The 94,659-nt window shown below is 52.8% G+C and carries 69 protein-coding genes; 17 read left to right on the top strand and 52 right to left on the bottom strand.

Translation table 11 applies throughout. The features are described 5' to 3' along the window. The first annotated feature begins 315 nt into the window (after nucleotides 1-315). The gene (locus tag QEH52_RS08560) at nucleotides 316-1,506 is read left to right on the top strand and encodes a DUF4238 domain-containing protein (RefSeq protein ID WP_308949733.1); all 1,191 of its coding nucleotides are present in this window, start codon (nucleotides 316-318) and stop codon (nucleotides 1,504-1,506) included. Nucleotides 1,507-1,786: 280 nt separating this feature from the next. On the opposite strand, the gene QEH52_RS08555 is transcribed toward QEH52_RS08560, so the two are convergent. Genes QEH52_RS08555 through QEH52_RS08530 form a run of 6 tightly spaced genes read right to left on the bottom strand, consistent with a single transcriptional unit; the run spans nucleotide 1,787 to nucleotide 6,811 of the window. Next, on the bottom strand, nucleotides 1,787-2,605 hold the full coding sequence (locus QEH52_RS08555) for a DUF4437 domain-containing protein (protein WP_308949732.1): 819 nt from the start codon (nucleotides 2,603-2,605) through the stop codon (nucleotides 1,787-1,789). 57 nt (nucleotides 2,606-2,662) lie between these two features. After that, nucleotides 2,663-2,953 (bottom strand): putative quinol monooxygenase, encoded by a 291-nt coding sequence (locus tag QEH52_RS08550; RefSeq protein ID WP_308949731.1) that lies wholly within the window; start codon nucleotides 2,951-2,953, stop codon nucleotides 2,663-2,665. An 8-nt stretch (nucleotides 2,954-2,961) separates the two neighbouring features. Next, nucleotides 2,962-3,753, bottom strand: a complete 792-nt coding sequence (locus tag QEH52_RS08545) for an SDR family NAD(P)-dependent oxidoreductase (RefSeq protein WP_308949729.1) — start codon at nucleotides 3,751-3,753, stop codon at nucleotides 2,962-2,964. 12 nt (nucleotides 3,754-3,765) lie between these two features. Then, a complete protein-coding gene (locus QEH52_RS08540; RefSeq protein ID WP_308949727.1) occupies nucleotides 3,766-4,734 on the bottom strand; it encodes an LLM class oxidoreductase in 969 nt (322 codons plus the stop codon). 28 nt (nucleotides 4,735-4,762) lie between these two features. Then, nucleotides 4,763-5,749, bottom strand: a complete 987-nt coding sequence (locus tag QEH52_RS08535; RefSeq protein WP_308949726.1) for a zinc-dependent alcohol dehydrogenase family protein — start codon at nucleotides 5,747-5,749, stop codon at nucleotides 4,763-4,765. Between the two features lie 42 nt (nucleotides 5,750-5,791). Further along, nucleotides 5,792-6,811, bottom strand: coding sequence for a zinc-binding alcohol dehydrogenase family protein (locus tag QEH52_RS08530; RefSeq protein ID WP_308949725.1), 1,020 nt, complete (start codon nucleotides 6,809-6,811; stop codon nucleotides 5,792-5,794). Between the two features lie 215 nt (nucleotides 6,812-7,026). Here QEH52_RS08530 and QEH52_RS08525 point away from each other — a divergent pair, with 215 nt between their 5' ends. Together QEH52_RS08525 and QEH52_RS08520 are read left to right on the top strand one after the other, a co-directional pair. After that, on the top strand, nucleotides 7,027-7,890 hold the full coding sequence (locus QEH52_RS08525) for an AraC family transcriptional regulator (protein WP_308949724.1): 864 nt from the start codon (nucleotides 7,027-7,029) through the stop codon (nucleotides 7,888-7,890). A 164-nt stretch (nucleotides 7,891-8,054) separates the two neighbouring features. Next, complete coding sequence (locus QEH52_RS08520; RefSeq protein WP_308949723.1) at nucleotides 8,055-8,408, top strand: RidA family protein; 354 nt, start codon at nucleotides 8,055-8,057, stop codon at nucleotides 8,406-8,408. A 176-nt stretch (nucleotides 8,409-8,584) separates the two neighbouring features. Here the strand turns inward: QEH52_RS08520 and QEH52_RS08515 are convergent, their stop codons facing one another. From QEH52_RS08515 to QEH52_RS08505, 3 genes are all read right to left on the bottom strand, one after another. Continuing rightward, nucleotides 8,585-10,930 (bottom strand): hypothetical protein, encoded by a 2,346-nt coding sequence (locus tag QEH52_RS08515; RefSeq protein WP_308949722.1) that lies wholly within the window; start codon nucleotides 10,928-10,930, stop codon nucleotides 8,585-8,587. 176 nt (nucleotides 10,931-11,106) lie between these two features. Further along, nucleotides 11,107-13,845 carry a tetratricopeptide repeat protein gene (locus QEH52_RS08510; RefSeq protein WP_308949721.1) on the bottom strand — a complete coding sequence of 913 codons (2,739 nt, stop codon included), beginning with the start codon at nucleotides 13,843-13,845 and terminating at the stop codon, nucleotides 11,107-11,109. Nucleotides 13,846-13,958: 113 nt separating this feature from the next. Continuing rightward, entirely contained in the window at nucleotides 13,959-14,528 is a 570-nt protein-coding gene (locus QEH52_RS08505; RefSeq protein ID WP_308949719.1) for a hypothetical protein, read from the bottom strand. Between the two features lie 382 nt (nucleotides 14,529-14,910). Between QEH52_RS08505 and QEH52_RS08500 the strand changes: the two genes are divergently transcribed. Beyond that, nucleotides 14,911-15,759, top strand: coding sequence for a hypothetical protein (locus tag QEH52_RS08500; protein ID WP_308949718.1), 849 nt, complete (start codon nucleotides 14,911-14,913; stop codon nucleotides 15,757-15,759). Further along, complete coding sequence (locus tag QEH52_RS08495) at nucleotides 15,753-17,534, top strand: hypothetical protein (RefSeq protein ID WP_308949717.1); 1,782 nt, start codon at nucleotides 15,753-15,755, stop codon at nucleotides 17,532-17,534. Before QEH52_RS08500 ends, QEH52_RS08495 begins: the two co-directional genes overlap by 7 nt. 282 nt (nucleotides 17,535-17,816) lie before the next feature. Here the strand turns inward: QEH52_RS08495 and QEH52_RS08490 are convergent, their stop codons facing one another. The 18 genes from QEH52_RS08490 to QEH52_RS08405 form a co-directional block, all read right to left on the bottom strand. Beyond that, nucleotides 17,817-18,626 carry a hypothetical protein gene (locus QEH52_RS08490; protein WP_308949716.1) on the bottom strand — a complete coding sequence of 270 codons (810 nt, stop codon included), beginning with the start codon at nucleotides 18,624-18,626 and terminating at the stop codon, nucleotides 17,817-17,819. Nucleotides 18,627-18,848: 222 nt separating this feature from the next. Further along, nucleotides 18,849-21,308 (bottom strand): glycoside hydrolase family 95 protein, encoded by a 2,460-nt coding sequence (locus tag QEH52_RS08485; protein WP_308949715.1) that lies wholly within the window; start codon nucleotides 21,306-21,308, stop codon nucleotides 18,849-18,851. 23 nt (nucleotides 21,309-21,331) lie between these two features. Further along, nucleotides 21,332-22,822 carry an arylsulfatase gene (locus tag QEH52_RS08480; protein WP_308949713.1) on the bottom strand — a complete coding sequence of 497 codons (1,491 nt, stop codon included), beginning with the start codon at nucleotides 22,820-22,822 and terminating at the stop codon, nucleotides 21,332-21,334. A gap of 130 nt (nucleotides 22,823-22,952) precedes the next feature. Continuing rightward, a complete protein-coding gene (locus QEH52_RS08475; protein WP_308949711.1) occupies nucleotides 22,953-23,975 on the bottom strand; it encodes a glycoside hydrolase family protein in 1,023 nt (340 codons plus the stop codon). Between the two features lie 333 nt (nucleotides 23,976-24,308). Then, a complete protein-coding gene (locus tag QEH52_RS08470; RefSeq protein ID WP_308949710.1) occupies nucleotides 24,309-25,412 on the bottom strand; it encodes a hypothetical protein in 1,104 nt (367 codons plus the stop codon). Nucleotides 25,413-25,451: 39 nt separating this feature from the next. After that, entirely contained in the window at nucleotides 25,452-25,883 is a 432-nt protein-coding gene (locus QEH52_RS08465; RefSeq protein WP_308949706.1) for an ExbD/TolR family protein, read from the bottom strand. 5 nt (nucleotides 25,884-25,888) lie between these two features. After that, nucleotides 25,889-26,305, bottom strand: coding sequence for an ExbD/TolR family protein (locus tag QEH52_RS08460; RefSeq protein ID WP_308949704.1), 417 nt, complete (start codon nucleotides 26,303-26,305; stop codon nucleotides 25,889-25,891). Nucleotides 26,306-26,328: 23 nt separating this feature from the next. Continuing rightward, nucleotides 26,329-27,129 carry a MotA/TolQ/ExbB proton channel family protein gene (locus QEH52_RS08455; RefSeq protein ID WP_308949703.1) on the bottom strand — a complete coding sequence of 267 codons (801 nt, stop codon included), beginning with the start codon at nucleotides 27,127-27,129 and terminating at the stop codon, nucleotides 26,329-26,331. Nucleotides 27,130-27,139: 10 nt separating this feature from the next. Further along, on the bottom strand, nucleotides 27,140-28,240 hold the full coding sequence (locus QEH52_RS08450; protein WP_308949702.1) for a hypothetical protein: 1,101 nt from the start codon (nucleotides 28,238-28,240) through the stop codon (nucleotides 27,140-27,142). Continuing rightward, the gene (locus QEH52_RS08445; RefSeq protein ID WP_308949700.1) at nucleotides 28,237-31,329 is read right to left on the bottom strand and encodes a tetratricopeptide repeat protein; all 3,093 of its coding nucleotides are present in this window, start codon (nucleotides 31,327-31,329) and stop codon (nucleotides 28,237-28,239) included. Before QEH52_RS08445 ends, QEH52_RS08450 begins: the two co-directional genes overlap by 4 nt. Before the next feature lie 254 nt (nucleotides 31,330-31,583). Continuing rightward, on the bottom strand, nucleotides 31,584-32,255 hold the full coding sequence (locus tag QEH52_RS08440; protein WP_308949698.1) for a response regulator: 672 nt from the start codon (nucleotides 32,253-32,255) through the stop codon (nucleotides 31,584-31,586). Between the two features lie 28 nt (nucleotides 32,256-32,283). Then, a complete protein-coding gene (locus QEH52_RS08435) occupies nucleotides 32,284-34,176 on the bottom strand; it encodes a sensor histidine kinase (protein ID WP_308949697.1) in 1,893 nt (630 codons plus the stop codon). A 94-nt stretch (nucleotides 34,177-34,270) separates the two neighbouring features. Then, complete coding sequence (locus QEH52_RS08430) at nucleotides 34,271-34,945, bottom strand: hypothetical protein (protein ID WP_308949694.1); 675 nt, start codon at nucleotides 34,943-34,945, stop codon at nucleotides 34,271-34,273. A 55-nt stretch (nucleotides 34,946-35,000) separates the two neighbouring features. Continuing rightward, nucleotides 35,001-35,678, bottom strand: coding sequence for a hypothetical protein (locus tag QEH52_RS08425; RefSeq protein WP_308949693.1), 678 nt, complete (start codon nucleotides 35,676-35,678; stop codon nucleotides 35,001-35,003). A gap of 18 nt (nucleotides 35,679-35,696) precedes the next feature. Continuing rightward, nucleotides 35,697-39,293: a hypothetical protein gene (locus tag QEH52_RS08420; protein ID WP_308949691.1), complete on the bottom strand. Its 3,597-nt coding sequence runs from the start codon at nucleotides 39,291-39,293 to the stop codon at nucleotides 35,697-35,699. A gap of 207 nt (nucleotides 39,294-39,500) precedes the next feature. Beyond that, a complete protein-coding gene (locus tag QEH52_RS08415) occupies nucleotides 39,501-41,330 on the bottom strand; it encodes an arylsulfatase (RefSeq protein WP_308949690.1) in 1,830 nt (609 codons plus the stop codon). A gap of 18 nt (nucleotides 41,331-41,348) precedes the next feature. Further along, nucleotides 41,349-42,791 carry an alpha-L-fucosidase gene (locus tag QEH52_RS08410; RefSeq protein WP_308949689.1) on the bottom strand — a complete coding sequence of 481 codons (1,443 nt, stop codon included), beginning with the start codon at nucleotides 42,789-42,791 and terminating at the stop codon, nucleotides 41,349-41,351. Between the two features lie 33 nt (nucleotides 42,792-42,824). Then, nucleotides 42,825-44,954, bottom strand: a complete 2,130-nt coding sequence (locus QEH52_RS08405) for a right-handed parallel beta-helix repeat-containing protein (RefSeq protein WP_345785457.1) — start codon at nucleotides 44,952-44,954, stop codon at nucleotides 42,825-42,827. A gap of 479 nt (nucleotides 44,955-45,433) precedes the next feature. On the opposite strand from QEH52_RS08405, the gene QEH52_RS08400 reads away from it, so the two are divergent. The 3 genes from QEH52_RS08400 (at nucleotide 45,434) to fucP (ending at nucleotide 49,991) form a co-directional block, all read left to right on the top strand. Continuing rightward, complete coding sequence (locus tag QEH52_RS08400; RefSeq protein ID WP_308949687.1) at nucleotides 45,434-46,684, top strand: DUF6786 family protein; 1,251 nt, start codon at nucleotides 45,434-45,436, stop codon at nucleotides 46,682-46,684. Between the two features lie 82 nt (nucleotides 46,685-46,766). Next, the gene (locus tag QEH52_RS08395) at nucleotides 46,767-48,503 is read left to right on the top strand and encodes a sodium:solute symporter family transporter (protein WP_308949685.1); all 1,737 of its coding nucleotides are present in this window, start codon (nucleotides 46,767-46,769) and stop codon (nucleotides 48,501-48,503) included. Nucleotides 48,504-48,626: 123 nt separating this feature from the next. After that, a complete protein-coding gene (gene fucP / locus QEH52_RS08390; protein ID WP_308949684.1) occupies nucleotides 48,627-49,991 on the top strand; it encodes an L-fucose:H+ symporter permease in 1,365 nt (454 codons plus the stop codon). 72 nt (nucleotides 49,992-50,063) lie between these two features. Here the strand turns inward: fucP and QEH52_RS08385 are convergent, their stop codons facing one another. After that, nucleotides 50,064-50,756 carry a DNRLRE domain-containing protein gene (locus QEH52_RS08385; RefSeq protein ID WP_308949682.1) on the bottom strand — a complete coding sequence of 231 codons (693 nt, stop codon included), beginning with the start codon at nucleotides 50,754-50,756 and terminating at the stop codon, nucleotides 50,064-50,066. A 270-nt stretch (nucleotides 50,757-51,026) separates the two neighbouring features. Here QEH52_RS08385 and QEH52_RS08380 point away from each other — a divergent pair, with 270 nt between their 5' ends. Both QEH52_RS08380 and QEH52_RS08375 read left to right on the top strand, forming a co-directional pair. Continuing rightward, complete coding sequence (locus tag QEH52_RS08380; RefSeq protein ID WP_308949680.1) at nucleotides 51,027-51,779, top strand: prepilin-type N-terminal cleavage/methylation domain-containing protein; 753 nt, start codon at nucleotides 51,027-51,029, stop codon at nucleotides 51,777-51,779. Between the two features lie 196 nt (nucleotides 51,780-51,975). Then, a complete protein-coding gene (locus tag QEH52_RS08375) occupies nucleotides 51,976-53,844 on the top strand; it encodes a hypothetical protein (RefSeq protein WP_308949678.1) in 1,869 nt (622 codons plus the stop codon). Nucleotides 53,845-53,923: 79 nt separating this feature from the next. Here the strand turns inward: QEH52_RS08375 and QEH52_RS08370 are convergent, their stop codons facing one another. The 10 genes from QEH52_RS08370 to QEH52_RS08325 form a co-directional block, all read right to left on the bottom strand. Further along, nucleotides 53,924-55,270 (bottom strand): sulfatase-like hydrolase/transferase, encoded by a 1,347-nt coding sequence (locus tag QEH52_RS08370; protein ID WP_308949676.1) that lies wholly within the window; start codon nucleotides 55,268-55,270, stop codon nucleotides 53,924-53,926. A gap of 38 nt (nucleotides 55,271-55,308) precedes the next feature. Further along, nucleotides 55,309-56,121: a PEP-CTERM sorting domain-containing protein gene (locus QEH52_RS08365; protein WP_308949674.1), complete on the bottom strand. Its 813-nt coding sequence runs from the start codon at nucleotides 56,119-56,121 to the stop codon at nucleotides 55,309-55,311. 121 nt (nucleotides 56,122-56,242) lie between these two features. Beyond that, on the bottom strand, nucleotides 56,243-58,645 hold the full coding sequence (locus tag QEH52_RS08360) for a glycoside hydrolase family 2 TIM barrel-domain containing protein (protein ID WP_308949672.1): 2,403 nt from the start codon (nucleotides 58,643-58,645) through the stop codon (nucleotides 56,243-56,245). A gap of 109 nt (nucleotides 58,646-58,754) precedes the next feature. Next, entirely contained in the window at nucleotides 58,755-59,735 is a 981-nt protein-coding gene (locus QEH52_RS08355) for a hypothetical protein (protein ID WP_308949670.1), read from the bottom strand. Between the two features lie 196 nt (nucleotides 59,736-59,931). Beyond that, on the bottom strand, nucleotides 59,932-60,657 hold the full coding sequence (locus QEH52_RS08350) for a DNRLRE domain-containing protein (RefSeq protein ID WP_308949667.1): 726 nt from the start codon (nucleotides 60,655-60,657) through the stop codon (nucleotides 59,932-59,934). A gap of 307 nt (nucleotides 60,658-60,964) precedes the next feature. Continuing rightward, nucleotides 60,965-61,561 (bottom strand): hypothetical protein, encoded by a 597-nt coding sequence (locus tag QEH52_RS08345; protein WP_308949665.1) that lies wholly within the window; start codon nucleotides 61,559-61,561, stop codon nucleotides 60,965-60,967. Between the two features lie 105 nt (nucleotides 61,562-61,666). Beyond that, nucleotides 61,667-62,755: an Ldh family oxidoreductase gene (locus QEH52_RS08340; RefSeq protein ID WP_308949664.1), complete on the bottom strand. Its 1,089-nt coding sequence runs from the start codon at nucleotides 62,753-62,755 to the stop codon at nucleotides 61,667-61,669. A gap of 20 nt (nucleotides 62,756-62,775) precedes the next feature. Next, complete coding sequence (locus QEH52_RS08335) at nucleotides 62,776-63,756, bottom strand: phosphoglycerate dehydrogenase (protein ID WP_308949663.1); 981 nt, start codon at nucleotides 63,754-63,756, stop codon at nucleotides 62,776-62,778. Nucleotides 63,757-63,785: 29 nt separating this feature from the next. Beyond that, nucleotides 63,786-65,198, bottom strand: coding sequence for a glucuronate isomerase (uxaC, locus tag QEH52_RS08330; protein WP_308949662.1), 1,413 nt, complete (start codon nucleotides 65,196-65,198; stop codon nucleotides 63,786-63,788). A 139-nt stretch (nucleotides 65,199-65,337) separates the two neighbouring features. Next, nucleotides 65,338-66,126, bottom strand: coding sequence for an SDR family NAD(P)-dependent oxidoreductase (locus QEH52_RS08325; protein ID WP_308949660.1), 789 nt, complete (start codon nucleotides 66,124-66,126; stop codon nucleotides 65,338-65,340). A 94-nt stretch (nucleotides 66,127-66,220) separates the two neighbouring features. Between QEH52_RS08325 and QEH52_RS08320 the strand changes: the two genes are divergently transcribed. Next, nucleotides 66,221-67,036: a helix-turn-helix transcriptional regulator gene (locus QEH52_RS08320; RefSeq protein WP_308949658.1), complete on the top strand. Its 816-nt coding sequence runs from the start codon at nucleotides 66,221-66,223 to the stop codon at nucleotides 67,034-67,036. 82 nt (nucleotides 67,037-67,118) lie between these two features. Here QEH52_RS08320 and QEH52_RS08315 read toward each other — a convergent pair whose 3' ends face one another. The 4 genes from QEH52_RS08315 to tgt form a co-directional block, all read right to left on the bottom strand. Continuing rightward, nucleotides 67,119-67,943, bottom strand: a complete 825-nt coding sequence (locus QEH52_RS08315; protein WP_308949656.1) for an MBL fold metallo-hydrolase — start codon at nucleotides 67,941-67,943, stop codon at nucleotides 67,119-67,121. A 122-nt stretch (nucleotides 67,944-68,065) separates the two neighbouring features. Then, on the bottom strand, nucleotides 68,066-69,058 hold the full coding sequence (locus QEH52_RS08310; RefSeq protein ID WP_308949654.1) for a dihydroorotate dehydrogenase-like protein: 993 nt from the start codon (nucleotides 69,056-69,058) through the stop codon (nucleotides 68,066-68,068). Between the two features lie 27 nt (nucleotides 69,059-69,085). Further along, on the bottom strand, nucleotides 69,086-72,637 hold the full coding sequence (nifJ, locus tag QEH52_RS08305) for a pyruvate:ferredoxin (flavodoxin) oxidoreductase (protein ID WP_345785456.1): 3,552 nt from the start codon (nucleotides 72,635-72,637) through the stop codon (nucleotides 69,086-69,088). Between the two features lie 200 nt (nucleotides 72,638-72,837). Further along, nucleotides 72,838-73,953 carry a tRNA guanosine(34) transglycosylase Tgt gene (gene tgt, locus QEH52_RS08300; protein WP_308949652.1) on the bottom strand — a complete coding sequence of 372 codons (1,116 nt, stop codon included), beginning with the start codon at nucleotides 73,951-73,953 and terminating at the stop codon, nucleotides 72,838-72,840. Between the two features lie 122 nt (nucleotides 73,954-74,075). On the opposite strand from tgt, the gene ribH reads away from it, so the two are divergent. Genes ribH through aroB form a run of 4 tightly spaced genes read left to right on the top strand, consistent with a single transcriptional unit; the run spans nucleotide 74,076 to nucleotide 77,110 of the window. Further along, a complete protein-coding gene (ribH, locus tag QEH52_RS08295) occupies nucleotides 74,076-74,546 on the top strand; it encodes a 6,7-dimethyl-8-ribityllumazine synthase (protein WP_308949651.1) in 471 nt (156 codons plus the stop codon). Further along, a complete protein-coding gene (gene nusB, locus QEH52_RS08290) occupies nucleotides 74,531-74,992 on the top strand; it encodes a transcription antitermination factor NusB (protein ID WP_308949650.1) in 462 nt (153 codons plus the stop codon). Before ribH ends, nusB begins: the two co-directional genes overlap by 16 nt. A 16-nt stretch (nucleotides 74,993-75,008) precedes the next feature. Continuing rightward, nucleotides 75,009-75,929, top strand: a complete 921-nt coding sequence (gene ftsY / locus QEH52_RS08285; RefSeq protein WP_308949649.1) for a signal recognition particle-docking protein FtsY — start codon at nucleotides 75,009-75,011, stop codon at nucleotides 75,927-75,929. 5 nt (nucleotides 75,930-75,934) lie between these two features. Beyond that, nucleotides 75,935-77,110: a 3-dehydroquinate synthase gene (gene aroB / locus QEH52_RS08280; protein ID WP_308949647.1), complete on the top strand. Its 1,176-nt coding sequence runs from the start codon at nucleotides 75,935-75,937 to the stop codon at nucleotides 77,108-77,110. 48 nt (nucleotides 77,111-77,158) lie between these two features. On the opposite strand, the gene QEH52_RS08275 is transcribed toward aroB, so the two are convergent. The 9 genes from QEH52_RS08275 to QEH52_RS08235 all read right to left on the bottom strand — a co-directional run bounded on the left by QEH52_RS08275 (nucleotide 77,159) and on the right by QEH52_RS08235 (nucleotide 91,507). Further along, a complete protein-coding gene (locus QEH52_RS08275; protein WP_308949646.1) occupies nucleotides 77,159-78,694 on the bottom strand; it encodes a hybrid sensor histidine kinase/response regulator in 1,536 nt (511 codons plus the stop codon). Between the two features lie 64 nt (nucleotides 78,695-78,758). Then, nucleotides 78,759-80,354: a serine/threonine-protein kinase gene (locus QEH52_RS08270; protein WP_308949645.1), complete on the bottom strand. Its 1,596-nt coding sequence runs from the start codon at nucleotides 80,352-80,354 to the stop codon at nucleotides 78,759-78,761. Nucleotides 80,355-80,465: 111 nt separating this feature from the next. After that, entirely contained in the window at nucleotides 80,466-80,834 is a 369-nt protein-coding gene (rplS, locus tag QEH52_RS08265; RefSeq protein WP_308949643.1) for a 50S ribosomal protein L19, read from the bottom strand. Nucleotides 80,835-80,862: 28 nt separating this feature from the next. Further along, entirely contained in the window at nucleotides 80,863-81,540 is a 678-nt protein-coding gene (gene trmD, locus QEH52_RS08260) for a tRNA (guanosine(37)-N1)-methyltransferase TrmD (RefSeq protein WP_308949642.1), read from the bottom strand. 90 nt (nucleotides 81,541-81,630) lie between these two features. Beyond that, nucleotides 81,631-81,909: a 30S ribosomal protein S16 gene (gene rpsP, locus QEH52_RS08255; RefSeq protein ID WP_308949641.1), complete on the bottom strand. Its 279-nt coding sequence runs from the start codon at nucleotides 81,907-81,909 to the stop codon at nucleotides 81,631-81,633. 106 nt (nucleotides 81,910-82,015) lie between these two features. Continuing rightward, complete coding sequence (locus QEH52_RS08250) at nucleotides 82,016-82,249, bottom strand: hypothetical protein (protein WP_308949640.1); 234 nt, start codon at nucleotides 82,247-82,249, stop codon at nucleotides 82,016-82,018. An 83-nt stretch (nucleotides 82,250-82,332) separates the two neighbouring features. Next, nucleotides 82,333-85,980 (bottom strand): TonB-dependent receptor domain-containing protein, encoded by a 3,648-nt coding sequence (locus QEH52_RS08245; RefSeq protein WP_308949639.1) that lies wholly within the window; start codon nucleotides 85,978-85,980, stop codon nucleotides 82,333-82,335. Beyond that, complete coding sequence (locus QEH52_RS08240; protein WP_308949638.1) at nucleotides 85,977-88,097, bottom strand: CHASE2 domain-containing protein; 2,121 nt, start codon at nucleotides 88,095-88,097, stop codon at nucleotides 85,977-85,979. The genes QEH52_RS08245 and QEH52_RS08240 overlap by 4 nt, the downstream gene beginning before the upstream one ends. Before the next feature lie 38 nt (nucleotides 88,098-88,135). Continuing rightward, nucleotides 88,136-91,507 carry a WD40/YVTN/BNR-like repeat-containing protein gene (locus QEH52_RS08235; protein ID WP_308949637.1) on the bottom strand — a complete coding sequence of 1,124 codons (3,372 nt, stop codon included), beginning with the start codon at nucleotides 91,505-91,507 and terminating at the stop codon, nucleotides 88,136-88,138. Nucleotides 91,508-91,810: 303 nt separating this feature from the next. On the opposite strand from QEH52_RS08235, the gene QEH52_RS08230 reads away from it, so the two are divergent. Further along, a complete protein-coding gene (locus tag QEH52_RS08230; protein WP_308949636.1) occupies nucleotides 91,811-92,419 on the top strand; it encodes a trimeric intracellular cation channel family protein in 609 nt (202 codons plus the stop codon). 75 nt (nucleotides 92,420-92,494) lie between these two features. On the opposite strand, the gene QEH52_RS08225 is transcribed toward QEH52_RS08230, so the two are convergent. Further along, on the bottom strand, nucleotides 92,495-92,956 hold the full coding sequence (locus QEH52_RS08225; protein WP_308949635.1) for a low molecular weight protein-tyrosine-phosphatase: 462 nt from the start codon (nucleotides 92,954-92,956) through the stop codon (nucleotides 92,495-92,497). Between the two features lie 241 nt (nucleotides 92,957-93,197). Between QEH52_RS08225 and eno the strand changes: the two genes are divergently transcribed. Next, complete coding sequence (gene eno / locus QEH52_RS08220) at nucleotides 93,198-94,481, top strand: phosphopyruvate hydratase (RefSeq protein ID WP_308949634.1); 1,284 nt, start codon at nucleotides 93,198-93,200, stop codon at nucleotides 94,479-94,481. Nucleotides 94,482-94,659 lie beyond the last annotated feature (178 nt).

Here is a 94,659-nt window from a genome sequence, read left to right as displayed (position 1 = left end):
GATAAAACGATTATAATTCATAGGGATATATGCAGACATAATATAGTCAACTGAATCGCTTTCGTCTATCACTTGTATAAGTGATAAACGAAAACCGTCGATAGGTTTAATGACGACAAAAGCCCCGAGCTGATCACTCACGAACTCAGCCTGCAACAACCCGACAAGACATGGACAGGAGTGTCTATGCTCCGTCAGGCCTAAAGGAGACGGGACACTCCTGTCCCGATTAACAGCAAATTCACTTAACTTCAGGCGATATACTATTTTAAAACGTATTTTTCGTTATTGTCTAATCATTCCCGCAAATTCCCTTTGATTATTGCCAAAACTCAGTTCTCAATTGAATTGATGCCAGTCAACAAGAACCAGCACTTCGTCCCGCAACATTATCTGCGGCAATTCCGTATTGAAGGCACGAACCAATTATCCGTCGCACGAATCAACCCTCTACGCTTAATCGACCGCGCCCCAATAGACCGACAGTGTCAGCAAGATTATTTTTACAAAGATGATGGCCAATTAGACGATTTATTGCAACAATTTGAATGTGATGTGGCTCCTGTTTTGCGTCGAGTCAGTGAACAGCGAAAATTTGATCCTAAGGAACTCGCGGCGCTGCGCTTTCTTGCAGTTATCTTGGATATTCGAACGAGAAAAGCAGTGGAATTAGCCAAGGTATTCCCCAAGAAGATAAGTTATGAAGTTATTAAATCCGCAATAGAACGAGGAGAGTTGCGTGAACCAGAGGGTGGCTGGAAGGAAGAAATGATGGATTTTACCGGTGTTGCCGGAACTCAGCTTAAAGCAACGGCGATTTCGTCCTGGCTTGAGATGCAAACGCTGGGGTGCAAGCTTCTAGAAGCTGAAGACGGCTCATCCTTTGTGACTAGCGACAACCCCGTCGTGAAAATGAATCAATTATTCGCAACTATAGAACCGTATCGATCCTTTGTTGGTTTTAGTCGATCCGGGTTTCAGCTGCTGTTACCGATAGCCCCCCATCTCTGCCTGTTCTTCTACGATCCGAAGGTCTATAAAGTGGGTAGTCGTCGAGAAAATCCAGTCACTATTAGTCGATTGGACGTCGACTTAGTTAATTCATTGCAGCTTCAGTCAGCTGAAAAATGTATCTATTTCCATTCGCCCGAATTTAAGCCAGCCGTATTCCAATTGGTGATGAAAAACGCCTCACTACGACTTCCGGTCAGTAGCTCGCTCCGAGAGTTTAAGGGAGAAAGCGAGGAAGAATCGATACTCCACATACGCCAGCCTTCGCCTAAACTTCGCCACCCTTGGGCTTTTTGTAAGTATCATAAAAAAAGAAAGATCGGCGAGGACAACCGACGTGATCCTGAGTGGTCTAATATGGTAGAAGCTGTAGTCAACGACTTGGACAAGCATCCAGGTCGAGGTGTTTTTGAAAGTATGGAGGAAATTCTTGGATGCCCTTTGCGGGAGGCGGACGCCGAAAGGCTAAAAAAGGATATTTTCTGTAGTTCTTGAAAGAACTTTGTGCAGAATACGATGGGCGTGGATAGTGGGAGTGCTTGGTAATCGAAGAAGTCGACATCTCCGCCACCTACGCCAGCAACGACGCCGCTCAAGCCTGGGCAATGCTGAAGCTCTCCATCGGCGCAGGAGTGGTGGCAGACTAAGTGGCAAGGCGCCTCGCCCAGCAGTTTCTTGACAGGAGACGGGACACTCCTGTCCCGCCTTGCCTCAGCCTTGCTCACCAACAACCCGACACACATGGACAGTAGTGTCCATGCTCCTGTTGGATCCCCTACTCCACAGCGATGTCGTATTTGCCATTCGTGCGGATATAAAGGACGACTTCGCTCTCGTTCGTTTGCACTTGATGCAATGTCGCTTCCTTAGAGCTAAAATAACTGCCAGGCGCTAAGGGCTCATCCGTTGCGGCGTGAGTGAGCGGTCCTTTAATCACAACGGCACCGAACTGTGTGCCGCGACTATGAATACTTCCGGAAAAATGGGCGGGCAATTTGATATAGCTACCATTGAGTTGTCCCGCTTCGGTGCTGCCCCAAAGGACGGCGATGGCGGTTCCGTCCGCTTGGATCCATTTCATGTCGTCTGCCGTAAGCCAAACCAAGTTGTCCTTGTCTATATTAACCGGCCGTTCGCCGCTGTCGAAGGCTTCCTCTTCTGGCTGGACGAGATAGGGTCCCTCCTCGATCTCGATGTAAGAGAGGCTGCCGCTGCCTGCGGCTGCGGTGATGTGCACTTCCCCTTTAGGCTGGGTCCAGAAAGAGCCGGCGGGCATCCACATGTTGGCGGCACCGGGATCGTCGTTGTGTATGACGCCTTGAATCACGACTCCGCGGTAGGAAATATTGTGAATGTGCGGCGGAGACTCGAAGTCCTGTGGCGGCTTGAGAAGAAATCCGGTCGCCCCAGTGCCCTCACGGTCGCCCCAGAGTGTGCCGGCCTTGGGGGCCAGGTCGCCGCGTTTCGGATTGAGGTGGGTCCATTCGACTTGCGAGGCATGGACGATTTCAACCGTGGAGTCCGCGGGCGTGGCGGCAACTAGTTGAGTGGCCAGCGCGGCCGTGAGTGCGATGAGTGTGAGTTTGGCTTTCATGGATGATAGAGCTGGTGAGTGCAGTGATTTACAAGAATTCCACATGTTTGATTTCACTTATACGATCTGCGTCATTTCGTGGATCGCGAGGTTCTCAAGCGCTCCCTCGGTAATGGTTGCGAATTGCTTAAAGTGTGCGCTCTCGAGGTGTGCCTGCCAGAGCTCACGTGTCTCCCAGTTTTCGAACATGAAAAAATGCGCAGGGTCCTGATTGTCCTGGTGTAGGTCGTAGTTGATACAGCCGTTTTCCTTGCGGCTCGGCGCGACGACTTTTTCGAGTTCAGACTTAACCAGATCGATGCAATCGGCCTTGGCTATAATGGTGGCGGTGATGGTGAGTTTTGTCATAATGTGTTTTAGTGGTTCGATAGTATTGTTTCGATGGCGAGGACGAGTGCGTTGATCTTGGTCTCGTTCAGGGCGTCGGGGTGTGGCTGCGCGAAGCGTTTGATATCGTTGTCGTAGTATTGACCGGAGGCCGCGGCAAACTCTTCGGAGAGTGCGGCGCGCACAAGGATGTCGGCACCGATGCGCAGGTCTCCGCCCGCGACACCGAAGCCTTCTTTGACCATCTTACTGCCGAGCAAGGAAGCGGGATTCACCGCAACGATCACCGGGCCTCCGGGATGGGCTTGCGCCAAGTGGCGGGTCCACATGGTGATCGCCAGTTTGCTTTGCGCGTAGGCGGCCATATCATCGAGCTGATGCTGACCTGCGAGGGCTTGCAAATCCACTGGCGACTGCGCGGCGGAGGAGAGATTGACCACGCGTCCGGACTGGCCAAGCAAGGGCAAGAGCTGCTGCGTTAAATGATAAGGCGCGATGGCGTTGACCACGAAGCGCACATCGAGCCCTGCAGGTGTGAAGGGGCTGGGAGTTTTGTAAACGCCGGCGTTGTTGATTAAGACATCCAAGTGCCCGTGCTTTTCATTAATGGACTGGGCCATTGTATTGACTTCTTCAATACTAGAAAAGTCGGCGACGTAAGACTCGACCTGCGACTGTGTCCCCAGCATAGCGGCGACTGTAGCCAGTTTGTCGGGGTTACGTCCATGTAGGAGGAGCGTGTGCCCTTGGCTGGCCAGCAGCTTGGCGGTTTCGAGGCCTATGCCGTCGGTGGCTCCGGTGATGAGAATGGTTTTATGCATAGTGTGCATTGTTTATGAGTGGAACTGCGGCAAGAGCACGTCGGCTAAATGATGCAGCGTCTGTTCGACCGGCGTCTGATTGAAGCGCAGGTTGAGCGCGACGTGGTTGATGCCCGCGGCTTCCAGGGCGTGTAGATGTTCGAGCAAATAGCGCACGCCGGTTTGTAAGCCGAGATGGATGGGCCGCGGCGCGGCTTCGGGATCTTCGAGCAAGTCGACGTAGAGCGACTGCATGACGGGCTGCGGTGAGCGGCCGGCGTCGATCACGCGGTCGTTCCAGTTGCGGATCAGCTGCGCCTGTGTGGCCGGTGGACGCGGATACAGCATCCAACCATCTCCGTGCGCCGCGGCCCACTCGGGTGCCTGTTGGCTGCCTCCGGTGATGAGCAGCGGCAGTTGTCCGCCGACCGGTTTGGGCAGCATGTCCATGCCACGGCCCGGCTGGCCGTAGGCATTTGCAAAATCCGGTGCGGTTTCGCTCATGCGGCGAATGTAGTCGAAGCTATCACGAAAGCGAGCGCCCCGGTTTTCAAAGGGCAAGTTGAGGGCCGGGTATTCGTCGGGACGATCGCCGGAAGCGACGCCGAGAAGGAGGCGTCCGCCCGAGAGCACATCCGCAGTCGCCGCGGCCTTGGCCACATGAGCCGGATGCCGCAACGGCAGGACGACACTGGCCACGCCGAGCGCGATGCCTTCGGTCTGCCCCGCAAGCAGGCCGAGATACACGAAGGGATCGAAGAGCTGACCAGCGTCGCCGAAGGACGGCACGTTGAAGGGCACATCGCGCAACCAGACCGCGGCAAAGCCTAAGCGCTCTGCCAGTTGCACCCGTTCCAGATGCTGCGCCATAGTCGGCACCGGATTGTTGCGGTTGGCTTCAATCGGCACCACCAGTCCAAGGCTCAACTTGCCGGGCCGAAACACGGAGTTGTAAGCACGGTTGATGGAGCTGTAGGCGGGACTGACTGGTGGTGCTGGCATGGTGTGCGGATGGTTGGCGGGTTTCGAATTAGTTCTCGATCACGACCTTGCCCATGGCCTTGCCGCTCTCGAGGCGAGCGTGGGCTTGACCGGCTTGTTCGAGGGTGAAGTTTGTTGCGTCGAGCACGGGCTTGAGGGCGCCGGCTTCGGCGATCTCGGTGAGCGCGCGCAGGATGGCTCCGTGCTGATCGCGTTTATGATTGTGCAACATCGGGATGAGCATGAAAACGACATGGAGCGAGAGGCCCTTGAAGTGCGCAGGGCTGAGGTCGAGCTCGCAAAGCGTCACGGTGGTGGCGATCTGCCCGTTAAGTGCCGCGGCTTCGAAGGAGTTGAGCAGGTTGGCTCCACCCACGCTGTCGAAGACGAGATCAAATCCTGCGCCGTTGGTGTGTTTGGCCACATAGTCGGCCACGGTCTCGGTCTTGTAGTTGATGGCAGTCGCGCCGAGTTGCTCGATGAGTGCAGTCTGGGCATCGCCACCGCCAGTCGAGTAAACTTCTGCGCCCCAGTGGTTGGCCAATTGAATCGCGATGTGCCCGACACCACCGGAGCCGCCGTGCACGAGGACCTTTTGTCCGGCTGCAATCTGCGCGCGCTGGAGGCCTTCGTAGGCGGTGATCCCGACCAGCGGCAAGGCGGCTGCTTCGCGCATGGATAGGTTCTTGGCCTTGTGTGCAATCAACTGGCGATCCGCCACGATGTATTCTGCCAGCGTGCCCGGCAGGTCCGCGAGACCGCCCGCGCAGCCATAAACTTCGTCGCCCACGGCATAGTCTGTGACGCCTGCGCCGACCGCTTCGACCGTGCCGGCAAAGTCCATGCCGAGGATGGCCGGGGTTACCGGCGAGAGCGGGAGTTCTTCGCCCATGTTGCGGATCATGGTGTCGACCGTGTTGACACTGGAGGCGGCGATTTTCACGAAGACGTGCCCCGCCTTGAGGGCAGGAGTTTCGATTTCGGCGGCTTCAAAGACTGAGTCGGCGCCATAGGCATTGAGTTGCATTGCTTTCATAATAAGTTCCTTTTTCCCGTAGTTTACATTTGGATACGATCCCTAAGCTTCGATGCCGCTCAGGACATTCTTGCCGATCACGCGGCCGCTCTCTTGCAAAGCGTGCGCCTGTTTCAGATTTTCGGCGGTCAGGCTACCTAGATTTGCGGTCACGGTGGAGACGAGGGTTCCGTCGTCGAGCAGCTCGGCAATGCGGTTGAGGAGTCGGTGTTGCTCTTCGATGTCGTCGGTCTGAAACATCGAGCGCGCAAACATGAACTCCCAGCGCAGGCTGAGTGACTTGGGCTTGAGGGCAGTGGCATCCAGTGTTTCAGGATCGTCGATCAGGGCGATGTGTCCGCGCGGCTGGATCAACTCAATGATCGCGGGCAAGTGCTCTTCGGTGCCGTTGAGCGAGGCGACATATTTCGGGGCGATGCCGAGGGCCTGCATTTGCTCAACCAACGATTCGCGGTGATTGATCACGTGATCGGCGCCCATCTTTTTGACCCACTCAACAGTGTCGGGGCGTGAGGCAGTGGCGATGACAGTCAGGCCAGTTAACTTTTTGGCCAGTTGAATCAGAATAGAGCCGACCCCGCCCGCGCCGCCGATGATGAGAATGGATTCACCAGTGCCCTCGCCTTCCTTTAGGCCGAGCGAATCAAACAAAAGCTCCCAGGCCGTGATGGAAGTCAGCGGCATGCCAGCCGCTTCGGCGAAATCCAACGAAGCCGGCTTCTTGCCGACGATACGCTCATCGACTGCGTGGAATTCCGCGTTTGTACCTTGGCGGGTGATGTCGCCGGCGTAGAAGACCTCGTCGCCGACTTTGAAGAGACGGACCTCGCTGCCGACCTCTCGGACGATTCCAGCCGCATCGTAGCCGATCACTTTGCTCGTGCCGGGCTCAGGTCCCATTTCCTGGCTGATGCGAACTTTGACATCCACTGGATTGACCGAGATGCCTTTGACTTCGACCAATAAGTCGCGTGGACCGAGTTGCGGTTTTTCAATTTCCAATTCGATCAATGCGTCAGTTACCGAGATGGGGCCAGCTTGTGTGTATCCGATTGCTTTCATAATTTGTGGTTTTGTGTGGTCGTGTTTTCGTATGTGAGTGTGCCTCTACTGTCGCAGCGTCGCCTTCCACCCGCAAATGCAAAGCCTTGTAGGAAACATGGCTTATTCGGTATAATTATTGGAAATCCCTACCAATTAGTGGGAAATTTAAAGATTTCACTGGATATCCGCCAAAATATGCCCACTAGTTAGGCCAACGAACCCAGAAATATACCATGATCACTGAATCAGCCAAAAAAATCTTTGAGATCGAAGTCGAGGAGCTCTCCAGCTGGGGCAAGCGCCCGCACAAGCACAGCTTCTTTGAAATTGTTTACGTCGAGAGCGGCGCCGGCATTCAATGCATCAACCAACACGAGTTTCCCTACAAAGCCGGACACATCTTCCTGCTGCCACCGCTGGACTGCCACTCTTTCAAGGTGCAGGAGCCCTCGCGCTTTTACTACATCCGCTTCACGGATCACTACTTCATGAATGAAGACGGGCTCACCCAGCACCGTGAATGGTTCGACCGCATCGCTTATATTCTCGCGAATTATAACAAGGTGCCGGGCGACATCATTGCCTCCGAGCGAGAGCGCGAATTCATCATTCACAACATCAAATCGATCTATCAGGAATACGCGTCAGCCGACGCCTACTCCGACGCCATCATCAGCGGAACGGTCGCCTCCATTCTCAACATCCTCGCCCGCAGCATCGAAAAGCGCTACGTCGAGCAGGCCAACGAAGTGGAAAACCGCTTCGGCGAAATTTTGCGCTACATCAACAATCACCTCGCGGACAAGGATAAGATCCGCGTGCCCGCGCTGGCGGACAAGTTCGGCATCTCGCCCACTTACTTTTCGGAGTATTTTAAAAAGCAAGCCGGTGACAGCCTGGCCAACTACATTACCAAAGCAAAACTCCGCTTGGTCGAAACCAAGGTGCTGCACACCGACCAGTCACTCAAAGAGATCGCCTACGAATTGAACTTTACCGATAGCAGTCACCTGGCCCGCACCTTCAAGAAAGCCTACGGCATCACCATCAGCCAATTCAAAGCAATCGACGGTAAAACTTACTTGCTGAGCGCGTAAGTGTGACAGGGATTCGCACATGGACAGGAGTGTCCATGCTCGGTGAAGCCCAAAGGAGTCGGGACACTTGTCCCGAGTGGCACGGAGGAACCTGAACCCAAATACATGGCTCCTTTGGACAGATTGATCTTTTTATTTTGCTCAAACAAGTTTCACTGCGGGCCATGAATATAAAGCGCCAAGAAACGAAGCAACGAATGAGCCGTATCGTCATTCACAATGATACCGTCTACTTATGCGGGCAAGTTTGCAAAGACGCCACACAAGGGATTACGGAGCAAACCGAAACCATGCTGGAAAAGGTGGACGAACTGCTACTGCAAGCTGGATCTGATCGAGCGCACATGCTGTCGGCCACCATCTATGTGCGCGACATGAAAGACTTCGCCGCCATGAATGCAGTCTGGGACGCATGGGTGCCGGAAGGCCATGCCCCCGCCCGCGCCTGCGTCGAGGCACGCATGGCTCGCCCGGAACTGCTGGTAGAAATCTCAGTCATCGCAGCAGTCAAGAAATAGAGCGGGCGTGGCAGAATGCCACGGGGCTTGCGCATGACGCGAGCCAACAAAAACGTGCCCCGCACAACGCTTTGTTCAGATAGAATGATTAGTTGAATGATCTGCATATACACTCCGCCCGTAGCGTCGTTGTAAACCAAGGCAAGGGAGCTCTGACGAATCATTACATTCGCATCTCAAAGGTGATGATTAGATTCCAATAGGTAAACGGGTCCTAATGTGATGTATTGCACCCGAAGCTGCGGGCGGCCTCCCCGAGCCGATGCGGTGTGAATCTCATTACCTCCGGAACTAACGTTAAATTTCGTAGCGACCGCAGGGAGCCTGCGCTCAAGGTTCCAGTTAGCGTCATACACAGCAACCGTATTGCCGCCTTTGAATTTCATATACTCGCCGGCTTGAATGGCTCCTTCGACCGCGAGTGTAGCGCTGCCATTGACCGTGATGATCGGGTCTTCCAACGGAGTCGATCCCGGCTCGACACGAATCACAACATGCGGCTCCTGTCCCTGATATGGGTTGAACAAGCTCAGCGTCGTGCCCGCGATTATATCCTGATAGCGTGGAATCGCGCCCCATTCCTGGTCAATATGGATGGGCGCATCCTCGCCCGAGGCACGCCCCATCACACGATGCGGCGTAAAGAGGTACTCCCCCTGCTCGTTCTGGCCCAGCACCAGCACGTCCTCGCCTTCGTAATGATTACTCCCCTTTTGCCGCGTTAAGTGGCTCCGCACATAGTCGGCATCGGCCTCATCGAATACCGGCGCCAGCTTCACCCACTCCTTGAACAACTCGTAGGCCTCATCAATAAAACCATAATTGTCCAGGATCTCTTGACTCAGCACACCGCCGCTGCGCCCCGCGGTAAAATTCGGGCGGCGTCCACCAAGCACAATCCGATCCGACACGTCGAAGTGTATATCAAGCAGACTCGGCGAAAAGTTCCGCTGCTCTTTTTCCGATCCACTGCCGGTGCCATCCAGCCGTGGGCCGATGCGTATCCCCCAATACGAACTCGCCTGGGTGGCGCGCTCGGCGATACTAAACATCTTTTCAAAATTGGCCGGAATGCTCCCCCCAACAATACTACCGGTCACCGGGTGACTCACACGGCTATACACATAGTCGGTATAATCCCGCAGATACCAAGGGCATTCCGCTTTCTGCCCCGTGCCATCAAAATGCAGATGCCCGGCATTCACTTCATCCAAAAAATCACCGTAGGCCGAAAGAACTGCTTCAGCCAAACTATCGGGCTGACCAAAATCATCGGCGAAATGCACAAAGCGATACGAGTGCAGCACTCCACTGATCTCGGCACCAGCTGGATGTGTCTTGGCGGTGGTCGCAAATTTCCCGCGTTCACAATCTTTAAGAATCCAATGCCCCTGCTCACGATCAATGGAGATGTCGTTCGCCCAAATCAGCTCGTTTCCGATTCGCAAATAGCCGGACGCCCGCTCCCACACATGACCTGGGCCGGGCGTAAGCAGTAGAGTCGTCGCCTTCGGATCAATCGCCTCGAGCAGCGAACCGCGCCCCCAACTCAGTAAGCGCGGCTCACAATAATCTTCTGAAAAGTAGCGAGCGTCCTTCCATCCCAATTGAGGCACCAGACTCTTGAGCTGCACATGCGCCCCGTGTTTGGCCAGATACTCGGTATACCGAAGCAGGTCTTCCTTACCATTTGGAAAGGCATCACCGGCCACACTCTCATTTGAAAGGTTTCGCAAGGTGTATTCGCCACGCCAAACCGTGGAAAACATGTAAACCCGGTTGGCTCCACTGGGGATCACCCACTTGTCGGTCATCGCATACAGTTCTTCTTCGCTTTCTGGCCCGATACTGACAACGGCCATCGTCTCAAACTTCTTCGCCCATCGTTCCACCCAGGCCAAAACATCCGATTCCGACCAAGTCGTCTGGCCAGCCGGACGCACCATGTGCCCCGCCAAGCTCTGAGTCGACCAGATCTCCGCCAAGACCACATCGCGTGCGTTCCCCTCCAAGCGATCATCAAACAGCACCACACTCCCGCGTGTTCCGTCGGCCCGCGCCCGCCCCCAGAGATGCGGCCAGGTCAGTGTGATCGCTTTTCGCCGACGTTTGCTTTCCATTAAATCGTTGAGCGTATAGGCGCCGATCCGATCGGCGTCGAGTACCAGACTTAAGCTGTAATTATGTCCCGATCCGATCCCCTGGGCATCCAGTAAATGAATCGCCAAATGATTATCATAGGCATCGATACGAAAGGTGAAACTCGGCATGCCGTCGGCGTGCGACACAGTCAGTTCGTTGCCATTACGGGTGATGTCGCTGAGCAATGTATCGCTCACATCTTCCCCGGCGAAATTGCGCAAGTGAAAGCCCGCAGAGGAAGAGTCGACCAGACGATTTGCACCGCCCAACATCAAAGTCGCCGGCCGGGCGGCTTCATTAAAAGTCAATTCCGAGGCAGCCTGAATCAGGGCCTGCCCGGCCAGTAAGCCCGACAAGACGAGGGAGATGAGTTTCATCATATATTCAAAGGGTAAAGCCTGAAATATATCAAAGGCACAGCTCGCTGCCTATCACGTATAAAAGCTAAAGTGCCGACTTCAGCGCTGCAGGAAATTGCCCAGATGCCACCAACGCAATGAGACAGGTCCCCTAAAAAAGGAGCCTGGGACGCATGGGTGCCGGAAGGCTATGCCCTTCAGCGAGGTTCCGATCGCAAATAGGCTTCAGCTTGGGGCAGGCCGTGGTCGAAAGCCCTTTGAAAATAACGTTTGGCTTCGGCGACTTGATTGAGCTGTTGATAGAGCAGACCGAGTTGCAAATACATTTGCGGGGGCACGTAGGGTTTGTGGGCGATCATTCGGGCGATCGACTCGGCCGCTGCGGCCTTGTTTTGGAGCATCATGTTGAGCTGCGAACGCACGCCTTGTAGCACGTAGGCACGCTCATCCTGAGCCGACAGGGCGTCCAATTGAGCGAGTGTTTCGATGGCTGCGGCTGGACCGCTTTGTCCGTTCTGGACCTGCTGCATCATCGTGGTCATGTGCTCGATCGCCTGCAAATTCAGGTCGTCGGGATGTGCGCGACGGGCTTCGCCCAAGATCTCGCGCACTTCTGCAAGCTGCTGTTGCCCGATCAATGCGGCACAGAGCTGAGCGGCAGCGATGGCGGACGCACGATTCTCAGTGTAAGCGCGGCGCAAGAGCGGCATGGCCTGAGCGGGCTGCCCTTGAGTTTGGTAGACTTCCGCCTGCAAGAGTAGACTGCGGGTATCCGCAAGCCCCGAGGCGAGGATGGCATCGAGCTTGGCTTGACCTGTTGCGGCGTCGTTTCGGTTAAAGGCATCCAGTGCTTCCAGATAGCGCTGCGTGTTTTGCGTCGCAGTCGCTTGATCCAGCTCCGCGAGGATGGCCTTCGTATAACGGTCTGTCGCCCATCCCACGGAAATGGCTTCGAGTAAACGACGGGCTTGGTCAATCTCGCCCATCTGGCCGAGCACTTTTGCCCGCAGCGAGAGGAAGGATGGATGCGGCGCCTGTTGCAGCAATTCCTTGATCATGGGCATCGCCTGCTGGCTGTTGCGCTTCAATTGCTGATCGAGGGCATCCATCAGCGGCGCAATCTCCTTCAAGGCTTCGGAGGGAAAGGCAAATGGCGTCAGCTCCCAGGAATGGATTTGATACAGTGTAAGTTCTGTTTCCAAAGCTTGTTCGGGGTCAGCCAATTGCCATGCGGCTGCTAGGCGATGGCCAAAATTCTGAAAGAGCTTGAGCACTTCGGCTTCTGAGTCCTCGCTCAATTCCTTGCCCAGCACGGCATTTTGAGTGGCGACGGGAATCATGTAGCGTTGAATGGGCAACTGAGGCACAGCTAAAACGGAAGCGGGCAAGTTGAGCTCCAATTTCAGGCGATTGGCATCGGAGAAAAGTTGCTCCTGCGCCAGGCGATTCCCGCCTTTGGTGGGCAGGCGCACCATGAGCGCTGCGATACTGGCGTCGCGACGGGCTTCTTCCAACTGACCGGACCATTGCAGCATGCGCGCGCGGGCGCACCAGAGGTCAGGATTGATCGCAACATTGACCAGGCCGGACTGGATCTTTTCCAACTGAAAGCGCCAGGAGTGGCTGTCGACCGGGTCGGCCGAAGTGGTCAAATTAAAGGCACTGATCCCCCGCCGGACATACGCCTGGTAGAGGGCATCGACCTGCGGGTCCTGTAAGAGCGCTTGATGCCGATCGAGTAAGGCCTGCCACGCGTCGAGGTCCGGTTCACCGTTCAAACTACTGCGAAAGGCCATCACCTCACGGCTGAAGGCAAGGTGGCGCGCATGCAGTGCTTTCATTTGCTGGAACTCTTCAGCGCTCCAGCCATCACTTTGCGCCGGCGGCCACGATGGCTCTGGTAGCGGCGGCAAGGCCTGCGTGAGCTGGGCGGCGTCGGGCTGCGGGGCAGTTGCGGCAGCTTGAGCGGTCAATGCTTCCAAGCCCTGCGCGACGACACGCTGCTGACTGTCGAGCGCGACACTGCGTAGCCCGCCCTCCCCGACAGTCCAAAAGGAACTGGCCGCAAGCGCTTTTGTTGAAATCGACGGATTCGACTTCAAGTCGTCAATTTCCTCAGCGACGGTAATTTCTTCTTTGCCTACATCGAGCCGAAACCACTGGCCCCCGCGATGGAAAAACTGCAAGTTCCGGCCACGGCTGGGAATGACTGTCGAGGCTGCCTGCCAGTCATAGCCATCCTTGGAATATATGTATTGGCCGATGCCAAACCCGGCCCAGATTCCCTCACCGTAAGCGAGGTGCAGAATGCTCGGTTCGCCGGGCGTGATTTCGTAAAAAGCCATTTCCCAATCCGTCCCGTTTTCCGAGGTGGAAAGGGTCGAATACCATTGGCTCTGACTGCCCTCTTTGACTTCCAAATGGCACAGCAGGACAAAGAGCCCGCCCTCCGCCGTGAGACCTGCGATCTGTGAGTTAGGCGCAATCGTTCCGTCGGGAGCCGGCATCCAGTTTCGCCCGTCGGCGGAGAACTGAAGCACCTCGCCATTAGAAGCCAGATAGCCGATCGCGTTGGCCACCACTGCGGTCCATTCACCCGTCAGCTCGGTATAGCTCAACTGCCCCGGCGCGTCGAGTGATGCCTGCGCCAGATAGCCCGAGCCGCCGATGACATAGCCATCCGACTGAACCGCCAGATCGTAGGCCGGAGCCGGAAGCTCTGCGATTGCTTGGGGCGTTTCGCCAGATCTCAAGAGGTAGAGCCGACTGGGCGTTTCCTCAGTCCATCCGAGCCAAGTCTCAGTATCGAGCGCATGCACCTGATCGACCAACTGCTCGATGCCGTCGGCCTGACTCTGCACAGGAGCGAGTAGAATGAAGATGAGGGAAAGAAGAGTGCCTTGGGCCGAAAAGAAAGCGGCGCGTGGGTGGTTCATGGACTGAATTAACTTTGAATATTGGTAGATAAAATACTGGCAGCGATCACGCATTCATTAGGCGAAGAGCTGCTCCAAGTGCTGCTGCCATCCTATGCCTGCAACTTTGAATACTACGACTTTCGATATTCGCCAGCGACGGCTTGATCTTGGATACCCAGCACGTTCTCGATTTCATGCTCGATGAAATGAGCCTGCGAGAGTTCTGTCAGTCCAGTCAGCAACTTTTGCTCCCGGTTGTCATCGGTCAATACATAGACCCGGTACGAGATATTGACGCCATTCTTCGAGCGACTGATATGCTCTTTCGAATAGAGTTGTTTAATGGAATGCACCCGTATCTTCTTACTGCCAAACCATGGCATCGGATAGTGTCGCACTGTCAAATAGTTGGGATCAACTACGACATCGGTCTTATTGATAAAACTCGCCACACAAAAGTAAGCCATAAAGAGGCCCACAAAGGCATGAATGGAACCAAAGGCCGCCATGATCCAGACACCTGACTTCAGCGCTTGCGTCATCCAAACGACCATGAACCCATTCCAGAAGATGGCGAAAAAAAGCAGGAAGAATGTCAGTGCCGAAAACCATTTTCGACGAATAATAAAAGAATCCCGGTCAAAATGTGTGGTCAGATTATGAGGGAGCGGAATCAAAGTTTTTTCGGACGAGTGTTTCATTAGCTTTCTAATCGAGATTTTCAGTATCTGATATTCGTATAGTTACAGAATCGGCTACCGAAAAAGACGAGGCTAAAACGCCTAAAAGCGGCTTTAGTAATGGCAGCCCAACACGTGACTACGATACACTCAAAGGAGTCGGGACACTTGTAAGTTCCCCCTCTTGTCCCGGTCAGAATGCGACGCTCGACGCGGTCATAGACTCTCTCAAACTTTTGCGACGAGTCATCAAAAAAACTCGACCGTTTCCCACTGCCCCGACAAGCTAATCTCAAATTATTAATCGCTAGACTCGATCATTCCATTAACCAGCAATTCGAGTTGTCGCATCGAGACGATTTAGAACCTTAACGGAGTGCCTCGACCTCCGCCCTGCTAGACTATGAAGTTCTATATTTTATCCTTGTTCCTGCTATCGACTTACTGGGCGTATGGGGATGCCGCGTTGAGCTTGTCCAACGCGCAACACGCTCAGGTTTCTGTCGCCGTAATGCCTTTTCTGGGAACTGACTTAAGTAAACAGGATGAGCTTACGGCCACTTCGATGCGTGATGGTGTTTTGCATCGGTTATTCGCGGATCCGAATGTCAGAGTGGTCATCCGGCGGCGAGCATATGCATTATCTTTGGACGCTGAAATCCTGATTGATGATCCAACAGAGATGAAATACAGAACTCCTGCGGATTATGTTATTTTCGGCAACCTATTGCCTGTTCAGACGGGTGATACCTCTAGTTTTAATCTAATAGCTGGCATTTACGAAGCTAGCTCGGGAAATGTGCTTTTCATCCAAGAGGTGCCTTGCGGAAGCGACGATCCGGAGGTCTTAGCTGAGTCATTTTATAATTCTATCCATGAAGTTCTGCATGCGAATGCGGGATTGATGACTTATGATACCCCAGAATTAGCACATGTTCGGCCAAAACGAATTGCGATGCTTCCAGTGTGGGTGATGGGGGCGCAAGAATATGATTTTTGGGAAATTTCAAGTCAACTAATTGAGCAATCGAAACTCGGGCTTGGCATGGGCTGGCCGACTGCAGATATTATTAGAACGGCCGAGGTGATAGAGATTATTGAAGCGCATGGCCTGAATCAAATCGGTGGTAGAGCTGATGCCTATGCGGAAAATGTAGCCCGTGTTTTGGGCGCAGATCATGTGCTACTGGTTCACCTAAATGCGGTTTTAAGGAAGGCAAAGATGACGATTGGAGCTTGGGACTTATGTTAATTGATATTGAGACTGGTATTGTGACTCGTGCCAACCAGAGCTCGTACACCTCGCTCAATGCACTGATGAAAGACGCAGGAAGGGCTGCTTACGATCTTACCCAAACACACTATGACTCGCCAGCACAGTTGAATGTTTCCGAGAAATTGAACGAGCGTCTACGGGCGGAAGGACGATTATATTATAAGTTGGCGACGAATGATGAGTGGGATAAAAAGTGGACAAGTAATGGGAACGATGCATCGAGAGTTGAGATGGCAGAAATTGCGCTCTGCACGATCCCTGAAATTTCTGACAGTGAACTACTGACCTTACTGAGAAGGTCTTATAATCTCACCTTTGCAATGCCTGATAGATTGGATGTCTACAGACCCGAAAGCGTGGGTAAGATGGATAACTTCGTATTGAATAGCGCAGTCGACTTCATGCACCTTGCGTTGAATTCCCGACAATGGGCAAACCCAACAATGGTTGCTGAGGCCGATCGACTGCGAGTTGAGTTATTAATCCGAATGAACCAACCGGAAGAAGCACTACAGTATTTGGAACGGATCCCACGACACGATGAGAATTATGCAAAGCTTCTGGCAAAAATACACATGCTGGATGGGCGCTATACCGAGGCATCCAGTGTATTGTCGGGATTTGAGGGCAACGATCTAGAATACCTGGAGTTAATAGCAAAAGCGGCATTCGGAACCGAAGCCTTTAAAGCTGAATATAAAGCCTTAAAAGAATACGTGCGTGCACGAGGGAGCCTGGATCATCGTGACATATCGGAACGTATCGTTTATTTAATGAACCAATTCGAGGAGCCTAAAGATAGAATCAGATTGATTAACGAGTACTTTGGCCGTTGGGGGAAAGCTATGGACGTGGTGCAGTATACATTGGCACGTGCCCGCCTAGAGGTTGGTCAAAAAGGCCTGGCGCTACCGGTCTTGCGTTCTTTGCAGAAGAAAAAGCAACTTACGGGCATCTTGGAGCAAAACAATCAAATCATTAAGGGTGAGATTGATAAGCTTCTTGCACCCTATGAGAAAAGTGCAGTCGAAAGAGTCTCCTACAAAGACGTAGCCCTGCCCACTGGAGGGCTACGTTTCTATATTCAGCCGATTGGTTACTCGGATGATCGCGCCCTGCGACTAGCGCTCAGAATGTCCCGTAATTTTGCCGGGTTCGATTTCGTGCTGCTGCCATCGATTCGGCCTCCTCTACATGAAAGCCTTTATGACATAGAAAGACGTCAGTTTGATGCATATATGGTGCAACAGTGGTTGGCTGGAGTCTACGATGCCCCAGATGACGCTCTACACATTTGTTTCTTGTTTGATCACGATATCAGTTGGAGGGGCAATTGGATATACTCCAATACCCTCAAGCATGGATGGACTGTGATGAGTGACTTCAGATGGAGAAAATACTACAAAACCAATAGCAAGCATATCTCACGAGCCTTAACAAAAGTGTGGCTCTCAGTAATGCAGCATCCAATGAAGGATTGGTTTGGCCCGGATCGAATCAAAGAGATTACTGGCGAACCGGATTGGCCCAACCACATAGGCACGATCCAATATAGTAAAGGCACTGCCGGAGAAGTTTTTGAATCTATTTTCACTATTTGTGAGCAGACGCAAAAACTCTATAAAGAAGTAGTATGGAATGAACTTGTGACTTTCCGCCAAGCAGAATTTGAGAATTATTATAATGAGAATAGGAAAATGATCGACAAGCTGATCGAGACAGTCGGACTACCATTACTATCGGACAATTGACCATCCTGCTCATATGAGAAAATGGACACGCTTTCGCCCTTTAGATTACAATGAGCGCATCGTCCGCCTCGTATCATGACAAAGCGATTCCGTATTCGTTTTAAAATCATCTCTAGGCATTGATGCTTCTGCTCATTCTTTAGGGGGGCAATTTAGGGTAACTCGCTGCTGTCCAAATCTGTATTCTGACGGCGTTGGCAGAGCTGCTCTCCGGAGTATCTTAATAGTAAAAAGGCCTGCCGTATATGGCAGGCCTTTCAAAGTTAAACATGGGAAGCTGTTTTACGAGACACGAGGCCGGCGTAGTAATACCGCCCCGAATGCCAATATCCCCGCCCCAAATACAAAGCTGCTAGGCTCAGGAATTGCCAAATAGATACTGTCGGCCCCATAGACCAAAGAATATCCATCAAGCTCAGTTAAGGTAATGTCAGCGACATCAAATATCCCCGTGAGCGAATCTGTAGCAAACTGAAATAAGGTAATGCTCGAACTGCCAGAGTAGGCAGAGCCATCGACCACTAAGCTTGCCCCGGATGTAATAGTCATCGTGCCTTCGGCATCAATGGAACTCACGCCTCCAGTGCCTAGATTAAAATTAAAAACCGAATTTTCATAAGCATTAACATTGCCTCCGACATCGATCGTCGCGTCATCGCCTTCAATCGTAAAGCTGGCTGCATATTGAGATCCGGCGCCGAAGTTGCCCCCGACATCCAACACACCGCCTTCCATAGTAATAAAGGACGTACCGCCAGTCGCATTGCCCGACATGCTTAATCCAGAGCCTACGTTTAAAGTGCTTCCCACCTCCATGGTAAGATTGGCTCCGTTGCCATTAACACCCTGAGAAATATTAATGCCCGAGCTCAAATTCACAATGGCGCCGTCCTCGATCGTTAAAGTGTATCCATTTCTCAATTGGATTGCGGTTGCATTATTGCCCGCACCATTATTCGTCGCGATCAGCTCTCCCACCCCAGTTTGTCCCTGCAAGGTCTGATTACCAGAGATAGTAACAGGCGCCGCCTGAATCATTGATATGGATGAAAGGGTCAGTAGGGTAATAGATGCGATAGTAATTTGATTCATAAATATATCATAACTGAATGCGCGGCATTGCATAACCATGTGTACACATGATTTTAGCTAGTTAAGTTGCTGCGTCTTCTTTCGTTCCATTATCCATTGTCTTCAATGACAGTTTAGCGTGATCATTCTGATGCCCGCAGTTTCGATTCTGGACGGCAGCAGGCATCTAATAAAATATCCACGAAAGGCCTTCAAATTTAGTTCTATGCATCTATCATCGAATTAGTTCCAGACTTTGCTTTGCCCCTGTTTGAGCGAGATCGTTTCGCTGAGTTGACCGTCTGCATAGATGCGGAATTTGGTATCACGGGCAGCGCGCATGCTCGCTTGCTTCACCTGACCATTCTCCCATTCCAGATCGACTTCGAGACCTCCGCGGGCACGCAGACCTTTGACACGTCCCTTGGACCACTCGGAAGGCAGCGCAGGGAGCAGGTGCAGGATATAAGCGGCATCCACAAGCGATTCATCCGGGGAGACAGGCACGAAATGCTTCGGATTCTCAGGAGCTGGCTGGTAAGCAACAAAGGCGGCATCCTCGATGCGCTTCGCTTGATCATTCACACTGCGGAGATGGCTTTGTAGCAGCATTTCACAAACACCGGCGGTGCCTCCGAAGTTGCCATCGATTTGGAAGGGAGGATGGAAATCGAAGAGGTTGCTGTAGGCGCGCTTCGAAGTCAGGAATTTGTAGATCTTGTGGGCATGATCGCCATCGTGCAGGCGGGCCCAGAAGTTAGTCTTCCACCCCGTGCTCCAACCGGTCGAAGCATCGCCGCGGTGCTTCATGGTGACCAGCGCGGCCTGATACAATTCCGGCGTGGTGAGTGGTGAAATGTCACGCCCGGGGTGTAAGGCAATCAGGTGCGAAATGTGGCGGTGGGTGTTTTTAGGATCATCCCGATCGTCGATCCATTCCTGCAGCTGACCGTGTTTGCCGATTTTTTGTGGGCTGAGTCGCGGGATCATTTTTTGCAAGGTCGCACGAAACTCCGGATCGCGATCCAGGATGTAAGAGGCCTCGATGCAGTCGGTGAATAGGCCCAGGATCAATTGTTGATCCCAAGCGGCTCCGTAGGCCTGCTTATTAAGCTTACCTTTGCCATAATTATTCTCCGGCGACCAGGTCGGGTAAACGACGAGACTGCCGTCCTTCCAAGGGGCAAGGTGCTCGACAAAGAACTCAGCTGCGCCCTTCATGATCGGATAGGCTTCTTCGAGAAAGTCACGATCGCCTCCAAAAGCATAGTGCTCGAAAAGGTGCTGTGCCAACCAGTGGCCGGCCTGCTGGGCACGACGTCCGTGCTCATTTTGTGCAGTCCAGCCGAAAATGTTGCCATTGAGCCCCATGCTCCAGCCTTGATTGACGCCAAAGGTCTCGCGCGCGGTGTGCTCGCCGGACTCGGCAATCACTTTCATGTATTCAAAATACGGGCTGAACGACTCGGGCAAATTGGCGGTCTCCACCATCCAGTAGTTCATGGCGAGATTGATGTCGGTATGGTAGTCGCAGTTCCAGGCAGGAGCGAGGCTGGTATTCCACAGCCCCTGTAGATTCGATGGCACGGGCGCATCGCGTGAGCAACTGATCTGCAGGTAGCGACCGTAGTTGAAATACAAGTTCTCCAGTTCAAGGCTCGCTTGTTGAACCAGTTTGTCCGTCGTTTTGCCGGAGGGCTGGAAGTCGAGCTCAAGGTAGCAGCGCTGCATGATCTCGGAAAAGTCAGCCACGTGCGCGGCTTTAACCGCATCGTAGCCCTGCTGGCTCGCGACGGTGATGGCCTGCTCGCTGTCCCCGAGGAAATCACGGCCTTTAAAGATGGGATAATTCGGCAGGTAATCCGTGTATCCAGCGAGATAGATACGCACATCGCTGGCACCCGTCACACGGATCGAACCATCGGGCTGGGCAGCAACTGTGCCGTCGACCGCATCCACTTCGATGATCTGAGCGAACTCCATATTGTCTTTGACCATCTTGGTCTCGGCAGCGAGGACGATGCGGTTGCCGACAGCCTGGTGCTCATTGACCTTATGATAGGTCAAAGTCTCAATCGTTAGATCCAGCTTAGCACCTTCCGCAGTGTAGCGTGCCACAACGACATCGTTCGGATAGCTGCAGAAATACTCCCGGGTAAACTGCCCTCCCTGGGTCGAATAGCTCACACGGCCCAAGCCGGTGCGAATGTCCAGCGAGCGTTGATAATTCGAGACCGCATCGGGGGCATGCCCGGTCGAGATCACGACATTGGTAAAGGGCGCGTAGTTGCCCAGAGTTTCCTTGGTCGCGAGATATTCGGTCGACATGGCTTCCATCGATTCCGGACCGGAGCCCATGCGCTCTTCGCGGTAGGCTTGGCGCACTTTTTCAAAATCCTCCGGCGAGACCGTGCGAGCGGACGACTGGGCCACTTCGTCTTGCCCGCGCTTGGTATTCATCCACAGCGTGATATCGTTAATGCACAGGTGCTCTTCCTCGATCCCTCCGGAAAACATCGCGCCGAGACGACCATTTCCCAGCGGCAAAGCGCTCTTCATAAAGTTGGGCTCTTTCTTTTTACCTTTGGCTTGAATTAGATCGCGCGCGCCGGGGGCATCATAGTGCAAGACGAAGCGCTCGTTGGCGCATAAGACCGAAGCAGAAATTAGGGCGAGGCCTAGGGTAAGAAGGTTTCGTTTCATTGCAGGGGTTGGAAGAACTGAAATTAATACGACTCGGGCGCCCATGTGGGGATGCCCGTTTCCTTAAGCTGCTGATAGTAGCGAATATTCAGAGGGAATTCATTTTCACGCAACTTGGGCAGATTCTCATTGACCATATATGGCTGCACGGAGGCCCACCACTTGTCATAGGACTGACTCAACTGCTGCACCACTTCCGGGTAGGATTGCGCAACATCATTCTGCTGAAAAGGGTCTGCCTCAATATCGTAGAGCTCCTTGTTATTGACTAAGCGCCAACGCTCGCTGCGCACGGCACACTTTACGTATTTTGCGCTATCCAGTTTGCCCGGATTCCAGCGGCCGCAGTGGAAGAAAAGCTCCCGATCAGCCCAGTCTGCTTGCGGATTTTCAAGCAGTAGCAAGAGCGAACGCCCATCCAGCTGCTGAACATCATCGGGCAACTCCGCCCCTGCCAGTTCGACAAAAGTTTTATAGAGATCAATGTGAGCGGTCAGCCCATCGACATCCACACCTTCAGCGAGCACCCCCTGCCACTGCCAGAAAGCGGGAACATGGGTGCCGCCTTCGTGCGGCGAATTCTTTCCGCCTTTCAGGTTTGCGTTGTAGTGCTTAATCTTTTGACCGTTCAGTTTGCCATTCAAATGAGTGGCTCCATTATCAGTCATGAAAATAACCAGTGTGTTGTCCAAGGCACCCCACTCTTCGAGTTGGGTCATCATTTTTCCAAAGTTGTCGTCAATATTCTCGACCATACCATAGCGGCCAGCAGTGCCCGCATCATAGCCTAAATCGAGGAAGCGTTTTTTGTATTTTTCCGGCGCGATCAATGGACCGTGTGGAGCATTGAGCGAGATATAGGCAAAATAAGGCTTCTCGGCCTCGTGCTGACGACGAATCCAAGCGAGTCCAGCATCGAAGAAAATATCTGTGCAGAAGCCTTCAGTTTGAACAATAGTGTCGTTGTGGAGCAAAACATTGTCGAAGTAAGTGTTTTCACCATTGGGTGGAAAATCGCCGTATTGGACCTGGCCAATGCCACCCGCACCATGCATCAACACTTCGTCGAAGCCACGACTGCCGGGCAGATATTCGTCTTCGTCCCCAAGGTGCCATTTCCCAAAGAGCCCAGTGGCATAGCCTGCCGACTGCAAGGCTTGTGGAAAGGTATAGGTATCCAGCGCCATGCGTTCGCGCTGAAAGATGGTATGTGTGACACCATTTTTAAAGGGCACACGCCCACTCATCAACGCAGCACGGGTAGGCGCACAAGTCGGGCTGACCTGAAAATCGGTGAAGCGCAGCGCCTTGTCATGAAAACGGTCAATATGCGGTGTCTGCACCACTTCGTTCCCCATGCAGGACAGGTCACCCATGCCTTGGTCATCTGTGATGACAAATATGATGTTTGGCTTCGAGGCCTTCAACTCACTGAGACTTGAGCCGTGGGCAATCGTGCCGCTCAAAGAGGTCATAAGAGAGAGCGTGAACGCGATGGTCTTTGTAACTTTCATAAAAGGGGAATTGGCTTGCAAATGTGCAGATGGGCAATGTTGGCTAGATTAACTGTAACAGAAAGCGACCGTGCTCGTCTATCACCACTATAAGGTATTGGGCTGTAAATTTCTAAAATTCGCTCACTAACTATTGTGACATCGATTCGCCCGTCCACGCATCAATCTTAATATAGTAACCGGCCGAAGGCTTGTCGTCATGACAGGAGAGGAAGAGATATTCGGGCTCGCCATCTTTCCACAGGATGCTCGGACGCTCGCTGCGCGCCAATGGATCGCCAAAGTAGCTTTCATTGGTTTTGTAGCCGACCATCGGGCGTCCCCAATCAATGCCATCCACGGATTGATAGATAAGACCGGGACGATAACCGCCGTTCTTGATTTTTTCCTGCGGAATCGGATTGCCCTCCAGCATGTTTTTCACACCGCGCCGATCCTCGACAATCATATAATACATGCCCTTATAATAGAATGCGTAGGGATCTTCGATGTCCACTTGCTCGTCGACGTAGGAGATGACCGGATTCCCTTCATAGTTAACATAAGGGCCTTCAATCTGCTCGCTGACTGCAAAAGAGATTTCACGGAATGCCTGCTTGATCGGCAACTGATCGATCATCGACTTAAAATAAATACGATACTGCCCCTCTGGAGTCACTACGAAACTAGGATTCGAGGCATGGACAATGTTATATCCGCCCATTTTCCCCGACGCGGCGATTACTGGATTGTGCGGGCTTTCCGTCCAAGGGCCGTTCAAAGACTTGGCGGTCGCGATCCCGACTTCTTGACGCGAACCGTTGCCATCTGAATGACGATTCAACAAATAAACCAATACATACGTATCTCCAACTTTAGAGATTTGTGGGTTGTGGTAACTCGCTTCCTCGCTGGCAAAGACGTCGCCCAAGAGCGTATAGGGGCCCTCGATACTATCAGCGACCCAATGCACGATCTTGCTGTGCTTGATCCAAGATCCATCTTCAGGAATCACTGAATTGAAAACATGCAGCCGCCCCGCCTCATCGTATATGGGTGCCATGCCCCAAGTCCATGAGCCTTTCTCGGCCTCAAGAATATAGTCTCCAGGAACTTGAGACTCATAAAACTCAGATACCCCCACAGCGGATGCTGTTTGAAAAGATGCAATCATCAGTGAAGCGCTAATAAGCTGCGCTCTAAATATTTTTTTTATCATGCTGAATAGTTTTGATTAAGGTTCTCAATATGAGTCTTCCGCCCGCTCTCGCTTCGCACGCGGTATACCCATCATCCGCCATCATGTAGATGATATTGGGCCGTTCACCAGCAGACGCGGGCAAGGCACAGCAATACAGGACAGCAGTAATGGAAAGAGCTTCATAAACAGAGGGCGGGGAGCGCTCGGCGCACCCCATTGAACCACTATATAATAGACTAAATACAGCGCTCCGCATATCCTGCATACGCATGAATCTGCGACCTATGATAAGGACAGCCTAAAGGCTTAATCGTAAACAATCAGCTTCTGAATTTCCGCTGGGCTGAGCCCTCCACCATTCATAAAATTGACCATCTGCGCGAGCGCAGGTTTGTTTTTAACTTTTTTGGCTGGCTTGCCGACAACGAAGATAACTTTCGTGCCTTCGGGACGTTCGACGCCGTATTTCTTCCAAGCGGCGATAGACTTTTGCACCACTCCGGGATTGGTAAAAGCGACATCTGGCTCCACCATCAGATAAATCGTATCCGGTGGCGGATCCAATTTATAAGCGTTTTCCAGCGCGCCCCAATAATTTGTACCCAATACGAAATACGCCTTGCCGCGTTTCACATCACGCGCGTCGCTGGAAACAAAGCGTGCAAGTTTGCCCGTGAGGTTCGGAATCGCATTGAGTTCATCGAGTAGCGACTCGGCCTCCCCCTGCCCCGGCTGTATCCAATTATTACTACGTACACCTTTAGGCCACCAGAAGTCATGCCGCGTCGGATCACTGCCATTTCGACTGATGCCTTGATGCCCTCCTTCTTTACCACCAAAGTAAATCACTGCGAGTCGAGCGTCGGACGTCGCTTTCATAGATTCCACTGTCTTCTGCAATTCTTCGCGGGTGCGTTTGAAAATCCCCATACCGGAACCGGTGCGGTCAAAAAGAACCACCACATTGTTCCCTCCTTCAATGCCAAAGAAGCTGATATCCACACGATCCATGATCCCGCCGCCGAGATCACCGAGGCCGCCGCCCATGCCACGACCAAAGGACAAATCCGACTCCTGCATCACGATGGCAGGCACCGACACATTTTGCGGATTCTGAGCAGCTAGTGGCTGTGGCCGGGGCAGGCTTTTTGTGCTGCGTCGCGTCGCGGGCGGCGGTGGTGGCGGCGGTGGTGGCGTCTCCACCTCGACCACGGGAGGTGCTTCAAACTCCGGCGGAGGCGAGATCGTCTCAACGATTTTAATCACGCCAAAGATCCCCAAGCCAAGTAAGTGCACGCCCACACTAACGACAATCACGATAAAGACCGCGCCACGCTTTTTGGGCCTGCGTAGAGTCTTGCCCAGTTCGTTCTGGTTATGCGGAAGTGGACTGCTGCTCTCCGAGGACATAATATATAAGGCAATGAGTTTTTTAAAGACGGACAGTGTCTACATTTGACTAAAGGACACATACTTCAACTTAGCTCTGGAGCAGGCATTGAGTACATCAATCGAACGATAGTGAGGAGAAAACGCATCTGCCTGAATGGTCACGATGGTTTGCTTCTGCAAGCGGTCCGCCGAGGCCTTTAATCCGGCTAGCATACTGGTAAGTCCGGATAGATCGCCGTAGGGATCCTCTCCCAAGTCGCCCCCGTTGAGCAATACGGTGCCATCCGGGAGTATATCGATCGTATGCTTCGAGGGCAGCTCCGGCGTGGAGGTTGGCGCAGCCTGCGAGGGCAGCTGAATGCCCAAATCGGCCTCTTGTTTGACCAACTCCGTCGTCACCATGAAAAAGACGAGCATCAAGAAGACCACATCAATCATGGGTGTCAGGTCGGGCTTGCCCGCGCTTTCAAATATATCCGAGGCTTTCATACTAGCTAGAGGTCGCTTTGATAAGTGGCGAAAATAATATCGTTGATGCCGTTCTGCGCGCAGATGGAGAGCAACTTATTGACGTGCCGGTGCTCTGCCATTTTATCGGCGCGGACGACGATCTTAATCTTAGGACTCAATTCAACCAAGCGCTCCATCTCGGCATTGAGTTGTGATTCGCTAATCTGCTTGGCACCCGAGTAATAGGAGCCATCTGGCAAAACAGAAAAGGTGGCGCGCTCTTTGATGGCTTTAGGAATAGCCGACTCTTCGGCCACAGCCAAATTCATATCGATCTTTTCCGCAGCCAACATGCTGGCGACCGTCATAAAAAAGACGATGAGCAAGAAGACCACGTCAATCATCGGCGTGAGATCAAAGCCCTCCCCTTCTTGCGGCACTTTATAAACTTGCAGGCTCATTATGCGAACAGCTGAAATTTAATTTATTGACTAGGCTTGCGCGGTGCCTGCGGCAGCGAGCGCGCCGGTTGTGCCTGCGAGGCTTGCCCACGTAAGCCGTGCACCAGATCACCATACATGTCGTCTAAATACATCGTCATATCCGCAACCAGTTTGCCATATTGATTCTTAAAATAGAAAAAGAAGAACATGGTGGGGATACCGACCATCATGCCAGTCGCCGTGGTGATCAGAGCTTCCGAAATGTTACCTGCCAAGAGGTCAGGCTGGCCCATACCCACTGTGGCGATCGAACTAAAGGCTTTCACCATACCGGAAACTGTGCCCAACAGCCCCAGCATGGGGGAAATAGAGGCGATGATGGATAGGTAGTTGATCACCACAAATGGCTGCGCTAGCTCTTTGCCTGAACCGGCTTCGAGGCGTTGGCGAAACAGGTCTGTATCAATCTGCCCCCCACGCACCGAATCCAAACCGTGATTTACAATACGCGTCAAAGGGGATGGGTTTTCGATACAGAGCTCTTTGGCAGCTGCGATATCCAGATCCCCTAACTTACCACCAAGTTCGGTCGCGATTTCGTCGTTGAAAAAATCCTTCGGTCGCAGCGCGATAAAATTATAGACCGTCAGCGCCAGAGCGGAGATCGATAGAAAGCCGAGCGGGTACATCGCCCACCCGCCTTGGGCGATCATTTCTAGAAAGCTCCGCTCGGTCGTGCCTGCCGCCGCAGCTGCGGACTCTTCAGTTTGAGCCAACGCAAAGGCGGTAAATACAAGGTAGAGCACTGCCATGAAGGCGACCTTCGTTCGTGTTCGTGTCATTAGGTGCATATCAATTTTCAGTAGTGGTGGTTGTGTTCAAAGTCGCCAGGTAAGCGCCGTCGGGAAAAATCAGATCCATTTCATCGAGTATATTCTGTGCGATTTCCGCTTTTTGCTGATTCCAATAGCAGAGATAAATATAGTAGAGCACGGGTTGTTGGATGCGGCTGGTGGCTGGCAAAAAAGCCATTGCACGACTCAGATGGTTCAGCGATTGGTCTGTTTCACCGCTCTGAAAGGCCTGCACACCGGCGCACAAATCCTCCATCCCGACCGTTTGTCCATTCTCTTCAAAAATGAACTGCGCCTGCTTCAGAAAGTCTTCGCCCACTTCAGGCTCGCCCAGCTCCAGGCTGAGATAACTACAATGTAGCAAAGCTTCTTTGCGACGCAGGCCTTCAGTTGCGTCTGCAATCGTTTGAAAAACGCGACGCGATGGTTCGAAAAGGCGCATATCCAGCATGCGTGCGGCCACGCTCCACCCCAAAACACGCAACTCCTGCGCCGGGCGCGCGGCGGTCAATTGATCGAGCAAGCGCAGCGCTTTTTCCTGTTCATCGATCGTAAATAACTTCTCGGCAACTGTATAGAGGTGGCGCACCGTTTCGCCGGGACTACGGTTCAAGGCCATGTATTGAGACATCTTATAGCCGCGCAACCAATCCTCAGACTGAATGACCGCCTCGATGTAAGCATTTATAAGAATGTGCACGTTCGTCGATTCAGATCGTATGCTAGCCAGCGGCAAGAGTGGCCAAACCTGCCCTTCCAATAGCTCGACACGCTTCTGCGGACTCTGATGCGAAAGCGCGCGTTCCAGTTCTTCCGTCATCGGAATGTTGATGGTAAACTGATCCATGTGATCCCAACCGACGATGATTGCGCCATCCCCATCCAACATCTCGATCTCGACTCCGGTGGAGGATGGCCGCACGAAGCGCGCGCCCAGTCTACGTTCGCCACCGTTTTGAAGAATTTCCATCCGGACTGGTGCTGCCTCGCTAAAGTCCGGCTCCTGATAGTCGCCGACCTGCGCAGATAGGTGCGCTATAGGCAGCACACTGACCAGGATACAGAGCGCTCCAATTCCAAAATGCCAAGCTCGTCTCATTCGAATTCCTTTCTGATTAAAGCAGCCGCTTCCGTATCTTCCAAACCGGGCGTCATATTAAAAGCTTCGTAGACTGTCTGTGCACTGGACATCTCCCCCATTTGCTTCAATGCGAGTATATCTTCGTAGTAGGCGATGCCCAATAATTCGTTAAAGCCTGGGTAACCGAGCATAATGCGCTCAAAGAAACCATGTGCCTCCGAAAACTTAGCCTCAGCTGCATACGCACGACCGATCCATAGCAAGGCTTGCCCGTGGCGTAGCCCCCGCCATTGATTTTGATAAAGGATCATCTCCAACTGTTTGCGCGCAGCCTCAAAGTTCTCCCGTTCAATCTCCAGGCGACCGATCGTTAAGGCTGCCTCGCAGGATTCGTCTGCGGCGGCAAAGCGTTTGATCAATATCTTGTAACGTTCGATCGCATTTTCAATTTGACCGAGCCTTTGATAGGTCTTTGCCAACAGGACGTGCATATCCAGCTCGACGCTGGTATTCATGAAGTCGGCTTTAGCAAGTTCCAGAATACCCGCCGCTTGCCCGGGACGACTCTCGCTGATTACAGTGAGAATCCACAGCTGGCCTGCGGGCCCGATCTCTGACCAAATCGCTTCGTTTTCAATCAGGCGCACCAGCTCCGGACGTGGCTGGAGCTTAGGTTCTTGCGTCGCCGCAAGTGCGGCTTCGATGCGCACAACCAAGGGTAAGTTATCCGCCGCGCTGGCACGAACCAGACGATTTTCCAGCCAATCATCGGCAGTTTGCTGCGGGATGGTTTGATTGAGCTCTCGAATTTCAGCCTTCAACTCTTCCAACACGGCATGCTCAACCACCGGATAAGGCTTCGGTTCGGGCTCAGCCTTTCCCTCAATCGATTCATTCTGCAAGGCCGCCTGCTCGGCAGCTGCCGCGTCCCATTGCTTATAGTAGTCCAGAATGGCAGTACGAAATACATCGTCCCGCACGAAGCGATATTTCACCAAAGCATCTATTTGCGAGTTTTCTTTGAAAAAGCGGTATTGTTTCGCGCGGTCACCGACCAAATCTCTAAGCAATTCCGGCGATTGAGAGATTTCCTGCAAAAAAGCATCGGTCTTCTCGCGCATCACACGCAAGGCGCGATCCTTGATCAGATAGTCGACTAGCAGACTGTCCAGTTCATCGACCGTAGTCATATCAAAGAATTGATCAAGCGGTTGTTGGATACTGTTCAATGCCCGCCTCGGTTGATCGAGTTGGTCGTAGAAGTCCGACAATGCGACCACCACTGGTATCACTTCCGGCTCTTGCGAGTAGGCATCAATGAATTTCTGCAAGCGAGCGATCGCAGCCTCCTCTTCCCTGCGGTCGAAGAAAATTTGAGCAACCTTCATTTCCCCGGAAGCGAGCAATCCCGGATCATCCGTATGCGGCTCAATCTGGTAATAATGCCCTAGAGCCGACTCAACATCGCCGAGTAGATGCACCAAGTTGCCCAACACAAGCTCGGCCTGCGCACGCAACGGATTGTCGGGATATTTCGCCACAAAATCGAGGATCAGATCTCTCGCCTCGACGAGCCGATCCAAGCCCATCACGCACAGTGCCTTGCGAAAGCTCGCATCCGCACGGAAGCGGGTATTGGGGTCGGCAATCACCTCTTCGAACAGCTCCAACGCGGCTTGGTGATTCTCCTCACTGAGCTGTCCAATTCCTAAGAAATAATTGATAACCAACGCACTTTTGCTGCGATCATAGCGCTCCTTAAAATATTGAAAATCCTCAACGAGCTCACGCGTCTCAAAACGCGTCAAACGCGCCATACCATGTTTGAAGAGAAGCAAAGACGCTGCCGCATCGTTGGCATTTCCTTCAAGATACCAGCGTGTCAGTTGGTAAATTTCCTCAAACTCATCGTATTCAAGATAATCAGTGGAGAGCGCATCGGCGACTGTGCCACGATATTTCTCGTAGCTATTGCTTCCTAAATAACGCTCCGATAATTTACCGGCCTCCTCACGCAGCCCCAGTTGACGCGCCAGCGATAAGGAGAAGAAAAGAATATCTTCGGCGAACTCGTGCTGGGGATACGTGTCGACCATCACCCGAAAACGCCAATAAGCTTCCCAATCGCGCCCCATATCCATGTATACGCTGGCAATGCGCCAGTTAAGGAGTGGCGTGTAGTTTGTCGACGCTTTCAAGGCAGCGAGGTCGGCCTGCGCGTTGTCTAACTCAGTCTTCTTTTGCTGGTAGAAATTTCGCAACACCACATTGCCCACGTAGCGCGCGACCTCGCGCTGCAAGCTTTCGATATAATGGCTCAAACCGCTCTCCAGCGCCTCATAGGGCCGTACAAAGCGATAGAACAAACTGGCGCTCGCCAAGTCTCCTTCTGACTTTAACTGGTCACCGATCTCCATTAACGATGCATTGAAACGGGGCGTATAAAAGACTGGCGCGGAGCTATTAAAGAATTCAAGATACTGCCGGGAATCACTGACATTCCCTTGCTTTGCTTTTGCTATCAACAAATAGGCGGCATAGGTGACGCGGTCTTGCGAGGACTCCGCAGAGCGCATGCCATCTTCGAAGTAAGGGATGCCAGCTACCCACTGATTCTCTAGAATATAGATTAAAATAATTTTCCGCAGCACCTCGTCACGCTCAATGCCCGGCACCGGATTGCGATAGAGTGTTATGTAAGTTTGAAGCGCGGCTTTAAACTCTTTGGAGGCCGCTTGCAAATCCGCCAGGTTGTAACGCGCCACAGGAGCCAGCGTGTGCTTCGGATAAGTCTTGGTAAAAACAGTGAAACGCTGAATCGCCTCCTGCAAGGCGGCCGGTGTATCCGTCTGGAAATACTCAAATACGTAGGAAAGTGCGATATGGAAGTCGAGTGTGGGGTGAACGCCCTTATCCACATCGGGATTCTTTCGTAAACTTTGTAGCAGCGGACGCGCCTTAACAAGCTGCTGACTGCCAATCAAAGCCTTGGCACGCTGTATTTGCCCCGCCAACGATTCATTTCTTGGCGCTGCTGATGCCACTGCGATCCACACGAAAGCAAACAAGCAATAAATTGCAGCAATGCGTTTTAAGGGGTAAATCATGTCATGGGAGCAGCCGAAGTGCCATACGGACCGTAGGCAATTCAGCGATGAAAATATATGGGGCTAGTATCGTTAAATGAAACGACTAGGCACATAGCACAGGTCGAAGCATAATAGCACTTCAATATATCATTTCCACGACAGGAAACTATCGCTTATATACACTATACTGCGTCACATTCTCTACCACGATTCGGTATCAAAACCTGCTCACGAGAGGCGGCCATAGGCCTAGAATGATACAGAAGCCAAGGCTAGATCCACTCGTCTGAATCGAAAATCCCCATCCGATAAGCCGTCCTCACCGCTGAGGGCGCATTTCGAACATCCAGCTTCTCATAGATATGCCGCACATGCGCATCAACGGTCGGATAACTGATATGCAGTTGCTCCGCGATTTCACGTTTTTGCAAACCATCTGCCAACAACTCCAGCACCTGTGTCTCCCGGTCGGACAATAGTTTTTTGGAGGAAGTCGGCACGGGGCGCTCACGCAGACTTTTGACGATGTAGGCAGCTACCTTGGGATCCAGCGAGGCCCCTCCCTGCATCACGGTTCGAATCGCTTCGTTGACCTGCTGCACGGTCGCCGACTTGAGTAAATATCCAGACGCCCCCAAAGCAATGGCCCGCACCACATCGGCTTCCGCATCCGACTGTGTGAGAATGATGATCTTAACCTCTGGCAAGCACTCTTGAAAGTGAGGGATCGCCTCCAAGCCACTCATCCCCGGCAAACGCATATCCAGCAAGATGACCTGCGGAAACAGCTTGGAGCGTATTTTACCGATGCTGCTGATCGCCATTTCTGCAGTGCCGAACTGACTAAACAGCTCGAGGTCTTCTTCACGGTTTAAGGCAAATTTGATGACATCGCGATACTCTTCATTGTCCTCGACCAGCATCACTCTTATCGGCATTTTCATAATCATATTATCTATTGGATGTAATTTTTTAGCGAGCCTTCAGCTTAAGCCAGACTAGAGTGCCCCCCTCCTCCGGATGCTCCACACCAGCTTTGGCACGCATCAACTTGGCACGTCGTTGTAAAGAATTGGGTAAGCCACCACTCAGTCCACAGCCATCGTCCGCTATGGTCAACGTCACATCGCGCTTAGCCACCGACAATACGATAAGAGCGCCCGTAGCCTGCCCGTGCCGAATGATATTGGTCAACGACTCCTTAAAAAATAAAAAGATATCAATCCTCTGACGACGCGACAGGCGGTTGATCGCAGCCTCTCCCTCAAACTTGAGCTCATAACGAATATCGGCCAGCAAGCGCGAAGCTTCGCGCTTCATCTCATCGACCAGATCTTCACAAACACCTTCGGCCTCAAGCATGTTAGAACACAGGCGTGCAGAAGCCCCCGTGCGCTCCGTCAATCCCCGAATTCGCTGTAGGCTCTCCCGCAATGAATCCGGCGCATCCACAGATTCTTGGGCGATGTCGCTCCACATCCCGATTGCATGCAAATTAGCACCGAGCTCATCATGCAGATTGGCAGCGATGCGCTCACGCACCCGCGCCTCATGCCGAATGCGTAAAGTACGACTGTAAAATACGATAAAGACTACCGCAAAACAGGCCACCACTAAGCCCCAGCGCATCCAAAAGAGTAATTGTTCTTGGCGTGAATACTTTCGACTTAACTCCTGCCTCAAAGCAGCTAGCTCCGTCTCCAGATCAAAACGCAGTGCCAATTCCTGCAGCCAAGCTCGGGTGGGCAGAATTTGACCGTAATAATTATGCCCATCAGTGAGTGCTCCTGGACTGCGCCGGCTGCGCATAACTGGTTCAGTCCAGACCTCTTTGCCCTCGGCGACATTTACGCCATCGGCGATCAACTCCACCTCAGAAAAACCGATCCGCGTCTCCCGTCCATGTGCCAACTCGGAAGAAGCGGACTCAAGCGTTACAATGCGCACGTAGCGACACTGGGTCGGAGGAATATGCCACATCATGATCGGCCCCATCTGCGAAATGCCGGAAAAATGACAATACAGCAAGACCACCGGATTCTCAAAATCCCGTGTCTCCGAACCTTCTATCCTAAATTCTCGGGGAATCCCCAAATCCCCGATAAAAGCCTGTGGCACCGTGTTACTCTGCTCCACCGCATGCAGATGAATCTCCGTAATCGTCTGCGGCTCTTCCATGTCTAGATACAATTCGGGCGTAGCGCCGAAATCACCCAGATAGCCCACGCTCTGCTTTCCGCGGGCAGAGTTCATGATGTAGGGCGTAATCCCATCGACCAGAAAAGAAATATCCCAAGCTCCGGACGGATCGCGCGCGGTTTTGAGCGAAGTGGTGACCGGCTTGCGCAAGGCCACATTGACCCCTCCGCTGAAAACGGCTATTTCGGACATCTGAAAAACATATTGATTGTCAAATAAGCGACGAGAGAGTCGTGGGCCTTCAATCCGCACCCACGAGGCTTCCGTCTCTTCGACAGGCAACACAATCGGAGTGATGCCAGGCGACCTGCCAACAGGAGTCCGATATTCGGCCACCAGCACTCCTATGGGGTCGTCTTCGGTCCCTGCATAGACTTGCAACTCATCAGGGAGGGCATCCTCACGAAAACCCTCTTCCATATCACGCCAGAGCACCGGGATCAGCACCACCTCGTGTATGCGATGCGTTTCCTTTAAATCGACCTTAAGCCAGAAGGCATTCTCCGACTCCGAGTAAGGGAAAGAGTGAAAACCAATCGCCCCGGTCCCTCCGCGTAAACTGGGTCGAGATAACAACTCTAGCTCCTGCTCAATCTCCGCCTTTCGCGTTTCTAATTCAGCAATCGAACGGCCGCCTGCGAACACCACTGAAGCGCAAGCACTCATCAATAAAGCGAGGCACAAAAAACATCGAAACATGGACACAGAATAAATGAACGATGCTGGATGGGGCAATGCATTAAACCGCACAGAGCTCTGACTAAAAGTCCTTAAGCTGCACAGCGAAATATTTCATATTAGTACGTCCCGCAGGTTGATAAGAGAGCACCACTGTTCTTCTATCTGCCATCACCCGCCAACCTTGCTGAATCATCCAACGCCGCTTACCATCCTCGTCTGGTCGAATATAATCGATTTTAACATCTAAAAACTCACCACGATGCGCCGCCATCTGAACGACATTTAAATCCTGAGAGTTCACTTCAATTTGCTTCTCACCAAAGGTGCCCAGCAGACGATTTGGACTGCCATTAATAAAGAGAAAATCACTCTGTCCAAAGAAATGCGCGTCTGCATTCACCGCATAAGCCTCCACCGGCAAGCGCTCATTCCCAGCCGCTTCAACAACGACGATCAGGCATTTTTCCCAATCCTGCTGCACAGTAACCGTGGGCAAGCCACTTGCGAGTTTGGCTCCCTCAACAATCTGCGTCGGCGAGAAAACCACTTCGATCGTTTCACCGCTGGTATCCAAGTTTACGTCGTCACCAAAATCCAGCGCCGCATTCACCTCTCCCAGCAATTGATTCTCGACATACATATAGATGGTCGAAGGTGCCGTCTCTTGTGGATTGTAATACAGTATTCGAGCGACTGTCGCTTGCGACGACAAAGATACACATAAAAATAATGACCAATAAATTAAAGTTCTCATAATATCAATCGCTCCAGAGCCGGCAAAAAACCTGCCCCAATGCCCGATTCTTCATTCACATATTCTTCACCTGCGTCGCAAAGTACTTCATCGTTTTACGCCCCTCAGGCACATAGCAGAAGACCAGGGTTCTGCGGTCCGGCAAAATTCGCCAGCCTTGATAAATCATCCAACGCCGTTTCTTTTGACCGTCAGGCCTGACATAGTCCAGCTTGACATCAAGAAACTCTCCTTGGTAGGCCGCCATTTTAGCGACATGCATTTTACGCGGGGCCACTCGGATCTGTTCCTCACCAAAGGTCCCTCCTAGCAGATTGGGGGTCAAATTCATAAATAGAAAATCCCCATTACCGAAATGCTTCTCATTCGCGTTAATAACGATGGGCTTAATCGGTAGTAAGGAGCTCTTCTGGCTCTCAACGACTACGATTAAAAACTTCTCCCAGCCCTTGCGAACATTTACAGAGGGCAAACCTTCCGGAAGCGGCTCTCCTTCTTCCAATAATCGAGGAGAGAAGATGAGTTTCAGGACGCCGCGCCCTTGCTCAAATTCAATATCCTGACCAAACTGAAAGCTAGGCAAGTCAACCTCACTGTGAAACTGACCGTCGACATACAAGTAAACCCGATCCGGTGCATTCGCAGGTTTATTGTAATACAAAATCCGCCCTACACGTCCTTGCAAGGGTAAGCACGCACACAACAGAAACAGTAAACTAAGCAAAGTTTTCATAATGTATCTAATATTCCGCTAGAGCTCATCTTCGGTTAACCAACGAAATGCAACAATCTCAAATTTGCGCCCAAAGGCCTCATTCACATCGCTCAAGTCTACAAAATCATCCTTCTCATTGCTGGGGTCCACATACTCCGCCGTTCTTTTAACAATAGCTTCGCACCAAGCTTCGGCAACAATATTGCCGCGCAGATCCTTGGTGGCTCCATAACTGCGCACCGTAAAGCTATCGTCACGCACGCTCAAAACCGGTGCGATGGGCCGCAAAATATCGGCTTGGCGCGTCCAACCAGGCGTGCCATAGGCCACATGCCCTTCCGCCGCTTTAGGGAATTCGTAATAACTCTCATGATCCGAGAACTGACGAGCTAGATATTTGGGATATTGCACTTCCACTCCATCTTGATCGATGTACGACTCCATCTCATCCACTGGGAATACTGAAAGAATTTCACTGTAGGGATTTTTACTGTCGCCCACTCCATAGTCCGCCAAGGCCATCAAAGCCGATTCCACAGCGCCGGCCAGCGCCAAGTCATCATCGTTCGAGAGCTGACGGTTGATAAATTCTGACAAGGATAAAAATGGACCTCTCAACTTCACTTGCTTCACAATCTCCTCCGCCAAGGCATCCAACTGTGTATCCGTCCACTCCAAGGGCTGTGCCAGCAACTGTGCATCGTTACCAGAGGAGAACTCATCGCCCGTCACGCTGGTCCGCGACACAGGGGCATCGGCGTATTCAGGGCCCAAATCCATTTCCCAACTTCCGAGGTTTTCAGTATCAACTGTTTGGTGCGGCACCCGCCCGTCTTTAACATTACGTAGTAACGCTTTCCAGGCATCCACGGAGGTCGAGTTGACATTGAACATCCCTTTCACTTCCAGATCCGCTGCGACACTGGCCCATGAATTGGCTGAATTTTTATAAGTACCTTCGACATATTCTTCCGCGGCCTCTTCGGTTAATAAGAATGCGGGCACATAAGCTGTATTCTTCAATTCTCCCTCCCCCGTCAGAAAGTCTTTCAACACCGCGTCAATTTCACGCCCCGCAACGATATTGGCCGAAAACGGTTCCAATTCAGGTGAGATGGAAGATACGAACCAATCATCAAACATGATATGGTTAAAGACATAGCTATGATCGTAGCCATCCTGGCCAGCTATCTGAATTTCATTCTTCTGAATGAAAGGAGTCGCATGGCTATTGCCCAAGGCATTGGCCACCCGGGGGACATCAGGGCTAATATATGCCGGATCGAAATGCTGTAATTCGCAAATTGAGAGTAAGGGTTGTATCGGCAACTCCGCCGTCACCCAGCGGGCAAGTCCACTTTCCGATGCGAAAGAGGTGCCGACAAAAGCACTGACATCAGTTCCCGCACTCAGATCATCATTATAATTTAAAATGTTCGGATCGACCTGCCCATTCAAACGATCAATTTTCCATTCATAAGAGGACTTCTCAATCCCCTCGCCAGAGGTCAATATGACAGGGGATAAAATTAATTTATTGTTCACGTACCCTTTACTCGCCGCATAAGTATCAAACAAGTTCCGCTTCGTCAGGGCCATCGACAAAAAAGGTTCAAACTTCTCTTCATCATAGTTGACAGAATTCAAAGTGACACTGACAGCTCTCTCATCCGCAGTCAGATTAATAGGTGATTTTTCATTAATTTCGTCTGCGTCGGCAGACACGTGAAAAGGCAGGCTTCTAGTCGTCGAAACTCTCGATTTGTCAGTTCGCAGCCAACCTGGTGCACTTCCAGAGTGCGCATAACGCTCCCACTTAACTTCATAGGTCCCCGTCCCCTCATACCCATTCTCAGGCATCTGTGTCTTATCTTGCAGACTGTTGCGCAGCTTGGTAAAATACGGCACATCCGACATACCCGAACGAATATTAACGTTACTCGTACCGCTGACCACACCACTGATATTAGGTCGACCAAGAATCCTCGACTCCCCCGGTTTCCATTTCTGATCAGCGAGGCTGGAGATCATGGGTCTCACATTCCATCGATTCTGATTATTCTTAACGGTATTCATTCCCATGAGTAAGGGCAGCCGCCATGGCACTATCGTTTTCTCATCGATTTCGAAAGTTAGCTTAATCGGAAATTCCCCCTTATCGATCTGTAAAGTATCCTCATAATAGCCTGTGGAATCGATCGTCACATTATAAGGATTGTAGTAAGTCACACTGGGACTAACTCCCACCAGCGGAACATAGGTAGTCTCGTCCTCTTCTGTAACGGCCTGAGATGCCAAACTAAGTATCGTTTGCCAGCGCACGATCATAGGCTCAATAATAGAAAATCTTTCGCCCGTCGCGCGAGAACTGGTATTTAATGAATTGTAGAAATTATAATAAGGATTCCCATTCGCATCCTGTTGAAGGTTTTTGTACAGCGATGCAAAGTCAGCAAGACTGTTCCAAGTCATCGATACTTGTTGATCCGTCCCCCAACCGTAAATTAAAGCACTGTTGCCAGAAACATCCCATTTTAGGGCCGCCTCATTGCTCTCTCCGGGGGCCAGATTGAAGGTTGAAAAAATACTCTCGTCTTCCCCTGCGCCCTCTCCCGAACCAGAGACAGGCGTGCCCCAAGGCACCCGATAGTCGGGATTAGAATTGATGAAATTATGGTCTAAAGTCTGCCATTTTTCACCGAAAAGCGAGAGGTCGCGCTTCCAACCTCCCGTCGCGGCATTGGTCAGCAAGCCTCTGGAATAATGCGTCAGTGAATGATAATTTTGCTGCGCAATTTCGCCCACATCGGTCGAGCCGGATGCATCGAGTAGCTTGAATGAGGAAAATGTAACGACACGATTTAGTTCATCACTATCCGGAATGCCAAATACCTCCGAATCGTAGTGAGCATTGGAATTTTGACGATTCGCCCATAGCTCTAATTCATCCGCATCAGGCAGCGGCTCAGCCTGCTTAATTAAAGCTTTGGTGTTGAGCCCCTGAATCCACCACGCATACGCAGCACCCTGCGCCCCCTCATCTTCAATATTTGTAGGCACCAAATGCACTTCATTCTCGATGGCATAGTCGGCCTCGGAAGCATCCTGCCCCACAGTACCTTTTCCTAGTAGAGGCACGGTGACTGCAGACTCACTCAATGTGGGTGGCACATCAGCCGAGTTGCCTCCCTCACTTCCAGAAACGAGCCAGCCAAGAAAACGGCCTTGCTCGGGATTATCCTCGCTATAGTCCTCGCTTTTGATCGAGTAATTAGGCGCGAGTGGCTTCCCAGCATCCGATTTATCATGGTCTAATCCCTCCCACGAACGCCAAACACCTGTCAATTGAGGCGTGGTATCCGGGTTCCCCGAGAGTGTATTTGCCGGAGCAGTCACTCTGGTGTCGGCACCAGCCGTTCCCTGCAATTTGCCAACAGCCAAATTTAAGGAGAGCAAGGCAACTTGTTCGGCCTTCATACGCTGTAGCGACTTGTCCGCACCCGCCACTTCAATACGCAGCAAAGCTGAAATGGACAGCAGCAACAAAACCACGAACGACATTAGGCCCAATGCGATCACTAATGCGAACCCATGCATCGGCATCGCCACTCGAGAAGGGCGCTTTTGAAACATGGGGGACAAATTACGATGATTAGTATTAATCACTTTATAGACTGGGGTAAAATAAGAGTTTTAGAACACTATTTATAAAAGAAATAGTGTGCGCAGTCTACAAACAGCCGAACAAAAGCTCAATAACGTGTATGCGTGAGTTTCCCCGAAACAGCCTGAGTAAATTTTTTCGAAATTATAGGCAGAACGCCCCTCTCTGGAACTGCTCTAGGGCTGGATATCTCGAATCAAATTTTGCGGCGGCACTCGACCGTAAGACGGATCATAGACGGGGATGCCCATGCCGGCCGGAGTCTGCCAGCCTGGCTTGGGCTGGTGCGTCACATAGGCATAATACGGTGTCGCCGACATATCCGGGCCGATGAATACGGGAGCCAGTTTTGTGACGCCCTGCTCCAAATGAACCTTAAAGCTCACTTCCTTCGCGCCGGCGGGTATGTCTTTCGTCACATCAATATCTCCGATGCGTAACCGGGCTTTTTGATAGTTGTAGGCTTTACCGTAGCTGCCGTCATTGATGCCCTTGTCGGCTTCGACCGGCCAACGGCGCAGCGAAATCTCATATTCGCCTGTTTGCTCCACCTCAATCGCCCAAAAGGACTCCACGGCCACGTCACCACGGATGATGTGTGTTTGATTCCAGGGCGGCAATTGATCGAGCAGCCAGTCGTGCGAAGAGAGCGTAACGATGGGGGCTTCGTCGGCGCCGATCACCATATAGCTGGTCAAATCGTGCTCGCGGGAAACGTCGTCCCAAAAGTGATCGTATTCCGCCCGCATGCGCTTAAAAACTTCGGGATAGTCAGCGGATACATCGTTCTGCTGCTTCGGGTCGGCTTCGATCTGATACAACTCGGTGCCATTGACCAGGCGCCACTCGTCGGTCATCACCGCGCTCTTGCGCCATTTAATCGGGTCAACCACCCGCTGTGATTCCACGACCAGCGCACGCTCCGGCCAGTCCGAATCATCGCCATAGAGCAGCTCGCGCAAGCTGGTGCCGTCGAAGTCGATGGCGGGCGCGTCCAAACCGATCAGATCGATAAAGGTCGGCAAGATGTCAAAGTGTGCGGTCAGCCGCTCGACTGACTTGCCCGCCTCGATCCCCCCGGCTGGCCAACGTAGAATGAAAGGCACGCGGTGTCCGCCGTCGTATTCCGAGTTTTTCTCACCGCGCATCCCGCCGTCGTAGCCGCGACCACCATCCAGACCGGCGGCGGTGCCATTATCGGTCATAAATACGAGAATCGTGTTTTCAGCCAAGCCTTCGTCTTCGAGCATTTGCATCAGCTTGGCGACGTTGTCGTCGATGTTGGTAATCATCCCATAGAGTTCCGGATGCGGCACACGGGGATCGCCCTCGTAGGGCTCGCTGTATTCAAGTGGCGCATACAAAGGCTTATGGGGGGCGTTGGTCGAAATATAGGCGAAGAAGGGCTTATCTTTGTTGGCTTGGATAAACTTCATCCCTTCCCCAAACCACACATCGGTGCAAAAGCCTTCGAAGCGCTGCGGTTTTCCATTCACGATATAGGTATCGTCGAAGTAATCGTTGCCCCAGTAATCAGGCGCCTGCCCCACGCCACCTGCTTGGTGGTAAACCGCCTGCTGAAAGCCGCGATCTTCCGGACGGTAGGGATAGACATCGCCGAGGTGCCATTTGCCAAAGAGCCCGGTCGCATAGCCGTTGTCGGCAAAGATGTCGGCCATCGTCACTTCGCGGCGGCGCAGCATGTTGCGCCCCTGCACCGTGTGCCAGACCCCGACCCGCGCGGAATAGCGCCCCGTCATCAAAGCAGAACGCGTCGGCGCACAGGTTGGGTCGACGTGAAAATCGTTCAGCAGTGTGCCCTCACTACGCAGCTGGTCGATGTGCGGCGTCTTGACGGCCGGGTTGCCGGTAAAGCCCAAATCGCCATAACCTTGATCATCGGTAATGACGATAATGACATTGGGCTTATCTGCGGCCTGCGAGCACACGGGCCAAGCGCAGGCGAGTAAGAGCAATGAAGCACGGAGGGTATGTTTCAATTTCATAGAGATGGGGGATGGGAATTACAAAGCAGTGTTCAAAGACAACTGGATCACAGTATCGTAGGGATTCAATGCGGCTTTAGGCAACATAAGTTCTAACTGCGCTCCCGTCTGCGTGTATTTGACTGCTTCACCGTTGGCCAGAAACGAGGCTGCCGAGACTGCTGCGGGCAGGTCTTCCAATTCGATGCTTCCGGCTTCAGGCCATTCCAGCACGTGTAGATAAAGTGTCTGCCCATCCTTGCTCACGGAAATGTCGCCCCACTCCGGACGCTCCGGCAAGGGGTTGCGGCGGGTGCGGTAGATCGATTCACCGTTCACTTTGAGCCAATCGCCAATCACCCCATAGAGACGCACCGCTTCTGGATCGAGTTGACCATTGCCCATGGGTCCGTTGTTGAGTAGCGAATTCCCGCCGGCGCAGACGGTATGCACGAGGCGATGAATCATTTCGACTTCCGTGTGGTAGTGGTGATTGCCCTTGGCCTTATAACCGAAGGATGTGCTCACACTGTCCGGCGACTCGACGTAGAGCGGCAGCTTCTTGGTGGGCACTTCTTTATCACCGATCGAAACATAATCGAAGAGCTCCAGGTTCTCCTGCAGGATCTTACCTTTGCCACGATGAATGATGCGCGAGTTGATCAAGCAGTTGGGGCGATACTTGCGCACCACGTCGCTGAATAGTTTCGCGCGCTCAAAAGTCATCTCGACGGGGGTGTCGAACCAGATCAGGTCGATCTCGTAGTTTTTCATCAACTCCTCGACCTGCGGCAAGCTCTTACTCATAATGTAACGATCGAAGTCAGGCTCGAAATCTTCCGGCAGTTCCGGATGTAAAATGCTGCGCTTGGTGCGTGTATTTAAATAAGGCGCATCCGGCTCATCCCAGTCCTGCGCATGCGAATAATACACCCCAAACTTCAGCCCCTGACGGTGGCAGGCTTCACTCAATTCCTTGATAATGTCGCGCTTGAAGGGCGTGTAATCGACCACGTTGTAATCGCTCACCATGGAGTCAAACAGGGCGAAGCCGTCGTGATGCTTCGAGGTGATCACAACATACTGAATGCCGGAATCCTTAAACGTTTTGGCCCAGGCATCGGCGTCAAAGTCGACGGGGTTAAAGGTCTTGGCCACTTCGTGATATTCGTCGGCGGACATTTTGGCCGAAACCTGAATCCACTCGGAATAACGAAATCCGGGAACCACACCGTTGTATTCGCCTGCGAGGGCCGAGTAGACTCCGAAGTGAATGAATGCCCCGAACTTAGCATCGCGGAACCACTGTTCCTGACGCGCAATCGAATCGGGCGTTTGCTGCAATTCATCCGCAAAACGGTATTCGAAACTGACATCCTTTTTTTGCGGCTGATTCGGCGAGGCTTCTTGCGCCGGCACTTTGGCAGAGAGGAATTGTGAGCCCACAGCGAGGGCAAAGATCGGGAGTATTATACGTTTCATAGGATAAGAAGTGTAAGTTGCGTTGAGTTTCTATTAATTCGGAATGAGCCCGACCTTTGATGTATCAAAAGAAGGGATCCCCATTGGGATGGCCGGCGAATCCGGACGCAGGCGGAAATCCCCCTCAGCAGGGTTCACGAAGAGCGGGTCAACCGCGAGGCTATGCGTATCGACGCCGTCCTGCTGTTGCTGCTTCAGGAAATCCCGGCCATGGCTCGGATCTGCCACGTTGTAGTAAATGTTATAATCGGTCTCGGCATCCTTCGAACGCGCCAGTTCCCGCCCGCGCCGGTCTTCGCTAGCGCCTTCATTCTTCGGGCCGAGCTCGTGAATAAAGACTGTGTCCTCCCCAGAGGAATAAAAGATATTTCGCTGAATGCTGGCCCCTGTCATCGGGCCTTCGCGAACGGAGAGGTAGTAACCGCGTGGCGGTGCAATCACATCGGCGATGATATTGTTTTCGCAGCGGTTATTCAGTTTCAGCATAATGCCTTGCGAAGTGCATTTATATATCAGGTTCCCCGTGATCAAGGTATCCATCTGCCCCCCGTCGGTGCGGATGGCGCACTGCATGATCATTGGCGTCACCAGGTGATGGATGTAATTTTCACGAATCACATTGCCCGCGCCGGCGCCCCGAATGTAGATCGCATTGCCGTCGCCCATTCGCTCCATGGCATTATGTATCTCATTACGTTCGATCTGGTTATCGTGCGAATGCAGAAACGGGCGAACGTCCTCCAAGCTGGCCTGCTTGAAAGATTTCGAACTGCCGCCAATCTCATGCCAGCGAATCGTGCGGGTCAACTCGCGCCCGCCCTTGCCGAAAAACTCCGTCATGCAGCCCGAAAGAATGATCGCGGTATAGGGCGTGTGATGCACCAAATTGTGGGCCACGCGGTTCTCACCACTTTGCCAAATGAAGATACCGGGCGAGTGCCAGTAGATCTGCCCGACATGGTGAATGTGATTATTAAATACTAGATTGTTTCGATTCACGTCCTTCGTGCCTGGCCCGTAGCCCGCCAGTAGCACTCCGGAGCCACCCATCTGCTCGATATGATTCCCCACGATCCGGTTATTCTGTCCGTGTAAATCGACACGGATCGCACCGCTGCCACTGTGTAGGAAGTGGCACTGCTCAATCGCACAATCCTCGGTTCCGCGAAAGCGCACCAGTGCGTTGGCCTTATCCAAAAAATCCCAGTCATGCTGCAAGCCCGCATCATTCTCGTCGATTTGATACCGTTCACCGTGCTTAAAGGTCAGTCCGACGAAACGGAGATTACGAACGGGCAGGTCCTGCGGGCCATCCTTGTCCACCTGCCCTTCGACACGGATCAATTCCGTCAACTGCGGCGCGACGACGGCAGAATCATTGCGCCGCCATACATACACTTTACCGGCTTGGGTATCCAAAACCCACTCCCCCGGCTGGTCGAGGGCCTCGAACACATTCTCCACCCAGCAGGATTCGATCTTTTCCGAATGCAAAAACTTCAAGGGATTCATCAAATAGGTCGCATCCACAGAAGTGTGCACACTCTGTGTGGCTTCATCGATCGATACGACCGGCAAAATATTCATGATCCATGCATGATGGGGACGAACCACGATCTCTGCATCTTTATAATTCGACCAATTTTTAAAGTCCGCGGCGGGCAAAACCACTCGATTACGGGAGCCTCCTACGCGGGGGATAAAGCCCTCCGATTGCGCACGAGGAAGCATCCCCTCCGCATCATAGAGCGTCCGAAAGCTGCCGGACACCTCCGCCACCCATACATTTCCCACGGCTGCCTCCGGCAGACCGGGAATCGTCGCGGTGACTTTTTTCCAGTCCTCGACTACCTTGCCCGAGCTGAATACAGGCTCCTCCCCGGGGTAAGCGGCATAGGTGATGCGCGTGTCGGCATCCCCTGAATCTTCCAAACTAAAAACCAGCGTTTCGCGCAACGGATACCATCCACCACGAATCATAACCACAATGTCCCCGGACATTTCGCGCGGCTTCAAAGCTCGCACAGCATTCCGCGCCCGCTTCAATGTTGCAAAAGGGCCATCTGTGCCATCGGCGTTCGGAGCCTCAAGCCGCCCGGTCCATTGATCCGATCCGACATTAGAAACGTAAAAATCAACCTCGACCTCTGCCCCGTCCTGCATGGGAGCCCCCACGACCAGTAGTAATGTGGACACAAAGCAAAGGGGAATGAAAACTGAATATTTAAAGAGTCTCAAATGTCGGGTAATTGGGGGTGGATCTTAGAAAATGAGCAGCGCGAATGGCGCCACACCTGTATAGCCAGACATTATGCACTATAACCAGTCATTCTACCATAGCGCGTATGCATGAATCACAACACAAACCGCCCATTTAGCTCTACCCATTGGCCACTCACATGCATCCAAAACCATGCCGCTCAAGCTTCTACCCTAAGTCTCGTTTTGAACATGCGACCCAAATTAACGCATACGCGTGATACTATTATCTCGTAAAAACCTATAGAATCAGCGCCCTCTAAGGCATTCCTCTCTAACGATCCAACTCATAAGTTTATCGATTAGAGTGCGATTGCGAATCAGAAAATTGCCCAATCGCCTTCCTTAAAACACCCCCGGTTCCCCCACACACATACACGAATATGAAAATCATCCCCTCGATCCTAAGCGGTGCACTTGGTGTCGCTGCTGTATTTGCAGTTGGCTGCAACAACATCTCGACCTCAACTGGAGGCGCTTTCTCAGATGACCTCAGATTCATGAAAAAGCACACGCCAATCGTGACACTCAAGGACGGCGATGCAGCCGTCGCGGTCGCACCCGACTATCAAGGGCGCGTCATGACCAGCACTTACGACTACAAGGCGGGGCCAAGTTTCGGTTGGATCAATCGTCCTGTGATCGAGAGAGGCCTCATGTCCGAAGAGGAGGCCAAGGGGAAGCTTGAGCAGCACATCTATATCTTTGGCGGAGAGGAACGCTTCTGGCTGGGGCCGGAAGGCGGACAATATGCCCTGTATTTCAAACCCGGCGATCAATTTGAATTTGCTGATTGGAAGACACCGGCCGTCATAGATACAGAGCCCTTCGAGTTGGTAAACCAGACTCAGGCCAGCGCAAGCTTTCGCAAAGATGCTGAACTAATGAACTATAGTGGCACTGTCTTCAACATGCGCATTGAGAGAACTGTTAGCCTGCTCAATGCCGACGAAGCTGCCGCAGCACTCAAGGTGCAGCTTCCTGAGGGCGTCCAAATGGTCGCCTATGAAACAGATAACCGGGTGACGAACATCGGCGACCAGGCATGGAAACCAGAAACCGGCCTGCCATCTATATGGATTTTAGGCATGTATAACCCATCCCCCGAAACAACCGTGGTGATTCCCTTCCAGCAAGGAGGCGAACAAGCACTCGGCCCACGCGTCAACGACACTTACTTTGGCAAGGTGCCCCAAGACTACCTGCGGGTGCAACGCCAGAAACTCTTTTTTAAAGGCGATGGCACGCGTCGCGGTAAGATTGGTATCAGTCCGCAACGCTCCAAAGGAATCGCCGGCAGTTACGATGCAGCCGGGCAAGTGCTCAATATCGTGACCTACAACGTGCAAGAAGCACCGCATGGTTACGTCAACTCCATGTGGGAAATACAAGAGCAGCCCTATGCGGGGGACGTGATCAATGCCTACAATGACGGTTCACCGGAGCCTGGCGTCGCACCGCTGGGCCCCTTCTACGAGCTGGAAACTTCCTCGCCCGCAGCCGCCTTGAAGCCCGGCGAAACCATGCGCCACGTGCAACGCACCTTTCACATTCAGGGAGCCCAAGCCGATCTGGATCCACTGGCCAAGCGCCTACTAGGTGCAAAGCTGGAAGCCATTACCTCGGCCTTTTAGACCTGAACCCATATTTATTCAGCACCGGAGTTACTTAATCGCAATTAGTCATGTAGCCGTTCACAGTGAGCTCAATTAAACTATGAATATATTAGAAGTTGTCTTATTTATCGTGGCCGTCGTCGGCGTGATCGCTCTCGGGATCTGGAAGAGTCGCGATGAAGACCTCGAGGGGAATAAAGGAGCGACCGATTATTTCCTGGCGGGCCGCGGGCTCACTTGGTGGCTGGTCGGCTTCTCGCTGATCGCCGCCAATATCTCGACCGAGCAGTTTGTAGGTATGTCGGGGGCTTCGGCCAATTGGCTCGGCATGGCGATCGCCTCTTATGAATGGCTCGCAGCGGTCACCCTGATCATCGTGGCCTTTTGGTTTTTACCAAAGTTTCTAAAGGCTGGCCTCTACACCATCCCCGAATTCCTGGAATACCGCTTCGACGGCGTAGCCCGTCTGGCTATGGCGATTCCAGCGATTGTTACATTGGTATTTGTGACGACCTCTTCGGTCATTTTTTCGGGCGCCAAGTTTGTGTCTGAATATTACAACACAGTGCCAGTGCTCAACAGCCTGACTACCATGTGCTGGTTGATCGCCATATTTGCTGCGGTGTATGTGTTTATTGGCGGCTTAAAAGCCTGCGCCTGGACTGACTTAATTTGGGGCGCGGCTCTAATAATCGGTGGAGCCATTGTCATGTTTCTGGCCTTCAGCGTGCTGGCGGAAAAACCGGCAGAAGAGCTCATTTTAACCAAGGTCGCCAATTCCGATGCGACTGTCGAGCAACTGGCAGCAGCGGGGCCATGGGAGCGGTTTATGCTGCTAAATGATGGCGTCGATGGTGAAGCGCAGGTGCGCAATGGCCCCAACGGGTCCGGCGGTAAAGTCCATATGGTTCGCCCCAAAGAGGACTCCGACATTCCATGGACAGCCTTAATGATCGGGCTGTGGATTCCCAACTTCTTTTACTGGGGCTTGAATCAATATATCGTGCAACGAACCCTCGGCTCAAAGTCTCTAGCAGAGGGGCAAAAGGGAATCGTGTTTGCAGCCTTTCTAAAACTACTCATTCCATTCCTAGTCGTGATTCCCGGAATATTGGCTTATAACTTGTTCAGCGGCGACTTACTGAATGCAAGCACAGGCGAATACGACTACGATCGAGCATTTCCCGTATTGGTGCGAAACTTGATTCAACCGCTGCCCTGGTTGTCTTGGTTTGTGCTGGCCGCACTTTGCGGCGCAGTCATCAGTTCGCTAGCTTCGATGCTGAATTCAGCTTCAACGATTGCGACGATGGATTTATATTCCAAATTCACCAAAGAAAAGGACCCCGCCAAACTAGTCAAAGTGGGCCGTTTCTTCGTCGTGCTTTTCGTAATCCTAGCAGGCTTAGTAGCACCGGCACTGGATAACTTCACCAGTATCTTTGCTTACATTCAGGAGTTTCAGGGCTTTATCTCACCGGGCATATTGGCGGTCTTTATCTTTGGCTTCTTTTCGCCCAGAACCCCACGCTATTTTGGTGCAGTCGGTATCGGCCTGAATGTCATCTCCTACGGGGCCTTCAAATGGGCCATCGGCCCATGGCTAGTCAGCAACGGTTGGTGGTATGCCGAGCAGATCGCATTCCTCGACCGCATGGCGATCTGCTTCTTTATCGTGCTGCTGGCCGGTGTAATCCTGACGCTCGTTAAGCCGATGGAGAAACCAGTCATAATGCCAGTGAACGACCAAATTGAGCTCGAAACATCCCCAGGTGCCAAAATTGTAGGCATTGGAGTGGTGCTGGCGACAGTCGCGCTCTATCTTGTCTTTTGGTGATCGCACAAAACCAAGCAGTCCCCCACTCAATTTAATAATCTAAAATCATATATAGTGCTACGAATCACAGTCTCAAATTGATTGATGCTTCCAGCCACACATAGCTCTTAACACACATTTCTCATGTCTGAATCCAACAAAACCCCGATTGTTCCAAAGAACATTGTATTTCCCTTCATCCTGCTAGCGACTTGTTTCGCAATGTGGGGTCTCTCAAATAACATGACTGACCCCTTGGTCAAAGCGTTCCTCAAGATCTTCCCCGAGCTGAGCACCGCACAAACCGCATTGATTCAAAACGCGTTCTATGGTGCCTACTTCGTGCTCGCCATCCCCGGAGCGATTCTCGCCCGTGTCTATGGTTACAAAAAGGGGGTTCTGGTGGGACTCGGGATCTATATTCTAGGTGGCTTGCTCTTCTACCCTGCGAGCTTGATGTTGCAGTTCAGCCCTTTCCTGCTGGCGTTCTTCGTCCTCGCTGGCGGACTTTCCATCCTTGAGACGAATGCGAACCCCTACATCATTTCCATGGGGCCAGAGGAAACCGCGACGCGCCGACTAAACCTCGCACAGTCCTTTAACCCAGTCGGCTCACTGATCGGTCTGTTTCTTTGCAAGTTCGCCATTTTAACAAAGCTCGAAGTCGTCAACGCCCGTATCCAAGACGGCATGACGCCTGAAGAAGTCAAAGCGATCCAAGTCGAGCAGCTAGACATCGTCATGACCCCCTACTTCATTTCCGCACTAGTGCTGATCGCGCTCTGGGTGATGATCGCAACCAATAAGAACATGCCCGCAGTCAAGGAACACGACCAGAAGGCTCACGTCGGAGACACGGTTAAGTTTCTGCTATCCAAAACAAATTACGTTTTTGCTGTCGTCGCTCAGTTTTTTTACGTGGGCGCTCAAATCGCCGTCTGGACCTACACTTTCCACTATATCACCGGTCAGCTAAATATCGAAGACAGCCAGGCAATGAACTATCACATGATTGCCATCATCTCCTTCTCACTTTCGCGCTGGATGTTTACCGCGCTGATGGCCTTCTTCAAGCCCAGCGCGCTGCTGGCTTTTGCTGCTTGCATGGGCATGCTCTGCTCCCTGGGTGTCATTTTCGGGGGGGACAAGCTCGCCTTCGAGGGCTACATTCCTTTCGTCGGAGCCGCACCGTTCACACTCGGTGTAGTCTGTCTGATCGCGACATCCGTATTCATGTCGCTGATGTTCCCCACCATCTTCGGCTTAGGCTCACGTAATTTAGGAGAAGCCACCAAACTAGGTTCCTCTGGCTTGATCATGGCGATTCTCGGTGGTGCATTGCTCACACTGCTGCAGGGGAAGCTAATCGACGTCTTCGGGGGCGATGCAGTCATGGGGGCGGCCGCAGCCAAATCCTACGTCGTGCCACTCATCAGCTTCACCGTCATTGCCGCTTATGCGATCTACACGCACCGCGCCGACAAGGCCGAAGCTCTAAGAGCATCCTAGCACTGGCCACAACTCTGTCGATGATCCCTCCTCCTCTCTGAAGAAGGAGGAGGGATCCAAACAAAACCGCGATTAACGGCGGCGCTTAGTACCAGCGATAGCAAGCGTCGCAAGACCAAGTAAAATGCTCGCGGTCGCTGGCTCAGGCACAGCGACTAAAGTCAGCGTCGGACGATAAGCAACCGTGGTGGCCTCGCTTGAATGCCAAGAAGGATTGTTACCAGTATCGGGTAACTGAGGGCCAAAGATACGAAAGGTGACCGTATTATCTGCCTGAATAAAATTCGTTAGTCCTGAAAAAGTAATCGTGTGGGCCACATCACTGGCATTGTAGGACCAATTATAACTGGGAGTCAGGTCGGTAAAAGTGCCCGTGGGACGGGAATTATAAGTGACGGTGCTTTCCTGCCAAGCGAAGTTACTGGGGCTCCCCGTATTACTGAGGGCTGAAAATATGAACTCGGCGGTGTCGCCAGATCCTGCATTGGTGACTTGATTAAAAGTCATACTTAAGACTGCGTCTTGACTGGTATCGACTCCCGAAATGACCGAGGACAAATCAAACTTAACATAAGCAATACGATCATTGCTTGAAGCGTTTTTTACCGTGATAGAGGCAGACTCTGAGTTGTAGTTAGTATTTTTATCGCCAGTATAAACGTAATTGTCATCCGAAGCAGTCAATACGATGGAAGCCGAGCTGAAGGATGGTGCTACGGCAGCTAGTCCGAGCAGTGCAATGATTTTAGATGAGTACATTTGCATAGTTTTATGGTTTTAGTAGGGGTGGTGATTTTACTTCGCTAAGCTGCAATTTGAAAAAAAACGCAGCTAGAAAACAATTAGCGATATACTCATAAATGTTGAGAGGAAATCAGCTGAATCTATTTAACAAGCTCGGCCATTGAATAGATTCAACGGCACCAACATTTCAACTGCCTCGCTCATAGGTTTAATTTTTTCATGCGCGATTAGCAGCGTTTACTGCCAACAGCGCACACTACCCCAAAGTTCACCCCCCAATAAAGCTAGGTCATGAAGAAGAACCAAGGCCCTACCCCTACCTCAGTAGCCTCTCACAACAACCGTCAACAAGCATTCTCTTTGATAGAGCTCCTAGTCGTGATTGCGATTATTGCAGTGCTCGCCGCGATTCTGACGCCTGCCATATCAAGCGTTCGCACCCATGTCTACATTTCAACGACAGCAAACAACTTGCGCAACTTACAAACAGCGAACCAAATGTATGCTCAAGATAATCGTGGAGTCTATCTAACATCTAAACAACCTGTATTTGAGGATGGGCGCTGGAAAATCGACTCCAACTCGCACTGGGTCACTTACAAGCCCTTCACACAGTTTCTTGATGCCCCTGAACCTGGTTGGAAATCACATGAATACCTACACGCTGCGCGAACTGGAGATCCCGATGCCGCACGCTCGACTTACGGCAAATCATCAATCGGGCTCAACACCACTGGCCCCAATAATACTTCGCACCACGGCAATGCCCAATCTGTGCATGAGAATGCGCCCACGATCCATAATGTTCGCAATCCTAGCAAGGCGATGGCCTTCGCGGACGCAGTCGACTACCAAGTTTCCAGCACTCGTGCCACGCTCTACATCAGCGAAGAAAAAGGCCCTTATGGTAAAATGGCCATCGCCTACCGCTACAAAGGCAAGGCCACTGTGGTTTACTACGATGGTTCCATCGGCCGGGTAGCCATGGAGGACATTACCCCCAAGGACGCCCACGAAGACTTCTGGGTGGCAATGCAACCCTAACTGTAGAGCATGCGTCTTAATTTAGAATAAATCATTTGAGTAAAAACGATAAAGCACACAGACGTTTACACTTCTCGTATATGCGTTTTCCATAGACTAAATCGACAGTTATTGAATAGCTTGATTTGAACTATAGGTGAATTATCCAATTTATATTCTAATTGTTGAAGCTGATCCCCAATCAAGGACCCAACCTATGAGAATACAATTACCTAAAAAACGTTTGCTGCTTTCTGCTGCACTTTTAATTGGCCTGCACGCATCTGCTGCCGACCTATATATGCTCCCACAAGGGGCTGGCGAAAAAAACGGCCAAAACTGGGAAAATGCACTTTCCTACGCAGCCGCCGAAAACAGCTTGGAACAAGCTTGGCAACAACTTCAACCCGGCGACACGCTTTTCCTCGGCGGTGGCGAATACGAAGCCCGTGGCATGCAATTGAGCGCTTCAGCCTCTGCGGCCAACCCGATCACCTTGAAAGGTGTTAATCGCAACGGCAAACGCCCCGTCTTTACCGGCGACTGGGAAAAAGAGGATAAAGCCAGTGGTTTCACTTTAATTCAACTGGCATCCGAGTCCAAGGGCTGGGTATTTGAGAATTTCGAAGTACATAAAGTCCGCAGCGTTTTTGAAACTCGCACGCCTGGCCGCGTGTCGGAAGGAAAAATTGTGGACGTGGATGTGCAGGAAACTCGCGACGCCTTCGTCTTTCGTGGCGGAGCCATGGCAGCCAAGCCGGAAATCGGCTCGCACGACATCGTCATCCGCGACTGCGATGTAAAATACTACACTAAACGTGGCTTTCGCTTCCGCGATGGCTGTTACGACATACAAGTGATCAACTGCACTGCCGACGCGGGTGGCAAAGAATGGTATGTGGAAGCCTTCCCCATGAGTTTCAACGTGATCGGTGGCGCGAAAGGCACCAACGTCTATGACCATGATATCACCTTCATCGACTGTGTGGCTAGCAATAACTGGCATATCAACGGAGACAGCTACTGGAACGGTGATGGCTTCTGCGCCGAAGGCACCGCCTATAATCTAACATATATTCGCTGTGAAGCCTACGGCAATACCGATGGTGGTTGGGATGATAAATCAGCCAACCCCCTACTCATTGGCTGCATCGCAAAGGACAACAAAAAGAACTACCGCTTCTGGAGCGGCACTCCAGGCGCCCTGCTCTGGAACAGCGTCTCCGGCGATCCGGTCAAACGCGGCGGCAATTCCGACTACGTGGGTCTATGGACTAAGGGTAAGATCCGCATTCACAATTCCAGCTTCGTCGATTCTTCCAAACCACTCGCTCTGAACGACTGGAAGGTCACTCCAGAACAGATGGCTAACATGAATATCAGCGTTAAAAATTCGCTGGTCGAACTCCCCGAGGGTAAAACACTGCCTGCTCCGAACTACACAGTGAGCGACACTGTCATTCGCCCACTCAATGGCGAAGGCCTGACTGCCGACGGCGTAGGCTACCAGAAAGACATGCGCGACGCACAAGTGCTACTTGCAGAAGTGCGCCCTTACCAACCACGCATCGAGAAAGAAGGTCGCCTACTGGAAACCAAACCATTGAACGTATTTAGTGAAAAGAATCCAAGCGGCTGGTATTTGAGCGACTGGAATAACGCGAAGATGAAACTCGCTAAGGGCAAGGGCATCAATGGATCCAACGCCCTCGAAGTTAGCACCAATGGCAGTAAAGGCGGCGGTGCGACCTATCGCACCAAGCGCGATTCTGCGACGATCAAGTTTGCTAATTTCCAAAAAGCAAATTGGGCACTCAAGATGTCGATCCGCACCGGTAACGCGAACCTAACAGGACTTGAGCTGCGCGCCCTCACCATGGCTGAAGCTCCCAAGACAAAAGAGATCCCACTGCCGGGCACACTCAATGGCTCCAATACCGATTGGCAAGAAATCAGCATTCCTCTCACCGAGCTCAAAGTCAGTGAAGAGGAGTTTGCGAACTTCGCAGGGTTCTACATTCGCGCCAACGGTTCCATGGCTGGACCGCTCTATATCGACAACGTACGACTCGAACCGATCCACTAATCGGCACGAACCGAATGACACAAAAAAACTCTCCTACCGCACTTGGTAGGAGAGTTTTTTTTGTGTATCAGACCTGGCCTTAAGCGGGATAATCGATCGTGCGCTGCCTCGCTGGTCGTAAGTTTGAAGGGGACAGGATTTCGGCACTAGGTTCACCGACGCATTGCATGCGCTCCAGCAGCATTTCGCGAAAGTCTTCGCAGACAGAACGATGGCTTTCGAGCTCCACGAGGTTCACCAATTCATAAGGATCGGTCTGTAAGTCATACAAGTGCGTTTCATGATACACGGGCGCCGTAGCTTGGCTGCGATATTCATCTGCCGCTGTGACTGCATATTTCCAGCGCGATGTGCGCAGGCAACGACCGGGTGCCATGCCAATATCGCCAAACTGACTATAACTCGCACGGGGCCTTGCGGCAGCTAAGCCCTGCCGCACTGGTAGTAGCGATTGCCCTTGCATCGTAGGGGGAACTTCCAAGCCCGCGGCCTCCAAGAGCGTCGGCGCTAAATCAACTAAACTCGCAGCACAGGCATGTTCCCCTCCGCCATTCCACTGCTGGCCCCAAAAGACCATAGGCACCCGCAAGCTGACGTCATGTGGAGAACGTTTGTATTCCGAATTACGTGTCTTAAAATGACAGCCGTGGTCACTGATAAAAACAATCATGGTATCCTCACTCAGTCCCGTGGATTCCAGTGCATCGTTCAAACGTCCCAAGCCTTGATCGATACGTTGAATCATTGCGCAGTAGCCCGCCCAATCTTTGGCAGCCGAACCACCCAGCGACTGAAGGTCGGGCGGCAGTGGCGCCGCCAGATGATCGCGCTCGTGGCCGTGTGGTGCAGGGTATGAGTCATCGGTATTTTGATGATGCGGCTCTAAGAGCGAAAGCCATAGCATGAAGGGCTGCTCCGGCTCTTGACTGCGTTGATCGATGTAACGAATCGCAGCATCTACCATGGCATCGCTACGGTAGCCATTGAGCGGCTGCTCTTGCTCATCCTCATCCCAAAGCCGAGCGGAATACGGACCACTGGTGAGTTCCACACAGTTCGCCCCCAACCAGTCTTGATAACCTCCACGATTCGCAGCCGGAACTGGTCCAGGGCCCGTTCCCTCAGACAGATGCCACTTCCCAATATACCCGGTCCGATAGCCGGCGGCATTGAAACACTCAGCGAGTTTTGGGCTCTCTTCACTCAAGCCAAAGCCATTCCTCCAAACTCCAGTCGTGGTCGCATATTGCCCCGTTTGCAAACAGCTCCGAGCGGGACCGCACACGGGCTGTGGCGTGACTGCCTCGCGGAAAAAAGTCCCTTGGCGAGCAAAGCGATCTAAATTTGGAGTTAAGCCCAGAGTGCTACCATGGACTCCCAGTGTATCCCAGCGTTGCTGGTCCGTAAAAAACACAATGATATTCATAAAAGCAGCTGTCTCACTCAGCACTCACTCAGCGCTCATTAAGCATGCGCACGCCGGCGTAACACTCTGCTGGCCAAAGCTAAGCCCCCGAGCAGCATAGCAAAACTGGCAGGCTCGGGAATGACAGTCAGTCGCATAGCAGCGAGTCCAGTCCAGTTACTGGAGCTTGTGTCATCCACTTTCACATCGAGAGTGCCCGCAGCACCAATGATGATACCGCTGATGTTCATATAGCGGGCATTGTCATTGCCGTCGGTCTCCGCGCGAAAGGTCGTCGCCTGCGTATCACTGGCAAGCCAGCGGGTATCTGTAGAGGCGCTGCCATCTTTTTCTAAAACGGTGAAACCATTCCAATTGACGCCCCCATCGAGTGAATAAGTGTAATGACCGTAACTGCTGCTGCTCCCGACGCGTGACATCCATAGGTCTAAATTTACTTCCTCACCGACAGCGAGATTTCCAAAAGTGACTGTGAAGTCCGTATCCGAACCATTATCGGTAAAGAAATAGTCCGCAGCAGCAGCTGTATTGCCGAAAGAACCATCCGTCGTCACCCAAGCGGGGCCTCCATCCGTATTATCAAAGGTATTGGAATTACCGTTGTTCGAATCTCTCATCGTCCCATCCGTATAATCAAGCGTAATGCCCGATGCGGTGGAACCATTGGTGGCCTGAATCACAGAGCCATTGACCTCTGTAGGAGTTGCATAAGCATTCCAAGTGCTGCCCCCACCGGGATAACCGTTGCTGTCGGCGGTGTTGTTGAAGTCGACCAAGAAGACTTGCGCCTGAGCGCTGACAGTGAGAACGAAGGGAGCGAGTGTAAATGTGGCTAAGTGTAAGGATTTCATAGGTAGATAATAAGCTAAAAATGAGCTTTAAGGTATTCAACAGTATAAAAGCACTCAACCAGGTCAAATATTTGCAAGCCCTCATTGACTACTGCAAGCCGCATTCACAATGGAAAGTCATTCACCTAAGCGTATTGTTTTTTTGACTGCATACGGACAGATTCACGAAGCAGGGCTCCAGTCCTTCCACGAGGATGCCGAGCACGTTCTGTTGCTGATTCAGATCAACGGTGATCTGCGCACGTCCATTACAGGCACCCACACGGCGACTGGCTCGAGCAGTGCCTTGGTTGTCAATTAGCCGACCGCCTCCTGCAAGCGAGAAGCGGTAGAAATCTTTGGCATCAAGGCATGGTATGCCCTGCGCGTCTACCAACTGACAGTGCACAGTGGAAAGGCCATCTTCAGCATTCACTTGATCAATACGAATGGATGCAGGAGCTCCCCAGGACTCGATCTGATACGATTGCGTGAGCTCGTCTTCGACAGTACCGTCGACAGCATAGCCGATCGCCTTTAAAGTGTAGCGACCTGCCGGTAGGTCAACGCCCCAACGCAAATTGGCAGCAGGAAAATTTTGGCTATCACGCAGACGACGCCCCTGGCTGACTCCATTAAGAAAAAGTTCAACTTCTGGACAGTTGGAATACACCTTGATGTATTTGCGCTCGTCTAGCCGCCCCCAGCGGATCGGCCATGAGTGACCATAAATATGCACCATGGGCTTCGTCGCCCAGTAACTTTGAAAGACATAGTAGCCCTCCTTAGGGGTCATATCGCGCTCCAACACGCCCTTCTGGTTCATGTAAGGGACAGGGTTCTCAGGGCGCACGGGCGTGGAAAAATCCTTAAACGGCCACTGCGCAGCACCGGTGAGTTCGGGCATGGTTTCCTGCTCTTTTAGATGCCAATCCACGAGGTCACAAAAGTAGGTTTCGGTCCAATCGGTATCTTTACTCGCTCGGGCCTGTCCACCTTCGAGGAAGTAGTCACCATCTTGCTCATCCGCGCCCTGTCCTGCTTGAATCTCTTCCAGTCCTTGGGCACTATCCTCGGTATGACGGCCAGCATGGCTATCTCCCCCCCACTCGACGTGTAACACGTGCTGATGTTCTTGAATCGCGCTGAGTGCGGCTTTTTTATACTCAGTATAGAGACCGCGATACCAACCAGCCCAGATACTGGGCGAATATACGTCGACAATATCAGCGCAAAAAGCGCAACGCCGGATCGCGGTCTTACGCGCAGGATCCAAGTGATGAGATAGCTCATGGAGCTCGCGCATAAAGTCACGAATCGCATCTTGGTCGAATGCTTCAAAGTCGGCCGGCCAGTCATTTTCATTGCCCAAGCCCCAGATGATAACAGAGGGATGATTACGATGCTGACTTATCATATTCCGCAGCATGCGGCGACACATTTCACGATAACTCTCAGAGCCCAAGCCGCCTCGGCACCAGGGAATTTCCTCCCAAACCAAAATGCCAAGTTCATCGCAAAGCTGTAGCACCAGCTCCGATTGTTGATAGTGACCGAGGCGAATAAAGTTCACCCCCATCTCTTTCATAAGACGAAATTCTTCGCGAATCTGCGCTTCCGTCATGGCTTGCGCCACGCCCGCGTGGTCTTCGTGGCGGTGCGTGCCTCGTAAGAGCAGGCGCTCGCCGTTCAGCATAAAGGGACCATGCGGCACAAATTCAAAGTGACGAAAGGCAGTCTTCAGACGGCGCTCGCTTTGTCCCACCGCGGTACTCAATTGCAAGTGCACTTCGTAGAGTGCAGGATGCGCGGGATGCCACTGCTCAGGAGCATCTATCTGCCATGTGAGCAGTGAGCGTTCCCCCTGCCAGCATGGCAGGCTCAACTCAGACTGTGCGACTTCTTCTCCCTGCGCATTTAGAAGCTGGAGCTTCAGTTCGACCTCCGCATCGGCCACGTAGCTGGAGAGCTCGGCATGAATGCTCAACTCGGCGCTTGCATTCTGCAGCCGAGGTTCCAAGCGGACGTCGCCCCAGTCAATCGCGGGTCGATAGACCAAATGCATGGCGCGGTAGATGCCGCCATAAAGATTAAAATCGCTAACATCGGAAGGGATCGTCTCTAAATCGCGTGCATTATCACAACGTATCGCGAGTGGCACAGGACCTTCGCCATACTGCGCATGATAAGCTGCGCACGCTTCGGTAATATCTAGCGTCCACTCGTCGTAACCGCCACTGTGACTCCCCACTTCGCTGGTGTGAATATAGACCTGCGCACGTTGCCCCGTGCCCTCAAAGTGAAGGCAGACTCGACCATCATCATAGGGAGAGTCAATCTCTAGCTGCGTGCGATACCACCCCGCCCCCTCGTAGTAAGGAAGATCAGGATCGACCGCATCACTGGCATTCCAGCAATGTGGCAAGACCACTCGCGTCCACGGTAAGTTAAAGTGATTGGTATATTTAGCGGAACGCCAACATTCCCAAGGCCCGCCGAGGTCGTGTCGCGTAAACTCTAGTTCCGTAATTGTTTTTTGAAGCATCCGATGCGATCAGAGTAGGTGTTACATACAAATAAAGGCAGGAGTGGCGTCGTCTACAACGCCACTCCTGCTGCAGTAAAACCGACCACTCCCCCCCTAGAACCGTAAGCTATTTACGGCTGCGGCGGCTGAATCCGACCATGGCCAGAATCGCGAGTGACAAGGCAAAATAAGATGGCTCTGGAACCACAGTCAGGCTGCCAGTTCCACCATCCACAAAGAAAGCATCGTAGCTACTATTCAAGTCCTCAAAACTATATGTGCCCGCAGCTAGCGTATCACCGTCAATTTGGACCATGCCGAAGGTATGGTCCTGATCTAAGATCATGATACCATCGAGATTCAGTGCCTTAGTGGTATTGTTGATGTCATAATCCACGTCAAAATTAATGCCACTACCAATGGTCACATCCGCATTGCCCAAGGCACCATTTCCGGTCGCAAAGAAATCGGACACACTTCCCGAATCAGCCTGACTGACGAACCATTCACCACTAAAAGTGTTGGACGCACTGGAAATCGTCAAATCATCACTCGAGCCCAAATTGATGCTAAAGGTGCTGCTGCCCGAAATCGAGGCGGAGAAGGTGGCTCGACGGTAATCAGAACCCGTCGCGTCGTAGGTGGAATCGGCTGTCAGTGTAATTGATCCAGCAAGCTGGTAAGCAATCGTTCTGGCCGGTTGTCCATGCGTGATCTGGCCGCCGTTCAAAATCAAATCGTTCACCGTATGCACCCGGTCATTATTATTTGGTTTAAGAAGCAGTTGCCCTCCTGCTTCAATCGTCAAAGAGTTCCCCGCAAAAGTGGAAGTGCCAATGGGTGTCCGCAAAGTAAACCCCGAACCAACTACATAATCTTTAGTGCCACTGGCAGCCAGTCCATCGCTCCAAATCGCATCTCCACCAGAGGCAGCCGCATTCCAACCAATACCAGCCTCGAGACTATTCACCTGTGTAACAGATTGCGCGTGGAGCGCGGGCGCAGCCAAGCCACATGCGGCCAGCGCCAAGCCTGACACTGTTGCAAGAGATGGCTTTAGCGAATCGTTTAAACTTTGGCGATCAGCGAATCGGGGGATGTATTTCATAATAGTAACAGAATAGCAGGATTAGATAAGTATGGCTTAAGAGAGCCACTGGAGCTCAAGTGGCTAAGGTGATAAATAGTTTGTAAATAAAAACGCCTTCAGAGGAACCCACAGGTAACTGAATCTATTCAACCCATTTAATTCCGGTTAAGAACCACAGAAAAAAGCGCCCCCTAGGTGGTGCCCCCAGCGCGCCCTAGCGACGTCTTCCAGAACGCATGCAGACGCCCATCAGAGCGACCAACCCCGTCAATAGCGCAGCTGCTGAAGGCTCGGGAACCTGAGCAAAAGCCAAGGTCGGACGCCAGCCTTCCGTCGCATTCTCAGACGAAGCAAAACTAAAGGATGGGCCGGCATTTGTCTGGGAACTAGACATCGCAATAACCGTAATGGTATTGTCACTCTGCAAGTAGGTCGACAAATTCGTAAGATTAAACTCAAACGACGTGCCGGCTGGCGTGTTATTAGCAATCGTCGCGGTGGTTCCAAGCAGGGTCGTCTCGCCTGCATCCAAACTATTCTTTTGAGCCGTATTGCCACTGTTAGCGACATTGCCAGGCGCATTATTCCACGTAAGGGTATCTTCCGTCCATGTCGGCGCAGTCAATCCGGTATCGTTTAGAGCATACAGCGCGAGTTTGAAAGTGGCATCAGAAGATGAGTTAGCCGCCAATGTAAGCGTAATTGTCCCTGCTTGCGAATAATCAGCATTTTGTCCCGTGAGATCGAATTTCAGCCAAGACTTACGTATATTGTTACTGGCATATTTAACCACAATATTACCACTAGCATCCTGCACAGTGGAGGACTGACTGTTTAGCACTAAATTATCATGCGAGGCAACAATAGTGGCGGCACTGGCGGCGCTAGATACTGCGAGAAAGGCAGATAGCCCAAGGATAAAGTAACGATTTATTTTCATTAGGTAGGTAGGTAGGTAGGTAGGTAGGTAGGTAGGTAGGTAGGTAGGTAGGTAGGTAGGTAGGTAGGTAGAATTTTACGATGATACCGTAGACATATCAAGTTCACTAAACCTACACATAAGAAACTGAAGCTATTCAACAACTAGCCATGGCAGAAACTTCCTGATCAAAACCATTAAAATCAAATTCCGGAACTTGCTTCTGGTGAATACAATATGACGGAAACACTAGCGCTGCTTTCTGATTTCCTCCGAAGCTTACGAATGCATCTAAACTTGGAATAGGACCGACCGTTCTTCGAAAAGATTACAGGGGGCGACCTGTGCCGGCTGATTCCACCCCTAGAGCGTCCCGAAGCACTTGGACTTGAGGATCATTAACAATCATCGCCTCCAATTCTATTTTAGACAACCATCCAGCTACTAGGGCTTTCTCGAGTTCTTCAAGCTCCGTATAGTCAGTAACTGCCATGTCCATGTCTGGCAAATTCTCGTCGAAATACACCCAATCCCCCAATGACCACTCACATTTGAATCCTGCGATCTCGATCCAATACGATCCCGCAGCTCCGTCTTCAGAAATAACGAACGTCCCAGTATCTTCTATTTTCCCTTCAGCCAAGAGCACCCATGAGTATTTGGATGCTCTTAGCTTCTCCTCTGAGGATGCTAGATGTTTTTCTAACTTTAGACAAAGTTGAGATTCGCCATTTCTTAAAATCAAATACCTCCCGAATGGTGTTTGGATCGCATTAGGCCCCATCCCCATGGCAATCGTTTTCCAATACTGGTAAGAACTCACCAAGGCTTCTTTATCCTTCGTGCTAAGCAATTTGGCAGGTTCGCTGGAGCACCCTGCAAGCATGACAGAAATGCAGAGAAGTATGAGTGCGATATGATTCATTTCTTTTCGTCGTCAAGTGAGCGTTAACGGGACAGGTTCAGCTCAATTGCCCGACTGTGCTGACTTGTCGAGGGGAGGCCCGACAAGTCAGCTGGGAGCGATGATTTACTCGACCTTGAAGGAGGCGAGGTCCCATTGCGGGGCGCCGCACTCTTCGGCGATTTCGTTGAAGGCCTTGATTTCGGCTTCAGAGAATAAGAGGCCGCCGGCTTTGACGACGCGCTCGGCCCAGCGGGCTTCGAGCTGGCCGGGCAGTAGGCAGTTTTCATTGCCGTGCCCGAGGATGTCTTCGATCACGGCTTTAACATTGCCGGCTTGATCGCGCCCTTGCGCAAAGGCGCCGCCATTGATGGCGTCGGGGTGGATGACTTGGAAATAGAATGCGGGGGTGCGCTTCTCCCCGGCTGGGATCTCACGGCTACGCAGAGTCGGCAAGCTACCACCGATGAAGGCGCCAACGATCTCGTTGATCAGGCTAAGGCCGTAGCCTTTATGGGCGCCAAAGGGGACGAGTGCGTTGACGGCATTAGGATCGGTGGTGGGCTGGCCGTCAGCGTCAACTGCGGCGTTGGGTGGCAAGGCAGTGCCCTCGCGCTGGAATTGTTGCACGCGGCCCATGGCGATCACGGAAGTGGCCCAGTCAATCACGACGGGGAAGCCGACCGCGTCGGTGGTGGGAAAACCCCAGCTATGAGGGTTGGTGCCGAGCGTGGGGAACTTGCCCATAAAGGGCACGACTTCGGCCAGCGCGGCGGTGCAATTGGTGTAGGCGATATAACCACGCTTAGCGGCCTCCATCACATAGCCGCCTCCCCAGAGGTAGTGGAATGCATTATCGACCGAGACTTGCCCGATGCCGTATTTGTCGGCAAGCTCGCAGGCGCGGTCGATGGCTTCGTAGGCGGTCGCTTGACCTAGCTTTTTATTCGCATTCCAGATTTCGCTAGCTTCGAAGCGGCAGGGCAATTTCTCGATTTCGACGGCGGGTGTGCAACCGCCAGTGGCACTGCCAAAGAGATGGTCGAGGTGTAGGGCCTTAATCGCGTTATGGGTGCGAATGCCGTGATGCGATGCGTGCGCGGAAAAACGCGCAGCTTGGCTGGCTTCTTCTTCGGTGTAGCCACGATGTTGATACGCTGCGGAGACGAGTGCGTCGTGTTGCGCTTGAGGGACGATGTAGAATTTTTCGGACATGATGTAATGGTGAAATAAGATTATTGAATGAGCGCGGCGGGTGGTTCGACTTCGTTGACTTGTGCGAGGGCTTTTTCACCTTTGAGCAGGTTGACTAGGTTTTGGGTGGCCATACCAGCTTGGCGCTGAACGCTCTCATAGGTGCGTGAGCCTACGTGTGGTGTAATGATGCAGTTTTTCGCGCCGAGAAGGGGGTGATCAGCGGGGGGAGGCTCTTGATCGAGCACGTCGGCGCCATAGCCGCCGAGCTTGCCGGCTTCGAGTGCGGCGGCGATGTCGCCGGTGTGGGTGAGCTCGCCGCGGCCGCAATTGATTAGGATGGCACCGTCCTTCATGTTTTTGATGGTGTCGGCACAGATCATATCGCGCGTTTCTTCTGTCAGATTGGTGTGGAGTGAGACGATATCGCTGGCGCGCAGTAGTTGTGTGACACCGGCAGCGCGTTCGATATTTTGCTCTTTGGCGAAGTCTTCGGGCCAGTAGAGGTCGTAGCCGATGCACTTCATGCCGAAGGCATTAGCACGGATCGCGACTTCGCGACCGATACGACCGAGGCCGATGATGCCGATAGTCTTACCCATGATCTCATGACCGGTCATGCGCTTCCAACCGCCCGCGGCAGTGGTGTTGGCTTGCTCCATGAGGTTCTTATTTAAAGCCAAGAGGAGCATGAAGACGTGCTCGGCCACGGTGGTATGATTGACCCCGGGGCAGAAGCTGACGGGGATGTTCTTCTCGGTGGCGTAGGCGACATCGATCTTATCCACGCCGATGCCGTATTTGGCGATAATCTTGAGCTTGGGCAGCGACTTATCGATCACGGCTTGTGTGATCTCGTCGTCGCCACAGAGGAAGGCGTCGAAGTCGCCGGCGAGTTCGAGCATGCGCGCCTCGGAAAGCGGGCCGCGTTCGCGGACGATTTCTGCGCCTGTGCTTTCGAGTAGAGCATGGTGATCGCCGGGGCAATCTTGATAGGAGGTGGTGGTGAGAAGGATTTTCATAGTATAAAACTGAATGGTTGGCTTGTCAGTTATTTGACGCCGGGGAAGTTGAAGTAGTTCTTAGCGTTATTATAGCAGATATCTGCAATGAGTGTGTCGAGCAGATCGGTGTCGTTGGGAATGAGACCGGCCTCGACATCGGTTCCAATGATGGAGCAGACAAGGCGGCGGAAGTACTCATGGCGCGGAAAACTGAGGAAGCTACGGGAATCGGTGAGCATACCGACGAACTTACTGAGCAGTCCGACACTGGAGAGAACATCAATCTGGGTGCGCATACCATCGAGTGTATCGACGTGCCACCAACCGGAGCCGAGTTGCATCTTGCCTGGAACGGAGCCGTCTTGATAGCTGCCCATGAGCGTTGCGAAGGGATAGAGAAAGGACGGATTAATGTGGTAAAAGATGGTCTTCGGCAGGGCATCCGCAGAGACGAGGCTATCGAGGAAGGCCACAGTCTTACGCGCGACGGGCTCGTCGAGCATGGCATCGTAGCCGGTATCGGGGCCGAGCTGTTTAAACATCTTGCTATTGTTGTTACGGATGGGCCCCAGGTGCAGCTGCATGGTCCATCCGCGAGCGGTATTCCAGCGAGCGACGGCTTGCATGAGGAAAGTCATCCACTGCTCGGCTTCGTCCGCGGTGGGTGTTTGCGAGCTGCGAAGCTTTTTGAAGATGGCTTCTGCTTGGCGATCGCTGCAGGGCACAAAGGGGCAAGCTTCCAGACCGTGGTCGGTCAGGCGGCAGCCGTTTTCATGGAAGAAATCGTGACGCGACTTGAGTGCACTCATGAAATCGGCCGCAGAGTCGATGGACTGACCGGATACATTAGCGAGCTGATCGGTCCAGCTATTCCACGCTTCCAGGTTGGTAGTAATCATGCCCTTGTCGGGGCGGAATGTAGGAAACATCTTGGTAGTCTGCGCCCCGCCATTGAAGGCGATGTGGTGCTGAAGATCATCAACGGGGTCATCGGTGGTGCCGACTGCTCGGATGTCGAATTGCTTGCAAATATTGTGCACGTTGAAGCTATCTTCGGCGAGGCGGGCGTTGGTCAGCTCCCAGACTTCGTCGGCGGTCTTGGGGCTTAGCACGAGATCACAATCGAAGTAGCGCTTGAGCTCTAGGTGCGCCCAGTGGTGCAGCGGATTACGCACGGTCTGAGGCAATGTGCGCGCCCAGGCGTCGAATTTTTCTTTGGGGCTGCTGTCTTTCCCAGTGATCAGGCTTTCGGGCTCACCCGCGGCACGCATGGCGCGCCACTTGTAGTGATCGCCCCCCAGCCAAACTTGAGCGAGATCAGGGAAGCGTGCATTGCCTGCGATGTCCTCGGGCGGGAGGTGGCAATGGTAGTCCATGATCGGTTGGCCTGCCGCAACCTCATGATAAAGACGCTGGGCAGTTTTATTGGGGAGAAGGAAATTTTCGTGAAGATAAGACATTTTGGGAAATTGCTTGGGTTCGGTGGCTCGGGATTCGATGGCTTGGGTTCGGTTGGTCGGTTTGAGGTGATCGGTTTGAGCGTCATATACTGACAACTGAAAAACCGATCACCGAAAAACCGCGTGCCGCGCTGTGCGACTAAATCGTCATAGAGGCGTAGCCGCCGTCGACGACGATTTCTGCGCCGTTCATGAAGCTGCCGGCATCGCTGGCGAGCAAGAGCGTCGAACCGACGAGTTCGTGGGCCTCACCAAAGCGGTTGGCTGGCGTGTGGCCCATGATGGAAGCCACGCGCTCGGGGGTGAGCACTTTCTTATTCTGTTCTGCGGGGAAGAAGCCAGGCACGATGGTATTGACGCGCACCTTTTGCTCCGCCCACTCGCGAGCTAAATTCTTAGAAAGGTTATGCACGGCTGCCTTGGTGGCAGAGTAAGTAAATACGCGAGACAACGGGATGATACCACTCATGGAACCGATGTTAATAATGCTACCGCCCTCCCCTCGCTCGACCATGTATTTACCGAATACTTGTGAAGCAAAGAGCACGGCCTTCAAGTTTGTGTTTAAGATGCTGTCAAACTCGTCTTCCTCGATCTCGAGAATTGGTGTGGGCGAATTGATGCCAGCACCGTTGACTAAGATGTCAACACGGCCGGACTTTGCGAGCACCTGGTCCAGCAGTTCTTGAATGGAGGCCTTGGAATTGACGTCCACTTTTTCGAAGTAGGCTTTGCCGCCCGCGGCTTCGATTTTGGCGAGACGGGCAGCTGCTTTTTCTTCGCTGCGTCCGACCAGGACTGTTTCAGCGCCAGCCGCTGCGAGACCTTCGGCCATTGCACCGCAGAGCTCGCCAGTGCCGCCAATGACAACCGCGACTTTATTTTGCAAACCAAAGAGAGTATTTAAGTAGTTTTCAGGATTAGACATGGGGCGATCTTAACAGAAGCAGGCGCTCACATAAATGGATTGCTCTCTCATATATTTGCATTAATTCATCATTTATATTCTTGCGCCAACATGTATGCCGAATTCAAGTCCAGCACCCACAACATCATTCGCCTCGATCGAAGTCGTTGACCGACCGTGGTTCCCCTACTTATGCACAGAGGTAGAGCACTGGGAATGGCGCACCTCGGGCGACGGACACTACAACTTCTGGATGGCACTTTCGGGGGAAGGCTATTTACGCTGTGAGACCCAGACCTTTCGTATCTTCCCTGGTGCTTTTTTCATTTTCTCACCTAAGCAGCACATCTCGGCAGCCCACTACTCGGGCCCACGTATTACTCGTTTCTCGGCTCACTTCCACCCACTAAAAAACGGGCGTAGAATGACAGAAATTGAGAATTTCCCGCTGCTAGGCGGAGAGGTCCAGTCACTGAGTCTAGCGCAACGACAAATCGATGTAATTATGCGCATCGCTCTGCGTCGCGACGACGACGCAGTGCTGGCTCAGAAGCTGCATGAGTTTATCGCTCAATGCACGGGGCAAAGGGGAATCATCGCCGAGGCGGCGCTCAACCCGCGGATCTCTGAAGCCCTTCGAATCTTTCGCGAGGCACCAGCCTCCGTTGACTCAATCACGCAAATCGCGCAGAAATTGGGCGTCTCACGCTCTCATTTTGACCGTGAGTTCACACAACAGATTGGGCAGGCTCCTAAGCAATTTTTAATTAATTGCAAAATGATCGAAGCGCGGCGCTACCTGGAAAGTAGCCACCTACGTGTCGGCGAAATCGCGGAGGCACTAGGTTACAAAGATATCTATTTTTTCAGTCGCCAATTTAAACAACTAGTTGGTCAGTCGCCGATTCAATACCGCAAGGCGCTCCAATAATAAGCGAGTCGCCCCGACCGGGGCAGGAGCAAAGCTAAGCTATTGCACGCGAGCGAGCACCCCACAAAGTCACGAAGGCCGCCTAGAAGAATGGGTTGTGAGCGAGTTCCTGCGCCACAGTCGTCATCGGACCGTGACCGGGGCACAGCACGGTATCAGTAGAGAGTGAGAGTAGCTTGTTGCGGTTATTATTAAGGGCCAACTGGTAGCCCTGTTGACTCCCCCCCATCGAAAGACAAAATATAGAATCCCCCACAAAGGCCACCTGGCTTCCAAGTCCGTTGACGATATAGCTCAGTGCTCCGCGTGAATGACCATTGGTTTCCACCGCTTTAATCTGAAATTTCCCGACAGACAGCTCAGCCTCAGGCTCCAACAAACTGGCACCGAGCACAGGCTCATTCGCGGGTGCATAGACCTGGCCAGCGGGGGCAAGTTCGGACAAGGCAGTGACACCTCCGATATGGTCACGGTGCGCATGTGTAATCAACACAGCTTGCAAATGGAGTCCGCGCGACTGAATCAATTCTAAAATAGGCTCTGCACGAGTGCCGGCATCGAACACGATGGCATCGCGGCTGGCCTGATCGAAGGCGACATAGCAATTAACGGTGGCGTCGGGATAGCTGGCTTCCGGAAAGGGCATACAAATGCACTCCAAACCGGGCAAATCGACAGTGGACGGATACCAATCCCCCTGAGCGAGCGAGATCAGCTTATCGGCATCCAAGCCGAGGACCTGCGCGACCTTACGTAAATGGGCGACATCCAACTCGCCCGCCAGCAGTGCGCGCACCTCCTTCAGGCTGAGTCCGGAACGCACAGAGAGTGCTCCATGGCCCAAGCGCTGCCCTACGGCAGCTTTTAACAGCACATCTTCAAAGCCATCTTCAATTGGAATTCGCATGCTTCTTTGTTAAAGCCTCAAGCGGCATAGAAGCAAGTATGTATGCGACTTCTAAACGAACTGGCGAGGCCGCTCACTAAAAAAAGTGGCACGCCCCGCCAGTAAAACGTATAGAAGACTGACTAGCTGCGCCAGCTCTTGAGCACGCGCATGTAATTGGCACGCTCCAGTGCATCCGGGTCCGGACAGCGTAGATAATTCATACAGCCACGCAACTCGTCGAGTGAGGCGTATTCCTTTTCCTGCATCCAGTCACTTAACTCATCCAGCATTTCAGTCACTTGCTCTGGCCCATTTATTAAGAGGCTGGAAACAACCTGCACCGCATCCGCGCCTGCCATCAGCGCCTTCACAGCATCAATGCCGGTATGCACACCGCCGGAAACCGCGAGTTGTGTATCGACACGGCCACTCAGGAAAGCAAGCCAGCGCAGGCGCAGACGTAGCTCATGCGAGTGCGACAAATCCAACATCGGTTTGATATCCAGCTCGTCGGCATTGATATCAGGCTGATAGAAGCGATTGAAACAGACCAAACTATCGGCCCCAGCACCAGAGAGACGTTTTGCAAACTGCGGCAGCGCAGTGAAGAAGGGTGATAGCTTAACCGCCAAGGGCACAGTGATACGCGCCTTGACCGACTCCACGATGCGGATACAACGATCCTCCAACTGACTTGAGCTCTCATCCACATCAGTAGGAAGGAAGTAGAGATTCAGCTCCAGGGCATCGGCTCCCGCACTTTCCATCAAAGTGGCATAGTTGACCCACTCCCCTTCCCGCGTCCCATTGAGTGAGCCGATCACAGGCACACTGACAGCGGCTTTGACCTTGGCCAATTGGTCGAGATAATTCTCAACCCCCCGATCCAATAAATCGACCTCTGGAAAATATGAAGCCGCCTCGGAAAAGGAATTTTCATAACTGCCAAGGTGAGCTTCGCTGCCGACCATGTTCTGTGTAATCTGCTCCTCAAAGAGCGAATACATCGTGATGGCAGCGATGCCGTGATCCTCAAGGGCACGGACTTTATCAAGATCGTCTGGCAGCGGTGATGCGCCCGCAATGATCGGATGCTTCAGGTCGAGGCCGAGGTATTTAGTTTTTAAGTTCATAGCTATGGATGTTGGGTTCGACGTGAATTATTCTGCATCTTCATCGGCCGTTTCAAAAGGCTGTGAGAGGCGATCGTAGAGTTCGAAGCGTTCGTCGACGAAGGTTTGAGCTGCTTTGCCCAACTCCTTGGCACGAACAGGATCTTTCATCTTAAGCATACGGAAGCGCGCTTCGTTATCGGTGAATTCGTAGAGCTGCTTCTTCGGCTTACGCGAATCCAATTTGAGCGGATTCTCTCCCTGCGCATTACGTGCAGGGTCGTAGCGGTAGAGCGGCCATGCACCGCTGTCCACGGCGAGCTTTTGCTGATCAAATCCACTGGCGAGATTGTAGCCGTGCGCTATACAGTGGCTGTATGCAATAATGAGTGAAGGCCCGGGGTGCCGCATCGCTTCATAGATGGCATTGACAGTCTGGGTATCCTTGGCACCGATGGCGACGCGCGCCACATAGACGTTACCATAATTCATCGCAATCAGACCGAGATCTTTCTTGCCGGTCACCTTACCGGAAGCTGCAAATTTCGCAATCGCGCCGATCGGCGTCGACTTACTGGCTTGTCCGCCGGTGTTGGAATAGACTTCGGTGTCGAGCACCATGATATTGATATTGCGACCGGAAGCCAATACGTGGTCCACACCACCGAAACCAATATCGTAGGCCCAACCATCACCACCGACGATCCAAACCGATTTCTCGACCAGATAATCCGCCACATCGAGCAAGCGCTTGGCCTTAGGCTCCGACAGCGTTTCAAGCTTGGCTTTAAGTTCGGCCACACGGGCACGTTGATCGGCAATCCCAGCCTCGGTGGATTGATCGGCCGTCAAGATGGCATCGATCAGCTCGGCATCCAGGCTAGCGGAAAAACCGCGTAGCAAGTCTTGTGCAATGACCACCTGCTTATCGACCGCAACACGCATACCCAGGCCAAACTCAGCATTGTCCTCAAAGAGCGAATTCGCCCAAGCAGGGCCGCGACCGTCATCGTTGCAGGTGTAAGGCGTGGTGGGCAAGTTGCCACCGTAAATTGAAGAGCACCCGGTGGCATTGGCCATCAATAGGCGGTCGCCACAAATCTGTGTCAGCATCTTTAAATAAGGCGTTTCGCCACAGCCGGCACAGGCTCCAGAAAACTCGAAGAGCGGCTCTTTAAATTGCGTGAATTTAACATCTTCCTTCAGAGTCGCGCGGTCAGGTTTAGACAGATTGAGAAAGAAGTTATAGTTGGCGCGCTCCTCTTCGAGTAGCGGATTTTGCATGCGCATATTGATCGCCTTCTCGCGCGGATTAGTCTTGTTTTTGGCAGGACATACCGACACGCAGAGCGAGCAACCGGTGCAGTCTTCCGGTGCCACTTGAATGGTAAATTTCTTATCGGGGAAGTCGCGTGCCCGGAAATCGGTGGAGCGAAAGCTCACAGGTGCATTTTCGAGCTCGTCCGCATCATAGAAATTGGAACGAATCGCAGCGTGTGGGCAGGCTTCGACACACTTATTACACTGGATACAGACAGCAGGGTCCCAGATCGGAATCTCTTGTGCAATATTGCGCTTCTCCCATTGGCTGGTGCCCACATCCCAGACGCCATCCGGGCGAAAGACACTAACGGGCAATGAGTCGCCTTTATTTTGCAACATCACTGAAGTGACGCGTTGCACAAAGTCAGGCGCTTCGGCCGGCACCACTGGGGGCAGCTCCAAAGTAGAACTGGCAACGCTAGGCACCTCGACCTGCTGTAGCGCGGCCAGGGTTTGGTCCACCGCAGCAAAATTCTTCTGCACAATTTCGGGGCCCTTCTTGCCGTAGGTCTTTTCGATCGCTTCTTTAATTTTGGCAATCGCTTCATCCTTAGGCAAGACACCTGAAATCGCAAAGAAGCAAGTCTGCATGATCGTGTTGATACGCCCACCCATACCTGCGGCGCGCGCGACTTGATACGCATCGATCACATAAAACTGTAGTTCTTTCTCAATGACAGCTTCTTGCACGGGACGTGGCAGATGCTGCCAGACCGTATCCGCTGGGTAAATCGAATTCAAAAGAAACACGCCCTTCGGCGCCGCGTATTCGAGCACATCATATTGATCTAAAAACTGCGCTTGGTGACAACCTACGAAGCTGGCATTTTTGATCAGATAGGGAGCGCGAATGACCTCTGGTCCAAAGCGTAAGTGCGATATAGTGACCGCACCTGATTTTTTAGAATCATATACAAAGTAGCCCTGTGCATAGTTAGGCGTGCCCTCGCCGATGATCTTCACACTGTTCTTATTGGCACCCACCGTGCCATCCGAACCGAGGCCGAAAAAGACCGCACGGATCACTTCACTTTTCTCAAGATCGAAATCCTCTTCAACTGTGAGCGAGAGGCCGGTGACATCATCGACAATGCCGACTGTAAAGCGGCGTTTTGGTTGCTCGACCAAGAGCTCATCGAAGATCGCCTTCACCATGGCAGGTGTAAAGTCCTTCGAGCCCAAGCCGTAGCGACCGCCAATGACTGTGGGGCAGAATGAATCAGGTAACAGGCCAGCTTGGCGCGCCTCTTCGATGCAAGCCATCATTTCGACTAAGAGTGGCTCACCCAGTGCGCCCGACTCCTTACAGCGATCGAGTACCGCAATACGCCGCACACTCTTAGGCATCGCGGCAACTAAACGCTTGAGATCCAAAGGACGGTAGAGGCGAATCTTCAGCACCCCAGTCTTGCGGCCCTGCGAGTTTAAGTAGGCAGCAGTCTCGACTGCAGTCTCTGCGCCAGAGCCCATAATCACGACCAACTCTTCGGCATCATCGGCCCCCTCGTATTCATAAAGCGAATACTTACGACCTGTTAACTCAGCAAATTTATCCATCTCCGCCTCGACCACATCCGCACAGGCATCATAGAACGGATTAGCAGCTTCGCGTGCTTGGAAAAAGACATCTGGATTCTGAGCCGTACCACGGATAGTTGGATGATCGGGCGACAGGCTGTTTCCACGGATGCGTGAAATGGTATCCGTATCGAGCATCGCTTCGATAACAGAATTGTCCAACAACTCAATCTTGTTAATCTCGTGCGACGTGCGGAAACCGTCAAAGAAATGCATAAACGGCACCCGACACTTTAGAGTAGCTGCATGCGAGATCAGAGCAATATCCTGCGCCTCTTGCACAGTGTTGGAAGCCAGCATCGCAAAACCCGTTTGTCGGCAGGCCATCACATCAGAGTGATCCCCGAAAATAGATAGACCGTGGGTAGCCAATGCGCGGGCCGCCACGTGCATGCAGAAAGGTGTGAGCTCACCCGCGATCTTATACATATTCGGGATCATCAACAGCAGGCCCTGCGAGGACGTAAAAGTCGTGCACAGGGCGCCCGCCTGCAGCGAGCCGTGGATGGCGCCCGCCACGCCACCTTCTGACTGGAGCTGCACCACTTCAGGCACATCCGACCAGACATTGGGACGATTCGCAGAAGACCACTCATCACAGACTTCGGCCATACTTGTCGACGGGGTAATTGGATAAATCGCAATGACTTCGGAGGCACGATAAGCCACTGAGGCCACCGCTTCATTCGCATCCAACATACTCACAGAGGAAGGGTTCTTTTTTTCTTTCACGATAAGAAACCCTAAAGATAGAACTCCAATGAGTAAAGAATATCTAATACGAGAACGAACGAGTTTAGAGTGACTAATAGGTAAAATTAGCCCCTAACGCGCTTGATCGCCGTCTCTATAAGCCTCCAATGAGACGGCGTGAGACGGCGATCTGAGCGAACCAGCGGTTATGCTCCGCCGGCGTTATAGCGATCGATCCAAGCCGCACTCCAAGCGGCGTAATCGCCCGCTTCGATGTGCGCGCGTGCCTGGGCCATTAAATCGAGAAAGAAGTGCGTATTATGAATCGAGAGCAGTGTATGCGCGAGCAGCTCCTTCGCCATAATTAAGTGTCGCAAATAGGCGCGACTGAAATTCTGGCAGGTATAGTTATCCGCTTCCATGATCGGTTTGGGATCGTGCTTAAAGCGCTCATTCTTAAGATTCAGCACGCCATGGGGCGTAAAGACAGTCGCATGGCGGGCCAGGCGTGTGGGCATGACACAGTCGAACATATCCATGCCGAGGCCGACCATCTTCAATAACTGCGGCGGAGTGCCAACGCCCATCACATAGCGCGGCTTGTCCTTAGGCATCACCGGCGCCGTGGCGGCCACTTGGCGGATCATTTCCTCCTCTGGCTCGCCCACACTGACACCCCCGATGGCATAGCCGGGAAAATCCATTTCAGCCAAGGCCTGTCCACAATGCTGGCGCAGGTCATCGTAAATCGAGCCTTGAATGATACCGAAGACATGATGCCCCGACTCAATAAAGCCATCATTAGTGGCATGCTCTAGAAACTCCCCGGCCCAGCGAATGGTGCGTGCCACTGCGCTCTCGCACTCGTCGCGCTCGCAAGGATAAGGCGGACATTCGTCGAGTACCATCGCGATATCCGTATCGAGATTTTTTTGTATTTCGTAGCAATTTTGAGGTCCAAGAAAAAGTTTACGGCCATCCAGATGCGAGCGAAACTCGATGCCCTTTTCGGTAATCTTGCGCAGCTTAGAGAGACTAAAGACCTGAAAGCCACCACTGTCTGTCAGGATCGGCTTCTTCCAATTCATGAATGAATGTAAACCTCCCATCTCGTGCACCAGCTCCGAGCCCGGGCGGATATTGAGGTGGTAGGTATTGCCCAAGATAATTTGCGCTCCGACCTCTTCGATCTGCGCAGGCGTCATGCCCTTAACTGTGGCTTGAGTGCCCACAGGCATAAAAATGGGAGTCTGGATTTCACCATGCCGAGTCTTGAGAACTCCGCGCCGCGCCTGACCGTCTTCTTTGATCAATGTAAACATTTAAAGAACGTTGAACATCGAACTCATAACTTCCAATCTCGAATATTCGTATAAATTCACTAAATTAGATACAAAGTTCGGCGTTGTATGTTCGACGATCGGCGTTCTTAGTGGGCTTCCTTATGAGTCTCGACATACCCAGTATACAGGAAATAAACGGCAGCGGCCTACGGATCGCTGTGATTGCCTCGCGCTATAATGAAGCGCTGGTGGATTCGTTGGTGCAGCACGCCTGCGCTACAATCGAAGCCTCCGGCGCAGAGCGTCCGGTGATCGAACGTGTGCCCGGTGCCGCCGAGCTCCCTTTCGCGGCATCTACGCTGGCCAAGCACTCAAAATTTGATGCAATTATCTGCATCGGTGTGGTGATCGCAGGCGACACCAATCACCACGAGATCATCGGCGACAGCACCGCCACCGCCCTGCTCGACATCAGCATCGCCCAACAGCTGCCAGTCTTGAATGGCATACTCGTGGTCAACAATTTAGCCCAAGCCCAAGCGCGTGCGGGCGAAGAAATCAACCGTGGCAAAGAGTTTGCCCAAGCTGCCCTCGAAATGGCATTATTTACAAAAAAATGGACGACGAAGTAAAACCAGTCAAACGCGCCTCACAACGCCGTGATAATCGCATGTGTGCGGTGCAATTCCTCTACCAATGGGAACTGAACCGCCCCGATCAATTGCACGATGCGCTACGCGTCTTCCTCGAAACGCAAGATCATGAGCGCGACTATTACGCCTTCGCCGAGGATCTGATCCATGGCGTGATCGAGCACATGGAGCGCGTGGACGAACAAATCAAGATTCATGCTGCGAATTGGACTTTTGACCGGATCGCTAAAGTTGACCTGTCCATTCTACGATTGGCCATATATGAGCTACTACAGCGGCGCGACATTCCACCGATCGTCAGTATCAACGAAGCCATCGAGCTCGGTAAGATCTACTCGAACCCAGATTCGAAGCGCTTTATCAATGGCATTCTCGATCAAATGAAAAACAAGATCGACCGTCCGCTTCGCAGCGCGGCCGACTAAGTTCGAAAACAAAATTATGCGCGGACTCTTTAAAAAGTTCAAAGACGGCCTCAAGCGCCAAACGCCCACCTTCCAGAAAGCATTCAACGGCATCTTTGCAGCCGGGAAGCTGGACGATGCCGCGTTGGAGGAACTGGAAGAAGCCCTGTACACAGCGGACTTCGGCCACGAGACCGTCGAAGAAATTATCGAAGAAATCAAGCTGGCCTACAAAGCCGACAAAGAAATGAGGGGCGAAGACGCCGCTAAGATTGGCGCGACCGTGCTCGCCCGGGTGCTCAAAGGCGCCGAGGGCCGAGTCGAAGTCGGCCAACACAAGCCAGAGATCATCTGCCTGGTCGGCGTCAACGGCTCCGGCAAGACCACCACCTCCGCCAAGCTGGCCCACCTCTATCAAAATGAGGGCCACAGTATGCTACTCGGTGCTTGCGACACCTTTCGCGCTGCAGCCAACGAGCAAATCAAGCATTGGGCAGACCGCCTGAACATCGACATCGTAGCCAGCCAACATGGAGCGGATTCCGCTGCCGTCGCCTACGATGCACTGGAGGCCGCCCAAAGTCGCTCACGTGACATTGTGATTCTCGACACCGCCGGTCGCTTACACACCAAGGGTAACCTGATGAAGGAATTGGAAAAGATGCACCGCGTCATCCAAAAGCGCGAGCCCACCGCCCCGCATCACAGCTGGCTAGTGGTGGACGGTAGCCTTGGATCCAACTCCATCGAACAAGCACGTGTCTTCCACAAGAGCTTCCCGCTGACCGGACTGATCATCACCAAGCTAGACGGCACCAGCCGCGGCGGCGCACTGGTAGGCATCTACCGCGAACTCAAACTGCCGATTTATTTCGTAGGCTTAGGCGAACAGCCTGATGACCTGCAGCCGTTCTCTGCCGAAAATTACTCCAACGCGATCTTTGGGCTCACAGAATAATCGTAGTGGCTTCACTAGTGAAGACCGCCGAGAATACACGCCCCGAAGCAAATGCGGGCTTCACCAGTGAAGCCCCTACAACATTCATCATGCAAACGCAAACTCTCACCGTCCAGCTCGCTGAGCGCAGCTATCCGATTCACTTCAGCCATGTGCCCGAAGCACTCAAAGCCGACATCGATGCCCTGCGCGCTGCCGGCCGCAGTATTCGCGTAATCAGCGATGCCCGCGTCTTACATGCCCATCCAGACTATTTATTACAGGCGGGCTTTGAGGATAGCGAGATCCTCTCACTCCCCGCGGGTGAGACGACCAAGTCGGTCGAATTTTTCAGTCAGTGCCTCAGCTTTTTGGCCAGCGCTTCCGCCAACCGAGACTGCGCACTCTTTGCATTCGGGGGCGGCGTGATTGGCGATTTGACCGGGTATGTGGCAGCAAGCTATTTGCGTGGCATCGATTTTTATCAAATCCCGACCACCCTACTCTCGATGGTGGACAGCTCCGTGGGCGGCAAAACAGGCATCAACCTGCCCGAGGGCAAAAACCTGGTCGGCGCTTTCTGGCAGCCCAAAGCCGTGTATATCGACACCGCACTGCTAGCAAGCTTACCCGCACGTGAATTCGCCGCCGGCATGGGCGAAGTGATCAAATACGGCATGCTCGCCGACTTAGAACTCTTTAACGACCTGGTGGCACTTGACGGGCTCGACGCACACTCGCCCGAACTGCCAGCGATCGTGCGCCGCTGTTGCGCCATCAAAGCACAAGTCGTCGCCGATGATGAAAAAGAAACCGCCGCCGCAGGAGGTCGCGCACTGCTCAACCTCGGACACACCTTCGCACATGCGATCGAGAATGTAGCCGGGTATGGACAATATTTACACGGCGAAGCAGTGGCCATCGGGCTCAGCCTGGCCACGCAACTTTCAGTAGAGCTGGGACAAATCCCACACAGCGACGTCCTACGCGCCGAGCGCGTGATCCAACAGTTCGAACTACCGACACGCCTGAGCCAAGCCCTCCCCGTCAGCGCGCTGATGGCAGCCATGCAACGTGATAAGAAAAATCGTAGTGGCCGCTTACGCTTTGTCACAATGACCGCTCTCGGCACCGCCGTGACCAGCGATGGCATCGACAGCGCATTGATAGAAAAGCTCTGGCGCGACGCTGGCGCGGAATAGCGTCAATCGCGAGAATCGCGCGCCCCACCCGAGAGCAGCACGCCACCATCACGAGTCGATCGGCTCATCTGCGAGGATCGCGTGTACACGATCAGCCAGGCTATCGGCAGTGTAGGGCTTGGCTAAGAAATCGCTCACCCCGCAGGACTTAATCGCTTGCACCCGCTCCGCTTGCTTATGCCCGCTAGAGACCAGAATCTTCACATCAGGGTTCAACTTTTTTAAAGCACGGCAGAGCGCAGGCCCATCCATATAAGGCATTTCCACATTAGTGACCACCATGTCGATCTCCTTTAGACGGCTCGCGTAAATGGCCAGTGCTTCGGTGCCATCTTGCGCAGCCAGCACATGGTAGCCGCGATCTTCAAGTGTTCGCTTAATGGTGTCGCGCACAAACATCTCGTCGTCAGCGACCAACACGAGTTCACCATCGCCACTTTTAGGGTCGCGGTAGGGCTCCAGGGGCTCCACTTTCACAACCGAATCCGTATCGGCAGGAATGAAAATACTCACTGTGGTGCCGACTCCACTACGGCTCTCAATCAGCATAAAGCCCTTATGCCCTTTAACTGTCGCCTGGGTATTGGAAAGACCGAAGCCAAAACCTTGTGTCGGTGGCTTGGTGGTATAAAAGGGTTCCGCCACATGCGCTAAAGCTTCGGGGGCAATGCCTGTGCCGGTATCGCTCACCACGAAACTGATGTAAGCCCCCGCCTTGGCCTCGGGAGCCAAATTCTCAAAGTTCTCATCGTAGAGATGATTCTGCACATCAATGCTCAACTTGCCTCCGTCGGGCATGGCCTCACGTGCATTTTGAACTAAATGCTGAAAGACTGCGCAGATTTCAGACAGCTCCCCGCGAAATTCCCACAGCTCTTCGTTTACATTGACTTGTAGGTCAATGGATTCATCGAGCAGCTCTTCGCAGGCGCGCAAGATGCCACGCTTCACCTGAGTGCCGCGAATAATATCGCGCCCCCCACCCTTGCCGCGCTCAAAAGCAAGTAATTCGGAAATCAGCGTCGCGCCCTTGGTCGCACATTTTTCAATCATGCTGACCATGCTCTGCGCCTTCTCCCCCTCTACGGAACGCTTCAGCATGGCCGAGGACAACATAATCGGTGCGAGCGCATTATTCAACTCATGCGCCACTCCACCCGCCAAGATACTAGAGGACTGCACGTGGTGGGCACGCTCTTGCGCATCCGCCAGCTTGCGCTGCTCTGTGACATCCGTGTTGAAAGATACGATCGCCTGCGGCAGGCCATCCACACAGCACTGCAGATGCTGACGCACTTGCACCAGGTACTCATCACCATTGCGATCAAGCTGCCGAAGCTCGCGCCGCCAGACGCCCCCTTGCGTCAATACGGCCATCGCCTTTTCACGCTCAGCAAGGTCTAAATACAACACTCGCGAAATGGGGCGGCCTAGAATCTCTTGCGCCGTCCAACCGTAGAGCGCTTCAGCCGCCTGATTCCAAAATAATACGCGATTATTTAAGTCATGCACGACAACAGCATCTGGAGCCGCTTCAAGAATCGCTTTAAAATCAATGGGGCCGGCTGCAATCGAATCACTCATAAATGTAGTGGATTAAAAGCAAGTAATTCCCGACGGGCAATCTTCGATTCTATTGCAAATAGCCCTAAAACTCTGGCGATACGCGCAGCTCTTGGCCTGGCTCCAAGGTATAAGTTCCCGTCGTGTCGGGGTCCTCATCATTGCGAAAGACTTGTATTTCGATCGGCTGCTCAATCTCCAGCGGAGCCATCCAGCACCACTTACCAATTTCCTCAAACTCCATCTCCACCCCGCGATCCCAGCTCAAACCGGGCCCATTGCCACGTATAAATGGTTTATTGCCGATCCCGATAAAAACCGAAGCTACCACCGTGCTTTCGACTGCCTTACTAGCCTGACGCGGGACTCCATCCACCATAAACTCTAGCTCTGGCTTCGGACGCACGGCTGCTTCTGCGCTGTGCGCCTCTGCTGCTTCTGCTGGTTCTGCTGGTTCTGGCGCTAAGACTTCTTCCGACTCTGGCTCCGATTCGGACTCTGCTGCCGGCAACTGGTTTTCGCTGGCGGCTGCAGCAGGCGCGGCCTCTTCGGAAACTGTTTCCGCTGATGGCCGAAGCTCTGAACGGCTGCCTTTCGAAAGAATTATACGGCTGACTGCTTGTGACTCGCTCTCCTGTTTCAAACCAAACATGGCTCGCTTAAGCATACCAGAGCCAGAATTGCGACGCGTGCGTGTCGAGCGCACTTTCTTAAACACTGGTTCTTCAGCACTCGCGGCTGCCGCTTCAGCCGGGGCTGTTGGCGGCTCCACGATGGCTGCTGGCTCAGCAAGAGGTTCCGGCTCCTCAACTGGCGCCAGTGCTTCAGCTTCCACTGGCACTTCGGTAACTGGTGTTAACTCTTCGGTAAAGAGTGTTGGCTCTGCAGTCGTCGACCCGCTGGCCTCTTCGGCTGTCGGTTCGACTGCTTCTGGATCGGCTGTCGGTTCGGCGACTACTGGCGACGACACCCCCACCGTTGTCGGCTCGGCGGCTGTTGTTGCTTCTTCACCCGTTGTTGGCTCGGCGGCCACAATGGGCCTCGCGGCCACTTGCGCGCGCACTGCGTCCAGCTCGGAACGAAGTGCGGGAATCAGCTCGAAGTCGGACTTCAGTGTTTGAATCGCATCGACCTGACTCTGTTGCGACTCGACCAGTGCATTGACTTGCTGCGCCAAAGCGTCCAACTGCTGAGTAAAGGTGTCGAATTGCTGCGCTTGCGCCTCCAGTTGCTGCGCCTGCTCGCTCTGCTGACTTTCTAAGGGCGCCCATTGCGCCTTCATTTCTTTCAAAGTTGCCAGCGCTTCCAGCGTCTCATTCGAGACTGACTGCTCTGGCTTAGCTTGCGCCCGCTCCTCAAGCCCCTGTTTCAGAGATTTAATTTGCGCTCCAAATGTATCTAATTGCTCTTCAGCTGCAATCAGGTGCCGCCGCATAATTCGCAGGTCCGCAGTGCGATCCTCGACCTCTTCACGCACGCGCACTTGATACTCTAAAATATAGGGCAGCACAAAGAGGCAACAACCCAGCGCCACGGAAATCACGCAGGAGGCGACCTGCATATTGGTCAATTGCCAATCACCAAGGATCGCAATCGCTAGCGCGATAACGACCAGCATTACATCGCCGATGATGAATGGCCATTTAGAAAGCGTCGTTTGAAGGTCTTCGTCCGATTGCATGGGGGCTGGTGGTATAAATTCCCAATCCAGATTGTGAAAGCCAATTAGCCGCACAATCATAAAAAAAGGCCGCCCCTCGCAGGGCGGCCTCAAAATAAATGTGGGGCTCTATTATCGGCCGGCTTCAACCAGGCGTTTTTCTTTAACCAAGTTGGCAGCCTTACCGATACGGTCGCGCATGTAATACATACGTGCACGCATAGTCACAGACTCACGATCGATTTCGATCTTTTCGATTGTGGGGCTGTGCACAGGGAATACCTTCTCGACGCCCACACCCGATGCAATGCGACGCACTGTGAATGCTTCTTGAATGCCGCCACCCTTGCGAGAGATGACAATACCAGCAAAAATCTGGATACGTGTTTTATCACCTTCTTTAACCTTGAGGTGAACGCGAACGCCATCGCCTACTTTAAAGTCGGCGCGGTCGTCGGTAAGTTGATCTTTTGTGATGTCTTCGAGGATTGCTTGGCTCATGGGAATACTCCGGTTTGTTGTATAAAAGTTATTTGTCTAAAAGGTCGGGGCGTAAGCGCCGCGTTTTTTCAATCTGTTGCTCGTGCCGCCATTTCGCAATCGCCGCATGATCTCCAGAGAGGAGAACCTCTGGAACACGCAACCCACGGAAGTCCGCCGGACGCGTATATTGAGGAAAGCCGAGCAAAGTGCTCATGAAAGATTCCTCCGTCAAGGATTTTTCGTCACCTAAAAATCCGGGAATAAATCGACTCACGCAGTCAATCATGACGGCGGCGGCCAAAGTGCCATTTGTCAGCACATAGTCACCGATGCTCACTTCGAGATCTACCAGCTCGTCGCGCACCCGCTGATCGACGCCCTCGTAGTGCCCACTCAGTATAATAAGGTGGGGCTCTTGCACTAGCTCGCGCGCGAGTTGGCTCGTCAGCGGCACACCGTCCGGCGCCATATAGACGACTTTACTGGCAGGCTGACGCAATTGCTCGACCGCCGCAAAGATCGGCTCGGGCTTCATGACCATTCCGGCTCCACCACCGTAAGGTAATTCGTCGGTCTTATTATGTTTATCGGTGGTCCAATCGCGCAATTGGTGCGTGCGAATGTCAATCAAACCGTTGCGCTGACCGCGCCCTAACATACTGGACGCAAAAAAACCCTCTACCATTTCTGGGAAGAGGGTTAAAATGTCGAACTCGTGATGCATCAGAAAACTGGCCTCAAGTGTGGCCTCTTACGAATTTCGCAAGCAGCCAAGGCGAAGTGAGCCAAGATGGGCGAGTTACAAAAAAAATGACTACGCTTCAGCAGTCTCTGCTTCAGCAGGTGCTTCGCGACGTGCCTTACGGATGAGGCTCGCAGCTGTATCTGTTGGCTTGGCACCGACAGACTTCCAGTAGTCTACGCGGTCAAGCTTGACACTCAGCTCATCCTCTGGGCGCTTAGCCTGTGGCTCGTAAGTGCCGAGAACTTCGACGAAACGACCATCACGACGAGCCAAAGCTTCGGTGACAACCATGCGGTAGAAAGGGCGGTGGCTTGCGCCATGACGTTGGAGACGGATTTTAAGTGCCATAATATTAAAGTGTAAAGATAGAGTTCGGCGAGACAGCCGGAAATTGGGAAAAGCGAAGAAAAAAGGTGTTAGCTGAGCGAGTGTCAAGCGCAGAGCAAGATAAATATTACGATTCCGGCTCCACAACATCGGGAGAATCGGTCCAAGGCAAGGGAAAGGCGCTCTTTTGCCAGTCTTTGCGCTCATCACCGATCTTGGCAAACTCGTCCTCTTCTCCGGCGACAAGAACGCCGGAAAACTGATAACGAGTCTCCCGCCCGGTCATACGAACAGTGCGCTTGCCACTATAAGAGACGAGTGTGCGTGGCGTACTATAGTCAATTTGGCGTATTTTAGACATACGAGCAGTTGGATAGATAGATGGAGACGCTGGCAAGTCACAGATTAAATATCGACCGAGTACGCGCCAGCAGCTGAATGCACCTAAAAGCTAAAACGTGTTTGAACAACGAAACTTCGCTCATGGGGAGGCTCGCTGTAATTATTGACCGGGTTCAACTCATATTCTTCATCGCTAAGATTGAGTATGCTAAATGTAATCTCGCCGCGTTGCTGCTGTAAGCGATAGCCAATACTCAAATTAATATTGGGCACATAGCTATCTGTGATCTCTGGCACGAGGGAGTGACTCTGCTGCACCCAGTATTGCAGATCGGCGCCCGCAAACCAGCCGTTCGTATTTTGGTACCGTGCATAGAGTGCCCCCGTGTATAAGCTCGCACGACTGTCGTCGAGATAAGGCGAGGTGCGGCTCACGCCCAAATCGCCCTCCAGCTGCTCGTCGATCTCTGCATATTGCCAGCTAAAACTAGCGCCCACGCTGGCGCGACGGCTCAGTAAATGATCGATCCGCGCAGTGAAGCTCATCTCATCGTAGTCGAGGGATTGCTGCATTTCACCGATGCTGAGTTCGCCCGGATCATTGGCGTAAGTGCCCAAAATAGTCTCCGTAAATCGCCCAACTATGCGCTCGGCATTAAATCGCCCGTAACTCCAGTCTAAGGAAAGGTAGGTATCTTCTGCCAGTTGGCCATTGAGCGCGAACGTGAGGGTGTCGATGGTCCCGCCCGCCCATCCGGAAGTAATCTGGCTGGGAGCGATCGAAGTGTAAGCCGTGGTGAGACCACCGATATTGGACGGCTCAAGGCGCAATAGGTCTTCGATACGATAGCCGCTCATTGAACGCGCATAGGCTCCGCGCAGCAGCCACTCGGGTGATAGTTGCCAAATAAAGCCGAGCTGAGGTGAAAGTTGCGATTCAGATTGCGACTGCGGGCTCCGAGCGAGGGACTGTAGGCCATCTGGATACTCGATACTGTCATACTTCAAGCCCGCCACCACGGTCAACTGATCGGACAAAGCATAACCAAACTGGCTATAGAGGGCGATCCGCTCAAAGTCTTCGCTGCTACCACGCGTGCCATCGCTGTCGATCGCGTAAGGCACTAGATTGTATAATTGTGCCGCCGGAATGTTGCTATTGATCGCGGCACGCATACGCATGTCGTCTTCCAACTCCCCGACTTGCAGGCGCGCGCCTACGATCAGCTGACTCTGCTCCCCTTGCCAGACGTGCTGCGCTTCGAAGCTGTGCAATTCAAAGCTTTGCTCATTTTGGTAGGACGCGTCGTAGATTTTTTGCTGACTGGGGCTACCGCTCAGGTTCGTGACACCCAGCGAAAGCAAGGGGTCGGAATCGCGACTGTTGGTATCGGTCCAACCATACAGGAAGAGCGAGAGGTTCTGATCATTCCACTGGCGTGTATAGGTATTAAAGAACAGCGGCTCTTGAGCTTGCTCTACACGAAACTCAGGGTCGCGGCCGTAGCTGTCATTGACGGGATGGGCTCCACTCGTGCTCGGCGTAAAGACGACATGGTCTCCCACCACAGAATAAGGGCGCACGGAGCGGTTAAGCGCATCGGGATCGGGTCCCGCGCTCAAGTCCCCTTGCTCGCTATCGTTAAAAATGAGCAAGCTATAAAAACGATCCTTGGAGGTGGGCTCGTATTTAAAGTGCACTAAAGCGGAACGCGTTTCCAGGTCGTCGTTATAATAGATAGGGTCCCATTCCTCCTGGTATAATTCCAGCGCGAGTTCGATACGACTGCCTTGATACGCTAGAAAAGTGCCGACCGCATAGCGCCCGCGTGAGTCGAACGAGCCTTCGACAGTGCCGTTGTAACCCATCTGATTCAACAAGGAGCTATATTCCTGATTCGAAACTCGTTGCGAGGCGATGCCCGCGCCCACAGGAGCCAACGCATTACGCAGGAAGAATTCATTGTTCAAGGCTGTGTCGTTGCGCTGATTGATGCGGGTGGCGTCGAAGCTTTCGCGATAGACGCGTGCCAGAAAGTCGTGAGCGGCAAAATTAGTGTAGTCGGCCTGCACGGCCTTGCCCGCTTCGGCCAGCGCTTGCGTGGGCAAGCCGGCCTGTTGATAAATATCAGCCAAATTAGAGCGGCGCACCGCGAGATCTTGATCGAGCAAAGACTGCGAGCGAAATAAGCCGCGATTGTTGTTCTGATCGATCGAGCTTTGTAAATCACGCACGGCCTCATTGTAGCGCAGATTGTCGCGTTTTATCAGCGCGGCGTAGAGCCAAGGAGTCGGATCGCCTGGGTCGAGTTCCTTGGCGAGTTCCAGTTCTTGCAGCGCTTTCTCCACGAAATCGTCGGCCTGCGGGCGCAGCCAGGGGATCGAAATTTGATGGCTCTCAGCAAAGACCTTGGCAAGATAGCTGCGTAGTAAGGATCGATTGGGCTGAAGTGCTACCGCTGTCAACATATCCTGCAACGCGGCCGACTCGCGCCCTTGATTGAAGCGGACCAAGGCCAATCCCAACCATGCATCTGAATAATTTGCAGCGAGCCCGAGCGCCTGCAAAAACTGAGCTTCGGCTTGAGCGGCTTGGCCCTCAGCAGCCAGCCTGAAGCCCTCAAGCACGAAAACCTCTGGGTTCGAGGGGTTATATTGCTTTGCCTGCTCCAGTGCGCCGTGCATAGCGTCTGTATCGCCAAAGCCGAAGTCTAGGCGCGCTAAGCGAGCCCAAGCGTATCCAAACTCTGGATTAAGTTGAGTCGCCTGCTGGGCAGCGGCGCGGGCGCCTGCGAGATCCCCCACTGCCTGTAAGCTATAGGAGCGAACCAACCAGTCGCTAGCAGTTTGAGCTGGCGCCAATGATGCGACCGTCTGTGGGTCCCCTTTGACGGCATCGATCAACTCCAGCAACGCGGCCGATTGCGCTTGGGAACTGCCCCGCAAAGACTGGGCCGCCTGCTCCACTTGGCCCACAGCCAGTATAACTGCAGCTCGGTAAACTTGGGTGTCTGCCGTAGCCAAAGCCCCCGCAGCTCGCGGAAGGCTCTCCAGCGCAGTTAACAAGTCGCCCACTTGGTATGCGGCTACGGAGCTATTATAGCTCACATCCAAGTCGAGCCCCCGCGTATCCAGCACGCCGGGGTAGTAGAGATACCACTGCATATAGCGACTGGCATCAATCATAGGCAGCCTGACCGGCGCCTGTCCGACTTGCGTTCGGGCGCGCTCTCCTGGGCTCAAAGCAAGGCTGCCTACCGCATTAGAAAGATCGACCCGTCCCTCGAACATCGAAAGCTCTGTGCTCTGGTCGTCATTCACACGGATCTCAAATTCGGTGCCACGAATGGCGGCATTGACTGCTGCGGTCTTGATATCGGACTCACTTTCAGGCTGACGACTGAAAAAATACAAGGCTCCCTTTTTAAGCTCGAGAGCGGTTTTCTTAGCTCCCTCGAAAGTCGAGGTCTGAGATAATCGGATCGTAGAGAATTCGTTCAAACGAATGATATGACCGGAGGGATAGCGCAGCGCTGCGCGGCTGTATTCCCCCGTGCGCACCCGGTCGCCATCCGCCAGTAAGGTGCCCGATTCCACAGCAGTCCACGCCTGGGCATGACTGCGGCTGACCTCCACCAGGTTCTCGACACTGATCAGCTCAATCGACTCCTCCCCATGTAAGCTGGCACTCGCCCAAAGCAGGCTGCAAAAGAGGTAGGTCAGTATGTGGTGGATACAATAAATTCTCACTTGGATCGTAGGTTGTAAACTCCGTCCCAGTTCGCCGGGGGAGCATGATAGATGTAATGTTCGCAGGTCTGCTTCAACACCAGGCTCGGGGTGGTCAGCATGTTTGTATTGTGGCCAGGCTGGAAGCGTTCCAGTGGGATCGATTGATTGAGTAATTCAATCGCCTGCGCCCAATCACGACGCACAAAGGCAACCAAGGCCCGCTCATAGTATTCGCGACAGAGATGCTCACGCTCCGACAAATCAGCTTCGAACCCCATCAGTTCGTAGAGCATGACGGGCTCTTTGCGGCCAATCACAGTGCAGCAGTTAATACGCCGAAAGGCCAAACCATGGTTCTCAACCGAACTGGCAGCCGCACGGGTGCCCTCCGTGACCATCGTATAAATACCGAAGTGCTTGGCGCTAGATTCGCAACGTGCGGCCAGATTGACCGCATCACCACTCATACTGTAGTTGAAACGAATCGTGGAGCCCATATTGCCGACGACCGCGTTACCCGTATTCAGGCCGATTCGGGTGTGCATCTGGCATACGGACTCTGGCCAGCGTCCCTGCTGCTGCGACCATCGCTGACGCAATTTTTCTTGAACTTGCTGCATCCGAATGGCGGAGCAGCATGCCTTATAAGCGTGGTCCGCACTGTGTAAGGGTGCCCCAAAGATAGCGACAATCGCATCGCCGACATATTTATCAAGCGTGCCGCCCTCGTCTTGTAACACATCGGTCATCGCGCTCAGATACTCGTTCATAAGCTGCGTCAGATCCATAGGCGACAACAACTCGGCGAATTTCGAGTAGTTGGCCACGTCACTAAAAAAGGGTGTGATATTCGCCACTTCTCCGCCAAGTTGCGGCTCCTCCTCGGCATCTGCGATACGCTCGACCATGACTGGCGACAGATACGAGGCAAAAATACGTTTCAAGCGATTCCGCTTGCGCTCAAGGAAGCAATAATTACAGATCGCGGAGTATGCAAAAGCAACCGGCGCTTGCACAAGAACAGGCACTAGCCAGGCAAAAAAGGTTCCGGACGCGTGAATCCACCAAATCGAACAAATCGCACTCGAAAACACAAAAAAGGCGCAACCAAGTAACGAAAGCCGGGCACCGAATGCATTCACGATTAACGTCAGTAACAAGGTGCTCATCAACACAATGGCCCAGAGAGTCTTCAAATCTGCCCAATCAAGCCAAGATCCGGTGAGCATGTTACGCACCATGGTGGCTTGCATCTCCACGCCCGTCATTTCACCTTCAGGATCTCTGAAATAAGGAGAGCGATAGACATCGCGCCCCGCCCCGGGCATCGCCACCGAATGTCGAGCACCGATGAATACCAGCTTATTTTTGAAGCTGATTCGCTCGTCCAACAGCGCGGTGTAGAAACTCATATTGGGAATCGTCGAAGAGGGACCGAAAAAGCGCACCCAGCGCGGTTGCTCCACCGGCCCCGCAGCCGCAATCACATCGGGGGCGATCAGTTGAGTAGCGTTCCAAAAGGCAGGCTGAAAGCGATCGTCGTCATGCACACGGTGCATCCAACGCAGACCGTTATCCGCGTAGTCATGGTGTTTTTGCACAACACCCCATGCGGCAGCCGCCTGTCGAAAAGGAGCGTAAGGCACAAAGAGCTGCTCGGCAGGCTCCTCATTACCGGGGAAATAATAGCGCTGATTACTAGCGCCCAGCACGACTTTGCCACAGGCGGCAATCTCGGCCTCGAACTGCGCGTCTGCCTCGGCATCGGAGCTGGGCATATCAAAGACCATATCATAAAACACCAGCTGCGGCCCATCCAGGCGGATCTTACGCAGTAATTCCGCATGCAGATGACGGTCCCAAGGCCGGTCCCAGGGTTGTTGTAACTCCTTCTGCGAGAGATCATCGACGTAAATGATTAAGAAATCCTCGATAGGGAATTTCGGGTGATCTTCGTCAAACCACTCAAGAACATGAAACAAGTCATGGCTTTTACGCTCAAAATAACTGGCGGGCGCCCATTGCGTGCAAGCGATACCGATCAATAGCACAAACAAAAAGCCAAGCGGCACCTGAATCAACCACTGCCAATTACGCTTCGGTTGCGCAAAGTATCGGGCGATTCGTGAGAACATGAGTGTCAGCTACAGGCGGCAAGAAGCAGGTGGACCCTTTACGGTGCTACTTCCTGGATTGAGAGTCGACCGAATATTTGTCCCGAACTGCGAATGCGAGCCGCCCAGGTCTCCGTGCTGCCGTCCACTGCAGAGAGCGTCAAAGATTGCGCCGTCCATTCAACTGGAATGGTAGATAGATTGCTCGTCGTCTCCAGTGTGTAAATCAACTCTTTACGATCGAGGGGGATCGTCAGCTCGAAGTTCGAAATGGAGCTGGCCGCATCGTGCGTAAGCGTCAAGACGGAACTGAGGTCAGGAGTCTCGGGGTCGAGGCCGAGGGCAAACTCAAGCAGATTGCGCAGACCATCGTCATCAGGGTCAGCATCGCCCAAGGCATCGTCCCCGCTTAAAGAAGAGTGAAGCAAGACCCAGTCGGCGTAGCTCAGGTCGCTGGCAGCGTAGCTCAGCGTCACGGTCTGACTGTCTGTAAATTCAATGGGCTCGCCCTTGTCATCGACGGGAGCCCCTTCAGTGGTGCTGGAATCGATCGAAATCTCTCGCGGATAGCTCAGTGAGGGATTGGGGCTTGCCTCGAAGTTGCCGTCCGCATCGATGCTTAGTCCATCCGCTGGCGCCGCATCTTCGGAGACCGACCAGTCCACCACATTCATGGTATAGACTTCGTTGAGCCCGGTGCCAGTATTATAAAAATCGCCCTCTAAAAAGAAGGGGAACGTCGCACGTAACTCCATACCAGTCGGCCCTTGGGTATCGGTATCGGTCAAGATCAACTGTGGGTCGCCACTGGCCTCACGCGATGGGGTCGGCACCCCGTCGCTAAATGTAGAGCCGCCGGAACTGCCACGACTCGTCGTGGAATAAGAACTCATGGAAGAATATGCGGCAAAGGACTGAGTCGATGCTGGCCGACTCTCCTCAGCGACCGAACTCGATCTCGCGAGGCTCTGCACATTGAACAGCCCTCCCAGAATGCCGCCGATGATGTCAATCACATCATCGACCACACCACTAGTCAGATCGAGTGCCTCTGAAATGCCAGGAATACCAGGATCCAACAAACTACCATCGTCGAGCAGATAAATGCCGAGCGAGCGCGGGAAAATACCATTGGGCGACCAGTCCGGATCCGCCCACAGGCTGTTCACGATTTTCTTGTATTTAAGCACCGACTCTCCTTGCCTGAATTCTTCGTAGAGGCTGACGCTCTCCACTGGTTGCGACAGCACCTTGACGATGTCTGCACTCACACTCAAAGCAGCCATGCCCTCACCATCGCCGGGTAATAAACTCGAGGGGATTTCCCAATCTGGCAAATTGGTATCTTCAAAACGTAAAAACAGTCGGCCCGTGGCCTGTTGCGAGGTGTTGCCGAGCCTGAACTTAAACTCCCACTGCTCCTTACTATTGATTTCGACCCGCGTATCGACCATATAAAGCAAGGGTCCAAAATTGGGAGCCAATGCCACCGAAGAATCGCTCGCACGCATCAGATTGACTTGGGTGCGTTGCTTGCCGAGTCGATAGTTTCCCCCGCCAATCGGACGCTTGAGCAGCAGATCCGTGCGCTGACGAAACCGATCAACCGTGCCAGCACTCACTTCGACGTATTTCTCAGAGCTTTCGCCCGCGGCCCAGGACAGCTTAGATGTAGGCTCATTGTTCAATCGGAGCTGATCCTCCCCCCCCGAAAGCGCCTGACTGAAGGTGCTCAAACTCACGATGGCCCCATATTCACCGATGGCGATCAGTGCCTCTGCTGCCTGCCCCGAACCCGATACGATCGGAAGAATGGAATAGAGGGCAGAAGCACGATGGATCGAACGACGCAGCGTAAAGCTGCCGCCACTTTCAGCCGCCGTGACCGTGCCCGCTGCCCCACACGCGACGAGATAGCTTACGGTTTCACCCGTGCTGGAGTCGACCTCTAACTGAACGCTTTGCATCGAAAAAAGAGTCTGCGAAGTGCCAGATTCAATCTTCTCAAAGCCAGCGACTAGATTGTCGCAGTAAAGCATGGTACCAAATTGCCCCACAACATAATACCCGCCCCCCAGACTCGCAGGTGAAAAGTAAACTGCATACAGATCGAAAGCTGTCGGGCTACTATGGCTCTCCCACTTCTTTGCCAGGTCTCGAGTGGTCAGAATGTTGCCACCGGCCCCGACCGCGACGTAATTTTGCCCATCAAAAGTAACCGAAAACAGGCCGACATCGCTCAGCCCAGAAGAAGATGGCTGCCACGTATCGCTGGAATTTTCATACAAAATTTGGCCGTCCTCGCCGAGTGCAAGCAGTGCGGGCAGCCCCTGAGCGGCCGCCGCTGGCAGGTAGACGATACGCGTGAGGCTCGGCGCGGTGCCCGAAGGTGCATATTTCAACGACCAATCGAGGCCAGTTTCCGATTTATAAATCCGCCCCTGCTTGGAACATGCCCAAAAGCCCGTCCCATCATATACGACATCACTCAACTCTAAGTTCGTTTGCGGCTCCCCGTTAGTATCCATCGCGAGCCAGCCCGAAGAAGTGCCCTTTAAAAGTTTACCTGTATCGGGGCTCACGGCAATCGCATATCCCGCTGCAGGCGAATAAGCGATCCCAGTTAAATCTGCGTAGAACTCCTCTGCTGCTTGATTTTCCCATGTATTGAGAGGCTCGACGACATTCGTACTTTCAACTTCCACACTGGCAGTGCCCGCATTACCATATAGGCGTCTCACAGGAACGGTAATCTTCCCATCATTCTCACCTAGGTGGTAGGCATCTGACATAAACTCAATCACCCCAGGACTAGGCAAAACAAGAAATTCGAGGCCCAAGAGTTGCAGCAAAGAAAGTTCGAGCTCTTGATCCACATGTATCCAAGCACGATAATTGCCCAATGCCTGCAGCCACTGATAGGGCGTCAAATTCAAATTAACAATGTCGAGTAAGCCGCTATTATAGACCTGGTTGATATCCCCAGTATAGCCACTAATTTCACGAATCAAAATGTGAGTCAAATCAGGCTCCAGCCCAAGCGGCGTATCCAACCAGCGCAGCCCCGCTGGGTTCGCCTCCACCACAAACAAGTGACGCACCTTAGGCCTATTAGGAGCCGCGCTCTCTTGATAAAAATGGAGCGTATCGCCCCATTCAAATAAAATGCCTAGAGCCGACAAGTCGATTTCGTACAAGTCCCCCGCCTCCAAGGGACGCGTCAGGGTATGCGTTCCTCCGCTGCCGTTACCCGAAAATGCACCATACTTCCAAGATTGATCACTGAGCTTGATCGACTCATTCGCGGCAATGGCCTGCAGTGCCAAAATTGTGACCTTGTCTTTAGAAATGCGCACCACTCCAAAATCGCCAGGCAGTAATGCCCCATTGAGCCAAGCTGGCAGCAATAGGCACACAAACAGTATATGCATGTATGCTCTCATGTTTTTTCTAAATTAAAATGCGTGAATCAATCCGTTAAAAATTAGGGTAAATACCCAGCACTCCTAGTATAAACACTCCTAAATGCAAGAATAAGTACCAGAGCATCCTCTGAGCCAAAACTTGTTGAGAAGGACCAACGCAGGTGAGAGCGTACTATCAAAAATTAGAAAAGCGCACATTGACTTCTGTAAAAATCCTCCGAGCGTATGGCTGCTTAATAATTTACCTGCAGCGATCTTGAGCCCACCATCAACAGCCCCAGCGCGATTGCGCCCCGATACACGAAGCACATGCAACTACCAGGATTGTTAGAATGCTGGGACTACGCGGGAACTTTTGTCTTTTGCGTATCCGGGGCGATTGCAGGTCGTCAACAAGAGATGGACTGGTTCGGCATGTTCATCATTGCACTGGTCACTGGCACGGGCGGCGGCCTGCTGCGCAGTGTCATGCTAGGCGACCTACCGCCCATTTTCCTAAAAGATCCCGTCTATTTCATCTTAGCTATCTGTGCGGTGCTGGTAGCTCTGCATGGCATTAATAGCTGGCAGAAGATTACTCGCATCATCTCGGTATTGGACGCACTGGGGCTGGGAATCTTTTTAGTCACAGGCATGCGTATCGCTCAAGCCTATGGCCTGCCCGGATGGGCGGCACTGGCGATTGGCGTGGTCAGTGCCACCTTTGGTGGGCTGTTGCGCGATGTGTTACGCAACGAAGTCCCCCTGGTATTACGCAAAGAGATCTACGCAACCGCCTGCCTAATCGGTGGCTTGGCCCTGCTCTGCTTCGACTACGCCAATTTAAACGAGCTCTCCTCACTCCTATTAACCAGCTTACTGGTGGTGGTCATACGACTCACCGCCATTCACTATTCAATCCATCACTCGCAAGGCTAGATCACTTTAGCAATAGAGCACACAATATCTACCCGACGACTGTGGCACAGGATGCCACCGCCACCAGCTCCTGCGCTATCGCAACGCTTTGAGCAAATTCCGGCAGCCGTCCTCAATCAGATCCATCACATACTCAAACCCACGATCGCCCCCATAATAGGGGTCGGGCACCTCGCGCACATCGTGCTCTGTACAGTATTCGCAGAACAACTTGATCCGATGCCAATACTCACCACCCGGATCCAGACGGCGCGCACCCTCCAGATTATCCTGATCCATAGCCAAAATCAGATCGTAATACTCAAGATCTGCCGCTTGCAACTGACGTGAGTGCCCGATCACTGGAATACCCCGCTCACGCATAACCTGCTGCATGCGCGCATCCGGCGACGCGCCCACATGAAAGCCAGTGGTGCCAGCCGATTCAATCTCGAAGACATCCGACAGCCCGGCCTCATCCACTAAATGCTGCAAAACACAATGCCCCGCAGGCGACCGGCAAATATTGCCCATACATAAAAAGAGAATACGATTCATAACAAATTTGAAAAATTGAGAGTGCACTCTGGGCGCGCAAAGACTAATCCATCAACAAATTAGAATTAGCTGCACTTATCAATAAGTTTGCTTCTCCTAAATCATAAAGATTACTTATCCACGAATCATTGACAGCCTGAGCATGAGCTGCAAAACAACAAGCTTGTTGTCCAATTATTCGACTGCGCACGCAGGTGAAGGCAACAATTTCATCTCACATAGAAACCATATCGCTTTTACTATGAGCACTATCATTACAGATATCCGCGCCCGCGAAATCATCGATTCTCGTGGCAACCCAACTGTCGAAGTCGACGTCGAACTCGAGTCAGGCATCATCGGCCGCGCCGCAGTTCCATCCGGAGCCAGCACCGGTGAACACGAAGCGGTCGAGCTTCGCGATGGCGACAAGGCTCGCTACCTCGGCAAGGGCGTTCTGAAAGCAGTCGACAACGTCGACAATGTAATCGCCCCAGAGCTCGTAGGCCTGGATGCTTGTGATCAAATCACAATCGACAAGGCAATGCTCGAGCTCGATGGCACAGCCAACAAGGGCAAGCTTGGCGCCAATGCCATGCTCGGTGTCTCGCTTGCAGTCGCACACGCCGCAGCGGACGCGCTCGGACTTCCACTTTACAAGTACATCGGTGGCCCCAATGCCAAGGTATTGCCTGTGCCGATGATGAACGTCATCAACGGCGGCTCACACTCCGACGCACCGATCGCATTCCAAGAGTTCATGATTCGCCCAATCGGCGCAGCCACTTTCAGCGAAGCCATCCGCATGGGTGCTGAGTGTTTCCACAGCCTCAAGAAGGTGCTCCACGACCGTGGCCTCAGCACAGCTGTCGGCGACGAAGGTGGTTTCGCTCCTAAGTTCGAAGGCACTGAAGATGCACTCGACACATTGAGCAAGGCAGTTGAAGCCGCTGGCTACAAGGTCGGCAGCGACATCACATTCGCACTCGACTGTGCCTCATCTGAATTCTTTGAAGGTGGCGTGTATGACTACACCAAGTTTGAAGGTGAAGGCGGCGCAAAGCGCAACTCCGAAGAGCAAGCTGCTTACTTAAAGGAGCTCACCGAGAAATACCCCATCGATTCGATCGAAGACGGCTGTGACGAAAACGACTGGGACGGCTGGAAGGCACTCACCGACGCAATCGGCGACAAAGTCCAACTTGTTGGTGACGACCTTTTCGTCACCAACGTGAAATTCCTGCAAAAGGGCATCGATCTTGGCGTTGCCAACTCGATCTTGGTGAAGGTTAATCAAATCGGCACACTGACTGAAACCCTCGAAGCCATCGAGCTCGGCAAGGTCAACGGCTACAACTCCGTAATCTCTCACCGTTCGGGCGAAACCGAAGACGTCACCATCGCTGACATCGCAGTTGCGACCAACGCGGGCCAAATCAAGACTGGTTCCATGAGCCGCTCCGACCGTATCGCGAAATACAACCAACTACTTCGCATCGAAGAAGAATTGGGTGACAACGCGATCTACGCCGGCACACTCAAGTAGTCGCAGTCCTTTCGACACTTTTGAAGCAAAGCCCTGCCGCATCCACGGCAGGGCTTTTTTGTGTAAGACAGGCGCCCTCGCCGGTCTCCCAGCACGACGCAAACGACAGACAAGAGTGTCTGTCTTACGTAAGACAGGCGCCCTCGCCTGTCTCCCAGCGCGACGCAAACGACAGACA

The sequence above is a fragment of the Thalassobacterium maritimum genome (assembly GCF_031127805.1).
GTDB lineage: Bacteria > Verrucomicrobiota > Verrucomicrobiia > Opitutales > Coraliomargaritaceae > Thalassobacterium > Thalassobacterium maritimum.
The sequence above is the reverse complement of the archived record's forward strand: the minus strand, read 5'-3'. Positions and strand labels throughout refer to the sequence as shown.

Excerpts from the sequence above, each read along its gene's own strand:
- QEH52_RS08555 (WP_308949732.1), bottom strand. The coding sequence starts at position 2,605 with ATGAAAGCCAAACTCACACTCATCGCACTCACGGCCGCGCTGGCCACT.
- QEH52_RS08550 (WP_308949731.1), bottom strand. The coding sequence starts at position 2,953 with ATGACAAAACTCACCATCACCGCCACCATTATAGCCAAGGCCGATTGC.
- QEH52_RS08545 (WP_308949729.1), bottom strand. The coding sequence starts at position 3,753 with ATGCATAAAACCATTCTCATCACCGGAGCCACCGACGGCATAGGCCTC.
- QEH52_RS08540 (WP_308949727.1), bottom strand. The coding sequence starts at position 4,734 with ATGCCAGCACCACCAGTCAGTCCCGCCTACAGCTCCATCAACCGTGCT.
- QEH52_RS08535 (WP_308949726.1), bottom strand. The coding sequence starts at position 5,749 with ATGAAAGCAATGCAACTCAATGCCTATGGCGCCGACTCAGTCTTTGAA.
- QEH52_RS08530 (WP_308949725.1), bottom strand. The coding sequence starts at position 6,811 with ATGAAAGCAATCGGATACACACAAGCTGGCCCCATCTCGGTAACTGAC.
- QEH52_RS08525 (WP_308949724.1), top strand. The coding sequence starts at position 7,027 with ATGATCACTGAATCAGCCAAAAAAATCTTTGAGATCGAAGTCGAGGAG.
- QEH52_RS08520 (WP_308949723.1), top strand. The coding sequence starts at position 8,055 with ATGAATATAAAGCGCCAAGAAACGAAGCAACGAATGAGCCGTATCGTC.
- QEH52_RS08515 (WP_308949722.1), bottom strand. The coding sequence starts at position 10,930 with ATGATGAAACTCATCTCCCTCGTCTTGTCGGGCTTACTGGCCGGGCAG.
- QEH52_RS08510 (WP_308949721.1), bottom strand. The coding sequence starts at position 13,845 with ATGAACCACCCACGCGCCGCTTTCTTTTCGGCCCAAGGCACTCTTCTT.
- QEH52_RS08505 (WP_308949719.1), bottom strand. The coding sequence starts at position 14,528 with ATGAAACACTCGTCCGAAAAAACTTTGATTCCGCTCCCTCATAATCTG.
- QEH52_RS08500 (WP_308949718.1), top strand. The coding sequence starts at position 14,911 with ATGAAGTTCTATATTTTATCCTTGTTCCTGCTATCGACTTACTGGGCG.
- QEH52_RS08495 (WP_308949717.1), top strand. The coding sequence starts at position 15,753 with ATGTTAATTGATATTGAGACTGGTATTGTGACTCGTGCCAACCAGAGC.
- QEH52_RS08490 (WP_308949716.1), bottom strand. The coding sequence starts at position 18,626 with ATGAATCAAATTACTATCGCATCTATTACCCTACTGACCCTTTCATCC.
- QEH52_RS08485 (WP_308949715.1), bottom strand. The coding sequence starts at position 21,308 with ATGAAACGAAACCTTCTTACCCTAGGCCTCGCCCTAATTTCTGCTTCG.
- QEH52_RS08480 (WP_308949713.1), bottom strand. The coding sequence starts at position 22,822 with ATGAAAGTTACAAAGACCATCGCGTTCACGCTCTCTCTTATGACCTCT.
- QEH52_RS08475 (WP_308949711.1), bottom strand. The coding sequence starts at position 23,975 with ATGATTGCATCTTTTCAAACAGCATCCGCTGTGGGGGTATCTGAGTTT.
- QEH52_RS08470 (WP_308949710.1), bottom strand. The coding sequence starts at position 25,412 with ATGTCCTCGGAGAGCAGCAGTCCACTTCCGCATAACCAGAACGAACTG.
- QEH52_RS08465 (WP_308949706.1), bottom strand. The coding sequence starts at position 25,883 with ATGAAAGCCTCGGATATATTTGAAAGCGCGGGCAAGCCCGACCTGACA.
- QEH52_RS08460 (WP_308949704.1), bottom strand. The coding sequence starts at position 26,305 with ATGAGCCTGCAAGTTTATAAAGTGCCGCAAGAAGGGGAGGGCTTTGAT.
- QEH52_RS08455 (WP_308949703.1), bottom strand. The coding sequence starts at position 27,129 with ATGACACGAACACGAACGAAGGTCGCCTTCATGGCAGTGCTCTACCTT.
- QEH52_RS08450 (WP_308949702.1), bottom strand. The coding sequence starts at position 28,240 with ATGAGACGAGCTTGGCATTTTGGAATTGGAGCGCTCTGTATCCTGGTC.
- QEH52_RS08445 (WP_308949700.1), bottom strand. The coding sequence starts at position 31,329 with ATGATTTACCCCTTAAAACGCATTGCTGCAATTTATTGCTTGTTTGCT.
- QEH52_RS08440 (WP_308949698.1), bottom strand. The coding sequence starts at position 32,255 with ATGAAAATGCCGATAAGAGTGATGCTGGTCGAGGACAATGAAGAGTAT.
- QEH52_RS08435 (WP_308949697.1), bottom strand. The coding sequence starts at position 34,176 with ATGAGTGCTTGCGCTTCAGTGGTGTTCGCAGGCGGCCGTTCGATTGCT.
- QEH52_RS08430 (WP_308949694.1), bottom strand. The coding sequence starts at position 34,945 with ATGAGAACTTTAATTTATTGGTCATTATTTTTATGTGTATCTTTGTCG.
- QEH52_RS08425 (WP_308949693.1), bottom strand. The coding sequence starts at position 35,678 with ATGAAAACTTTGCTTAGTTTACTGTTTCTGTTGTGTGCGTGCTTACCC.
- QEH52_RS08420 (WP_308949691.1), bottom strand. The coding sequence starts at position 39,293 with ATGTTTCAAAAGCGCCCTTCTCGAGTGGCGATGCCGATGCATGGGTTC.
- QEH52_RS08415 (WP_308949690.1), bottom strand. The coding sequence starts at position 41,330 with ATGAAATTGAAACATACCCTCCGTGCTTCATTGCTCTTACTCGCCTGC.
- QEH52_RS08410 (WP_308949689.1), bottom strand. The coding sequence starts at position 42,791 with ATGAAACGTATAATACTCCCGATCTTTGCCCTCGCTGTGGGCTCACAA.
- QEH52_RS08405 (WP_345785457.1), bottom strand. The coding sequence starts at position 44,954 with ATGCAGGACGGGGCAGAGGTCGAGGTTGATTTTTACGTTTCTAATGTC.
- QEH52_RS08400 (WP_308949687.1), top strand. The coding sequence starts at position 45,434 with ATGAAAATCATCCCCTCGATCCTAAGCGGTGCACTTGGTGTCGCTGCT.
- QEH52_RS08395 (WP_308949685.1), top strand. The coding sequence starts at position 46,767 with ATGAATATATTAGAAGTTGTCTTATTTATCGTGGCCGTCGTCGGCGTG.
- fucP (WP_308949684.1), top strand. The coding sequence starts at position 48,627 with ATGTCTGAATCCAACAAAACCCCGATTGTTCCAAAGAACATTGTATTT.
- QEH52_RS08385 (WP_308949682.1), bottom strand. The coding sequence starts at position 50,756 with ATGCAAATGTACTCATCTAAAATCATTGCACTGCTCGGACTAGCTGCC.
- QEH52_RS08380 (WP_308949680.1), top strand. The coding sequence starts at position 51,027 with ATGAAGAAGAACCAAGGCCCTACCCCTACCTCAGTAGCCTCTCACAAC.
- QEH52_RS08375 (WP_308949678.1), top strand. The coding sequence starts at position 51,976 with ATGAGAATACAATTACCTAAAAAACGTTTGCTGCTTTCTGCTGCACTT.
- QEH52_RS08370 (WP_308949676.1), bottom strand. The coding sequence starts at position 55,270 with ATGAATATCATTGTGTTTTTTACGGACCAGCAACGCTGGGATACACTG.
- QEH52_RS08365 (WP_308949674.1), bottom strand. The coding sequence starts at position 56,121 with ATGAAATCCTTACACTTAGCCACATTTACACTCGCTCCCTTCGTTCTC.
- QEH52_RS08360 (WP_308949672.1), bottom strand. The coding sequence starts at position 58,645 with ATGCTTCAAAAAACAATTACGGAACTAGAGTTTACGCGACACGACCTC.
- QEH52_RS08355 (WP_308949670.1), bottom strand. The coding sequence starts at position 59,735 with ATGAAATACATCCCCCGATTCGCTGATCGCCAAAGTTTAAACGATTCG.
- QEH52_RS08350 (WP_308949667.1), bottom strand. The coding sequence starts at position 60,657 with ATGAAAATAAATCGTTACTTTATCCTTGGGCTATCTGCCTTTCTCGCA.
- QEH52_RS08345 (WP_308949665.1), bottom strand. The coding sequence starts at position 61,561 with ATGAATCATATCGCACTCATACTTCTCTGCATTTCTGTCATGCTTGCA.
- QEH52_RS08340 (WP_308949664.1), bottom strand. The coding sequence starts at position 62,755 with ATGTCCGAAAAATTCTACATCGTCCCTCAAGCGCAACACGACGCACTC.
- QEH52_RS08335 (WP_308949663.1), bottom strand. The coding sequence starts at position 63,756 with ATGAAAATCCTTCTCACCACCACCTCCTATCAAGATTGCCCCGGCGAT.
- uxaC (WP_308949662.1), bottom strand. The coding sequence starts at position 65,198 with ATGTCTTATCTTCACGAAAATTTCCTTCTCCCCAATAAAACTGCCCAG.
- QEH52_RS08325 (WP_308949660.1), bottom strand. The coding sequence starts at position 66,126 with ATGTCTAATCCTGAAAACTACTTAAATACTCTCTTTGGTTTGCAAAAT.
- QEH52_RS08320 (WP_308949658.1), top strand. The coding sequence starts at position 66,221 with ATGCCGAATTCAAGTCCAGCACCCACAACATCATTCGCCTCGATCGAA.
- QEH52_RS08315 (WP_308949656.1), bottom strand. The coding sequence starts at position 67,943 with ATGCGAATTCCAATTGAAGATGGCTTTGAAGATGTGCTGTTAAAAGCT.
- QEH52_RS08310 (WP_308949654.1), bottom strand. The coding sequence starts at position 69,058 with ATGAACTTAAAAACTAAATACCTCGGCCTCGACCTGAAGCATCCGATC.
- nifJ (WP_345785456.1), bottom strand. The coding sequence starts at position 72,637 with ATGTTGGATGCGAATGAAGCGGTGGCCTCAGTGGCTTATCGTGCCTCC.
- tgt (WP_308949652.1), bottom strand. The coding sequence starts at position 73,953 with ATGTTTACATTGATCAAAGAAGACGGTCAGGCGCGGCGCGGAGTTCTC.
- ribH (WP_308949651.1), top strand. The coding sequence starts at position 74,076 with ATGAGTCTCGACATACCCAGTATACAGGAAATAAACGGCAGCGGCCTA.
- nusB (WP_308949650.1), top strand. The coding sequence starts at position 74,531 with ATGGACGACGAAGTAAAACCAGTCAAACGCGCCTCACAACGCCGTGAT.
- ftsY (WP_308949649.1), top strand. The coding sequence starts at position 75,009 with ATGCGCGGACTCTTTAAAAAGTTCAAAGACGGCCTCAAGCGCCAAACG.
- QEH52_RS08275 (WP_308949646.1), bottom strand. The coding sequence starts at position 78,694 with ATGAGTGATTCGATTGCAGCCGGCCCCATTGATTTTAAAGCGATTCTT.
- QEH52_RS08270 (WP_308949645.1), bottom strand. The coding sequence starts at position 80,354 with ATGCAATCGGACGAAGACCTTCAAACGACGCTTTCTAAATGGCCATTC.
- rplS (WP_308949643.1), bottom strand. The coding sequence starts at position 80,834 with ATGAGCCAAGCAATCCTCGAAGACATCACAAAAGATCAACTTACCGAC.
- trmD (WP_308949642.1), bottom strand. The coding sequence starts at position 81,540 with ATGCATCACGAGTTCGACATTTTAACCCTCTTCCCAGAAATGGTAGAG.
- rpsP (WP_308949641.1), bottom strand. The coding sequence starts at position 81,909 with ATGGCACTTAAAATCCGTCTCCAACGTCATGGCGCAAGCCACCGCCCT.
- QEH52_RS08250 (WP_308949640.1), bottom strand. The coding sequence starts at position 82,249 with ATGTCTAAAATACGCCAAATTGACTATAGTACGCCACGCACACTCGTC.
- QEH52_RS08240 (WP_308949638.1), bottom strand. The coding sequence starts at position 88,097 with ATGTTCTCACGAATCGCCCGATACTTTGCGCAACCGAAGCGTAATTGG.
- QEH52_RS08235 (WP_308949637.1), bottom strand. The coding sequence starts at position 91,507 with ATGCATATACTGTTTGTGTGCCTATTGCTGCCAGCTTGGCTCAATGGG.
- QEH52_RS08230 (WP_308949636.1), top strand. The coding sequence starts at position 91,811 with ATGCAACTACCAGGATTGTTAGAATGCTGGGACTACGCGGGAACTTTT.
- QEH52_RS08225 (WP_308949635.1), bottom strand. The coding sequence starts at position 92,956 with ATGAATCGTATTCTCTTTTTATGTATGGGCAATATTTGCCGGTCGCCT.
- eno (WP_308949634.1), top strand. The coding sequence starts at position 93,198 with ATGAGCACTATCATTACAGATATCCGCGCCCGCGAAATCATCGATTCT.